This window comes from Pseudoalteromonas sp. LC2018020214 (assembly GCF_016598755.1).
In the GTDB taxonomy this organism is placed as follows: Bacteria; Pseudomonadota; Gammaproteobacteria; order Enterobacterales; family Alteromonadaceae; genus Pseudoalteromonas; species Pseudoalteromonas distincta.
This window is the reverse complement of record NZ_CP066804.1, coordinates 2537548-2652890: the sequence shown is the minus strand read 5'-3', so window position 1 is coordinate 2652890 and position 115343 is coordinate 2537548. Positions and strand designations below refer to the sequence as shown.

Here is a 115343-nt window from a genome sequence, read left to right as displayed (position 1 = left end):
ACCACTGATGCCGTTTACTGAGCAAACGTTGAAAGCTGTAAAAGCGAGTGGCTTAAAAATGGCGCTAGTAACGGGCAGTGCTAAAAGTGAAGCCATGCCAATACTGAAAGGTTTAGGGTTTTATGAGCTGTTTGACACGGTGGTAACAAAAGACGATGTAACTAATCCTAAACCTGCTGGAGACCCATATTTACTGGCACTTAAGCAGATAAATATACAGGCAGGCAATGCAATAGCCGTTGAGGATACATTTACCGGCGTTACGGCGGCCAACAACGCGTTGTTACGTGTTGTTGCCATTGCTAATAGCCACACTAAAGATCACGATTTCAGCCAAGCTACCTATAAAATGAGTAACTTAGATGAGTTTTGGCAATGGGTGCAATCTCAACTATAGTTTAAGCCAACTTTTACGTGCTTGGATGCGCCAATGTTTACTATTAAACACCTGCTTTTAATTGTTATTGTACTTTTTACGCAATGCATAAGTGCAGCACAACCGTCTGTTTTACTGGCTAAAGTATATGACGAAACTAAGCATTATGATGTAAGTAAATATTTAGTCAGTGAAAAATATGATGGCGTAAGAGCTATCTGGACCGGCACGGAGTTTGTAACTCGTAAGGGTAATATTATCAATGCGCCAAGTTGGTTTACAGCGCCATTGCCAAATGTATGGCTTGATGGTGAGCTGTGGACTAAACGTGAGCACTTTTCTGCGCTTAGTGGCATAGTCAGAACTAAAAAACCTAATAATCATGATTGGCAAACTATTACTTATAAAGTATTTGATATGCCAAATGAAAATCTGCCTTTTAGCACTCGCTATAAAAACTATAATGAGCTTATTACTAGCCTAAACTCGCCGCACATTAGTGCTGTAGTTCAATATAGCTTTACAAATAATGAGCAACTTACAGAGTATTTTGACAACATAACTAAGCAGGGCGGCGAGGGCGTAATGCTTCATTTGGCCAGCGCTAAGCACAGCAATGGAAGAAGTAATGCATTACTAAAATTAAAACCTTATTTAGATGCAGAAGCGGTTGTAATTGCGCATTTACCAGGCAAAGGTAAATATCAAGGTATGTTAGGGGCATTAAGGGTAAAAACAGCGCAGGGGCAGGTATTCTCTATTGGTACTGGGTTTAATGATGCACAGCGCTCCATCCCACCGGAGATTGGTAGTACTGTAACGTACCGATTTCATGGCTTAACAAAAAATGGGTTACCGCGTTTTGCTAGTTTTTTACGGGTCAGAGATAGTTTATAACATTTATAAATTTTACAAAGTGTGCTAAATTGCGCGGCCTTTTTGGTAATGTGTGGTGAAGTATGTTTGTAGGTTTTGATTACGGTAGTTCTAATTGTGCTATGGGTGTAATGAGCGAGGGTAATGTTCAATTAGTACCGCTAGAGCAAGGAAAACATTACTTACCGTCTACACTTTACACTCATCACAGTGCGTTGGTTGTGGATTTTGTTGCTAAGCATTTACATGGCACAGCCCATGAGCATGACTTTTTAACGCAGCGCCAAGCATTATTAAATACCTTACCTCGTATTAAGTCAGACCTTGATTTACAACCTTCAGATGAAACCCTATTTATTGGTCGTGAAGCGATTAGCGAGTACGTGCAGTTCCCTGAAGAAGGCTATTTTGTTAAGTCCCCTAAATCATTTTTTGGTGCAACAGGTTTAAAGCAAGGTCAAATTAACTTTTTTGAAGATATCGCAACCGCGATGATCTTAAAAATTAAGCAACGCGCTGAGCTCTCTTTAGGTAAAACACTTACACAAACAGTGATTGGTCGCCCAGTAAACTTTCAAGCTGTGGGTGGTGAGCAATCAAATCAACAAGCGGTCGGTATTTTAGAGCGTGCTGCTAAACGCGCTGGTTTTAAAGACGTAGAGTTTTTATATGAGCCACTTGCTGCGGGTATCGATTACGAGAGTGATTTAACTCAGGATCAAAAAGTACTCGTTATTGATATTGGTGGTGGTACAAGTGACTGCTCATTTGTACAAATGGGCCCAAGCTTTAGAGGAAATAGTCAGCGCGATAGCGATTTTTTATCTCACAGTGGTAAACGTGTTGGCGGAAATGATTTAGATATTGCTTTGAGCTTTCATGGTTTAATGCCGTTATTGGGTTTAGGTAGTACGTTTAAATCGGGTTTGCCTTTGCCTAATCAAGCGTTTTGGCAAGCGTGTAAAATTAACGATGTAAACTTACAAAGCCAATTTTATAGTGAAAGCCATACCCGAGAGCTAAACGCACAATTACGTGATGTAAGTGCACCTGAGCTTTATAAGCGTTTAATACATTTACAGCAAAACAAGCAAGGCCATCAGTTAGTGCAACAAGGTGAAGCGGCTAAAATAGCACTTTCGTCTGCTAGTGTGTTTGATTGTGATTTAAGCTTTTTAGATAGTGGGCTGAATAAAAATGTATCTGTAAGAGATTTAGCTGTTGCCGTTGAGAGTAGTATTAGCCAAATAGTTACTTTAGCAAAACAAGCAATCAGCGACGCTGCGACCACGCCAGACATTATCTATTTAACAGGCGGTAGTGCACAATCACCATTGATTAAAGCGGCTTTAAGTGAGCACTTAGGCGATATAAAAATGGTTAACGGGGATCACTTTGGTAGTGTAACTGCTGGCCTGACTAAATGGGCCAGCATGCTTTATAAATAACCTAGATTACAATTGAGGTTTAAAGATCTATTTGTCGGGTTGCGAGATATTTTTCGTAATCTGGCAATGTACGTTCAAGCTCTATGTCCATAAGCGGTGAGCTTAATAACATATCTGCACTCACTTCATTACACGCCACCGGAATATTCCAAACAGCTGCTAAACGTAGTAGTGCTTTAACATCAGGGTCATGAGGCTGTGATGCTAATGGGTCCCAAAAAAATATTAAAACATGTATCTCATGTTCTGCTATTTTAGCGCCAAGTTGTTGATCGCCGCCCATAGGACCACTTAAAAGCTGAACTACATCAAGCCCCGTGGTTTTTTGGATTAAATGCCCCGTAGTACCTGTGCCATATAAAGTGTGCTTACTTAGTATTTCTTTGTGTTTTTCACACCATAATTTTAGTGCTGCTTTTTTACCATCGTGTGCCACTAAAGCAATATTTTTTTGTGCGGGAAGAGATTGTGTTTTTTGTTCCATGCTAATTCTTTTTATTGGTGAACCTAAACTCGGAAGAATAAACCTCTTAACCAAAGTGCAGGTTAGTTAAAATAATAGATTGATAGCAAGGGCAATAAATACAATGCCAGTGATCCTATCAATCCAAAGTTGGCTATTTGGGTTACGTCTAAAAAACTGTGCAATTTTGTCGCCAAAATAAATATACGTGCAGTCAATCGGAAAAGCAAAAAGAGGGTAAAGTAAGCCAAAAAAAGCGAGCTGAAAAGTAGCCGATGAAAGCGTTGGATCTACAAATTGCGGAATAAATGCAATAAAGAATAATGCTACTTTAGGGTTTAGTACTTCAGTCATCATGGCCTGAAACATGACATTACTTTTTTTACTGGTACTTATATGCGGTTTATCGGTTTGCTTGTCATCAGATGTCGGCTCTGGCTGATTTAGCGTGCCTTTAATCATCATAAACCCTAAATAGCATAAGTATGCTGCGCCTGCGTATTGCACTGCTGCATAGGCACTAGGGGAAGCTTTTAGGACTGCGCTTAGGCCTACAACAGCAAATAGCGTATGAACAACCCCACCTAATGCAAAACCAAAAGCACTTTGCATACCAGCGCTTCGACCATTAGCAAATGTTTGCGCCATCAAAAATGCATTTGATGGCCCAGGCGCTACTGCCATTAAAAAGCTGGCTAATAAAAATGAGACTAGAAAGTCAGGATTGATCATTGAGTACTTTTAGCAGGGTGTAAAGTATGTGCTTTTTTACTCATTAAAATAAGCCAAAGCGGAACTAGTAATAACAAGTGAAAAGCAATCAACCACGGTGTGCTTAGCCCTAAATATTGGGTTAAAACGACAAGTATACTTGCGCCACTCATTTGCATAGCACCAAGTAATGCAGAGGCTGTGCCTGCTTGTTTAGGAAAGCTAGACAGAGACATTCCTGCAGCAGAGCCTAAACTTAAAGCAAACCCTAATGCAGCAATTAAGATAGGTAGCATAAGTGCAAATGCTGTTTCTATACCGCTAAGGGCTAACATTAAAATGCCTGAGGAAACCAGTACACTCACACCGACACGCAAAGCACGTTGGCTATTTCGTTTAATGTAGGTTGGTAAAATAAAACTAGCGACAATACTTATTACGGCATTTAACGTAAACCAAAAAGTAAAGTCGGCTACGGTGCCCCCTAAATGTGTAATAAGCCAGCCTGGTGCGAGCGTTACATACACTAATATGGCTGACATTGAGACCATACAAATTAGGCTATTAAACAAAAATACCGGTGTTTTAATAATCGGAGTAAAGCGACGTAAATCTAAAATATGCCCCTGATAATGACTATCAGCAGGACGAGTTTCTCTAAAAAAGAATAGGGTAACAATAAGGCCCAAAATGGCAAACGCGGTTAAAAACATAAAGTTCATACGCCAGCCAAACTGTACGGTAAGCCAAGCCCCTAAAATAGGTGCCATTGCCGGAATAAAGCACACAATCCCGTTAAGGTAGGTGATCATTTGTCCGCTTCGTTCACTGCCATATTTATCACGCACTATCGCAAATGCGACAACAAATGTGGCACACGCTCCAAATCCCTGAAAAGCACGTGCTATTAGTAATATCTCAAAAGAAGGCGAGTAGTATGCGAGTAATGCAGAGCTTGCATACAAACTAATGCCCACTACTGCCACTGGTTTTCGGCCAAATCGATCAGCTAAAGGGCCCGCAATTAATTGGCCTAAACCCACTGTTAGCATAAAAATAGCAACGGTTTGCTGTACTTGTTGTTCAGTAACTGCAAATTGTTCTGCAATAGTTGGAAAAGCAGGTAGGTAAATATCGATTGCCATAGGGCAAAATATAACGAGTAACGCTAAGATAAGTAACAAAGTCATATTAGGTTTAGCGGGCTGTGTTTGCATTGAGTCTCCTTTTGTCGAGTATTTTAGGTGGGCACTCATAAAAAAGAAAGGGCTTATGACCCCTGCATAGGTCGGTCATTCTTACTTTTTGATTGGATTAAACTAAAAAGCCAGCATAGATGCACTTTTTAAAACTGGTCTGATGTGTTAATTTTAAAAAAGTAACTGTTGATGGAAAATAATAATGAGTAATAAATCTGCACTTGTACAAACATGGCATAAATTTAAGCGCCTACCTTTTGGGAATTGGCTTTTTACTAAAGCTGTTTGCTTTAAAGCGCCATATTTTGGTTCGATGAAACCTTACGTACTCGATTTGAGAGAGGGCCATTGTAGTGCGGTGGTTAAAAATCGTCGCAGCGTTCATAATCATATTGGTACCATTCATGCTATTGCGCAGTGTAACTTAGCTGAATTGTGTGCAGGTGTAATGGTTGATGCAACAGTGCCAGTTAAAACGCATCGTTGGATCCCAAAAGGGATGACAGTTAGGTATTTGGCTAAAGTAGATACAGATGTACGAGCAGTCGCTGAAATTGATTTACCACACAAGTGGATTGATAAAGAAGACTTAGTAGTACCCGTTAAACTGTATAATACCCGCAATGAGCTTGTTTTCACTGCAGATATTACTATGTACATTACTGAGAAAAAGTAACTTACGTAAAGCTGATTTGACTTAGCTTTTATCCGCGGCTTGTTTATTTACAAATGATAAGTCGCTGCCATCTTCTTTCAATAATGCTTTAACTTCTTTTGCGGGTTTTAGTTCTTTCGAAATTAGTTCCGGTTCTTCTTTTTCAAAGCGTTGCTTTAAACTGCCTTCAATTACAGCGCCTGCATCAATACTTAATGTATCGTGAAATACATCGCCATGAACATGAGCGCCACTTTGTACTTTTACTTCACTGGCATTAATTGACCCAATAACTTTACCTTTAACAATAACGCTTTTAGCTTCAACAATACCTTCAACAACTCCCGCTGAGCCAATAACTAAATGCTCCACTTTTATGTCACCATCAATACGGCCATCAAGCTGTACTTCACCTTGGCTAACTAAAGTGCCTGTAAGGCGTACGTCTTCAGAAATAATAGACGGTGTGTGATTCACTCTTTTTAAATTAGAGCTAACTGTTTTTTGTTTTTTTCTACCAAACACGAGAAAGCGCCTTTGTTATTTTTAGAGGATTGACTTGTTTACCATTAAGTAATACTTCGTAGTGTAAATGCGTGCCTGTGCTTCGGCCGGTGCTGCCCATTAGGCCGATCACATCATGTTTAGTGATTGATTGACCTTTCTTTACTTTAATTTTATTTAAGTGTCCAAATCGAGTCACTAAGCCATTTTTATGTTCAAGCTCGATAAAGTTACCATAACCACCATTACGACCGGCACGAAGAACTACAGCGTCTGCTGGAGCGAATATTTCGGTTTTATGCCAACCGGCTAAATCAATTCCTTTATGAAAGGCATGATTACTATTCATGGGATCTTTTCTAAGGCCGAAATTACTCGAAATATAGTATTTAGCTTTAGCTAAAGGCAGGGTGTTTGGTAGCTCAGTTAAAAAGTTTTCTAAATTATTTAATATTAATAACTTATCAACGATGGCTAAAAAGTGGCTCGGAATTTTTGTTTCGTTAAATATATCAAGGGGCCCACCTTGTGCAGTTGTCTGGGCGCTTAATATTAGGTGTTGCTCAAGCGCAGACTCAATTCCTGCGCCTTTAACCATAGCTAAAATGGCTTGGTGACGTTCACTAATTTGGTTATCTAAATAGGTAAAGCTTTGCTCATAATGACTATTTAAGTTGGCCACTCTTGTTGCGAATGTAATTGGAGCGATTAACTGTGCTTGTTTACCTTTTTGATTTTCATCGACTAATGGCTCATGAAATTCATTGCCATTTTCATTAATAGGTACATCAAGTTCTGTATCAAGCTTAATAACATCTTTACTAATTGAAGCAGGAAGGGATTCTATCATGCTTTGCAGTAGCGCCTGCTTTTGCTCAAGTATTGCAAGTTGCTCTAACTGCGTTGCTTGAAGGGCTTGTTGCTCACTGACTTTTTGTTGCCACAGCGTTTGCTCGGTTATTTGATTTTGTTTTATGTCAGAGATTTTATTTGTTTGTGTATAAACACGAAAGCTCGAAATACTCAGCCAAGTAAAAGTGACTAAAATAAGCAACGCTACAAGAAGTTGAAACCAAGAGGCTAAAACAACATGCTTAACTTCGCCATTTTGACGAATAAGTAGCTGACGAGCAGGGAAAAATTTATGATAAAAAGACTTTATAAATACTGACATGGCATATAAACACTGGCTATTAACCGAATTAAGATAGCAATTTGAGTTAAAAAAGCTAGAAAAAAATTGTAACTGTTCAAAAATTAATAAAAAAGGGCTGCTTTTAGTAAGCAGCCCTTTTAATAAATTTTTTAATATGCGTATTATTTTGCCGGCAGTACAGTACTCTCTACAGAGCCAAAACCTATACGTGCATAGCCTTCTTTTTCACACCAGCCACGCATAATAACGTTATCGCCATCTTCTAAAAAGCTGCGTTGTTCGCCATTACTTAGCGTAATTTTTTCTTTACCGCCACGAGAAAGCTCAAGTAATGAACCTGCTTCTTCGTGCGTTGGACCTGACTGAGTGCCCGAACCTAGCATGTCACCTGGCATAAAGTTACAGCCATTTACTGTGTGATGAGTAACCATTTGTGCCACAGTCCAGTAAGAGTGCTTAAAGCTCGATGTTGATACGCGCGTTGGGTTATGGCCTTCGCTACGCATTTTTTGCGTTTGAATTCTAACATCCATTTGAATATCAAAAGCACCTTGGTCGCGATTCGCTTTTGATTCTAAATAGTCCATAGGCTGTGGATCGTTTTCATCACGTGTCCAGCTTGTTCTATAAGGTGCTAATGCTTCGGTTGTTACAATCCAAGGCGATACAGTTGAGGCAAAGTTTTTAGCTAAAAATGGACCAAGCGGTTGATATTCCCACGCTTGCAAGTCACGTGCTGACCAATCGTTAAATACACAAAAGCCAAATACATGGTTTTCAGCATTTTCGATAGCGATTGCATCGCCCAGTGCATTGCCTTTACCTAAGTAAATACCCAGCTCTAGTTCGTAATCAAGGCGTTTACAAGGACCGAATGATGGCACTTCTGCATCAGGCGCTTTAGTTTGGCCTTTAGGGCGATGAAATGTTTGACCCGATACGTCAATAGATGAAGAGCGACCATGATAACCAATAGGTACCCATTTATAGTTAGGTAGTAATGGGTTGTCAGGGCGAAATAAACTACCCACAGCTGTAGCGTGATAAATAGAAGTGTAAAAGTCGGTGTAATCACCGATGCGACAAGGCAAAGAAAACTCTATATCAGACTGTGCAACCAATGTATCGCTAAGCGCTTGTTGGTGCTCAGAGCCTGCTCTTAGTGCTTTTGAAAGGGCTAAACGAAGGGCTGACCAATACTGCTTCCCTAAACCCATAAATGTATTTAAGGTTGCTTCACTTGCTGCATCAGCGGCTGTTTTAGCGTCACCTGTTAAAACATTTAATTTACTCAGTTTTGCTAAATCAATTACTTGGTCACCAATTGCAACACCACCACGAAAGGCCTCATCAGACCCTTTACAACGAAATTCTGCAAACGGTAAGTTTTGAATCGGGAAGTCGCAATTATCAACATTAGCTGATTCTACCCAGCTGGTTAAATTAATATTGTGGGTTTCGTTAATTAGGCTCATTACATTTCCTTTGGATTTTACTGTATGGCGACAAGGTATAGTTTATTTAATCATACTTGTACTTGGCGCCATACTTTTTAAATATTAAAACGACAAAAAGCAGCGAAGTTCGCTGCTTTTAATTTACTCAAATATTTTATAAAACGCCGCGACGCTCTTGGTCACGTTCGATTGATTCAAATAATGCTTGGAAGTTACCTTCACCAAAGCCACCATCATCAACGCGTTGGATCATTTCTATAAAGATTGGACCAAATAAGTTTTTAGAGAAAATTTGTAATAAATAACAATTTTCACTTTGGCTATCTACGAGTATCTGATGCTCACGAATTTTTTCTTTATCTTCAGCAACCCAAGGTACACGGTCAAAAATAGTATCGTAGTACTCTGGGATAATATCTAAAGTGGCAATTGTTGATTTATCAAGCTTATCAAGAGAGCTTACTAAGTCATCTGTTAAAAACGCTAAATGTTGAACGCCTGGGCCGTTGTACTCACCAAGGTATTCATCAATTTGGTTGTTATCGTTACCTTTACCTTCGTTTATTGGAATAGAGAAGGTGCCGCATGGCGATTTAAGTGCATACGAAATAAGCGCTGTTTTTTGACCTTTAATGTCAAAGTAGCGTACTTCAGTAAAACCAAATACGTCTTTATAAAAGTTAGCCCATTTTTCCATGGTGCCTTTATAAACGTTATTGGTTAAATGATCGATTCGGATAAAGCCTTTATCTTCTACAACATTTTGCGTTTCTAAGTCTTCAAAATCACTTTCGTAGATAGTGCCTTTGTCGCCAAATTGTTCAATAAAGTAAATTAGGCTGTCGCCAATACCATAGATTGCAGGGTAAGGCATATTTTTATGCGTTGAGTCTGTCGCTGGTTTTGCACCACGTTCTACAGCTGTTTCAAATGCTTTTTGCGCATTCTCAACACGCCAACCCATTGAACAAATAGCAGGACCATGGCTTTTAGCAAATTCTGCAGAAAAACCTTCACGCTCGTTATTCAGTAAAAAGTGAATATCGTTTTGGTTGTAATAAACAATGTCTTTACCTTTGAATTTTTTAAGCTTAGAGAAGCCAAAATCAGTAAATACTTTATCCATATAATCAGCATCAGGTGTTGCGTACTCGGTAAATTCAATACCGACTAAACCTAAATAGTTATTTACTTCACTCATTATTATTACTCCCGCAATTAAGCACTGCGATTATGTGTTGTTGTCATATTGCAGTAGATAATCAACCAGATTTTTAATTTGGGGAAGAGGAGGGCGCTAATTAGTATGTAGTGCATGTGTAAATTTTATAGGACGGTTATTATAAAGTTACGTGTTTGTAATACAGTTAAGTAAAATGAAGTTATATGGTATAAATTCAAGTGGGGGTACTTGTTTTTAAGTTGTTGTATTTAAATACTAAAAAGGAGGTTTAACCTGCGCTAAACCTCCTTTTATAATTAATAAGTAAAAGCCTTTTTGTATGTAATTGTTTACACTTTAAGAGCCGTTACCAAAGAACTTGTTCCGTTGTTCTATCCACACGTTAGTTTTAATTGCTGGAGCTGCTTGGTAATGGCGTTCAATGGTTTGATTTAGCACTCGCGTCGGTTGCTCAAAAGACAGCTTTTGTTGTGCGCCGCCCATACTTTTAATTTCATCTCTGGTCATAGCACGTCCTGCATAAAGCAGCGAGTTTAAGTACCCTGGTACTGTTTCGTAATTGTTATCTGTAAAAAGCAATACAGATTGATTGAGTGCCCAGCGACTATCGATTTCGCCATCCTCTTTTACGCCAGCAAGTTCTCCATCTATATAGACTTCAAACACCCCATTGGTTGGTGCTGTATAAAATACAAAAGCTATACGATGCCAAGAGTCAGGTTGTGTATTGCCAAAATAGCCGCTATCGCTAGTTGCTTGTCCATAGCCGCCGCTTGGGTCAATAAACATATCGGCATCATCATTAAGATAATCAGTTGTATTGGCTTGCATAATTGCACGGTAAATATCTTTACCTTCTGCGGGCCAGTATAAATCCATTACCAAGGTGTAGTCAGACACCATTTCTTCATTTGCAAAGTCACCATTTGCAGGTGTGTTTAAATCAATAAGTAAGCCTTCTGTTGGAGCGTGGCGAGAAAACGCCATAACACCTGAAGGACCATCACTTAAATCATCAATATTTAATTGAGTAGTGGTGCTATATTGTGTCTCTGCAGTGCCCCAATTTGTTTCATCTGGATCAAAGTAGCTAAGTACCGAAGGTCCAAAATCAGCTGCTAACGGGTTGTTAGTATCGTCAAAATTCCATATGGTTACATTTGCTAAGTTGTTGCATGAATAAAGTTCGGTGTCAGTGTCAAGGTGAAGGCACTGACTTGTTCTAGCACGTGCATATTTATCAAGTAGCCACCAAGCTTCAGCTATTGGTTCTACGTTTGAGAATGTAACACTATTAAAAAATAAATCAGGATTCAAAGCTGCTCCTTTAAATAGTGCAACTTCGTAATTATTAGTGGGTTGTATATCTTCAGGTTTAAGTAAAAACCAATCTGGTTGACTTGCAAACATCGTTGTTAAGTCGCTTCCCGATACTGTTACTTTATATATAGAGTTAAACCCTGGCGTATTTGATGGCTGCCTTTCTACGTAAAAAGCTTTATGGAAGTCTTCTTGAGTCAGTGTGCCGGGTGTCCAGCGCTTTTGTACTAGTTCAGGGTTAAGTAATGCTGCGTTAATTGTGCTTGAATGTTTTGCGGCTAAGGCGGTGATTTCGGCTAGCTGCGCATCAGTTGGATAGTTTTCAGAAATAGCGATTTCCGTTTCTGCATCGGGAGCATAACGCCCCATTATCTCATCTATAGCTAGTTTAGTTGTCTCATCGCGCTCATCAATTGTATCGGTTTCAATCGTTTTGTAATCAACAACTGGGGATGATTTATCAGCTAAATTAAAATTAAGCGTTAAGTCAGTAATACCCTTAGCGTAAAAGTCCGGTTGTAAAACAATAGCGCCGTTATCAAGGGTTGTGTAGCTTTCCCCACCGTGTGTATGGCCGCCAAGTACTAAGTCTATACCGGGTACGTTTGTTGCCATATCAGTATCTTGGCCTACACCTAAATGGCTCAACATAATCATGTAATCTACATCATCACTGTATTGGTTTACGATGCTTTGTGCGATTTGTTGCCATTGCCAGCTCATTTTAAATTGTTTAATAAAATCAGGGATCGGATCATCTTGAATAGGTTCATCTAGCTCATTCCATGGCACTGAGGTCATGCCAAACACACCAAGTGTAATACATCCTACTTGTACTTTTGCAAATCCTACGCCTGCAAAGTCTTGTAGTTGCTCTGCTTCATAACGAGTATTACTAGCAAGTACGATTGCATTCTCGTCTTGGGAATAACTTAGTAATTTTTCAGGGCCCCAAGCATAATCATGATTTCCAACGACTCGCAGGTCAAACTGCATTGCTTTTATAGCTTCTTCTGTCGCGGTACCTTGTGATAATTGCTCAGCAACGGTGCCTTTTTCATAGTCGTCACCACCGTTTGTAAATAAGGTGTGCGGAGTTTGGCTTGCTACTTGGTTGTAGTAGGCTTTTATCCGGCTGAAATATTGCTCTTCATAGCCAAAGCGAGCATGTAAATCGGCAACGTGAACAAACCTTACCGACTGCTCTGTTGCATTAGCGTCACAAGTTGGGCCGATATTTGCAAAAGCTTCATTGCGCTGCATTTGTATTGCATATGTGCCCAGTGTTGTTACTTGAGCGCTAACAAATCCATCTAAAACTATTGAATTTGTAACAGTATCCCAATTAGCGCCCGATAGTTTTGCGATAAACAGTTGTCCGCCTAATGCATAGTCATCAGGGATTTTTATTGTGATGGTAATAGGTTTTTCAAGAGTAAGCGTGGAGGGCGTAAGCGCATGTAAATCAGAAATTATATTTTGTTGTATATTCGTCTCATCTAATAATGTTTTCTCGTAGGTAAGCTCTACATCACTAGAAATAGCACTGGAAGGTGCATTAAATATAAAATTGCCTTCGTCTAAAGTAGCGTCTAAACCATTAGCGCTTGATAGCGTTAATTTGCTAGGTTCAGGCTCAACAGGATCGTTTGGATTAACCGTCACTTCATCACCGCTACCACAGGCAGTTAGAATAAAGCTAAGAAATATAAATATAATAACACGTGATATCGTTAACGATTGCATCTACGGATGTCCCTGAGTCTATTCAATAACCAATCAGGATATAATATCAGTTAACGGGGGCAGGGCAAAGTTGAATAAAAAATTCCCCCATAGAAGCTATGGAGGAATTGTCTTAGGTTATATTGCTACATTTGAAATAAACAATAATTAAGAGACTTTCTCTTCTAAACCTTGTTTTTCCCATACTTTAGCTTTAAAAGTCATTAGTACTAAAACAACACCAACACCAATGCTAAATAATGCAATTTGTAAGTATAAGTTAGGAATTTCATCAACATTATTCGGATCGAAATTACCAGCAAGTAAACCTGCGATGATGTTACCGATTGAGTAAGTTAATACAAACACACCCATCATTTGGCCAGTGTAACGTTTAGGCGATAACTTACTTACAGCACTTAATGCTACAGGGCTTAAACAAAGCTCACCCACTGTATGTAAAAAGTACGTAGTAACAAGCCAGTAAGGCGCAACTTTTAAGCCTTCAGCTGCGTAATGAGCCGCCATAAACATAACTAAAAAGCCTGATGCCATGATAATTAAGCCAATTGCACATTTAACGCTGTAGCTAGGTGATACTAAGCTTTTAGATAAGTTAATCCAAAGCGCTGCAAAAAATGGCGATAAAGCAATAATAAACAGTGAGTTTAATGATTGAAACCACGTTGTAGGGATTTCAAAAGTACCAATAAGACGGTCAGTATAGTCGCGAGCAAATAAGTTTAATGATGAACCAGCTTGTTCAAAGCCAGACCAAAAACATGCAGATGCAATACATACTAAAAATAGTGCCCACATTCTTTGTTTTTCGGCATCTGTTAAATTACCTGTAAAGTAAATAACTCCAAAATAAACAAAAAAGATAATAGTAAATACAATGGCTGTGTAACCTGCAACTACAGTTGGATTAATAACAATAGCGCCGGTCATTGCAGCCGTAGTAACTGCAGCAGCTGCAATTACAAATGCAGCAATACCGCCCCATGCACGTGAAGTACCTTTAGAGCCTAATGGATTAGCCGGTAAAGCACTGTGCTTTGGTAAGTTATTAAGTGTGAGTTTGTACTGCACTAAACCAATGGCCATACCGACAGCTGCCGCACCAAATGCCCAGTGCCAGCCTACGTTCTCCATAAAGTAACCACATACGTAGTAACCTATTAAAGAACCCATGTTAATACCCATGTAATAAATAGCGTAACCGCCATCACGACGCTCATCAGCATCGCTATATAATTGGCCTACCATTGCACTGATATTTGGTTTTAGTAAACCAGTACCTGTTGCTACAAATATTAAGCCAACGAAGAAAGAATAATCATGTGGAATAGCCAAAATAATATGGCCAATCATAATAATTATGCCGCCATACCAAACTGCTTTTTGACCACCAAACAATCTATCAGCTAGCCACCCACCTGGTAAGCCTAAAAAGTATACTGCGCCTGTGTACAAACCATAGATTGCAGCAGCTGATGCAACAGTAAAGGCAAGGCCTTCTTCTTGTAAGCTTGCTGTCATGAATAATACGAGCATAGCTCGCATACCGTAATAACTCATTCGTTCCCACATTTCAGTGAAGAACAATGTCGAAAGTCCTTTAGGGTGGCCAAACCAACCACTATCTGGAGCTGAACTCATATTTACTTCCTAACTTTAAGAATTGTTGTAATGGCCTTATAATTTTTTGCTTTAGCTATCTTAGTATTTAGTCATACTAAAATGCTCGACCATCAGTTTATTATTTGTAGCTAAGATAATGATTTGCTATATGGTAGTAACACCAGAAGGTAAGAGACACACCCTTATCCTAGTTACAATTGGGCACAAGTATACATATACCTTAGTGCTAGGGGAAGTATTGCGCGGTGTATCACCTTATGCCAAGTTAGAACTCAGCATAAGGAACAATAGGGGTACCTGGGAACTCAAGCGTTCCATAAACAGGGTTAAAATAGTAACGTATGTAAAGTTGACCAAAGTTTGGTTCGTAAAAGTCAGAACGATCGATGGCTAAGTAGCCACCAAAAAACCAATTCGGCGTTATTCTATACTCAAAACTACCTTCAAGATTATATGAAACCCCAGAACTTGTTTCACCTTCAAATACAGGGTCAACACCTGTTATTGATTCTCTATCATACGCAGCTATTTGCAAATCGCTATCGTTAGGGAAGAAATCAATAGATTGAGTTTTTGTTTGCGAGTACGAAACACCGGTCTTTAATCTATAAACAAAATCATCACCCCAACGTGCGTCATAAGTGAGTGGCACGGATAGACCTACATAGTTTTGCGGGCTGTAATAACCACCATGGCCCCATGTTTCTTCACTTAAATTATACTTGTATACCCAATGTAATAAGCTAGCGCCTACGATAAATTCACGCTTTTGATTGCTTATTACACGGTAATAAGTACCACCCATCATACGATAGCGTTGGTTGTCTTTTACATTTTGGCCTTTATAGAGGGTAAAGTCGGCGCTTGACCAAAAACCCCATTTTCCGCCTAAGTCGTGTGATACATTAGCTGTTAGGCCTGTAGAGCGTACGCCCCCCCAAACTTCACCTGTATTTACATCTTTTAAGCCTGCATAAGAAAGCACTGAATTTGTAACTGGGCGCTTTTCAAGTTCTAGGCTGTATCCAAAGTCGCCAAAACTGTCTGCGTAATTTACACCCCACACAAAGTCTTCAATTAAAAAACCAAGTGGGGTAGTGCCTACATCTACACGCCAGTTTTCGTTTTGCCAACCAATACCTATATCTACACCACTTTCCTCTGGTGTCACTTCATCGACAGAACAAGTGAAAATACATAAAGCACCTTGTCCGTAGCGACTACCAGCGAACTGCTCATCAAAGCGAGTTGTTTGTGCGCTAATAGTAGTCGGGTCTACTTTAATAAAACCTTGGCCTTGCCAAAGTGGAAAGTAAGCTTCAATCGGTACTAAGCCCGCACCAAGTGTTGCTTCACTTTCGGTGCTTGTTTGTCCACTAAAGTTAACACCTATGGCAATGTATGCTTGGTTTTTGTTTTGCTCGTTTATTAGCTCACGTTTAGCACCGTTTACATACCATTGATCGTTTTCATCTATTTTTAAAAGCGCTCCGTAAAGCTCTTTTTCGTTTAAAGTACGATTAGGTGACAGGGTTTGTGCGTACCAAGATTGTGCTTGTTCGGTTTCATTAAACTTACTGGCTACTTGAGCACCTAAATAGCGTAACTCTTGATCGTTTGGTGACTTTTCAATAAGTTGCTTAGCTAAATAAAGTGCATCCCCTGAGTAATTAAACTCATTAAGAGATGACATGATTTGGCGTTGTAAATAACCCTCTTGCGATGTGGTTTGCGCTATCGCTTTTTGCGTAACTTCTTTTGCTTGAAAGTCGTCTCCAAGTTCTATGTATGCATTAGCAATAGCGAGAAGCGCTTGAGGTTCAATAGTTTGACTACTTTGTACTTTTCGCTGATATAAGATAACGGCTGCTTCATATTGTTCTAGCGCTAAGTTTGCATTAATAAGGGCAGTTGTTGTTGCTGGAATATCTTTATATTTTTGATCAAGCTGATTGAGCTTAGCAATTAAGTCACTGCCTGTATAAAACTGGTTTAGGTAGTTATTTTGTAACTGCACATATTGAGCCGTTTCGTTTTCAGAAGCGCTCTCTGGTAACACGTAATCCTCAAACCAGCGTTTTATTTCAACTTGGTTATCTTGCTCTAGTATCCACTGGCCTTGTAAAAGGTGCCAATAAGGCGACAAAGATGAGTCAGATGAAAGGGCACTTGAAAGCAATTTAAGAGCATGTCGTTTTTCATCAATTTTGTACCAACTATTAGAAAGCTCAGCTTGCATTTCAGGTGTTAGCTCTCTCGCTTCTAAGTTACTTAAATGGTAGATGGCGACAGATTTGTTTTTTAAATCAAGATATTGCTGGCTTTGTGTAAGAGACTCGTTAAGCAACAATTGCTGCTCTAAAGCAATAATATCGGTATCTCGATTTTTAAAAGGAATATATTTAAGTGTATCCAAAGCTCCTTCATAATCATTTATAGAGCGCAAAAATAAAGCATGGCTATATCTAATTTGGGGGTTTAGCGGGAACTGCCACAATACATTATTAAACAAATCACGTGCTTGTTGAGTCAGGCCTTTTTGTTGGTATATAAAAGCTAAATCGTAATATAACCAAGGTTGTTCAGGTGAAAGCTCAATAGCTTGCTTAAGTAATTCTTCTGCTTTTTCTAGCTCTCCACCATTAGTATACTGGCTTGCTTTATCCCTTAGAGTATTACTGGTAGCTAGTGCATATGAGGGGTAGATTAAATCTCGTTGCTTTGCGTTTAATGAATTATAAAAGTTGCGAATTGATTTTTGGTTTTGATCTAGTTGCGCGATATTTAATAAGCCAAGTAAGGCATTTTCATACAAAGGATTGGTTTTTAGGGCTGCTTGATAGGCGGTAGCTGCTTGTGTGTAATTTCCTTGAGCTACTAATAATAGGCCTTTGTTATAAAGAAAAGCTTCTTGGTCATGATTTAATTGCTCAGCTAGATTTAGTTTTAATTGTGCTGTTTTAAAATCAGATTGCTCTATAGCATCTTCCATTTCAGACATATACAGCCAAAACTTCGCAACTGTCGCGAGTTCTTTAAGTCCTTCACGCTCATCAAAGTTAGGTGTATATTTTTGCGCGGTAAAAAAATAGTAATATGATTTTTTGTAGTCGCTTTTCGCTAAATACAAATACCCTAAGCTGCGCATAATTTCTTTATCGGTTGGCCGCCCTTTTAAAGCATTTAATAGTAGGGGCTCAGCTTCTTTTAATTTTTTATTATTAAGTAAACGATCGCCTTTGAGCCAAAGCTGATACGCGGGATCGGCAAGTAATGCTTGTCTTACTTTAAAATCTCGTTGGAAATCTTCGTATTGTAACTTACCTTTACTACTAAATGGATACACAGAGAAGTAACGTTGGTATTGCTCAACTGTATTTTGAGTAAGATCCATACTCTTAAGAGCTGCAAGCCAAATAAACTCAACTTCATTAATAAAAGAAGGGCTAGTACCGTAATTACTTAAAATATCTATAGCTTTATTATTTGCTGGGTTTTTCCTCAGTAAATGGCGAGCATAAGGTATTTCTACTTGAGCGATATTAGAATAGCTTTTTAATAACTTTTCATAACCTTTTTTAACACTTTCCCATTGGTCGCTGTCTTGTCCATACCAGCTTAAATGCTCAAGCTCGTAATTAAGTGTAGGGTAGGTGTTTTTAAATATTTTATTGTATATTTCACGGGCTTGTTCATAACGTCCAGCTCGAGAAAGTAGCCTAGCTTCATGAATTAAAGACTTATCTTTGCCCTCAATACGAGAAAGGACTTTTAGCTTTTCAACGCACGGAGCCTGTTTGGTAAGCCCGTTATCTATTTTGCTTAATAACTGGTTGGCTTTCACTGATTCGCCATTGGCAAAATCATAACGCGCTACTGCGCACTGCGTTTCTATTCGGGCAGGGGCAATGGCGACTAGCTTTCGTAAGCTATCTTCAACTAGTTTTTTATTTTGCTGTGCTTCACCAATACCTATTTGGCTTAGTAACCAATCAACAGATTGCGTATCAATATCGTTGACTGTGTTAGCGCTTAATCCAGAGCTAAGTGCTAATGTGCAAGCGAGGGCAAACCTTAACGGCATTCAGTGCTCCATACCGGTTGTAGCGTCCCATCTGCTGTAATTGAAAAACGCTTATTTAAAGCACTTGTACCAAACAAGTTAAGCACGCTGTCGTAATAACGAGTCTGGGTAAATGATTTATCAATCATTAGTTTTTGCTGAATCGCCATTACCGTAGAATTATCGCTATTAGTCGACAGTAAAGGTAATAAAGCTGAATTAAAGCCCAAAGGGCCTCTTTTTTCAGATTTTCCAGATTTAGCAAAGGTATTTAAAGGCACGTAACCACGTTTATTAATTGTTTCTATAAAAGGGTTGAATTGCGCTAACAGCTCTTGTTTATAAGGCGCGTCGTCTGCCATCATGCTTGCCCATAAATATACTCTGATGGCGTTATAACTGCCCAAGTCGCTCGTTTTTTTATCGTAGTAAAAGCCGTTATTCGCATCAAACATTACCCAGTCAGGGCTAACACCTTGCTTTGCTGTATCTAAAATTAGCTTTGCTGAGCCTTCGTGTAATTGATGCCAAGGCGAGTGTGGGTAGAGCTTTTTAAACTGCTGGTAAATAAATAATGGTGAGTAGCTCGGGTTTAACTTAAAACGTTCATTATCAAATTCAAAACCTGTAGGAGCGGGTAGTAATGATAAACCTAGGCCCGAGATATAAGCGGTTTCTTCACGCATTATTCGCTGTGCAAGTACAGCTGCTAATATGCTGTAGCGGCGCTCATCCCAAAGAATAGCAGCTTGCGATAAGCTGTATGCTATCCATAAGTCTGAATCAGACGCAGGGTTTGAATCTAAAATTCCGCCAACATTTTGATTATTAACACCCCATTGCCATGCCGGTAAACGAGTGCTTAAATCACCTTCTGATAAATGTTCTTGCGTCCAATCAAGCACTAAGTCAAACATTGCTTTGTCATTTGCTACAACAGCAAAAAATAAGGCATAAGATTGGCCTTCAGAGGTTGTGACTTTTTGCTCACTCCCCAAATCAATAACGCGACCATCTTGGCTTATAAAGTTACTTTTAAACGTTTGCCATGCATCCCATGGTTGGCATTGTTCTATTTGTGCACTGGCATTAAAGGTAAATAATGCAATCACGGTAAAAAATACATTAATGAGTGACTTCATTACTTATCTCCTTCAGCTAAGCGCTTGTATGTTAATGCTTGCAGTAATCGCCATATAATAAATGAGATCAGCAGTAGTGTTAAAATAGACAACAGTGCCAGTACAAATGGGTGATCCGATAAATGGAACCAAATTAGGGTATGTACAGGAATGTGACCAACAAAATATTGCTCATCAGTTTTAATTGTTTTAATGCCTTGAGAGTTTATGACCGCAGCACTGCCTTTAATTTGCGCAAGCGCTTGTGAACTCATTAACGCATCATCTAGTAGAGTAAAGGCTTTTTGTGATGTTGCACTGAGCGATACTATTGATCGCTCTGAATCAAACGGTGATTGAAAGCCTGTAATAACGGCCATATCACCACTACTTTTTATACTTACTTGAACTTTATCTGTTGTTTGCTCATCGTAAGCACCATTGTATATAGCTTGTTTAATAGCGCGCTGATTGTTATCAAGCAAGATATTAGTTTGCGCATCTTCATCTAAGTTGTTAGCAATGCTATTAGGTTTGGCGATTACTAAGATGTCTTTATCATCTAAGTTGGCATCTTCATTTAAGTGAGCAACGCTTATTCTATGAGCGGGGTAACCTGTGATAGCACCAAAGTGGCCTGTTAAATTAAACAATACAGATAGCGCTTTAGGTGATGGAACTTCATCTATCAATACTAAAGTTTGTTGTAAGTCTGCGTATTTTGTAAATGGGAATCCGCTGTTTGCAAATACATTTAAATCAGGCAAAGCTATGTAATGGTCAAACCCACTTACATCAATGTTGGAGTTCCCATCAATTACGCCGTATTCGCCACCAGGTGGAGCAATGGCACACTCGCCTTTTTTAAGTACTGCAAATCTAAAGTCAAAATTTAACTCATTTCGGCTGGCAAGATTAATACCATCTAATGAAAAGTCTTCAGCGCTTTGCGTTGTGTCTGTATTAGCGATTAAAGGCAGCAAGGTTTTTGCGGTAGTTAACGATGTGTCTTTTTTATCAAGTAAAAAACCACTTATAAACTCTTGGTTTATTAACATGTTTAAACGTGAATTTAAGGTTTCGCTCTCTGGCGTATTACGGTATTGCAAAGTAATAGGAATGCCTTTTTCACGCCAAGTAAATAAATCAGGTGCAAAACGAACATTTAGTTTTATAGGACCATTGTTAAGACCCTCAGCCTGTAACTGAGTTGGATAGTCAATAAGCTCGTCAAAGTGCACGGGACGATCGTTTCTAAGCCATCTTGGCGCATCATAAGCTTTACGCAGTGGGAGTTTGTTAATTGCTTCGATACTTGCACTTCGGCCAGTCATAATCTTATGACCAAACACAAGACCAGTAACCGCTGTTTTTAAGTCTTTTTCGTCACGCCCCAAAATTAGCAGCATTTTATTGTATCTGTGAATAGGGCTTGAAATTAGCTCGACGGTTGGCTTTTCAACATCTGGATAATCTTTTAAAAAATCAGGTTTTGAGTCATTAGTAATAAACACCACACTGTGCTGCTCTGGTGCTTTATTTAAAACTACTGGAAAGTTAGCGCCACGCCAGTCTGCTTGTGCGCCAAACCAACTAGATAAAGTGGCTGCCGCTTCTATAGCTTGTGTATTAGGTGTGCTTGCAAATACAAAAGGTAAGTTTAATTTGTTGTAATCTTTAGCATCAAAAAATGGTTCTGGTAAATATTCAAGGCGGCTATCAATTGCTAACTGTTTTTGATCAAGCGTTATGTGGCTTGATTTGTTTATTTCAGTCCAAATTGAGCGGCTAAAGTAATCTTGGCATCGTAAATCATAGTAACCAACTAGTTCAAAGCGAATTTGGTTGTAGTCTTGAATGTATTTAGCATTTAGGTCAAGGCTATGACTTACCGTATTTTTTACAACACTTAGCTGTTCATTAATAGGTAATACTGTTACTAAGTTATCGTTAAAATAAACTTTTAAGTGCGATACATTAGCCAGCAATGAAGGTGAGTTAGTGTACGAAAAGTTAAGCTTTAAATTAGTGCTTAATTTATCAATTCTATTTGTGAAATCGACACGAGAATTATTATTCACGCCGTCGAGTTTATAGTCATTGAATCCTAATTTTTCAAAGCTAAGGCGTAAACTAGAAACCTGGGCACTCTCAGGGTAGCCATTTACAAACAGGGTTTTGTCGTGCATAGGCTCGATAGCGAGCACTTTATATGCGCTACTAATAAGTAACAATGTTAGAAATGTATTAAGTAACTTTTTAATCATAATTATTATGCACTATCGGTTTTTTTGGAGTAAATGAATTTATGTAAATGACAATATTAGTCATTAACTTAATAACTGGTTGTAACGCTCTTGGAGCATGAAATAATAAATTACTAAAGCCCCGTAAACTGGTTTTTTGTACTTCTTTGAAGCTATACGATGGACGGTCATGTCTAAAGTTATTTTGCCAATCTAGCCAAGCATCTGCTCTTGAGAAGGTACATTGTATAAAAGCTCTCTGTTTTTCGAGAGATAAGTCTTTAAGTGTAAGGCCAATTTGTTTTTTGCGGGTATTACATACATACGTTGTAAACGAAAATTGCTTATTACCACGACTCATTAACAATTCAATTTTATCGTTAACACGACATAAATGCGCGTGATCTGTCTCTATGCCCACGCCGTTATCTGAATAATCCGTTATTTTTACTTTCAAAGTATGACCATTCGCTAAACGAACGCCGGCAGGAAAGTTTGCCTTTATACGATGCGAGTGCCTCACTTGACGAGCTTCAGCTGCAACAGCAACGGCAGCACCTAAAATTATAATATTATAAAAAGCCCAACCCATACTTATTATAAGTACGCCAATCTGGCTTGGGTCACCTAAAAATAGACGTAATAGACCCACTAATATACCGAGTAAATTAATAAGTAACAGAATTAGATACGGTTTAGAAATACCCCAGTCGTAATGCTCTTCATCATTTAAACCGCCTTTTTCGGTTACGTTAAACTTACCCTTATTAGGATTAAATAAAGCAACGGTGGTTGGTTTTAATATGTACCAAGCAAGTACTGACTCATACACTTCACCCCAAAAGGAGTAACGGTATTTACCTTGAATACGTGAGTTAGTCGCTTTGATTTGAATTAATGTCGGCACTACATAAATAAAAATAGCTAAAAATGGGGCATAAATTATGTACGCATTAAAATATATTAGCGCTAAAGGGGCTGTTAAAAATACAATACGAGGAATACCCGATAAAAAGTGCAGCATTGCGTTTATGTAGCATAATCGTTGAGGAATGCTTAAACCCTTACCCATTAATGGGTTATCAAGCCTAAATATCTGCGCCATACCACGCGCCCAGCGAATGCGTTGACCTATATGTGCTGACAGGCTATCGGTTGCAAGACCTGCTGCCTGTGGAATATTTATATAAGCAGTTTTATAACCAGCGCGCTGCATACGAAGTGCTGTGTGAGCATCCTCCGTTACTGTTTCAAACGCAAAACCGCCAATATCATCAAGCGCAGCTCGTTTTAATACGGCGCAAGAGCCACAAAAGAAGGTCGCATCCCACATGTCGTTACCGTCTTGAATAAGCCCATAAAACAACATGTTTTCGTTAGGAATTTGACTATGGTTGTTAAGGTTTCGCTCAAACGGATCTGCAGAGAAAAAGTGATGCGGTGTTTGCACCAAGCATACTTTACTGTCTTTTAAAAACTGCCCCATCGTCATTTGTAAGAACGAGCGAGCAGGAACGTGGTCACAATCAAAAATTGCGATATATTCGCCATCGGTATAACGCATAGCGCTATTCATATTGCCGGCTTTAGCATGATTGTTATCCGAACGAGCTAAATAGCCCACTCCAATTTCCTCTGCAAATTCCTTAAACTCTGGGCGCTTACCATCATCTAATATATAAACATTTAATTTATCCACAGGCCAATCGATGCTTAGAGCAGCCAGAGTAGTGGGCCTTACAACGCTTAACGGCTCATTATAAGTTGGAATATATACATCTACTGTTGGCCATAAGTCAGTGTTTTTCGGTAAAGGCACTGGTTTTCGCTCAAGCGGGTTAATTGTTTGGAAAAAACCTAAAATCAGTACAAGCCAGGCATACGTTTCAGCAAGTAATAAGCCACCACCTAGTGCAAGTGCAAGTGGATCATCCCAATTTAAAGTTTCAGTGTAACGCCACCACAAGTAACGAGAAGACGTAGTTACTGACAGAGTAATCATGACAATGGTTGCCATTTGGCCTTTTACTCGTTTAAGCGCATACGCAACTAGTAAAATAAAGCTTATAAAAACGGCTTGAGCTTCCAAGCTAAAAGGAATTGTAATAAATATTGCTAATAAAAATAGAATAAACGCGAGAATGACGTATTTGACTAGTTTATTTTGCCATACACGCGCATCCGCCATGGTTTTAAACGCACTTTTTTTAGGGCCTTTTTTGTTTTTTGATAGTAGGCGCTTTAACAATCTACCTAGCTTTAAATCAAACCAACGTAATTGCCTTAAAAGGTAGCTAACGCCGTCATAAAAATAATTAACAGCATCTTCTTTTACAGAACTAGATTTAAGCTGGTTTTTAAAAAACACTAAAAAAACACTTTGTATAATAAAGCGTAATATATTTGAGTAAATGTAGGTTCGGTAAGGCAACCTTAAATGAGGGTAGTAGTCATAAAGGGTATATTCAAAGCTGATTTTGTGCTTTTTAATATTTATAAACAGTGAGCTTAAAAGCGTAATAAAAGGCATTATAAAAGCTTCAATAACATTTACTTTATGTTGATTAAAGTAGCTATGAAACTTGAATAAAATGTACCGGACTAACTTATCAGTAAATAAAATGCTCAGCAGCAAGTATAAAGTGCTGTGAATAGGGCGCTGATAAAATAATGTAATGCTCATTTTATAAGGTCGCTTTACTAACTAGCCAACCAGCTAGTGTTTCAAAGTCATCGTTTGCGACACTATATGGCGCGCAATTAAGCGCTACATTTCTGTATGCGGTTGACTCTTTAATAACTTCGTCACTGTTGATAAAAAACGGAGCCATAAGGGGGAGCGTAGATTGCCAAAGAGAAAACAAGTCAAATTCTAGCGTAGATGCAGAGTTATAGCGGTTAACTAAAAAATAATGCTTCCAATCAGTATCTGAATTTTTGAGTGTTTGTAGGCGTCTATAAATTAAGCTGTGACAAATAGCGTCGCAATTAACCAGTTCAATTACAATATCGTTTTTCTCTAACGGGTAGTGGAGAAGGTTAATATGTGCAGGGCAGTCAAAAATTACCCACGCTTCTTGGCTATAATTTAGGTTTTTGCATCTATTTACCATTTTAGTGATGTTATCGATGCTAGTATCAGTGCTGTCACCATATGGTAAAAATATAATGCCATCGTCATCTTGATGAAAATGCACAAGTGCATCTTCAAAGCTCGCTTCATTACTCCAGCCTTTGGTATATTTCCATGGCAAGCCAAAATGTAAACCTAGGTCACTTTTTGCATCTAGATCGATTGCAATAACGTCAACGTCAGACTTTTTTAGCACGCACGCTAAATTTGCAACCACAGAGGTAGTGCCTAAACCGCCTTTGATACCTTTAACGAAAACTCTTTGCAACGGATGTTTTACCTATCTTTAATTGAACTAACTTATGTGTTTAGTTCGTTGTTTATTTCTTTAAGTAATGCGTACTTATTAATTGTATTATTATTTTGCTGCTTGTTTACAATTTCTATGTAGTCATCACTCTTTCCACCAAAACGTAGAGCAAGGTTTTCTATGTCACTTGATGTTAACGTTTGTGAGTTTTTAGGCGTCAAGTTATTCATTCTTACCTTTACAGTTACTTTAATTATTTTGATTAAAAGTGGACAATATTTGGCTATTATATATAGAATAACGGTTAAAACTAGTAAAAAAGTATTTTTTATAGGGCGTTTTAAGTGCATAACTTTAACATAACGGGATTAGAGCCTGCTGCAAAAGAGTTAAAATCGGCTTCAAGTTATGCTGTTTTAGCCCCTTTAGACAATTTTGTAATCGAATTGGCGTTACATTCAATTAACCAAAGCTTGGTTAATGATATATATATAGTTTCCCAAGAGGTTGAATCATTTTTTGATTCTTCTTTTTCTGCATCGTTAAATTATGCTTATAAGCATAATAGAGTACACCCTTTTTCGTTGGCCTCAGAAACACAGAATCATTCTATAGAGAAAATTAATTCAGGTATTATAAAAGAAATAAGTGCTTATAAACGCCTAAACAAAGCGCTTATTTTTGTTCATTTTAATACAGCACAGTTAAGCAGTACTGACGAGAAAAGCTTAGAGCTGATGATGAGGCAGTACAACGATTTTGTTCGTAGTACGGGAGCTACATTATTATTTTTAATTTCGGGACCTGATATTGCAAATTATCGCTTTTTATTTAGACGATTAAACAATGTATTTGATGGGCTGGTATTTGTTGATAACGACTCTGCGGTTCGAGTACTTGAATATGATTATTGGCGTCACAGCATGGGGGTTATTGCTGGTGAACATTACCAATTATTATTAAGTGGTAATCAGTTTGTTGTTCAAACTGAAGCAGTAAGCGAAAGTAAAGCACTTAAACACTCAGACTTTGCCGATGAAGACGATGTTTGGCTTGTGCAAAGTGCTGTGCCCGAAGGTACTAAGTTACCGATGCATTATAAAAGCGTAAAAGATAATAATGATTTATTTAATAAAGGCCCAAAAGTAGAAGCAGCCACCTTAATTTTTGCAGTTACGCGTTACACCGATTTGGCGCTATTGGGTAAGCAGTGTTTTGAACTTAGAAAAAACTGCGGACGATGGTTAAAGCTTGTTATTCAAAATGTTGATGGTGTTATTCGCCATCAAGACGAGTGCTTATTTTTAACCTTGGGTGTAAATCTAATTTTGTATAGCTTTTCAGAGCCTTCGCGTTTGCTTTCACAAGTGCAATCTATTCAAGGTTTTAAGTTTTCAAGGCCTTTACCTTCCTCAGTTGAGGATGTTTTAAAATACACTGAAAATACCTTTTCGAAAGGATATTTACCTTTCATCGAGTTTACGAAACAAGTAGAAATTCATAGTGACTCAGCCGTTAATTTAGGTGTTAGTGGTGTGCTAGTGAAACTTGAGCTACTACCAAGAATTGACCCTATTCATCCTTTGCATTTATTTCATATTAAGCGCGAAGGTGATGTATTTAGCATTGCAGATAATACAGTTTATTTATATTTGCATGCTTGTAGAGAAAATGACGTTGATAATGCAATTAAGCACTTGTTTAAATTAAAAACGAGTGATTTTTTTGTACAGCAAAATATAATTTCTGACCACTTTTACATTCAACAAGAATGTAAACAGTTAAGGCGATTTTATAAAGGTAAGAGTGTTGTAGATTTCTCGCAAAAACTTGCTGAGAATGATAGCTATAAATTTGCACCTGATATAGCAAACAGCGTTACTGAAAATATTAACACCCCAGAATTTTCTAGTAAAAGCCGCCCAGATGCTAAGCCTTTTATAATGAAACTAAGAGATAACTTATGAGTATGAATCAGCTTTTAATTACCATGTTTCTTGCAATGGTGCTTGGCGCGGTGCTTTGTATGCTAGGCAAATATATTTTATCTCAAATAACAAAATATTATTATAAGCTTACTTTTAAACATGAAGTACTAGAGCCTTATACACCAAATACAGTAAAAAAGGATAAGCAGTGAAATTATCAGGTTTAGGGGTTTGGAACCTTTATTTTTTAGTTAAGTTTGCTCTGTTTTATTACGGTGCAATTGATTTTAACGTACTAACTAATGCCGCTTTTGCTGCATTGCTTGCGATTAAATTTAAACAGCCATTAATAGAGAAGGCAAAACATATAGTAGGTGCTGTGTTTGCTGTGGTATTACTTTACCAAGACTCATGGTTGCCACCAATAAACAGGTTGACTAAACAAGCAGGTAACGTTCAAGATTTTAGTTTTGGTTACTTTATCGAGCTATTAACCCGAGTTATTAGCGTTGATATGTTGTTGGCTTTGTTCGTAATTAGTGTGTGTTTTTGGTATACATCGCAATGGATACGCTTTACCACTGTGACTATTGTTGGGCTGTTAGTTGTAGGATGGCAAGGAGATAACTCTCAATCACAATTCGTTAATAATGTGGCTAACCCTGAACCGGTTACTCAAAATCAGAGTAATCCTCAAACGCAAGTGATCACTCAGGCAGCGCAATCTCCTGATCAAAAATTAGCTGATTTTTACCAACAACAAAGCTTACTAATGAGCCACTTTCCAAACCAAGTGAATGGTGAGCTGTTTGATGTAATTATTTTGAACATATGCTCAATGGCTGTTGCTGATTTAAATGCTATTGGTGTAAGTGTTACTGATATGTATAAAGACTTTGATGTGGTGTTTTCAGACTTTAACTCGGCTACGTCATACAGTGGACCCGCTGCGGTAAGACTGCTGCGCGCTAGTTGTGGGCAAACGAGTCAAACAGCATTATTTAAAGAGGCACCTGAACAATGTCACTTGTTTAAAAACCTAGAGAAACTAGGTTATCAAAACAATGTTGTGATGAATCACGACGGACATTTTGATGAGTTTAAAGGCTTAATAAATAAGTACGGTGGCCTAGATAGTACACCATTTAATATCGATTCAATGCCAGTGGCGCTACGAGGTTTTGATAATAGTCCTATTTACTCAGATGAAGCTGTGCTGGATGGTTGGTTAGAGCAAGCTGATGATTGTAAGCCGTGTGCGATGTACTACAACACCACAAGTTTACATGATGGTAATCAGCTAGAGAATCAACCAAGGGTTAATAGTAAAGAGACATACCCAATCAGACATAAAAACTTGTTTGCTGATATTAACCAATTTGTAAAAAAATTAGAAAAACGCGGTCGCAACGTTATGTTAATGATAGTGCCTGAACACGGCGCTAATTTAAAAGGTGACAAAGTACAGTTTGCAGGTTTACGTGAAATCCCAAGCCCAGCAATTGTGTCGGTACCTGTAGCAATTAAATTTATAGGCCCAGACGTACAAAACTACTCGCAAATTGTGGTTGATGATTCAACAAGTTACTTTGCGCTTTCAGAGCTGGTAAGTAAGGCGCTGCAAACTGATGTATTTGGTGGGAATAATAGTGTTGCTAATTTGCTTGAAAACCTACCTACAGCACCTAAGGTTGCTGAAAACGAAGGCACAATAATGATGTATGTTAACCAAAGACCATTTATACAATTAGATGGTGGTGATTGGTCTGCTTACCCACAAGGTAAGTAGTCACATAATAAGATTTAACAAATAGCACTGGTATAGTTAAATATCAGTGCTACTTTTCTTCATTTAATTACATTTCAACTTATCGCTTTCGCAGTCTGTTTCGTCCAAAAATGTTTACAATAAGCTACCTTCTCAAAGCGACTTAGCGTATTATTCAGCTAATATAGTTTTTCCTTCTTTGAGGATGTATGCGTCTAGATATTCACTGTGCTGATCGAATTGGTATTGCTCAAGAAATCCTTAATATATTAGTTAACTACAGCGTTGATCTAAAAGGAATTGAAGTTGATTCTGTAAATTGTCGTATGTACGTTAGTTTTCCCGAAATAGAATTTGAACAATTTCAAAAGATTATGCCATCGATACGTTTAATCGACGGCGTACATGACGTGCGTACCACTGCGTTTTTACCATCTGAGCGTGAACACAACGAATTAAATACTTTGCTACGTGCATTGCCTGATGGCGTTATCTCTATTGATGCTAAAGGTTGGGTACGCTTATGCAACGATGCAGCATGTAAGGACCTACAGTTAATTGAAAAAGAAGTTATTGGTGCAAATATTAATAACTTACTTAAAGGGTTTAACTTTACACGTTGGCTAGAAGGTAAAGAAGTGCTCGGGCAAACCACACGCGTTGAAGTGGCGGGTGAGGATTTTATTGCAGACATTTTACCAATTGCAGTCCCTCAAGGTAGTGAAGGTGATGTGCTTGCGGGGGCGGTTATTAACATTAAATCGCAAAGCCGCTTAGGGCAGCAGGTCAGTGCATTTAGACGCTACGGGCAAGAAAGCTTTGCTACTATTCATAACTTTAGTACAGCAATGCGCCGAGTTGTGCGCGAAGCACGCAAAATGGCGCAACTAGAAGCCCCTATTTTGATTACTGGTGAAACTGGCACAGGTAAAGAGTTATTAGCTAGAGCGTGCCATTACGCATCTAATCGCTCTGTTAAGCCTTTTATTGCGCTGTCGTGTGCTTCACTTCCTGACGATGTTGCTGAGTCTGAATTATTTGGCTATGCCGGGTACGAAGAAAACGCAGCGCCAAAGCGTGGTGTATTAGAGCAAGCTGATGGTGGAACTGTATTTTTAGATGAAGTTGGCGAAATGTCGACTCAACTACAAACTAAGTTACTGCGTTTTTTACAAGATGGTACGTTTAGAAAAGTAGGCGATGAGAACGAAGTTAAAGTAAATGTACGTATTGTTGCCGCTACTCAAAAAGACTTACCTGCAATGGTACAAGAAGGGGTTTTTAGAGAAGACTTATATTACCGTATAAACGTGCTTACTTTAGAAATAGCGCCACTAAGAGATAGAAAAGCAGATGTAGGGCCACTTGCAGAGCATTTTATTCAAAAATACGCACAACAAAATGGTCATGCAATTCCTGTTTTATCACAAGAATGTTTAAGCTTTTTACAAGAGTATCCCTGGCCTGGAAATGTACGTCAGCTGGAAAATGCAATTTACCGTGCAGTGTCGTTACTAGATGATAGCGAGCTTCGCGTAGAGCATTTACAGTTACCAACTTTTACCCATGATTTAGGGTATTTAGAGTCTGATTTTGAAGGCTCACTAGATCAAGCTGTTAAACGTTTTGAAGCGACTTTACTTCGCAAACTCTACCCCGCTTACCCAAGCTCACGTCAGTTAGCTAAGCGATTGGGCCTAAGTCACACCGCTGTAGCTAATAAATTACGTGATTACGGGATTAATCGAAAAACAGTAAAAGTGTAATTGACATAAAGAAATTAAAATATGGGGACTAATCTTTAGTGCCCATATTTTTTGTTACCCCATCAATTGCAATCGTCTCAATACCTTCTTCGTTAAAGTTCATTACGATACTGGCGTTATTACGAGTGAAAAAATAGCTACGGCCATTTAGCTCAATAACATAGTCACCTTTTACCGGATCGCTAAACTGCTGCTTTTTTAGAGTGACAGTATGTTCGCCAATTTGCCATTCAAACTCCTCAATAAACCCATTATTAAATTCTTGAACCCATACTTGGCTGTCATCTTTTGAAAGCGTGATGGCGACAGAATAAGAGCTAGGAATTTGCTCCATATTGTAACTTTTAGATCCAATAGTGAATTTCTCAGCTTTTTGCTGCCATTCAAAACCAAATTTAAATTCTTTAACTACACCGGTAGGGTAAGTTACTGAGCCTTTACCTGGTAACGAAAAATCGGCAAAAGCATTGTAGCTAGGGACTAATAGGGCCAGTGCAGCGATGATTTTTAGTTTTGATTTCATTAGTTATCTTTTTTATTATAATAATGATTTAAGATTAAAGTAGAATATTCGTCTTCGCAAGGGGCTATGCTACACTCGATTAAATTTAACTGGTAAGACCTTTTTTGTGAACTTATATATTCGACTTTTATTATTATTTTTCAAAATCAAAATCAAACGCAATAAGCAATATCAAAATCTACTTGATACAGTAGATATTGATTACAAAGCTTTGCCGACTGATTGTGATATTAATCTACATTTAACGAACTCACGCTATCTTGCGATGATGGATTTATCTCGCACGTGGATGACGGAGCGTGTTGGCTTACTAAAACAAATAATGAAGCGTCGTTGGTTTCCGATTGTTAACGCAACTGCTATTACTTATATCCGCGATATAAAACCTATGCAGCGATATACAATAAGTACTAAGTTAGTTGGCTGGGATCATAAATACTTTTATATTGAGCAAAAGTTTCACTCAGAGCGAGGCTTACATGCTATTGCTTATGTACGCGGTGTATTTAAAAGTAAAAAGGGTATTATAAGCATTGAAGAAATGCTTGAAGTTGCTGGTTTTGATGGGCAAACACCTATATTGCCAAGTGAAGTAATGCACTGGAAAGAAATGTTAGAGCAGAAAAAGTTAAGTAACCAGCCCTAATCTCTACAAATGAAAAAAAAGGCCTTTCGGCCTTTTAACACACATTGTAATTGGGTAACTATGTACTACTTTATATATGCTTTAAAAGCTGTACCTAACACCAAACATAGCCACAACAGGGTCAAGCTCAACAGTTGATGTAAGCGCTTTTGCACCATTAGCATAAACAGTGGCATCGGTATCAATATCCATAATTGATACCATAGCGTGTAACCCCCAGTTTTTATCAATTTTATAGTTAGCGCCTACCTGAGCCATAAAGCCAAACGAATCATCTAATTTTACTTCTACATCATCTGTTCCTAGTGTTGCTTTAAGTGCTTGAGAGGGTTGCTCATCAAAAAATGCAGTGTAGTTTATGCCTACGCCTATAAAAGGTCTTAGCGCATAGCTTGTATCTAAAAAGTGGTATTGTGCAACCAATGATGGTGGAAGTTGTTTTATATCTGCAATTTTGTTGCCTGCTAAGCCGCCTGCGCCATTTACATCGTGTGAAAACGGTGTTGCTGCTATCAGCTCTAACACCCATTGATCGTTAAATGCATAATCTACGGTGATACCCAGTTGAGTATCTGAATCACCTTTGAGGCCTAGCGTAGGTGCTTCATTAATCGCTGAGCTACTGTTATCAGGGTTTACGTTAATAGCGCCAACATTTACGCTAAAGTTAGCGTGTGCAGCTGGAGAGAGTGCTAATAAAGAGGTTAATAATGCGATGCTAATTTGAGTTTTCATGTTGTTCTCCAAGAACTACTGTTTGATTGGCGCTATTATTACCGAGCAATAAATATGAAAACCTGTTCTAGATCAAAGTTTAAAAAGCATTTGAAGCTTATAAAATATTTTATTGATTTAGATTAATTTTAGTGTCGTTATACTTTTGTAAAGATTGACATATTTATTTAATTAACAGTCACATGAATATATTAAGGCAGGCACTGCCTTGCCATAATCACGTGTTTAAACAAGGGTCTTAATAAACAAGAAAATATGTTTTTAGCAGGGTTCAAAAAATAATTTAAACAACCGACACTTAAAAAGTATTGGAAGACTTAAACGCGATTGAGTCGGTTTGTATAATGAAATATAAACCGAGTACTTTATAAGGCATAAAATACTCGGTGCACTGACTTTACTTATCAATAGTTATTCCAAATAACGTTTAGCTTTGTTTTCTTTAACACTTTTAAGATCGACTAATACCAATCCATCAATACAATTATTAAAATCGGGATCAATGCTAAAGCTTAAAAATTGTACACCGCCAGGGTTGCAAAGCTCAGTATATTGTTTAAATAAAGTAGGGACTTGAGCGCCCATATTAGCCAACACATGCTTTAACTCTACAAAATCTTCTCTAACATCGTTTCCATTAAAAAGAATATTGCATTGAGTTAGCTGTTGCTCAGTTAATTTAAGCTCATTATTAGGTGTAGCTAGTTCTATGCTGCTTTTATAGTAATGTTGATAGTAATAAACGAGCATGGCTTTGGCTTGCTCAGGTAGAGCGTTGGACACGCTTACGGCCCCAAATAAATACCTATACTGTGGGTAGTTTTTTATAAAAGCACCAATACCGTACCATAAATAGTCAAGACTCTTACGTCCCCAATACTTAGGTTGTACAAAACTTCGACCAAGCTCAATTCCTTGGTGTAGATAGGGCGTCATAGCGTCGGTGTAAGAAAATAAACTATCGGTATATAAACCTTCACGTCCATGTTTTTGTATTATCTGTTGTGCGCAGGCTAATCGATAAGCACCTACTAGCTCTAGTTGCATAGGGTCCCACAGTACAAGGTGTTGGTAATCCATATCATATTTATCTATATCACGACGCTTACCGCTTCCTTCACCTACTGCTCTAAATGCTATTTCTCTGAGGCGTCCCAGCTCTCTAAAAATAGGTGAACTACCTACATATTGATATAGATGAATGTGCATGCCATCGTGTGTTTTACCCAGAAGCTGACATTGCTCAATTGCTTTTTTTAGGTCTTTTCTACACTCGGGCACAGCAATAGGTGTTTGTGTTTTTAGCGGCAGTGTTTTTTTAGTTGTAAGCCTATAAAGCTGTTTACGTATGAGGTTTACAATTTCTTTATCTTTAAGGTTTTCTATTAAGTAGGACTCAGGAGGGATAGAAGCACCAATCTCAAACTCTAAAGATTTTTTGCGCTGCTTAAACATTTCTGTCACTAATAATAAACTTGCCAGAGGCTTGTAAATCATTGATGTGCCGTAAAAAAGTGGACTATTTTTGGCTTTAATAAAAATAGGTAAAATGGGGCAGTTGGCTTTTTTTGCCATACGTAAAAAACCGCTATTCCATTTGCAATCCTTAATACCGGTTGGTCCTAGGCGCGACACTTCCCCTGCAGGAAATATAAGTAAGGCACCTCCACCTTTTAAATGGTTTTGTATATTACTAAGCTCTTGCTTTTTACTCATACCAGATAAGTTATCAACAGGGAGTAAAAGAGAATGCATTGCGCTGACCGACATTAACATGCGGTTTGCGACTACTTTTAAATCTTGCCTTACTGTAGAGAGTACTTTGATAAGTGCTAAAGCATCTAGTGAACCAATAGGGTGGTTAGCAACAATAACAAGTTTACCCTCGTTAGGAATATGTTCTATCTGCTTAGGTTTATAGCGCGTATCAAAATTGAGTTCATCAAGTACTTGCTCAACAAATTCTAATCCTTGTAGGTGAGGGTAGGTATTACCAAAGGTGATAAACTCTTGTTCATGCAATAAGTAACCTAAGCCCTTTTTTACTAAACCTTTTACTTTTGGAGAGTTCTCTAGTTGTGGTAAGTTTGCTGCAATTACTTTATCAACACTTATCATATTAACCTCATATTCCGTTTGGTCTATTCGCTATACATGTAAGATTAAAAAAAGGGTATGACAGTTACTTTGCAGTAGTGTGACTTTTTAAAGTACTAAATTATAAACTGTGAATTGCTAGGAGAATTTATGTCGGTATTGGTGGCTATAACGGGGCGCAATAACGAAAAGCTAATAACGAAGTTACAAGAGCGATTACCAAATACATTGATAGAGCAATGGCCTGATTGCAAAAACGCAAATAATGTGGATTTTGTACTTGCGTGGAATGCTCCTGAGTCTCTGTGGCCGCAGCTGCCTAACTTAAAAGCTGTGTCGTCATTTGGTGCAGGCGTAGACAGTATCGATTTAACATTATTACCTGAACATGTCGAAGTAGTACGTATTGTTGACATGCAACTAGCTGAAGATATGGCGGAATATGTACTTACACATGTCTTAGCTCAAAAATTACGCTTAAAAGAGTATTACACTAAACAAACACAGCAAACATGGAAGCCAAAACGAGCTTTTAGTAATAAACATGTTGGTATACTTGGATTTGGCGAATTAGGTAAAGCATGTGCGCAAAAACTTGTAACTAATGGTTTTAAAGTAAGTGCCTGGGCGCAAAGTAATAAAAGCACGACTAGTGTCGAGGTTTATTATGGCGATGAAGGACTTAGCGATATGCTTTGTAAGATTGATTATCTCGTGTGCTTATTACCTCTTACGCAGGCAACGAAGGGTATTATTAATCACTCAATGCTCGCTAAGCTACCTTCACATGCTGTTGTTATTAATGTGGCACGTGGTGCTCATGTGGTTGAGCAAGATTTATTAAATGCATTAAATAACGATAGCTTACGCGCTGCTACCTTGGATGTTTTTGACCAAGAACCTTTAACGCAGAACCACCCTTACTGGGGAAACCCCAAAATAACACTTACACCACATTGTGCAGCGCTATCTGATTTAAATAGCGTTATAGACCAAATAGCCGATAATATTGAACGTTTGAATAAGGGCTTAGGACTCAATAATTCAGTGGATAGAACAAAAGGTTATTAGCTGATAGCTAATTAGTTTAAAAAACAGCTTGTTAACATTTGTAATTTTCATTAGTGTAAAAGATATTCTCACTAATAAAAATATAAAGAGGGTGTTATGAAATCCAGTCAAAGTGGGGCTAAATTAAGCCTCGTTGTTATTTCAATTATCGTGCTAGGTGTTTCAGCTTGGTTTAATCAGGCTAACGCTGAAGATAGTCCATCTAAAACACAAACCCAAAGTGAATTAACAATAGCAGATTAACCTAGCTTATTAGGTATTTTCGGTTTTCGTCTTTCTTCTCGTTTTTCTCAACAGTACATGCTCAGCACCATTATTGTGGTGGTGCTTTAGTGGCGTTTAATATTGTCCTGATGCAACGTGTTTCTAATATTTTAAAAATTCGCAATAAAAAAGCCCAGCAATGCTGGGCTATTAAATATTCTAAGGAAAAGTTGTTAACTTTGGGTTACATTAAATTGCCCGAATGTATAAACTTTAAACAAGTAAAACGTGTTGATCAACACTAAACTCATATTTGAAATAACGCTCGACGACATAAGATCTAGGCTAAATGATAAGAACAATAAACCACATGCACTAATGGCGGCAACGCGCAGCAGTGTTATCTGGTTAATAAAGAATGCACCTAAACCTAGTGCAAGTAGTGTAGTATTTAAAAGCCAATCTAGCTCGTTTAGCATGGTCGTTTCAATAGTTCAGTTGTTGAAAAAAGGAGCGCCATTATGTTGATCTTTTGCACACCTTTCAACCAAGTAATTTTAAATTTTCAGATTAGTTTTTTTAATGCTAAAAGTAACTGCCAATTGCCGAAAACAAACCATTGTCAGCAATTACTTGATACTTTTGACAGCTCTGTGGTTTTTGTAAATCACTGCATAAATAAAGGGATTCACGGCTAGAATCATAGTTGGGGTGCAAGTTGGAATCAATTAAAGTAGCTCCGTAACCTAAAAGTCCAGGCCAGTATACACTCTCACTTACCATCCCTAATTTTTTATAGGTGAGCAAGGTTGGTTTTGGAAAAGCTAAAATTATTACAATAACAATGGCCAGAGATATAAATAGCCCCTTTTTTGACTTTGTTTTTTGGCTAGTGCCATTGTTTATATTTGTTTTTTCCTCTGCGGGTATAGAGCGCTGAGTAGGGCGTTGCGGCTTTCTTTTTTGCGCTGTTTTTTTTCTTGTTGGTGCTTTACCTAGCAACGACTGTTTATTTGGGGTTTTAGACATAAAGCAAATCTGGCCTTTTTTCCGTAGGTCTCTATAATTAAATGAGCAAATTTATATACTAAGCTAATTATTATGATAACTTAAAGTTAGCTTATAGCCTACGAGGAATAAAGATGAATACGCAGCTATCAATTTTAATTGTAGATGACGTTAGCACAGTGCGTAGTTTTTTGAGCCAAACGCTCATGCACTTAGGGATAGATAACGTAAAGGAAGCATCTACTGCCTCACAATGTATTAGTGAGTGCCAGGCTGCAAATTATAATATCATTTTTTTAGACATTGAATTGCCGGACGGCGATGGCAAAGATTTGATTGCACAAATCAATGAATTAAGCCCTGAGACAAATGTAGTAATGGTATCTGCACATTCAGGTATTGAAAATGTTAAGGATGCAATTGATAAAGGCGCTAAAGGATTTGTAGTGAAGCCGTTTACACCTAAAAAAATAGCGGCAATGCTTAAGAAGTTTTATCCAGACTTGGAAAATGTATGACACCAATCTGTTTAAATATTTATGTCGACTGTTATTAAAGTATGAGATTAAATCTTAGATAAAAAAAAACCGGCAAAAGCCGGTTTTTTATATTCTATCAAAAACAAATTATAGAGCTTTAATCTTAGCTGCTATACGGCTCTTATGACGAGCTGCTTTGTTTTTGTGAATTAGACCCTTAGTTGCGTAACGGTCTAGGATAGGTGTAGCAACAGAAAAAGCTTGCTGTGCAGCTTCTTTATCGCCCGCTTCAATAGCAACAATTACTTTTTTGAAGTAAGTGCGCATCATTGAACGACGGCTTGCGTTGTGCTGACGGTTTTTTTCGCTTGTGATAGCGCGTTTTTTTGCAGACTTGATGTTAGCCAAGGTTTGCTCCTAACAATCTTAAAATAAAGCTTAAATTAAAGGCCGTGGAATATGCCTGTTTCTATCATGGATGTCAATTTAAATTTAACAATCCAAGAAAAACTGCACCATATAACGAGCATCAATTTGCCGCTTTAGCAGTTAATATAGACATTGTAACAAAGCACAGACCCCCAGCCTAGTGCTTTAAAGCGATTTATAAAAAAGACTGTGGCATAATCGCCTATCTTGAGGATTTTTGAGTAGGTTTAAGGTGTCAAAAGGTTTATTTCGCTCTGGTATGATTGTTAGTTGTATGACTATGATATCGCGTATTTTAGGGCTCGTTCGAGATGCTGTCGTTGCCAATTTATTAGGCGCAAGTGCAGCGGCTGATGTTTTTTTATTTGCTAACCGTATTCCTAATTTTTTACGCCGTTTATTTGCAGAAGGTGCCTTCGCACAAGCATTCGTACCTGTGCTAAGTGAAATTAAAGAACAGCAAGGAGACGACAAGGTCAGACTTTTTGTTGCACAAGCAGCAGGCACGTTAGGAACCATTTTACTAATTGTCACTATTATAGGTGTTGTTGCTTCTCCTGTTATTGCAGCATTATTTGGTACCGGTTGGTTTATAGATTGGTGGCAAGGCGGACCTAATGCCGAAAAATTTGAACTTGCAAGTTCACTACTTAAACTTACATTCCCTTATTTATTTTTTGTAAGCTTAGTTGCACTTAGTGGTGCGGTAATGAATGTGTATAACCGTTTCGCTGTTGCTGCATTTACACCAGTTTTGCTTAATGTTTCTATTATTACGTGTGCAATTTTTTTACATGATAAATTTTCGGTAGGTGCTTATTCACTTGCCATAGGTGTATTTGTCGGTGGTGTAGTGCAGTTACTATTTCAACTACCGTTCTTGTATCGCGCTAAAATGTTGGCGTGTCCGCGCTGGGCATGGCAAGACGAAAACGTAAAAAAAGTACGAAAACTTATGCTACCGGCTTTGTTTGGTGTCTCTATTAGTCAAATTAATCTGTTGCTCGATACCATGATTGCGTCATTACTGATGACGGGTTCAATTGCGTGGCTTTATTACTCAGACCGCTTAATTGAATTTCCGCTGGGATTATTTGGTATTGGTATTGCGACAGTTATTCTACCGGCGCTTTCTAAACTACATAGCAGTAAAAAAAGTAGCGACTTTCAGCATACTCTCGATTGGGGAGTTCGTTTTGTTATATTTTTAGGCCTACCAGCAATGGTAGGTTTAATGATCATCAGTCCACTTATTATTACCGTGTTGTTCGACCACGGTGCATTTAAAGAAGACAGTATTGATCATGTCAAAGCTGTAAGCTTAGGCGTAGTCGCATATTCGGTCGGTCTTGTAAGCTTTATGCTAATAAAAGTACTCGCTCCTGGCTTTTATGCTCGTCAAGATACAAAAACACCGGTGCGTATTGGTATTATTACCTTAGTACTTAATATGGTGTTTAACATTATGCTGGCTCCTTTCATTGGTTATTTAGGGTTGGCACTTGCTACTTCGTTATCGGCTAGCTGCAATGCATTTTTATTATACAGACAGCTTAAAAAAGAAAATGTATACCAGTTCTCATCAATGAGTATGCGTTTTACACTTAAATGTGTTGTTGCAAGTATTGTTATGGGAGCTGTCACATGGTTTGTGAGCAGTTACTATTATTGGGCTACATGGGCCTTTACACAGCAAGTAATATTATTAGTAGCGCTAGTGGCTTTGGCAGGTATTAGCTACTTTGCAATGCTATTTGTGATGGGCGTTAGACTAAATACGATAAAAAGTGTAGCAATTACTGAATCAAACTAAAAAAAAGATTATAATCGGCAACTCTGCGGCTTTAATCATTTTTTAGCCGTAATTAATAGCTCGCTAAACAAGGCATTAGGTGGCATGGAGTTAATTAGAGGTATACACAATATTCGCCCACACCATTTTGGTTGTGTGTTAACTATTGGTAATTTTGACGGCGTTCATTTAGGCCACGCAGAAGTATTAAAAGGTTTACTTAGCGATGCTAAAGCGCATCGTTTGCCTAGCACTGTAATGCTGTTTGAACCCCAGCCACAAGAGTTTTTTGCTAAAAACAATGCCCCTGCACGGTTAACGCGCTTACGAGATAAGTTACGTTTATTGAGTGATTTAGGTATTGAGCGAGTTATTTGCATTAGCTTTAATCAGCAATTTGCAAACATGCATGCTGAGCAATTCGTTAATGAGATTTTGATTAAAAAGTTAGGTGTTAAAGCACTTACTGTTGGTGATGATTTTAAGTTTGGAAAGCAACGCCAAGGTAACTTTCACTTACTTGCTAGCATGGGTAAGCAAGCGGGCATGGATGTAAAAAGCACCGCGAGCTTTCGTCAATTAAATGCTAGAGTAAGCAGCACTTTAATACGAGATGCTTTAGCATCCGGTGACTTAGCGAGTGCTAAAATAATGCTTGGTCACGATTATGCTATTTCTGGGCGTGTTATACATGGCTGGAAAAGAGGACGTGAACTCGGTTTTAGAACGGCAAATATTGCCCTAAAACGCCAAGTGTGTCCTGTCAACGGAGTGTTTGCAGTGCAAGCAACGATTGCAGGAAAACAGATTTTTGGAGTTGCAAATGTAGGTAATAAGCCGACATTTAATGGAACTCGTGCATTATTAGAAGTTCACCTTTTTGATTTTGCACAGGATATTTACGGACAATTTATGCATGTGGAGTTAATAGAAAAACTTCGCGATGAGAAAAAATTCGAGACATTAACACAATTAACGGCGCAAATAGCAACTGATGTTGCTGCCGCTAAGCAGTGTTTTGGTTTAAATCAGGTAGCCGATAGAGACGGAATGTAGGATAAATGAGCGACTATAAACATACTTTGAACTTACCGGAAACACCGTTTCCAATGCGTGGCAATTTGGCACAACGTGAACCAAAAATGCTTAAAGCATGGTATGAGGACGACCTTTATGGTCAAATTCGCAGCGCTAAGAAAGGTAAAAAAACCTTTATTTTGCATGACGGCCCTCCGTATGCAAATGGCGATATCCATTTAGGCCACTCAGTTAATAAAATATTAAAAGATATTATTGTTAAGTCTAAAACATTATCTGACTTTGATTCACCATTAGTTCCAGGTTGGGATTGTCATGGTTTACCAATCGAGTTAATGGTTGAGAAAAAAGTAGGCAAGCCGGGTGTAAAAGTTACTGCGAGTGAGTTTCGTGAAAAATGCCGTGCATACGCTAAAAAACAAGTTGAAGGTCAAAAAGTTGATTTTAAACGTTTAGGCGTATTTGCAGATTGGGATAAGCCATATTTAACAATGAACTTTGACTTTGAAGCGAATGCAATTCGTGTGCTTGGTCGAATTATTGAAAAAGGTCACTTGCATAAAGGCGCCAAGCCTGTGCATTGGTGTACAGACTGTGGCTCTGCATTAGCAGAAGCAGAAGTTGAATACCAAGATAAGCAGTCTCCAGCAATCGATGTGCGTTTTACATTTGTTGATCAAGATGCTGTTGTTAGTGCATTTGATTTGGCTGATGGTCATAAAGGTGAAGGCAGTGTTGGTACTGTTATTTGGACAACAACACCGTGGACGCTTCCTGCAAACCGCGCTGTGGCTGTGCATGCCGATTTAGAGTATGCGTTAGTACAGGTTGAAGATGAAGGCGTACAACAACGTCTAATTTTAGGTTCTGAGCTTGTTAAAGATGCTATGGACCGTTTTGGTTTTAATCACTTTCACGTACTAGGGTATGTAAAAGGTGCAGCGCTTGAAAACTTGCAAGTAGCCCATCCTTTTTATGATTTTAATGTACCAGTGATTGTTGCAGAACACGTAACTACTGATTCAGGTACTGGTGTTGTACATACCGCCCCAGGCCATGGTCAAGAAGATTTCGTGGCTGGTTTAAATTACAACCTTGAAGTGGCTAACCCTGTTGGTGCAAATGGTGTTTATTTACCAGATACCGAACTTTTTGCAGGTCAGCACGTATTTAAGGCAAATGCGAGCGTAATTGAAGTATTAAAAGAGCGTGGCGCGCTTATGCATCACCATGCGCTTACGCATAGTTACCCGCATTGTTGGCGCCATAAAACACCAATCATTTTCCGCGCTACACCACAGTGGTTTGTAAGTATGGATCAGGCTAACTTACGTCAAGATTCTCTTGCTGAGATTAAAAACACGCAGTGGTTACCAGAGTGGGGCGAAAGTCGTATTTCTAACATGGTTGAAAGCCGCCCAGATTGGTGTATTTCTCGCCAGCGTACTTGGGGCGTTCCTATTGCATTGTTCGTTGATAAAGACACCGGTGCACTTCACCCAAATACACAAGAGCTAATTTCACAAGCAGCAGAACTTGTTGAAAAGTCTGGTATTCAAGCATGGTACGATTTAGAACCAGCTACTTTACTTGGTGAAGAAGACGCCAAGCAATATATGAAAGTACAAGATACGCTAGATGTATGGTTTGACTCAGGTGTGTCACACGCTTGTGTAGTAGATGCACGTGAAGACTTGGTTGGTCCAGCTGATTTATACCTTGAAGGTTCTGATCAGCACCGTGGTTGGTTTATGTCATCAATGATGACATCTGTGGCTATTAATGGTCATGCGCCATACCGCCAAGTATTGACTCATGGTTTTACTGTTGATGAAAACGGCCGCAAAATGTCTAAGTCGTTAGGTAATGTTATTTCACCACAAAATGTGATGAATAAACTAGGTGCTGACATTCTACGTTTGTGGGTGGCTTCTACCGATTACACGGCAGAAATGACTGTGTCGGATGAAATATTTAAACGCTCAGCCGATCGTTACCGCCGTATTCGTAACACCAGCCGTTACTTGCTTGCTAACCTAAATGGTTTTAACCCAGAAACAGATCAAGTAGCTGTTGATGATATGGTTGAGCTTGATAAGTGGATTGTTGGCCGCGCAGCTCAGTTGCAAGACGAGATTTTAGCCGCATACGACAGCTACCAAATGCTATTAGTAACTCAAAAGCTAATGAACTTCTGTACGGGTGAGCTTGGCTCGTTCTATTTAGATGTTATTAAAGATCGTCAATATACAGCTAAGAGTGATAGCCATGCACGTCGTTCTTGTCAAACTGCGCTTTATCATATCGCAGAAGCAATGACGCGTTGGATGGCACCTATTATGAGCTTTACCGCACAAGAAATTTGGGAAGCGTTACCGGGTGAGCGTAGTGACTACGTATTTACATCAGTTTGGTACGATGGCTTACAAGCGCCAACAAATAGCCAATTTAGTAACGATGATTGGTTAGAGATTTTAACTGTACGTGACGAAGTAAACCGCTTATTAGAAGCTGCACGTAAAGAAGAAGTAATTGGTGCAACACTTCAAGCAACGGTGAATTTATTTGCGGGTAAAGAGCTTGCCGCTAAATTAAACGCGCTTGGTGATGAACTGCGTTTTGTATTGTTAACATCAGCGGTGAATGTTACTGAAGTTGATAGCCAGCCTGCAGATACACAAGCTACCGAAATTGAAGGTTTGTTCATTAGCGTTGCTGCAACAGATGCTGCTAAATGTGAGCGTTGTTGGCATTACAGCGAAGATGTAGGTGTTGAGCCTGCTCATCCTGAAATTTGCGGTCGTTGTGTAAGTAATGTTGACGGCGAAGGTGAAAAGCGTCAATTCGCTTAGGAGTTATTCTTAGTGAGCAAACTAGCCCAAAAAAGTGGTTTAGTGTGGCTTTGGTTGAGTCTATTACTTTTAGTAATAGACTTTGCCAGTAAAACACTTGTTGTAGGGACTATGGCTTATCAAGAGTCTATAAACTTACTCCCTGTTTTTAGTATTACTTATGTGCATAACTATGGTGCTGCTTATAGCTTTTTAAGTGAAGCGGGTGGTTGGCAGCGTTGGTTTTTAAGTGCAATTGCCATTGCTATTAGTGCTTTGCTTGTATGGTGGCTAAAACGCTTACCTGCTACAAATAAAGTACTATGCGGCGCTTATGCATTGGTACTTGCTGGCGCTATTGGTAATTTATACGATCGTATTGCGTATGGTTATGTAATCGACTTTATTCACGTTTTTTATAAAGACTCACATTTTCCTGTATTCAATATTGCCGATTGCGCTATTTGTATTGGCGCAGCATTATTGTTATTTGACGCCTTCACCGGCGAGAGTCCAAAGGAGCATAAAGCATGAGCCAAGCTGTAATTGGTGAAAACTCGCAAGTTATTTTCCATTTTTCTATTAAATTAGAAGATGGCTCTGCCGCTGATTCTACCAAGGTGCACAACAAACCTGCTAAATTAACAATGGGTGATGGCAGCTTAACGGCAAACTTCGAAAAGTGTTTATTAGGTTTAACTGCAGGCGAAAGTAAAACGTTTGAATTAGAACCTGAAGATGCTTTTGGTCAACCAAACCCAGATAATATTTACTACGTTGACCGTAGTAAGTTTGGTCCAGAAACACCAGCTAAGGTAGGTGCAATTATTGCGTTTACTCAACCTGATGGCACTGAGCTTCCTGGTTTAGTTCGCGAAGTGCAAGGTGAGTCGGTAACGATTGATTTTAATCACCCTTTATCTGGCCAGCGTTTAACCTTTGAAGTTGATATTATTGAGGTGAAAGGTTAATGGAAATATTACTAGCTAATCCTCGCGGCTTTTGCGCTGGTGTTGACCGTGCTATTAGTATTGTTGAGCGCGCTTTAGATATTTTTGAAAAGCCAATTTATGTTCGCCACGAAGTAGTACATAACCGCTATGTGGTTGATGGACTAAAAAGCCGTGGTGCGGTATTTGTTGAAGAGCTTGATCAAGTACCTGACGACAGTATTGTTATTTTTAGCGCACATGGCGTATCGCAAGCGGTTCGCAGCGAGGCTAAACGTCGTGATTTAAAAGTATTTGATGCAACGTGTCCGCTTGTAACTAAAGTGCATATGGAAGTTACACGTGCGAGTCGCAAAGGTATTGAGTGTATTTTAATTGGACATCATGGTCACCCTGAAGTAGAGGGAACAATGGGACAATATGATAACTCAGACGGTGGTATTTATCTTGTTGAAACCGTTGATGATGTTGTTGCGCTTAATGTAAAAAATGCTGAAAATCTTTTTTATTGCAGCCAAACAACACTCTCAGTTGATGACACAGCAGATGTTATTGACGCACTACGCAATAAGTTTCCATCAATTGACGGACCTCGTAAAGATGACATTTGTTATGCAACGCAAAATCGTCAGGATGCTGTTCGTGACCTAGCTGACAAAGTTGATGTGCTATTAGTTGTTGGCGCTAAAAACAGCTCTAACTCTAATCGCTTACGTGAACTTGCAGATAAAATGGGCACTGTTGCTTATTTAATTGATGACGCAACTGATGTGCAAGAGCAGTGGGTTTCAGGTTCTAAATCAGTGGGTGTAACTGCGGGTGCATCTGCGCCAGAAGTGCTTGTACAACAAGTTATAAGCCGATTAAAAGATCTTGGTGGTACGCAGGTTGTTGAAAACCCAGGCGAAGAAGAGAATATTGTATTTGCTGTTCCTGTAGAGCTACGTTAATTTAAAATTTAGATTATAGGAGAGTCGTTATGAGCAAGTCACTAAAAAATGATGGTTTGCTTTTTTCGGCTCTTTTTAATGAGCGAGGCGTACTAGCTTCGCTTATTGTTTCTCAAGTTATTGCTATTGTTTTAGCCTTTGCACCCAATGTAGAAGGCGATATTTGGCTTCGACTTGGGATCATCAGTTTGTTTATGCATTTAATTGTTTTAGTCGGTACCTCTGCTTTATATTTTTGTAGATTTTTCTTACAAACGCGCACCCAAACTTTTCAATTAAGTTTGTTTTTTATCTTTTTTTTATTATCTACCTGTATTTTTAGTATTTTATTTTCCCATTTTGCTTTTGATATAGATGATACAAATAACCTAATTTATTTCACACTTCGTAATTGTATTATAGTGGCTTTATTAGCGGCTTTATTCGTCCAATTTTTATTAATTCATTTTGAAAAAGAGCAACAAACTAAAGCACTTTCTCGAGCTGAGCTTGATGCCTTGCAAGCTAGAATACGTCCTCATTTTTTATATAATAGTTTAAACACAGCTGCAGAGCTTACTCATCATGACGCCGATGCGGCAGAGCAAGCTATTTTAGCACTAGCCGCCTTATCGCAGGCTGCAATGCACTCAGGGAAAAATGTATCTCTTGACGATGAAGTAACGCTGAGTAAGCAATATATAGCACTTGAAACATGGCGTTTCGGTAATCGCTTAAGCGTTGATTGGCAAATACCCAATGAACTACCTGCATTGAGTATTCCTTGTTTAACCCTGCAGCCATTAATTGAAAATGCAGTATGCCACGGTGTTGAAACAAGTGAACATGGTGCAGAAATAAAAGTAGAGCTACATATCACTACCGGCTATATAACCATGATTGTTTCTAACCCTATAACAATTTCTAATGCTCAAACTAGGCCTAATAACGGAATGGCGCTTGAAAATATTCGCCAGCGATTAAATATTTATTATAAAAATAAAGCGCAGCTAACAATTACTAATAAAAATGATGTGTTTAGGGTCAAGGTCGTTATCCCTAAGCTAATTAAGGGCTGTGTATGAATGTGCTCATTGTTGATGATGAACCTCTTGCGAGATCTCGCTTAATCCGTTTGTTAACACACGATAAAAGTATAGTTGTGCAAGGTGAGGCAAGTAATGGTAAGGAAGCGCTAGTACTGGCTAAAAAGCAAACGCCTGATTTGATTTTTTTAGATGTTGATATGCCTGGTATGAATGGTTTGCAAGTTGCTAATGAGCTCAATAGTCTAACTCTACCGCCTGCTATTGTTTTTATAACTGCCCACCCTGAGCATGCCTTCGATGCTTTACAATTAAGCGCTGCAGGTTATTTAGTTAAACCTATTTCAGAGCAATCACTGCAGAAGGTACTTAAGCAAGTAGGCCGTTTAAATAAAGTACATATTCAAAAACAACAAAATGTAAAAGTATCTTATCAGTTAGCGGGTACTCTACGTAGTGTTGATATAAATGATGTTTTGTATTTTAGTGCCGAAGAAAAGTATACCAAAATGATATTCTGTGGTGGAGAAGCTTTACTGGAGCAAAGCCTAAAGCAATTAGAGCTGCAATATCCCGCATATGTTTTACGAATTCACCGCAATACTTTAGTGAATAAACAAAAAGTAATAGCCTTGCATTCAAAAGGGAATGGCAATCATATGATTGAGCTACAAGGGTGCAGTGAGTTATTGCCAGTGAGCCGCCGCGAGCTTAAATTAGTTAAAAATACGCTTTAGGCTTACCTTGCAATTAACTTCCCCCTGATTTAAATACACTTGAGCTTTAATTATCAACGGTGTTATTGAATAAACAGATTTAATTAACCGTTTATCAACAAATATAACCGCTTGTCTTAGTCCTCATTGATTCCTCAAATAAATAGCATAAACTTATAATCAGATAATTTTTATTTGGTTCTACTATGCAGTCATCTCAAACAAAAGTGCAAAGAGGCTTCACTCTAATTGAAGTGTTAATTGCATTTATTATTCTTAGTTTTGGCCTTTTAGGCGCAGTTGCCCTGCAAGCAAAAGCAAAGCAAGCAAGCTTTGATTCTATGCAGCGTGCTGCTGCAGTAGCACTTGGTAATGATATTGTGCAGCGTATCCGTGCTAACGATACCCCGCAAATAGCTAGCCTATATACACAAACATTTAATAGCGAAGCCTCAACTAAAACCTCACAGACGTGTTTTACAAGCACTTGTAGCGCAGCGCAAGTTGCAGCCCTAGACCTTGAGCAATGGAAAAGAGCTATAAAAGCAAGGGAAAACACAGGCTCTTTAGATGACGCAACTGTATGTATTGCGGCTACTGCAGTTGCAGGTACAGGTGGTAAAGCATTTAATTTAGAGGTCGTTGTATCTTGGCAAGGGCGTCAAGAGTTTAATGCAAATAGTACGACTGGAGACATCAAGTGTGGAACGGCTGATAAAAAGCGCCGTTTAGTTGTTTTAACTAGTTATATTTACCTTAGGAGCTAACATGAAGCAAAAAGGTTTTACACTTGTAGAAATGATGATTTCATTATTTATTGGTGGGTTAATTTTAGGCGGCGTTATGTTTACCTATATAGGTATGAAAGTAACCACTAAAGATACGATGACTATTGGTGAACTTCAAGAATCAGGACGTCTTGCAATTAACATAATGCAACGTGATATTGAACAAATTGGCTTTTGGGGCACTTATTATGATGATTCTTTTACTTCGGTAAACACAGAAGCATTATCAAACCCGCTAAATGACTGTTTTGAAGGACTAAATAACGGTAGTTTTCCTGATTTGGCAACTGCGAGTAACTTTAGAACTATTTATGCGAAGGTTGCAGATGCTTCAAAAGAACTAAACTGCGTAACGAGTCCAGTAAAAGGTACCGATATTATTCAGTTAAAGTTTTTACAAGGTAATCAATTAACTGAAAGTGAGACTCAAACGAGTGAAAACTATTTCATAGCGGAGCAAGAGAGAGCCCAGTTCAAGCGAGGTGAAATTACAGGAAGTTCTGTTAATGCCTCTATTTGGCCGTATAGCCATCATGTTTATTATATTTCAGAGCAAACATATAAAGTAAATAACAAGAACCTAACTGTACCTGCATTAATGAGAAAGCGCTTAGTTGGTGGAAATATCACCACAGAAACTATTATGGAAGGTGTCGAAAACATGCGGTTTGTTTTTGGTCTCGATACAAACAGCGACAATCGTGTAGATACATACCGAAGTATTAAAAGTATGGAGCACACTGATTGGGAAAATCGAAAGGGTATTTTAACAGTACAGGTATTTTTATTAATACGCGCATTGGAGCAAGACCCTGGGGTTAAAATTAAAAACCAAACTTACATATTAGGTGAAGATGAAGACAAGCGTGAATTGAAATTTACCGATAGTTTCAGACGCACAGTGTTTACCACGACTATTCGATTAAATAATGTTGGATCAAATTTATGGCGTATTTAAAACAATCACAGAAAAAGCAGCAGGGTGTAGTACTGATCACTGCTCTAATAATGGTAATTGCAGTGACGGGTATAGCGGTGACCCTTATGAGCAGTAGTAGTATTGATATTAAAATTACCAATGCAGCGCAAGAGCGTGAGGTGGCTGAAAATGAACTTATTGGCGAAGTACAGCGCATGATTTCTGATGAAGCAAATAAAGGTGCGAATAATCAGTTTTTTTTGAGTCCAGATGAAGTCACTTCGATTGCAGCCTCTGATAAAGAAGGCATGGTGATCGCAACACATGATGGTATGCAAAGCAAAATGGTTAATCTAAACAAAGGTGCGCTTGACCTAGAGTGTCCTCGACGCTTTAATTTTACTGCAGGTATATCATGCAATATGTTACAGGTCGCCACGACAATAGAATATGGCTCTAAAAGTAAGCATGAACTAACCATTGTTACAGGTGTAGCGCAAGAAATGGCTAGCATAAGTAAGGGGATTTAATATGAAATTAAAATTAAACAAAGTGTTAGCCTCTTTACTTGGCTTAACAATAAGTGCGTCAGTTTATGCTGAAGATATAGAGCTTTATGTTAATCATGATGTGGATGTTGAAGAAAAGCCCCGAGTATTACTGATTTTTGATACATCAGGAAGCATGGCTTTTTCATCTTCAAGTGGTGGTAACTGTGGTTTTAATAATTTTTTAAACTTATATAATTTATGTATTGATAGCCGCCTTGCTGCTGCGCAGTTTGCGATGAATAAAGTCATTTCTGATAACGAAGATACTATCGACTTTGGTTTAATGCGCTTTAAAAGTACGACCGGTGGTTACATTGTTAACGGTGTTGGTAGTGATTCATCAGTTGTACGTTCGTCGGTTGCATCTTTACCTGCAGATGGTGGAACCCCGCTTACTGAGACTCTATGGGAAGCTTATTTATATATTACAGGGCAAAACGTTCAATATGGCTTAGAGGCCACAATTCTTGAACGTGATACGAGTGTCGAGTTAAGAACTGGAAGTGAGTTTACACAGCTTGAATGTGGTTGGGTTAGAAATAGAGGCCGCTGGAGTTATGAGTGTGAAAATGTAACTACAAATAATTATGAGTATACTTACATATCGCCTTTTGCAGATAGCACCGCTGAGGCTAAGCGCTGCGACAACTCGATAAATATCATTTATATGACCGATGGCGACCCATCTGGTGATAATGATAGTGACAGCCAAATTAGTGCAGAGCATGAGAAGTACTTTGGGGAAGGATTAAACTGGAATACGGATAGTTACTACAGTAGTTACCTACACCAAATGGCTAAAATTATTCATGGTACAAGCGACACTACTGTTGATTTATACCCATCGACTCCCGATATTCATGAAACAGGCCGTTTATATACTATCGGTTTTGGCTCTGGTATGAGTGCGAGCGGACAAGAGCTTTTACGCAGAGCTGCTTCTTTAGGTGGTGGTGAAAACTTGCCCGCAAGTACGCCAGATGAGCTTTCTGAATCATTAAACAGTGCAATTTCTCGTATTCGTGAAGTAAATGATAGCTTTTCATCTCCCTCTGTTGCTAGTAACAACGTAGATCAAACCCGTAGTCGAGATGCTATTTATTTTGCAATGTTTTACCCAGAGACAAATACCCGCTGGGGCGGTAACTTAAAAAAGTTAAAGGTATCGGGTAGTAACATAGTTGATTCAGCAGGCAATGTAGCGCTTGATTCTAATGGTTTGATAGACACTGATGCAAAAACATTTTGGCTTCCTGATGGTAAGTCAGCAGATGGGAACTTAGTAGCACAAGGTGGCGTTAATTATCAACTAAGTACCTTAACAGGAACCAACGCAGAAGAACGAAGAACACTATATACAGATAAACAAGGCGATATAGTACGATTTACTACATCGATTGTTAGTGACATTCTTGATTTAATAACTAATAACCCAATTAGCTTATCTAGTTCAGATATTAAATGGGCTATGGGTATTGATGTTGATGATGAAGATAACGATAACGATACCACGGATCAAAGAGATGATATTTTTGGTGATCCTCTGCATTCAAAGCCTGTTGCGCTTGATTACGGTAATGATGATATTCGTATTCTTATTGGTACCAATGCTGGCTTTTTGCATATGTTTAAAGACGATGATACAAATAATGAAGTATCTGAAAGCTGGGCATTTATACCCTCAGATCTGTACAGCATTATTCAACCGCTGCGCAACAAAGAAACGGGTAAAAAATATGGTATGGATGGTCCAATCAGCGTTTATTTTAATAATAAAAACTTAAATAGCGATGGTTTAAACGACGGGATTATTGATGCGAGTGGTGATGATGAAGTATGGGCTTTTGCAGGGATGCGTCGAGGTGGTAAAAACTACTACGCACTGGATATAACAAATCCCGATCAGCCTAAAAAACTATGGAGCGCACCAATAGAAGGCGGAAAAGGTGATTTTAAAGAGCTTGCGCAAACATGGTCAAAACCGCAAATAGCCTACCTTAAAGCATTTGGTGACAAGCCTTTATTAATTTTTGGTGCTGGGTACGATACAAACAAAGATGCGGTGATTAAAAGTGAAGATAGTACAGGGCGAGGTATTTACATTGTTGAAGCAGAAACAGGTAAAAGAGTATGGGCATTAACACCCGATATTAATGGCTTTAAAGGTAAGCATAGTATTGCTGCAGATATTACCACGCTTGACTCAGATTATGATGGATATATAGACCGAATTTATGCGGCAGATACTGGTGGAGATATTTGGCGTATAGATATGCCAGGCACTAGTACTAGTGAATTTAGTCACTTTAAATTAGCTGAGCTTGGCAGTAATAAAGCAACTGAGGACAGACGCTTTTTTTACAAACCACTCGTTGCACGAACCATTTATAGTAAAGTAAGCGAGACAACAGTTGATGGTAGTACCGTTATAACACGCTTAGATACGCCGTATGATGCAATAGTTATTGGTAGTGGTAACCGCTCAAAACCAACCGGTACCAATGAAAAAGATCAACTGTTTATGATAAGAGATGAAAATACAGTTACTAAATCATATAAAACGAATGCACCGGATACTATTGAACCTGCTGATTTGATGCAAATGAATTCAGACCCATTTGGTAATGCTCTAGATGACGTTGATGATTTTGTTGACTTAGAAGTCGACTTGGCTAAATTTAATGGTTGGAGATATGAGTTAGGAACGGGTGAAAAATCACTAGCTGCTGCTACAGTTGTTGGAGGTGTTGCTTATTTTACAAGTTTCACACCTGCATCAGATACATCGACTGAAAACCAATGTTCACTAAGTGGTGGTGGTGGTTCTTTATACGCATTTCACCTACATTATGGTACGAAAGTGTATGACGACCTTAAATTTACAACCAGCTATGATGTACCAGATACACCTCAGTTATACTTTGGCGAAGGCCCTTCATGCGTAGATGGTAATGGAGATGGTAAGTGTGATGACAACCCAACAGTTGACGTAACACAAGAAAGTCAGTTTTATCTAATTGGGCCGGGTATCAAAGGTGAAAATGCTGAAAACCCAATGAAGCCTGTTGAGATAAAGGGCCCTGGCTTAACAATTGTTGATGGTAAAGTTGTATTGGTTAATGATAATGCTGTAGGGTTTGGCTTTAAAACTCAACAAACATATATCTATAAACGTGAAGAAAATGACGAAGTTAATAATTAAGGAAATTAAATGAAGAAACAACATGGGTTTACCTTAATTGAGCTGATGATAGCGGTTGCAATTGTAGGCATACTTGCTTCAATTGCATTGCCCAATTATACAGAATATGTAAAGCGTGCTTCGCGCGCTGAAGCTGCTGCAGCATTGTTAGATGCTGCAAATAAAGAGGAGCAATATTTTGTAGATAATCGTGAGTATACGCAATCCTTTACTGACTTAGGGCTACAAAGTAAAACCGAAAATGGTCACTTTGAACTATCTATCAGCGTAGTTGATAGTAATACCTTCACTATTACAGCTAAGCCTATAGACGGTGCTGTAAAAGGAGATACTGATTGTAAAGAGCTTTCAATCACTGATATTGGTCTCAAAGGTGCAAAAGGGTCTAAAGGAGACACCGATATTGGTTATTGCTGGGGTCGATAGCCTAGATTACTTCTTCTGGCACTTATCAGTTGATTTAATACGTATTCTGCCAGTTTGACTTACTGATAAGGCCAACCCCTCGAGGTTGGCCTTATTGCTGTTGGGGCAATATATAAAAGTACCATTTTGAAAACCATTCAAAGAACCATCAGGACGAAACGTAATTGCGCTGCGAGGGTATTTAAGACTGTCAGCTTCATGGATCTCCTCAAAAGTACTCAAGAGTAGTTCATCATCATCTAACGAGGTTGATTTATCTTTGTCGATAAAGAGTGACATTTGGCCATTCCACTCATCTTTTGTACATTGACTGTCTTTTAGTGCACAAAGCGTGACGTAAGTAGTATTTTCAATGGCATATAAACGGCCATAATTTATATTTCGGTGTAGGAGGTTTACGTGGTTATCTAAGCGGTTTTTAGCTAAAAAATCTGGGTAAAACCACATAGATAATTGGCTGATAATACTGACAACAGCCATAGATACCATTAATTCGAGAAGTGTTACTCCCTTACTTTTTGATATTGATAATCTCATCCTTGAAGACCTGAGTTAATAAATGATTAACTCAGTCTAGTAAATGATACAAATATGACAAGATACAATTGTGCATTTTTTAATCACATTTTTCAGTGGTGTCACCAAGGTAAAAAGCAGTACCAGATACTGATACATTCAGCGCTTTATTGTTTTCATTGTCATTATTGGGGCAGTATACAAAGCCAGCAAAGTTAGCGCTGGTGTTTAGGTTTGTTGTAATGCGCCCACTAGTATTAAAGCGAAGGCTACTATCACCAGTAAATTTAACCTTGTCTATACTATTTATCTGCTCCATGGTGCGTAAAATAGTATCTTTTTTCCAGTTATATATTCCGTTATTATTAGTATCTACAAAGAGAGTTATGATTGAATCCTCCCCCCATGAACTTTGACATTTAAAGTATCGATTAATCTCAACTTTACTTATAGGAGCAGGGCATATGATAACAATTTCATCCGTACTTGCAGCTTGAGCACGGGCGTAGCTAATATTTCTTTTTAATTCCAACAAAAAGTTCTCAGCTCTATTTTCTTCTAGCATATCGCTACTATTCCAAATTGCAATTGATGCAATGATCCCAACGATAGCAACGGTTACCATGAGTTCTAAAAGGGTGAACCCGTTTTGTTTGTTTTTCATATTAATCTCATTTACTGCTAGTCATTTAAGTATAGCTATTTTTATATAATAAATTATACCACGATCGGTTGTTTTATCACCGTAATTCAATCGCTTTGTTTGCTATGAACATCATGATTGTCTAAAATCGAGGCAACTGAAGCTTTCAAAAGTAATTAATATGAAAAAAATAGAAGCAATTATCAAACCTTTTAAGTTAGACGATGTGCGTGAAGCGTTGTCTGATGTAGGTATTACGGGGATGACGGTAAGCGAAGTTAAAGGCTTTGGACGTCAAAAAGGTCACACAGAGCTATATCGTGGCGCAGAGTATATGGTCGATTTTTTACCTAAAGTAAAACTTGATATTGTATTGACTGATGAAGATGTAGACCGTGCAATTGAAGTTATTGTAAAAACGGCGCAAACAGGAAAAATCGGTGATGGTAAAATATTTGTCACAGATGTTGAGCGTGTAATACGTATTCGTACTGCAGAGGAAGATGAAGAAGCGATTTAAGCTTGTTTTTCTATGTAGTTAAAAGGCGCTTTAGTAAGCGCCTTTTTTATTTATTTAGTTCTTTTATTTAGTTTTCGTGTTTGCTTTGCGTGTTCACTAAGCTCAGTTAAACCTAATTGGTCGTAACTTTTCTCCATCATTTCAAGCGCGGGATCTAAGTAACTGCTTTGTGAATAATGCTCAACAACAAACTTACCTCTATTAGCAGCAGCTAAATAAGCTTCACGTTCGTAATAGTAAGTTGCTACTTTTAATTCATAACGTGCCATACGGTTTAAAAGCCACACTAAACGACGCTTAGCTTCAGGCGCGTAATCACTTTTAGGAAAACGTTTTACTAATGTCGATAAATCTGTAAATGCAACACGAGTACGGTTAGCATCACGGTCGGCTCTATCTACACCAAAGTACTCTTGGAACGCATTTTTATCTGCTTTAATATTTACTAAACCACGCATGTAATACATGTAGTCTAAATCTTTATGATTTGGGTTTAAGCGAATAAAGCGGTCAATGGTTGCAAGTGCTTGTTCAGTATTACCTGATTGATAATGTGCATAGACTAAGTCCATTTGTACTTGCTTAGAGAATGGGCCAAATGGGTAGCGAGAGTCTATAGCACTCAAAAGTTCAATTGCACGAGCATATAAACCAGAATCTAGCGTTTCTTTTGCATCTTCATATAAAGCGTGTGCAGACTTATTCGGTACACGTTGAATGTCTTCTTGGTCTGGAGCAGACGAACAAGCGCCTAAACTAAGTACAGAAACTGAAAAAACAATGGCAAATGCACGTTTCCCTATTTTATTTATCATTTTATTTGTTACCTTCGATGTCTTCGGCTAGGCCAAGTCGGTAAAACCGAGTAAACTATGCGTATTATATTATGCTTTTATTAAAAGCGATTCTAACCCAGTCGAGCAAAGCTTGCACTGGTAAATTGGGTAAAGTTACTAATGTCAGAGCAAATTTCTCTTCAAGCCGACGTTCCAACCGAATTAGGTGGTAAACGTCTAGACCAAGTATTAGCACAATTGTTCCCTGATTATTCACGTTCTCGTATAAAAACGTGGATTTTGGATGATAAAATCACTGTAGACGGTGAAATTTTCAACACTCCACGCGAAAAGCTACTAGGTGGTGAAGTTGTAAGTGTTGAAACAACAATTGAAGCACCACGCGAATATGAAGCACAAGATATCAAATTAAACATTGTTTATGAAGACGATGATATTTTGGTAATTAATAAACCAATGGGCCTAGTGGTTCACCCAGGTGCGGGTAACCCTAATGGAACAGTGTTAAACGCATTGCTACATTACTACCCTGAAATAATTAACGTGCCACGCGCAGGTATTGTGCATCGTTTAGATAAAGACACGACCGGTTTAATGGTTGTAGCTAAAACGATTCCAGCACAAACGCATTTAGTAACAGCGCTGCAAAAGCGTGAAAACTTTACGCGTGAATATGAAGCACTGTGTAATGGTACTATGACTGCAGGTGGTATGGTTGAAAAAGCGATTGGCCGTCATCCTACTCAGCGTACGCATATGGCCGTACATGAACTGGGCAAACCGGCAATTACACATTATCGTGTTGCTGAAAAATTTCGTGCTCATACTCGTTTACGTCTGCGCCTAGAAACAGGCCGTACTCACCAGATTCGTGTGCACATGGCGCATTTAAATCATCCGCTAATTGGCGATCAATCTTATGGCGGCCGTCCGCGTCCACCTAAAGGTGCAACACCTGAGTTATTTGAGTTACTTCGTAGCTTTAGACGCCAAGCACTACATGCTGTAAAATTGAGCATTGCGCATCCAATCACGGGTGAAATGATGACATGGCAAGCACCTATCCCTGATGATATGGTTGCTATGACACATGCACTACGTGAAGATACTAAAGCTAATCCTGATATCGATAGATAATGCACTTATTGTCAGCGACATGGCAAAACCTTCATAAAGTAGGAACGTTAAGTACTACTTGTGGAGGTGGTGTTTCAAAAACCCCATTTAAAAGTTTCAATTTGGGATACCATGTTGGAGATAATCAAGATCATGTATCAAAAAACCGCTCACTATTAACCAAACACTTACCTAAACCTGCCGTGTGGCTAAATCAAGTTCATAGCTCTGATGTTGTTATTGTTGATGAACATTTTGACTCTAATAAGTTACACAATGCTGATGCGCTTTATACTCAGTTATTAAATCAGCCTTTGGCTATAATGACTGCCGATTGCTTACCTATTTTATTAGTGAGTGACGATGAGAAGGAAGTTGCAGCTATACATGGCGGCTGGCGAGGGCTTGAGCAGGGAATTATTAAAAATACTTTAGAATGTTTTAGCTCAAAGTATGAAAATATAAATGCTTGGCTAGGGCCTGCAATTGGGCCAACTCAATTTGAGGTTGGGGCTGAAGTGCTTGAGTTATTTCAAAAAAGGTCTTCTTCATTTATTCAAGCATTTACACCACAAGCTAATGGCAAATATCTTGCTGATATTTATGGCATTGCGCGTACTTTACTTACCCAGCAAGGCGTTAAAAATATTACAGGCGGCGACTATTGTACAGTCTCTCAAAGTGACTTATTTTTTTCTTATCGACGGGATGGACAAACCGGACGTATGGCAAGTTTGATCTGGCGCAAGTAATTAGCACCTTTAGCTATTATATTTCTCTCTACACCTTGAACAAACACCTAAACATACCCATTAATTAAGCAATTAGATTATTTAATAGGTAACACCATGCGTTTAGATAGATTTACAAGTAAATTTCAATCTGCGCTTTCTGATGCGCAATCGCTAGCCCTTGGCCGCGACCATCAATTTATTGAACCCGTACATTTAATGTATTCACTACTGCAGCAAAGCGGCTCTAGTGTGCGCGCGTTATTTGCACAAACGGGGGTCAGCGCGGATGAGCTTAACACCAAGCTTTCTCAAGAAATAGAAAAACTATTTAAAGTAGAAGGCGTAGGTGGCGACGTGCAGCTATCAAATAATATGGCTTCACTTATTAACCTATGTGACAAGTATGCGCAAAAACGCAAAGACAAATACATATCAAGTGAATTGTTTGTACTGGCAGCATGCGACGATAAAGGTCCACTTGGCGATATATTCAGATCGTTAAATATTACCTCCACTAAAATTGAAACCGCAATTAAAGCGATTCGTGGTGGTCAAAAAGTTGATGACCCAAATGCCGAAGAAACACGCCAAGCGCTTGAAAAGTACACGATTGATCTAACTGAGCGAGCAGAGCAAGGTAAGCTTGACCCTGTTATTGGTCGTGATGACGAAATTCGCCGCACGATTCAAGTACTACAACGCCGTACTAAAAATAACCCTGTATTAATCGGTGAGCCAGGTGTTGGTAAAACAGCAATAGCAGAAGGTTTAGCACAGCGTATTATTAATGGTGAAGTACCTGAAGGATTAAAAAACAAACGTGTTTTATCGCTTGATTTAGGAGCACTAGTTGCGGGCGCTAAATATCGCGGTGAATTTGAAGAGCGTTTAAAATCAGTGTTAAACGAATTGGCTAAAGAAGAAGGCCAAGTCATTTTATTTATTGATGAAATACACACTATTGTGGGTGCAGGCAAAAGTGATGGCGCAATGGATGCGGGTAATATGCTAAAACCTGCTTTAGCACGCGGTGAGTTACACTGTGTTGGCGCAACCACGCTTGATGAATACCGTAAATATATAGAGAAAGACGCAGCACTTGAGCGTCGATTCCAAAAGGTACTCATTGAAGAGCCGTCGGTTGAAGATACCATTGCAATATTGCGTGGCTTAAAAGAGCGATATGAGCTACATCATTCAGTAGAAATTACTGATCCCGCGATTGTTGCTGCGGCGCAGTTATCTCACCGCTACATTAGCGATCGTCAGTTACCAGATAAAGCAATTGATTTAATAGACGAAGCGGGTTCTTCGATTCGATTACAAATTGATTCAAAACCAGAGTCGTTAGATAAGCTTGAGCGTCGTATTATCCAATTAAAATTAGAAGATAATGCACTTGCTAAAGAAAAAGATGAGGCGAGTCAAAAGCGTCGCACCGAAATGCAAGAGTTGATCACCGACCTTGATGGGCAATATCGTGAGCTAGACGAAATTTGGAATGCTGAAAAAGCATCGCTTCAAGGTACACAAGTAATTAAAGCCGAGCTTGAACAAGCAAGATTAGATTTAGATGTAGCGCGAAGAGCAAGTGATTTACAGCGTATGTCAGAGCTGCAATATGGGCGAATTCCAGAGCTTGAACGAAAACTTGATTTAGCCTCACAAGCCGAAATGCAAGAAATGACTCTGCTTAAAAACCAAGTAGGTGAGGATGAAATTGCTGAAATTTTATCTCGCTGGACAGGTATTCCTGTTGCAAGAATGCTACAAGGTGAGCGTGAAAAGCTGCTGCAAATGGAAGATAAGTTACACAGTAAAGTAATAGGGCAAGATGAAGCGGTCGTTGCTGTTGCTAACGCAATAAGACGCTCACGTGCAGGACTTGCAGATCCTAATCGCCCAATTGGTTCTTTCTTGTTTTTAGGTCCAACTGGTGTGGGTAAAACCGAGCTTACAAAAGCACTGGCTGGTTTTATGTTTGATACCGAAGATGCCATGGTGCGTATCGACATGTCTGAGTTTATGGAAAAGCACTCAGTTGCACGCCTAGTGGGCGCACCTCCAGGTTATGTGGGTTATGAAGAGGGCGGTTATTTAACAGAAGCTGTTCGTCGTAAACCTTACTCAGTTATATTGCTTGATGAAATAGAAAAAGCACACCCAGATGTGTTTAACATTTTACTGCAAGTGTTAGATGATGGCCGATTAACTGACGGACAAGGTAGAACCGTTGATTTTAAAAATACGGTTATTATCATGACATCAAATTTAGGCTCAGATATTATCCAAGAACAAGCGGGTAATAATGACTATACGACCCTTAAAGCTAAAGTAATGGAAGTATTGATTAATGAGTTTAGACCTGAGTTTATTAACCGTATTGATGAGACTGTTGTATTCCACCCGATAGCAAACGAGCATATAAAAGAAATAGCTGATATTCAGTTAATGAAATTACGTGAGCGTTTAACAGAGATGGGGTATCTGCTTGAAATAAGCGATGCTGCACTTGAGCGAATTGCAGCAAGTGGGTTTGATCCTGTGTACGGTGCACGCCCGCTTAAGCGGGCTATTCAGCAAACGATTGAAAATCCGCTAGCACAAAAGCTACTTAATGGGGACTACATACCAGGTAGCGTGATTGTTATTGATGCAAATGACGACGCTTTGGTATTTACCAAACGCTGATTGTAAATAATTAAACTCTAAAGCCGCTAAAATAGCGGCTTTTTTATGTCGACTATATTGCTAGGTATTAAACTTTAAAGGTTAGTAATAAATCGTTCACTCTACGTGAGCCTTCAACAAGCTCAGCTGCACCTTTTGCCACATTAAAGCTTAAACTTAAGTTGTTATCGCCAAAGTCTTTAATTTGCGAAACATTATTACTAATGTCGTTACTAACCATTTGTTGCTCTTCTGCAGCGGATGATATTTGTATTGCCAAGTGAGATATTTCACTGATTTGGATAAAAATACCCTCTAATTCAACTTGGGTTTTATCGGTTGTCAAAACACAGTTATCGGCTTGTGCTTTAGTGCTTTGCATTACTTTGGACCAGCTAAATAAAGTGTCTTGTATTTCTTTAATAGAACTATGGATTTGTGTCGTAGCATTTTGAGTGCGTGACGAAAGAGTCCTTACCTCATCTGCGACTACTGCAAAGCCTCGACCATGTTCTCCCGCTCTAGCTGCTTCGATCGCTGCATTAAGAGCAAGTAAGTTAGTTTGATCGGCAATTCCCTCTATTTCACTCATTACCTTACCAATTTTATCTGCTTCAGTGGCTAAGCTGGTGGCTGTATTTGCTGCTTGTTCTACTTGAGAAGCTAAGTCAGATACCATTTTACTATTATCTGCAATGTGGTCTTTTATCTCTGAGCAACTTTGATGGGTGTTATTCACTTTATCAGCTGTTTGAGCGGTATTTACTGATATTTCACCAATGGTAGAACTCATTTGAGTCATCGCTGATGCAATTTGTTCTAAACGCTCACCTTGCGAAGAAATGCCTTCTTCGGTGAGTGTTGATTGTTTGTCTAAATCAGTCGCGATGCCATTAAAGCTTAATGTTGAGTCTTTCATACGGCCAAGAACTGTGCGCAATTTTGCACTTAGCATTTGCTCTCTATAATCACTTACACTGTGCGGTGTATGGCCGCTGTAAATATAACGAGAGATTGAATCGGCTTTTGCTTTTTGTTCGCGTAATATTTTAGGGGTAACAATGAGTTCGTCATAATTTAGCACAATAACTAAAGCACAAATAAATAGGCTAATTGCAGCAATGGTGATTGATGCCGCGACAGCAATAAAAATCAGCCAAAATAATAGACTTATAAAAGTAAGGCTTTGTCGTATTGTGGTGTGTTCTCGTAGTTTAAATAATGACTTGTTGGTATTTATTTTGTTGTAAAGTGTTTGTGCACGTTGCTTAAGTTGAGAGCTTGCTTTGGTTCTTACAGATTGATAACCAACAAGTCGGCCATGCTCAAAAATGGGGGTTACAAAGGCATCTACCCAGTAATAGCGGCCATCTTTGCAGCGGTTTTTAACCATACCGCGCCACGAGTGTTCTTGTTTTAATGTTGCCCACATTTCTTTAAAGGCTGCTTTTGGCATATTAGGGTGGCGAACAATATTATGATGCTGACCGATAAGCTCTTGTGCGCTATATCCTGCTACAGCACAAAACGCTTGATTGACGTATGTTATTACACCTTTAAGATCAGTAGTGGAAACCAGCTCTTGTGATTCATCAAAGTATACTTCTTCATTTTTTAAGCTTTTATCATTGTGCATTGTATTTATTATCATCCTTTATTGTTGCAGTCATTATATTGCTTACACTCTACAAAGCAAAAAATAGCGTCCTTCCTTCTATGCTCATAAGACAAATAATTGTATTTATTGATCTAGATCAAGTTTAAATACGGGACAGCTAAATTGAACTGATTTTGCATAAGTTCCGGTCTATTACTTTAAGCTGATATTTTACTTATTTGATTTATAATTAAATACGTATTTAAAGCATTTGTATAATGCACATAGCAATGGCAATATTACGACTTAATATAATGATGTTGGTCATATTAAGCGCATGTATAGAGTGGGGAAATAATTATTAAATTTGAAAAGTTATATAGTTCTTAGCAATTTATACCAGTTGCATTAAATAAGTGATCTATTATAGCGCTAAGAAAATAGCACAATAGCAAGGCGAAAATTATGACATATAGTTGTTCTATATGAGTAATTTTTAACGCAGTGAGTGCGCTATTTAATGCGATAGAATGATCATATTTTCAATAAAAATTGGTATTAATCTTGAGTCTAAGTAATTAGTCCCCATAACCTTATGATTAAGCCACGTGGCCCGAGGAAAGATTTTTTGACAACACATGATTTAGCTAACGCACTTGAAGCGTTATCAGTAAATGAGCACCAACATGCAGTTAAAGGCATTAAACGTGGCATAGAGCGAGAGTCGCTAAGAATACAAGAGAATGGTGCTATATCACCTAAAGGTCATCCAAAAGGGGTGGGCAGTGCGTTAACTAATGGCCATATCACAACTGATTTTTCTGAATCTTTACTTGAATTTATTACTCCAGTTAGTGAGTCGTCAACGCAAACTCTTAAGCAATTAAAAGATCTTCAAAAGTTCACTCTAGAAAAGATGGACGATGAACTGCTTTGGCCTATTAGTATGCCATGCTTTATTGAACACCAAGATGATATTGTTTTAGCTCAATTTGGTAGTTCAAATACTGGTCAAATGAAAACACTATACCGTGAAGGGTTAAAAAATCGTTACGGAAGTATGATGCAAGCAATTGCAGGTGTTCACTTTAATATTTCATTCCCAGATACGCTTTGGCAATCGCTTCATTCGTTACAAAAAAGCAATGCAAGCCTTCAAGATTTTATTTCAGAAGGTTATTTAGCGCTTATTCGTAACTTTAAACGCGAACTATGGCTAATAAGTTACATGTTTGGTGCATCGCCAGCATTGTGTAACTCATTTTTACAAGGTCGAAAAACCGATTTACCATTTAAAAAACTAGGTAAAGGTACGCTTTACTTAGAAGTTGGTACGGCACTGCGTTTAGGCAATTTAGGTTATACAAATAGTGCTCAGTCGTCACTACGCGTAATGTATAACTCGTTAGATGAATATGTAGCAGGCCTTAAAAAAGCAATCAACACACCATCAGAAATTTATGGTGATCTTGATGACTATAAGAGTGAAAACCCTAAGCAGTTAAATAAAAATATTCTGCAGATTGAAAACGAATTTTACTCGCCAATTCGTCCTAAGCGTAATGCTAAAAGTGGCGAAACGCCAACGGATGCACTGCTTCGAGCAGGCATTGAATATGTAGAAATTCGCGCATTAGACGTTAATCCGTTTAGCGAAGTTGGTATTGATATTGAGCAAATTCACTTTTTAGATGTGTTTTTAACGTATTGTTTATTAAAAGATTCAGCTCCAATGGATTGGAAAGAACAAGCACGCAGTACTGAAAACCTCGACACAGTAGTCAATCAAGGTCGAGAAGAAGGGCTAATGCTTAACTTTAATAACACACAGCGTAGTCTTCAGTCGTGGGGCGATGAAATATTTGCACAGCTCACTGATGTCGCTAAATGGATGGATAATGCTTATGGTGTTAATTATTACTCCGATACTATAAAGCGCATGGCTACGTGGGTGTATAATCCAGAGCTTACTTATTCTGGACGTTACGTGTCGCAATTAAAAGAGTCTGGTTTAGACAACGGTCACTTTGCACTAGCACTGGCTAATAAATACAAACAAAGTCACGCAGACACTGATTACAGTGAGTTTTTAAAGCCTTGGCTGGAACAACAAGTTGTAGAGTCTAACGAAGCACAAACTGCAATTGAGCAAGCAGATACTCAGTCATTTACCGCCTTTTTAGATGCGTATTTTAGCGGTAAATAATCCTAATACTTAGTAAAATTTAAGCAAAAAAAACGCAGCCTAAGTAGGCTGCGTAAATATATATTCAGGGATGAACTAATGCTGTACTGCTGCATTCATTGAGTCAGACCCACACTTTTTAGAAAAGTTCTGTGAGATCTTAGAAAAATGAAAAAAAATGCAATTATTTTATCTCTTGCCATTACTTTAGCTGGTTGTGCAACAGCGCCTCCAAAGCAACCTAACGATCTATGTAAAATCTTTGAAGAAAAACCTGATTGGTATTTTGACGCAAAAGATGCGCAAGAAAAATGGGGTTCTCCTAAGCATGTACTCATGAGTATGATGTACCAGGAAAGCTCTTTTAAGCATGATGCTGCTCCGCCTATGGAGTACTTCTTATGGATAATTCCAACCGGTCGCGCAAGTGATGCTTATGGTTACTCACAGGCTAAAACACCAACATGGTCAGATTATATTCGTGAAACAGGCAACAATGGTGCTGATAGAGACGACTTTGACGATGCAATCGACTTTATGGCGTGGTTTGTTTATAAAACGCATAAAGTAAATAAAATCTCTAAATGGGATGCTTACGCACAATACCTTAATTATCATGAAGGTTGGGGTGGCTATAAGCGTGGCACATATAAAAAGAAAAAGTGGTTAATGGGTGTAGCAAACAAAGTTAAACACAGAGCGAGCCGTTATGGCGCGCAATTAAAGCGCTGTGAAGACGAGCTTGATAAAGGTTGGTTTGAACGTCTTATATTTGGCTAGAGAGTTATTAATGGATATAAAAAAGGAGCCAATCGGCTCCTTTTTTACTTAGCGAGAACGCTTATTAGGCTGAATCTTCACCTGTTTTATCATATTCTCTTTTACTTCGAGTACTTCAATAGGGTAGCCCGCAATACGTAGACTAATATTTGCATCGGGAATATCTTCCAAGTATTCAACAATTAAACCACTCAAAGTTTTTGGGCCGTCTAGTGGGAAATCCCAACCCATCTCTTTATTTAAATCGCGTACGTTAGCGCCGCCATCTACAATACAAGAGCCATCAGTTTGAGTTTCTACTTCTTCGCTTGGCGTACGAGTTTGTGTAGTTGTAAAATCGCCAACAACTTCTTCTAAAATATCTTCAAGCGTTACTAAACCTTGAATATCGCCATACTCGTCTACTACTAAGCCAATACGCTCTTTAGACTGCTGAAACTTTAACAGCTGAGTGTTAAGTGATGTTCCCTCTGGGATAAAGTAAATTTCGCGTACAGCACGCAGCAACGATGGTTTATCAAATTGCTCTTTTGTAAGTAGACGAAGTGCATCTCGAGAGTGAATAAAGCCTACTGCGTCATCTATATTGTCGCGATACAACAACACGCGAGTATGTTGTGCATGGGTAAGCTGGCGACTAATTAGTTTCCAATCATCATTAATATCAATAGCCACAATTTCGTTACGTGGGATCATGATATCTTCAACGGTTACTTGCTCTAAATCTAAAATTGAGGTCAGCATACTTTGATGGCGAGCAGGGATAAGTGCGCCTGATTCATTGAGCACTGTTTTTAATTCTTCTTTGCTCATGCTGTGCTCGTCGATTTGAGCGGCACTAATACCAAATAACCGCAATATCCCGTTGGTCATCCAGTTAACGATAACAACAAAAGGAAAAAGAATTTTTAGTAACCCTTTAAGTATTATTGAGCTTGGAAAAGCAACTTTTTCAGGATAGAGGGCAGCAAGAGTTTTAGGTGTTACTTCGGCAAATATAAGCACGACTAAAGTTAACACACCCGTAGCGATAGCAATACCAAGGTCACCGTAAAGGCGAATACCTATAATGGTAGCAACTTGAGCTGCAGCTATATTGACAAGATTATTGCCAATTAAGATTAAACCGATGAGCCTATCTGGACGGCTAAGTAATTTACTGACTCGTTTAGCTGCACGATGATCCTCTTTAGCGAGGTGTCGCAGGCGTATACGATTGATTGACATAATTCCGGTTTCTGAACCAGAAAAATAAGCAGAAAAAAGCACCAAAAAACCTAAAATGATAAATAGGGTACTTGTCGATATGTCGTCCAACGATGGATCCTTTTCTTATAAATCAATGCGTATTAAGCTAGAGTGAGGAAGCAGAGTCAAGTTAAAACTTATTTAGTATCACTTCTTGTATGAAACGGCTGCCAAAATATGCGAGTGTGAGGACAAATGCAGCGACCATGATCGTAATAACCACAGGTTTACCGCGCCAACCCTTTTTCATATGCCCGATGGCTACAATGGCAAAAATAGCCCACGCAACTAACGACAATATCGTTTTATGAATGAACTCTTTAGCAAACATCCCATCAAGAAATACAAACCCCGAGAGTAATGCGAACGTGAGTAATATGGTGCCTAAATTAAGGAGTTGGTAAAGCTGGCGCTCAACAACCATCAAAGGCGGAAGGTGACTATGCACAATTGCTAAATCTTTACGTTTTAAACGTTTATCAATAAAGTAGAACTGTACACCATATAAAGTAGCAATAATTAAAATACAGTAGGCCAATAGGGATAAGGAAATGTGTGTTACTAAGCCAACCTCAATATTAATGCTTTGCAGTAAAATATGATGAGGAATAAACAAACTGGCAATTGTAAGTAAAGCACCAAAACCATAAACAACGGGCAATAATAAAGTGGCAGGGAACTTTAGCGACACAGCTGTTACTGAAACTACAATAACCCAGCATGTTAAAAGGGAGACGTTTACAATACTTAAGTCTTGACCGTCGGATCTAAAAACAGAGTTAACTAACAGCAGCATATGCGCCACTATAGCAACTGTGCTCAATATGACGGTTACCTTTTGGCTAGGGCCTTGTTGATGAAACAGGCGTGAGAGCACGTGAGACGTTGCTAACACATAAAATAAACTGGCAATAATAGTTAAACTAATAATCAGCATTGTGCTTGGGCCACTTAATTTGAGACAAAATAATCCTTGTTGTTATATAGCCATTGTATTTTATAGCAAAGCAAATGCATAGACCTTAAAAAAAGAAACTCAACAAGGTGCACTTGAACACTGTATTGTAAGACGCCATATACGGTATACTACTTTTAATTGAAACTTAATAAGTCAATCCTGGTTAATTGAAAATCAAACTAACCGCAAAATTTTAATGGATTGATATAAACGTCTTATCGGAACCGTTACATGTTTGAGAACCTCCAAGAACGATTAGGTAAAACCTTAAAAAATATCAGTGGCCGTGGCCGTCTGACTGAAGACAACATAAAAGACACACTTCGCGAAGTGCGTATGGCATTTTTAGAAGCCGATGTGGCACTGCCTGTTGTTCGCGAGTTTGTAAAACAAGTTAAAGAACGTGCAGTTGGGGTTGAAGTTACAAAAAGCTTAAGCCCAGGCCAAGTATTTATAAAAATAGTGCGTGAAGAACTAGAAAAAGCAATGGGTGAGGCCAATGAAGAGCTAAGCCTAAATGCACAACCGCCAGCCGTTGTTATGGTAGCTGGTCTGCAAGGTGCGGGTAAAACCACCAGTGTAGCTAAGCTTGCTAAGTTTTTAAAAGAACGCAAAAAGAAATCAGTGCTTGTAGTAAGTGCCGATGTTTATCGCCCTGCTGCGATTAAACAGCTAGAAACGCTTGCTACAGAAGTTGACGTTGATTTCTTTCCAAGTGATATTTCGCAAAAGCCAGTGGATATTGCAAACGCTGCAATTTCTCATGCTAAAAAGAAATTTATAGATGTAGTACTTGTTGATACCGCAGGTCGTTTACATGTTGACAGCAACATGATGGACGAGATTAAAGATCTTCACAAAGCAATCAACCCAATTGAAACTTTATTCGTTGTTGATGCAATGACGGGTCAAGATGCGGCAAATACAGCTAAAGCATTTGATGAAGCCCTGCCACTAACCGGTGTAATATTAACAAAAACCGATGGTGATGCACGTGGTGGTGCTGCTTTATCTATTCGTCATATCACAGGCAAACCAATTAAATTTATGGGTGTGGGTGAGCGTACTGACGCACTTGAGCCTTTTCATCCAGACCGTATAGCGTCGCGTATTTTAGGTATGGGTGATGTACTTTCATTAATCGAAGAAGTCGAAATGAAAGTAGATAAAGAGCAAGCTGCCAAAGTTGCTGAAAAAGTATTTAAAGGTGCCGGTTTTACCCTTGACGACTTTGCTGATCAATTAAAGCAAATGAAAAATATGGGTGGCATGATGTCGATGCTTGATAAGCTCCCTGGTATGTCTAACTTACCAGATGCTGTTAAAGGCCAAATGGGTGACAAAACATTTATCCAAATGGAAGCTATTATTAGCTCAATGACTAAAAAAGAGCGCGCACGTCCAGAAATCATCAAAGGTTCACGTAAAAAACGCATAGCTGCTGGCTCCGGTACACAAGTACAAGAGATTAATAAGTTGCTTAAGCAGTTTACGCAAATGCAAAAAATGATGAAAAAGATGAAAGGTAAAGGCGGCATGACTAAAATGATGCGCGGCATGAAAGGCATGTTACCACCTGGAATGATGGGTGGCGGTGGTCCTAAGTTTTAAAAAATACTTTTGAGTTATTTTTTAAAATAATAGCGAATCATATTTAAAGGAGCAAATAGCTCCTTTTTTGTTGAATAAATTATGCATGTAATACACCTTTAACCCTAATTTGTCGTTGAGATCACGGTTTAACCTACTAAACTGTCTTTTTGCTTCACTTCTTACTTGCGTTATTGCCAAAAACTCGTACAATTCCCCAGCTCCCCATTCTGGGGAGTAAATCTTATTAATGAAAACAGTCAATCTTTATAGAGGACGGTATGGTAACTATTCGTTTGCAACGTGGTGGCGCTAAAAAACGCCCTTTCTATCAAATTGTGGTTGCGGATAGCCGTTTCTCGCGTGACGGTCGCTTCATCGAGAAAGTAGGCTTTTTTAACCCAATTGCTTCAGGTCAAGAAGAAAAAATTCGTTTAGATTTACCACGTGTTGAACACTGGGTAGGTCAGGGCGCATCTCTTTCAGATCGCGTAGCTAAGTTAGTAAAAGACGCTCGTAAAGCGGCTTAATAGGCGTAAGTGTAACCATGAGTCAAGAGAACACCTCATCAATAATTGTCGTAGGAAAGCTCGGTGCCCCATATGGTATAAAGGGCTGGCTTAAGGTACATTCATTTACTGATGATCCCGTAGGGATCTTCGATTTCAGCCCGTGGTTGATAGGGCAGCAAGGTAAATGGCAGTCCTTAGAAGTGGTCGACTGGCGTCGCCACAACAAAGGCTTTATCGCTAAATTTGCGCAGATAAACGACCGAGACGAAGCAATGGCTTATACCCATGCTGAAATCTCAATGGATGCAGCGCATTTACCAGAACTTCCGCAAGGTGAGTTCTATTGGCGAGATCTCATTGGCATGTCTGTTGTAACCGATAAAGGTTATAGCTTAGGCATTGTTGATGACCTTATGGAGACAGGGTCAAATGACGTACTAGTTGTGAAAGCAAATAGTAAAGACGCATTTGGTCAAGCTGAACGTTTGATTCCTTTTTTAACTGATTCAGTTATTAAAGAAGTTAAATACGACGCAAGAGAAATTACCGTAGATTGGGATCCAGGGTTTTAATGACGCAAACTAGTTCATTATGGGTAGGGGTGATAAGCCTTTTTCCAGACATGTTTGACGCTATTACAGACCAAGGTGTTACCGGTCGCGCAGTAAAAAATGGTTTAATTGATTTTAACTGTTGGAATCCGCGAGACTACGCTTTAGATAAGCATAGAACCGTAGATGACCGTCCTTACGGGGGCGGACCAGGTATGTTAATGATGGTTGAGCCATTAAAAAAAGCGATTGCCGAAGCTAAAAAAGCAGCTGGTGATGGCGCTAAAGTAATTTATATGTCCCCGCAAGGGCGCAAACTTGATCAGCAGGGCGCTAGCGAACTCGCTAACTCTAATAAACTGATTTTGATTGCCGGTCGCTATGAAGGTATAGATGAGAGAATAATAGAATCATATGTTGACGAAGAATGGTCAATTGGTGATTTTATTTTGAGTGGTGGTGAACTACCTGCCATGACATTAATTGACGCAGTAGCGCGATTAGTGCCAGGTGTGTTAGGTCATAACCAGTCAGCAGAACAAGATTCGTTTTCGGATGGCTTGTTAGATTGTCCACACTATACACGACCAGAAACATTGGACGACAAACAGGTTCCTGCTGTATTACTCAGTGGAAACCACCAAGAGATAGCAAAGTGGCGGCTTAAGCAGTCATTAGGTAGAACTTGGTTACGACGTCCTGACTTGTTGCATAACCTAGCTCTGACTGAGGAGCAAGCGGTATTACTCGCAGAATTTCAGCAAGAGTACCAAAAAGCTTGTGGCTAGAAGACAGTTACACCTAGGAAAGTGAGAAACATAATGGCAAAAGTAAACCAAAATATTATTAAAGCGCTTGAAGATGAGCAGCTTAAAACAGACGTACCTGCATTTGGCCCTGGTGATACAGTGGTTGTACAGGTAAAAGTAAAAGAAGGTGCTAAAGAGCGTCTACAGGCCTTTGAAGGTGTTGTAATCGCTAAGCGTAATCGTGGTCTTCACTCAGCATTCACAGTTCGTAAAATTTCGAACGGTGAAGGTGTTGAGCGTGTATTCCAAACGCACAGCCCTCTTATTGATAGCGTAGCAGTTAAGCGTCGCGGTGCAGTTCGCCGTGCTAAGCTTTACTACCTACGTGAGCGTTCTGGTAAATCTGCACGTATTAGAGAAAAACTTAACTAATACGCGCTGTTTATCAACGCAAAAAAACGGGTTGCATCCTTCGGGTTGCAACCCGTTTTGGTTTTAAAATATTATTTTCTCAATTCTCAATTCTCAATTCTCAATTCTCAATTCTCAATTCTCAATTCTTATTTCCTCATTAGTAAAATTTAAGCTTTAGCCTTTTATCAGTTAGCTGATCCTGTTAGTATTTATCGTATTGATTAGTTTACTTTTATGTAAATTTATATTTACGTTATTTGTTTTTTAAGGTGGTATGAACGTGGCTGACATAAGTGATTTAGCACAGCTGAGAGAAGGTATAGATGAATGCGACGCACAACTTGTTGCCTTACTCGCTAAACGTAATGGTATTACGCAAAAAATTGGTGAGATAAAACAACAAACAGGCGCGCCTTTACATGCACCTAATCGTGAAGCAGAGCTATTAGCGGCAAGAAGACAAGAAGCAATAAATCAAAATGTAAGCCCTGATCTCGTTGAAGATATACTAAGACGTATGATGCGAGAAGCCTATCAAAACCAACAAGCAAAACTTGCATGTGCAGCGCCAGAACTTTCGCCAATTGTTATTGTAGGTGGCCAAGGTGCTATGGGGCAGCTATTTGCTCAGCAGTTTATTCGCTCAGGTTACGAAGTTAAAGTTTTAGATAAAGATCAGCAAAACGATGCGCAAAATATTTTAAAAGGTGCCAAGCTAGTAATGATTAGCGTACCAATTAATGCATTGGACGCAGTAGTTGCTAAGTTACCTAAACTAGATGATGACTGTTTACTAGTTGATATTACATCGGTAAAGCAATCGCCTATTAAAGCACTAAAAGCTGCGCACAGTGGCCCTGTGGTTGGTTTGCATCCTATGTTTGGCCCTGACATATCACACTGGGTAAAACAAACAGTCGTTGTATGTGAAGGGCGAGAGCACCAAGCGGCAAAAGGCTTGTTACAGCAGTTACAAGTATGGGGTTGTCAGCTTGTTGAGCTTGATGCTAAAAAACACGACGAAGCAATGCAAATTATTCAGGTAATGCGCCATTTAACAACATTTGTGTACGGACAGTTTTTAGCAAAACAAAGTCATACACTAGAAGAGTTACGTAGTTGCTCGTCACCTATTTATCAATTAGAGCTGATGATGGTAGGGCGTTTATTTGCGCAGTCGCCTGAGCTTTACTCAGATATTATGCTAGCACAATTCGATGATGTAGAAACCTTACTTGCACAGTACCAAGATACTTTTGCAAGTACATTAGCAAAATTAAAAGCGGGAGATAAAGCCGCGCTTATTGATTCTTTTGCTGAGGCGAAAGTTTACTTTTCTGACTCGACAGAACACTTTTTAACGCAAAGCAGAAGCTTATTAAATAAAGCGAATGATTCAAAAGTTTTAGATTAATATTTGTTATACCGTTTGCTTAAGTATGGGGATTTAATTCGTTAAATTGCTAAAATATTTATGCAGACTGGTACTAGTTAACGAAAAAGGGCCGATATCGGCCCTTTTTGATTTGTAAAATTGCTTATTAAGTATTAACGCTTACTGCCTGTAGTGACTCGCTTTGGTAGCATCCTAAAATACGTACATATTGGGTGTGCTCTTTAAGTTCTTCTAGCGCTTCTTTTACTTGGCTTTCAGCTAAGTTTGCTTCTAGGTCAACATAAAAAACTTCTTCCCACGGATTGCCCGGAGTAGGGCGAGATTCAAGTTTTACTAAATTAATCTTATGCTGCTTAAAAATCATTAACGCATCGGCTAGTGAGCCCGCTTGTTGTTTTGTCGACATGATCAAACTAGTTTTAGTTGGAATTTGGTTAGACACTTGTAGAGGCTTACGTGCAACAACAATAAAGCGACTATGGTTTTCGCTTTGATTAGCTAGGTTTGATTTAATAACCTCAAGCCCGACATTTTTCCCCGCTTGTGCAGAGCCAATTGCAGCACTGTATGGAGTGTTCAGAGCTGATTGTAGCGCGCTTGATGTTGAGTCACATGTTTCGTGTTGTAAATCACCTAAGCCCTGTAAAAAACGGCTGCACTGCGCAAATGGTTGTGGGTGTGCAAATATTTTTGTTAGTTGACTAAGTTCAGTATCAGGGTTGGCGAGTAAGCAATGCTCTACACTGTGAGTTACTTCTCCAACAATAGACACTTGCGCGTGCTGTAATAAGTCAAACACCTCGTTAATACTGCCAGAGCTTGTATTTTCAATGGGTAATAAACCAAAATCAGCTTGTCCGTTTTCTACTTTACCTGTTATTTCGTCAAACGATGTACAGCCAATTTCAACTAATTTCCCCGGGCGGCGGCTAAAATATTTATGGCATGCTAGTTGGCTATAAGAACCCTGACCACCTAAGTAAGTTACACGGTGTGTTTCACTAAGGGCATCTGGATTCAGGTTTTTTTGTAGCATTGCTTGTTGGTGTAAAACTGAGTCTTCCAAAATAGTTTGAAAAACATTATTCACGTAGTAAGCATCCAAACCTAGTGATTTACCATAACCAATCAGTTTCTCTAAAAGTGCGAGTTCACGTGCTTCATCGCGAATTGGCTTGTTGTTAGCAATTTTATACTCAACCACACCGTGGCTAATACGACGACGTTTAGCTAATAACACGAGTAAATCGGAGTCTATTTCATTTATATCGTGTCTTAGTGCATTTAATACATCATTTGTCATTTTGGTATCCTCATTCCAAAAGTAGGCTGTTATTACACAGCAAAAACAAAAAAGCCTCCCGGTTGGGAGGCTTTACTATTCGATTGATTTTATCTCACAAACAGGGAAGCCTCTTCTATATAAAGAAGCTAAAAAACGAAAAAAAAGTGCTAGAGATAAATATGTTCATTCAGTTAATGTATGGAGAGTTGCTACCAATGTCAATAAAGATCTAAATAAGCTTAGAGTACTATTTATTTCCCTATATTAGTTTTTATAGAAAGTTTACAAATAATTTATAAATATGAATGCGGATCTGGTATATTTCGTTAACTGGTTCAAATAATAACAATTATTAATAATTAAGGTTGACCCGTGGTTTACAGACGCCCTCCATCGCGTTTTGGATTGAATTCTTTAAGTGTAAAACTATCGCTACTCATATCTGCTATTTGCTTAATAGCTGGGGTATGTGCGGCTGCCTTAATGCTTAAATCTGAAGAGAAACAACTCGTTTTTGAAGAACACGAAGTTTTAAAAAGCTCGACAGATTTATTAGTGAAGCAATTTAATGAGCGCATTAAAACAAAAGTAAATATTGCTCAGCAAGCTAATAACGTAGTAACACAACAACTTTTTCAACCCAATTCACCAATTAATTTAAGCAATAAATCACAGTTACAATTTAATAGTGACGGTACGATTCGAAGTGCCTCTGCTGATGGTTTATCAGCAGCATTTTTACCACAGCAAAATTACTCTCCTTTTTATAAACGCCTATTTAATGATTCTGAGATGCTGTGGCGCATAATTTCTCCTACACTGGTACACGACTTTTTTAACTTTTATTTAATAACAGATGATGATTTTATTCGTGTTTCTCCCCCTAATTGGGCATTAAACGCACCTGCCGACTTTAGAGCAACGAATGGCTCAACTTATAAATCGATTAAAAGCACGCTTGAAACAGTAAGAGAGCCTGCATGGTCAAAAGTCTATTACGATACAGTATGGCGCAAATGGGTTATTAGCTTACTAGTGCCAGTTTATGTCGATAATGAGTTTTTAGGTGTGACGGGGAGCGATATTTCCCTCAACAAACTTATTTCGTTTTTACCTGTTGGTGATAAAGAAAAACACCTACTTGTGTTTGATAGTAAAGGGCAATTGTTAGCACACCCAGATTTAAATCCGACCTTACTAGCCGACTATGGTAGCGATAATAAAGCACTCGCTACTAACGAATTTGTAAACCCAGCGCTGCAGTCGATTATTGATGATGTAATTGCGGTGAAATTACCTGAATACGCAAATTCGTTTGAAAAAAATGACGAAGCTCATATTATCAATATTCGTAAGATTGATGACTTAGATTGGTACATAGGGGTATATAAAAAGCGTTCATCGACGTTATCTGCATTACAAGATTTAAAACTGAAGTTTTTTGGTCTCTTTATTTTATACGCAATATTAGTTGCCTTATTGCTGCATCAAGCGCTTTATCAACTAGTCCTTCGCCGTTTACATACTTTGGTTTATGCAGTTACAAGTTTTGGCAAAGGTCAATTAACTACAGAATTTCCACCAGAAAACAAAGACGAAATTGGCACGCTTAATGGCTCATTTAGAGACATGACGGTAGAAATTCGCAAACTTATCGATGGCTTAAACCAGAGAATTACAGAAAAAGAAATTGCTGAAAAAGCAGCTAACCGTTTATCTAAAGCGGTAGCATTCTCGGGCACTGGCGTTGTGATCACCGATGAGAATTTTGTCATTGAGTACGTAAACCCCAAAATGCTCGAAATGACAGGCTATCCAGAAAGCCATTTTAATAGAGCACCATTACTTAATATTATTGCCTCAGAAATGTCTATTTTAATTGAAGATATAGACATAGATTTACGCAGCCGTAATTACTGGCGCGGGGACACATTAATAGCTGGTTTAAACAAAGAGCCAATTTGGGTGTCTTTAAGTGTTTCGCCAATTCGTGAAGAGGGCGGTGAAATAACCAGTTATGTAGCATCAGCACAAGATATTTCGTTTGTAAAAGAAAGCCAGCGTAAAATGGAACAATTGGCTTACTTTGACACCCTTACGGGACTTGCCAACAGAACATTTTTTAGAATGCAATTGCGTAAATCAATGGCATTAGCAGAGCGCGGGCATTATGCATTTGCTTTGTTTTACTTTGATTTAGACGAATTTAAGCGTATTAACGACACATTAGGCCACGATGCTGGCGATCAATTATTAATTGAAGTGGCAAACAGACTTAAAAAACGTTTACGAGCCGAGGACACCATAGCGCGCTTAGGTGGTGATGAATTTGCAGTGTTGCTCAGTGGTATAGAAAGCCAATCTCACGCGGCTGATGTTGCCAATACAATTCAAAAAACACTGAACGTGCCTATAAAACTAGGTAGCAATGAAGTTATTGTCAGTGCAAGTATTGGTATAACTATGGCTCCTTACGATAGCTTAGAGGAAGATCAGTTACTCAAACATGCTGATTTGGCAATGTATGAGGCAAAAGCAAAAGGACGTAATACCTTCCACTTTTATAGCCAAGAATTAAACGCGGCCGCAAATGAGCGTTTATTTATCGAAAATGAGTTACGTATAGGGCTCAAAGAAAAGCAATTTGTAGTTTACTACCAACCTCAAGTTGATAGCCGTACTCATCAGGTCGTTGGTTATGAAGCGTTATTAAGATGGTTCCACCCAACTGAAGGCGCAATCCCTCCAGATAAATTTATTCCTATTGCAGAAGCGACAGGCCTTATAGTTGAATTAGGTGAATGGGTGCTTCAAGAGTCTTGTGATTTTGCCGTAAGATTGGCAAAACAAGGTCTAGAAAATAATATATCGATAAACTTATCGGCCCGCCAGTTTAAAGACTCTAGCTTAGTTACAACACTGAGCAAAATGATAATTAAGTCGGGTGTTTCAGCAAAGCGCCTTCATTTAGAGCTGACCGAAAGCATGTTAATGGGTAATGTAGAGGCAGCCATTACACAATTGCACGAGCTTAAAGCATTAGGTATATCTATTTCTATTGATGACTTTGGTACAGGTTATTCGTCGCTCAGTTACTTAAAACGATTCCCGGTTGATATATTGAAAATTGACCGTTCATTTGTAAAAGATATCCCAGAGGATACAAATGATATGGAAATCACTGCAGCTATTATTGCCATGGCGCAAAAGTTAAAGCTAGACGTGGTCGCAGAAGGGGTTGAGACAATAGAGCAGATGCAGTTTTTACAAAATAATAATTGCTTCATTGTGCAAGGCTATTATTTTAGTAAGCCAATTGCTGAGCACGAACTACCGAATTTGTATGAAAGGTTAAATGAACTCGCAAATAGCGAAGTAACTAGTTAATAAAATTGCGGGTTAACCACCCGCAATTTTAACTTTAAATTTTAACGCTTCTAAAATGCCTTTTAGTTTATCTCGGTCATCACCTTGTACTTCAATAATGCCTTCTTTTACTGCGCCGCCTTGGCCCATTTTGCTTTTTATAGTTTTAGCTAACTTTTTTAAATCGTGATCTTTTGGATCAATGCCAACAACTAGCATTACGCCTTTGCCTTTACGCCCTTTTGTTTGACGCTCAATGCGAATAAAACCATCTTTAAAAAGTTTAGCGTGCAACTCTTTTTCTGGTTTCGGCTGGTCAATGCGACCCGTACTGGTTGAATATACTAAGTGACTATCACTCATACCTTACCTTTGTGGATAAAAATGAATTAAATGCTGGTGTAAATGATAGCAAATTTGAAGTTGTGTGTTTTTCTTTTTGCTAAATACTTTTAACAGGTTATATTTAGTTCAAAGGAAATATTATTGGAGTTTACTATGAGTTTAACTAAGAATGAATCAGTCGATGGCACTACATTAACAATACAAATTAAAGGTAAGTTTGATTTTAATTTAGTGCAATCTTTTCGCCAAGCTTATGCTCAAATGAGCGAAAAAACAGTAAAGGTTATTATCGATTTAAGAGAGACTGATTATATGGATAGTTCAGCACTTGGCATGTTACTTAACATGAAAAAAACCATTGATAGCCAAGTAAAAACCATCGAAATAAGTAATTGCCAGCCTCAGCTTAGAAAAATCCTACAAATTTCACGTTTTGATAAAAAGTTTGATATTAGCTAATGATACATGTGTTGATTGTTGACGATCAGGCGCTCAATCGCATTTTACTAAGTAAAATGCTTGAGCAGGAAGGCTACAAAATTTCAGTGGCTTACAATGGGCTAGATGCACTTAATGTACTTAAAAGAGAGCAAATAGACATTGTATTACTCGATGTTTTAATGCCCGTAATGGATGGTTTTGAAGCCGCTGAAAAAATAAAGCAGCAGTATAGTGAAGTTTACTTACCGATTATTTTTATAACCTCCTTAGACGATCAAGCAAGTTTTGAGCGGTGCCTCGAAGTCGGTGGTGATGACTTTATTCATAAACCATTTGAAAAAGTTATTTTGCACGCAAAAATTAAAGCACATAGCCGCACCAGAGAGCTGAGTAAAAAATCAAATCAACAAAAAAAACTGCTTGAATATCATCACAATCAAATTGAACGTGAACACGAAATAATTGAGCATATTTTTAATAACTCATTAGAGAATCAGGGTAAGTTTAAAGAATACCTCGATTTTAATTTATCGCCGGCGTCTATGTTTAACGGCGATATGTTTTTAGTGGCGCAAAGTCCAATAGGCAATCTGTATTGCATGTTGGGAGACTTTACAGGGCACGGCTTAGCGGCAGCTATTGGTGCATTACCTATCTCTCGTGTTTTTTATACTATGGTACAAAAAGGCATGGCGATTAATGATATTGCCTGTGAGCTAAATACATTGCTTTACAACCTTCTACCTGGACACATGTTTTGTGCTGCAACCATTATAGAGCTTAGTGCATCCGGTAAAAGTATTTCTGCATGGATGGGCGGCCTGCCAGATGCGTACCTAATAGATAAAGACGGTAATGTAAAACAAACATTAGAATCGCAACATATGGCGCTGGGGATTTTAGACGATCAAGAATTTGAATATGAAGTTATTCACTTTGAAACAAATAGTAATACACGCCTAGTATTAGCAACCGACGGTATTATAGAAACAGCAAACAAAGAAGATATATTTTTTGGGGAAGAGCGTTTTTTACAAACCTTAAAAAGTAAATCGATGATTAGTAGCGAAGATATAGTGGCTGACGTTACTAAGTTTGCTGATGGCACTAAACAGCAAGATGATTTAAGCATTGTTTTACTAAATTGCCTGCCTTTAGTTCCTGAGGAGCAAGAGCGAGAAGCATTCTCTACTTTAGCGTTTAATTTATCTTTGAGTTTAAACTCAGAACAAATAAAAAAAACAGACCCCGTTTACGACGTTGTTAATATTTTAAGCAGTGTTGGGGGGCTAAACGCCCATCGTTCTAATATATTTTTACTGTTGTCTGAGGCTTATAACAATGCGCTTGATCATGGTGTACTAGGGCTTAACTCAGAGATTAAAAAACAAGAAGACGGCTTTTTTCGATATTATGAATTAAGAGAGGCAGCTCTTGCTAAACTTACAGATGCGATGATTATTATTGATATGCGCTATTGCCCCGACACGCTCAGTTTATATTTCATTATTTGTGATTCAGGCCGAGGGTTTAGTAGTAAGCACGATGAGTTGGCAAAGGTTAATAATGAATTTGGTAGAGGGGTGTCTTTACTAGAAGAAATAGCCGAAAAGGTAACTTATAACGCCAGCGGTAACCAAGTTGAAATGTGCTACAAGTTGAGCTAGCTCTGCAAAAATATCCATGCTATTATTCTCGAAACTTTAGATGTATGGATGGCCAAATGATTTCTTCTTACCTAAAACAAGCACAACTAAGTGCTAATCCAGCTTTGATTTCAACAGAGCTTGAAAAGCTTGAGCTACATTTAGCAAACACAGCTTTGCCTGATGTCTGTTGGGAGTATCAAATACCTGAGCTTGGCGAGGGCGGTGCGTGTAGTTTATTTGGTTACCTACAAGATGAGCCATTCAAATTAACTGACTATCTTAAAAGTGATGAGCAAACACAATTCAAGCTAGCTAATTTACAAAGTATTGTGAGCTACATTGAGCAACAAACAAGTGTTGATTGGTATGGTATTTATCAATCAACTAATACTAGTGAAGGTAAACAATTATTAAAATTGGCTTATCATGGTGCGCCTAGTCGTCCGTTGTTCCCTTTAACGCAAGCATTTGCGGCAGGTAGTAATAACGTACAGGTTGCGCTATCTCACAAGGGCCGTATTATTAATAACGTTGAAGAGTACTTATCACAAGGTGGTGAATACTACACATGCGATCCTAAAGTTAAATCAGAAACCTGCTTACCTTTATTTAATACACAAAATGAATGTGTTGGTATTGTAGATGCTGAAGCCTTTAAAAATGATTTTTTTGATGAAAAGACGCTTGCCGTTTTAATTGCATGTTGTATTAAAATTCCTCACTTTCTAGTGTAAATAACGCTAGTCAACATGATGTGCTTTTATGTTAAGCTTAGCTTAACAGCTAACCCCTAAATAACGATAAGAGATAGCCAATGTTCTCAGTATTAAAACCATTACCAACAGATCCTATTCTTGGCCTTATGGCGGCCTATAAACAAGATACAAACCCTAATAAAATTGATTTAGGTGTAGGTGTCTACAAAGATGAGCAAGGCAATACACCGGTTCTTAAAGCGGTTAAAAAAGCTGAAGCGTTTCGTCTTGAAAACGAAATGAGCAAATCTTACATTGGTTTAGCGGGTAACTTAGATTACTGCCAAAAGATGGAGCAGTTACTACTAGGCGAACATCAAGCATTGCTAGCAAATCGCGTACGTACTGCGCAAGCGCCAGGTGGTACGGGCGCACTTCGCGTTGCAGCTGAATTTATTAAGCGTTGCAATGCAGATGCAACAGTATGGGTAACTAACCCAACATGGGCAAACCATATTAGCTTGTTTGAAGCTGCAGGCTTAACAGTAAAAGAATACCCGTATTACGATTACGAAAATAAAGACTTACTGTTTGATGAAATGATCAATACACTTAAACAAGTGCCTAAAGGTGATGTGGTTTTAGTGCATGCATGTTGTCATAACCCAAGCGGTATGGACTTAAACGAAACACAGTGGAACACAGTTGCCGAACTTGCAAAAGAAGTTGGCTTTACACCACTTGTTGATATTGCATACCAAGGCTTTGGTGCTTCACTTGAAGAAGATGCACGTGGCTTACGTATTTTAGCTGATGCAGTAGAAGAGCTAATTATTTGTTCTTCATGTTCTAAAAACTTTGGCTTATACCGCGAGCGTATTGGTGCATGTTCACTAATTGCAAAAGATAGCGCAACAGCAGATATTTCAAACTCTGTAATGCTAAGCGTTGTACGTAGTATTTACTCAATGCCGCCAGCGCATGGTGCTGATATTGTTAATACTATTTTAAGCAGTACAGAGCTTACACAATTATGGCACTCAGAGCTTGATGAAATGCGTAGCCGCATAAATGGCTTACGTAGCTTAATTAAGGAAAGCTTAGCAACTAAAGATATTGCGCAAGACTTCTCATTTATTGAACGCCAAAACGGTATGTTTTCTTTCTTAGGTATTAATAAAGAGCAAATTGCTCGCCTACAAAAAGAATATGGTATTTACATTGTTGGTTCTAGCCGCGTAAATGTTGCAGGTGTTAGCCAGTCAAATATTGAATACTTTTCAAATGCTGTAGCTGACGTTTGTAAATAAACGCAGTTAATATAAAAAAACCGCACATCTAATGATGTGCGGTTTTTTATTATCTAAATTAAAACAAAAAGCTTTAACCGATAGCAGGAATAAGCCCCGCCATTTGCATAAACTGCGCAGCAATAATAGTTATGCCACATATAGCTGCTATACCAAGCCCAACATTCCCACTTTTAACTTTGTAGCCTGTTTTATTTGATGTTGTACGCTGTTTATAAACCATTGCTACGGGCAAAAATATTGCAAGTACGACAAGTGCTATTGCAGCGTAACCTAAAGCCATAATAAAGCCTTGAGGATAAAATAATGCAAAGCCAAGCGGCGGAATAAACGTAATTAAGGCCGTTTTAATTCGGTCCGTTTTATTGTCACCTTTTTTAAATGTATCAGCAAAAAAATCGAATAACCCTAAACTCACCCCTAAAAATGATGTCGCAAGTGCTAAATCAGCAAATAACTTAACGGCCGTTGCTACACTTGGGTTATGCGCAATACTTGCCACGCTTGATACAAAGCCACTAAGGCCTTGGCTGTTGAGTAAGTCAGCTTGGCTCATAATACCTTGGCTAAGTAGTTGCCAAAAAATATAAATGACTAAAGGCAGGGCGGCTCCAGCAATCATTACTTTGCGCAGTACTTTTATTTCTACACCAACATATTTAACAATTGAAGGAATAGAGCCATGAAAGCCAAACGAAGTAAATATAACCGGTATAGCTGAAAGGATTAACCCTTGCTCTACAGGCATCTCTAATAAATGCTTACCTTGTACATAAGGGGTTAGCATGTAAAACAAACTAGCTAATACAATAATTTTTATTGTAAATAACACTCTGTTTAGTTTATCTACCTTGCTAGTGCCCAGCGTTACCACACTTGCAATAATAACAGCGAGGATCACAGAGCCAAACTGTGGAGCTATATTTACATCAAAGCCTATATTTATACGCGCTTGAAGTTGTGCACCACCACCTGCAATATAAGCAGCGCATAAAGCGTAAAATAAAAAAACCATCGAAAAATTCGCGATGTATTGTCCTCGCTTCCCAAGCCATAATTTAGCCAACGTATTTAACGTTGCATCGCGTGGTGCATATTGGTGTAGCTCTAGCATGAGTAGTGCGGTGTAGGTCATTAGTAACCAGCTAGCAATTATTAATGCAAGCGCAGTACTAAACCCAAGCCCGGCAGATGCAATTGGCAGTGCCAACATACCTGCACCAATAGTTGTGCCTGCAACAATTAACATGCTTCCAGTTGTTTTATTTTTAAGCACTTAATTACCTTAATTATTATTAATATAAATGCACGATATAACTAGTTACTCAAATCTCAAATAGTTTTGTAATAAAAGAGCAGTATTAAAATGTAACTTACAATTTACAACTGTATTTATTAAGGACTTGTATGCATTTAAAAGTATTAAAATAGGGTGGTGAGGGTATAATTTTATGTACGTTGGATTGCGTTATAAAACGCTAAGGATTGGCATGTGCCGGTAAAAGTATCGTATTTTTTTATGGTTCTCATTTGGTCTACTACACCTCTGGGGATTGTGTGGAGCAGTGAAACACTATCGCCAACGCTTGCTGTATTAATGCGTATGCTGGTGGGGTTGTTTTTAGGTGGTTTAATTGTTGCCATAACAAACATTAGAGTACCTTGGAGCAAAAATGCGTGCTTACTTTATTTTTATTCAAGTATAGGTATTTTTGGCGGTATGTTGTTGAGCTATATGGCAGCTAAAACAGTCCCTTCGGGTATTATTTCGCTTATGTTTGGCCTTGCACCTATTTTGTCGGGTTTGCTTGCTCAGCAGTTATTAAATGAACCTAAATTTAGCCCGATTAAATTAGTGGCGTTAGCGTGCGCCTTAATCGGCTTATATTTTGTTAGTTATAACCAAGTACAAAACTCGCAAACTCAAGGGCTCGGGTTACTTTATGTGTTTATGGCTGTTTGCTTTTTTAGTTTAAGTGGTGTGATGATTAAGCGCGTACAAATTGCGATTCACCCTATGGCAACAACATTTGGTGCCTTAGTTTTTGTAACCCCACTCTTTTTTATTGCTTGGTGGTTATTAGATGGTCAGTTGCATATACAGAACTGGAGTGCAAAATCATTGTGGGCAATTGGTTATTTAGGTGTGTTTGGATCTTTAGTTGGGGCTTTGGCGTATTTTCATGTACTGCAAAATCTAAATGCGAGTACGGTATCACTTACTACGCTCATAACTCCTAGCTTTGCGTTAGGCTTAGGAGCTTGGCTAAACAATGAGCCATTAAGCCAGGAGCTAATAATTGGTGCGGTTATTATTTTAATTAGCCTAGGCTTTTTCCAATTTGGTGATAAATTTTTAAAGCGAAAGAGAGTAAGCGCAAATTAGTTTTACTGCATTTTTTCAATTTGGTGATAAGTTTTTAAAGCTAAAGAAAGTAAACACAATTAGTTTTACTACATTTTCTCTATTTGAATAATTAAACGACGGTTTTTGTCTCGGCCTAAAATGTTATCGTTATTATCAACAAAGCGTTTTTCGCCTAAGCCGGTGGTTTGCACTTTTGCTTCATCGACACCCAAGCTCACCATATAATCTTTTATAGTTTTGGCGCGCTTGCGCGATAAATCTAAGTTATTCCAGCGGCCGCCATAGCTATCAGTGTATGAGTCAATACTAATGGACTCTATGCTTGCATCATTTTTTAAATACTCAGCAATTTTATCAAGGCGTTGTTGCGACGATTTAGTTAATTTACTGCTGTTAGATTGATAGTTCATTACAGTAAACGAAATATCTTCAAAGCTGTAAGGGAGTAGCTCATCACGGCATTGTAAAAAAGCCCAGTAAGCTTGTTTAAAGTTTACACTCGATATACCAACGGCAATTTTATCGGCACTGTTTTGCCAGTCTTGATAATAAAAAGTAGGGTAGTAGCCTTTTTCAAGCTCGCTAAGCATCTCCCATGCGGTTTTATTACCCAGCTCACCATCAAACTTTTTAAGTAATTTCATATTTGCAATATCACGGGCCGGTAAGCCTGCTCGCCAAGACGGTGGCACGGCTTTTAAACCAGCAATTGCGTAATTATCTGGGCGTACAACCATATCTAAATTAAACGTTAAGTTTTTATTTTTACTTGCTGAAGCTTTAAAAATAGCTTCCCCATAATAAGGAACTTCATGATTTAATTGGCATTGTAAGCGCGTTGTTTTAACGACTTCCCAGTTGGAGTTGTCTTGGGTTGCTGTGTATTGGCGCATAGCAGCTTGCGAGTGAGTACTGTAAAGCACTGCACTTATACTAAGGCTAATAAATAACAACTTATACTTCATGGTGCTCTCCAGCTATCCGGGAATGCCAATAATTTGGCAAATTAACGACTGCGATGATTAGTTTGTTCTCTACGTAACTAACTTATAAGTTAAAGCAAGTTATGTGCCTACAATTTTAAAGCAATAAATACTTAAATCCCCTAGCCTAGGGGGCATCAATTTTGACATAATAGTCAGCTTACACGTATAAACAAAGAAGACTATGGCAAATACTGAGCAAACACCTTTCGCAAAACGCTTTCGTGGATTTTTTCCTGTTGTTATTGATGTTGAAACTGCAGGTTTTAACAAAGAGACAGATGCCTTGTTAGAAATAGCAGCTTCTGTTTTAAAAATGGATGACGAAGGACTGCTCAGCATAGATCATACTGTTCATTTTCATGTTCAGCCATTCGAAGGCGCTAATATTGAACAAGCAGCCATTGACTTTAACGGTATAGACCCATTTTCACCATTACGTGGCGCAGTACCTGAAGACGAAGTAATTAAAGAAATATGTAAAGTAGTACGCAAAGCGCAAAAGGCCGCTGGGTGCCAACGCTCAGTTATAGTGGCGCATAATGCCGCATTCGATCATGGCTTTTTAAATGCAGCAATAGAGCGTAATAACATTAAGCGTACGCCATTTCATCCGTTCGTAAGCTTTGATACAACATCTTTAGCGGGTTTAGCGTTAGGGCAAACTGTATTAGCAAAAGCATGTAGAGCGGCAGGTATCGAGTTTGATAACAGCCAAGCACACTCAGCGCTTTACGACACAGAACGTACAGCTGAGCTTTATTGCTTAATAGTAAATCGCTGGCAGCAATTAGGTGGTTGGCCATTAGCGCCAACTGATGATTGCGACGCAAATGGCGAAGTTGAAACTGAGACACAAAATAACGAAGAAACTAAAACGTCTGAGTAATTTTACCCTCAGTTAGCTTAACTAGGTGGGGCGGGTAAATACGCGAAAATTGTTTAGAATCTTTGGCTATTTTAAGCTCCACACCAGGGTGCATTAATTCATTTACTTTTAAACGACTACTGGCAAGTAATTGCACTATTTTTTGTTTAATAAGTAGTTTTTGACGATGAATATGCGCAGAGCGTATTTTTATATGCTTTTCATTTTCAGTTATTTTATTCATGAATTGCTGGCGCTGAGCAGCCCCCGCAATTTTACTCGCTTTTTCACGAGCCTGTTGTAAAGCGGTTACTTTAGTCGCAAGTACTTTTTCAAAATCGGTTATTTGTGTTTGCTTTTGGCGAAGCTCAAACCAGAGTTGCGCTAAAAATACGCGCGTTTTAGTACCAGCTGGCGCGCCCAGCTCACCTGTTTCAATGCGCATAGCATCTAAAATATTACCGCCAATAATTTTACCTCGCGGATCATTTGCTTTGCCTACACGTATTAATCGCCTAGCGCTTAAATCACAATGTAGAGCTTGGCGTTCAATAAATAAATCTTGTTCTGATTTAATATTGCAGTACTGAGCATAACCAATAGAAATAGTTCGTTGAGCGGTTATAGAGCATGTAAATGCTTCCTCGCCTTCACGTTTTCTACCAATTGCGCCAAGCATAATGGTTACCGCACTTTTACTTTCAACAGCTCCTGATTCTACAAAACCCAGTACCGTAATATCACCATTGGCTTTTACACGCATGCCGTCTTTAATATCGCCAGTAATAATTACGCTACCATCAAAATCAACGTGGCCTGTACTTACATCTACATTATCAAAGCACAAAACGTCATCTACACGCATACCACGGGGTAGGGCAACGGGCACACCTTTGCAGTCGGCAATAAGCATATTAGGGTTATTAGGATCTACTTTTGTACCTTCGAAAGGCTGGAGTTGGTGATCTGTACCTGGTTTTGCACTAATTGAATCGCCAAATACCGTATAGCCATCTTCTCCAGGGGTAGCGGCAATACGCTGCATTAAGGGAGTACCAGGTTTTACGGTGATAATAGCGCCAAGGTTTTTCATATCAACCTTACCACCTTCCTTAGCTTGTGGGCTAAGCACACGGTCTTGGGCTGTTGAGCATAAGCGCACAAATTTAGCATCGCTGCCTTTTTTAGGATTACGCCCATGTGCAATTATGGCGCTATAAGAGCTTCCTGCTGGTTTTTCAAATTGTTGGCCTAAAAAGGTATCAAGCGCGCGTGGGCTTATTCCTTTTTTAACACCTGCATCAGCAAGCGCTTTTTGCGCACCTTCCATAGACAAAAGCGCACCACCTTTAGCGGTAGTTAATGTTGCTTCTGCGACCATGTTTTTTTCATCAATATTAATGACAAGCGACGCATCTACCGCTTTAGCAACGACAAGTGATACTTCCTGATAGTTTTTAGTTGGTGCAAAAAGCTTTCCAATATTGGCAATGACAGCTTCGTACTCACTAAACTCAGATTGTTCGAGCATTTGCGTTAACTGAGTACTTGTAACAGGAAAGCCACTATCAATAGGGTGACTAACTAAAGAGACAAACCCTGTATTTTGATCAAATGAAAAAACCGACATTTATTAATTCCCTACTCTATGCCTGTTATTATTTTTGTTTTTTACAACTAAAGGTTTAGAAATGACAAAAACCTTAACTCCTTATTTGAACACAGGTTAAACACATTGTTAAGCAAATGTTTATATGGGCTTGCATAAACTAAATTTTGGTTACTTAATGCTCGGTTAGTGCACGCAATTAAAATAAAGCGTTACTAGGCCTTGAGTATCAGTACTTTACTCAGTTATACTGTTTGTACGCTCTGAATTGAGTTACTAATTCAGGGGCTGATTAGGATTCGACGGAATTCAAGAAGCCCAAGGTGCATGTCGAGGTGCGGTTTGCCTCGTTAAACAGCCGCAACCTAAAGTAATCGCAAACGACGATAACTACTCTCTAGCAGCTTAGGCTGGCTAGCGCTCCTTCCATGTATTCTTGTGGACTGGATTTTGGAGTGTCACCCTAACACCTGATCGCGACGGAAACCCTGGCCGGGGTTGAAGCGTTAAAACTAAGCGGCCTCGCCTTTATTTACCGTGTTTGTCCGGGACTTAAAGGTTAATTAAATGACAATACTAAACATGTAGTACCGACGGTCGAGGCTTTTCGGACGGGGGTTCAAATCCCCCCAGCTCCACCAATAAAGGTTTTTGAACTCGTTATTCGAAAACCATAAGAAACCCGCAAATTTGTTAATTCAAATTTGCGGGTTTTTTTATGGAATTTATAAAATAGAGTTTAAGAATGTCTTATTGCGCGTAGCTTCATTTTTATTGCAATCACAAGCAGGCTAAATAACGACAGCATACTTATTAACAACGTTAGGTTAAGTATAAGGTTACTTGGCTCGTAGGTAGTGACAGGAGAGTTGTTTGTAGTTTGCGAGTTTTGATGTTGCCTAATATAGCTTTGGCTGATCCAATCTACCGCGTTTATCCATTGTACTTTGGCGGGATCAGTATTGTTTAGCATCCCTATTGCATGCTTATCGTTATCTAAGCCTTTTGAAAGTTGTACCAGTTGCTGCCAAAATTCATTTTTAGGGCCTAGGTCGTCTATTTCTTGTAGGTGCTGTTGTAATTTATCGCCCCCCATTGTTTTTATATCAGCTTGTCCTGTACTTTGCGCGTAGCTATTTATTAGCGATGAAAAGCGACTAAAGTACTCATTACTTTTTTGTAGGGTAGGGTTAGCTGTTCGCTCGTTTGTTACTTTTTGTGTTGGTTGATTTAGGCTATTTTGATCAATCAAATATTGTTTATAGTTTTGGTAACTTAAGCTGTTTGTAGTTGTGTTATTTGTAGTTCCAATATTTAGAGTGCCAAAGTTGTTTTTAAGTGCATTAACACTGATCCCTACGCCTATTATGGTAATAATACAAAGTGCGCAATAGCAAAAGTACAATGCGCTTTTTAAAGTGTTACGCAGTAATTTATATTTATTATAACTTTGCTTAATAGCTGCAGCTGTATTTGAGGCTTCGCTTGTATCTAGGCGTTCGGTTTGTATTGAAATACTTTTGCCATCAGAGCTTTCACTAATGTGTTTATCTGTATTTTTACTGTGCTCAGTGAGTGCTATTTGATTATTTTTAGATTGAGAGATTACAGTAGAGAGTTGCGGTTCTACTTTAGTAATTAATCCTAGCTTTTTTAGTGAGGATTCTGTTTTAACAGCATCAATACTCGATAAGTCTTTTTTTAAAGCGTAAGCTTTTCCATCAAATAACTGAACAACAATATTATGAGGAATATTAAGAAGTTGGCTGAGTTGTTCTTGGGCAGAGGTAAGGTCAGTATTTTGATATAACTGACCATTAAAAACAATTTTAAATGTAGCGCTCACGTTAGTACCTTGCTTGTGTAATTCCATTTTTGGAATTTTATTTTTATTATTTGATACACAAAGCTAATTTAACAGATAAAGGGTATGCTTTCTAATGATTTGTGATTAAAAAAGTCTTAACAAACAGCGTTAAGACTTTGGCGTGTAGCTGTTACTTTACTTTATCGTTTTGCGAGTGATTTTACAGATTGCTTTTGCTCACTGGCAGGTTGGGTTGCTTTGTCTATTAATGTTTCAAGTGGTTTATTTCGAACGCACATAAGTACTTTGTTCATTGCTTGGCATGTGCCTGTCGCTTTTTTATCATGGCTTATGTAGCTGCAATCTTCATTAATGGCTTTTTCTTCACATGCTTCCCAAGGCACGTTTGAGCCGTGGCCTGCATGGCTTAGCGCTGAGCATGAGGTTGCAAGTAAAAAGCCAGTGGTTAGGGCTTTTATTACGTTAAATATTTTCATTAGTATCTCAGTTAATTATTTGGCCAGAATGCGAGTTATCTTGCGGTAGCACCTTTAAAACAACCAATAAACATGTTTTCAGATACATCGGCTGCATGGTAGTGGTATCCGCGTGTATCGTCGGTGTGGCCTCTACATTCGTCTAAATCAGTGGGTTCTAATCCATCTTCGTTAAGCATGCCAAATATACCAAATCCATCGAGTGCATAACCCATCATGGCGGCATGACCGTCTGATTGGATTTGTGTTTGGCTACAGCCTGCTTCACCGTGGTAGTGATAACCTGCTACTAAGTTAATATGCCCGGCGCAATCATCAAAGGCTGCAATAGTGTATGCGCCTAAAATAGCCTCAACAGGGGCGGGTGCAGCAAGTACAACACCATTGAGAGCAACACCTACATTAGTGTTACCAATACTGCTATTTTGAGTGGTTGCAACAGGCGTTATTGGTATTAAAAATGATTCTGATATACCGCCATCAACATAATCAATAGAGCATTCTACGCAGTGGTTTTGGTATTGCTCCTCTACGTTTGGACGTGCAGCACCATCACACGATTCTTGTGTGTCTGTTACATTTACAAGGCCTGTACCTTCGTCGTATAGCTGCCAATGGTTATCGTTATATAATGTTGGTAGATTTAAAATAAAGTCGCCAGTTATATCGTAAACCTCACCGGTGCCATCAAACCAAATACCGGCTTCGTCTGCTGTTGATGTGATATTTCTAGGACAAAATACACCAATCTCGTAATTTGAAGGCGCACCGGCAATATCAATTTTGTAGCATGAAGCTTCATCGCCATTACTTAGCGTACATGTTTGAGTGGTAATTGATGAAATGAGCGCATCGCTTTCAAAGTTAAAAGGGTCAACTTCTACAACGAAATCGGTTGAAGTATCTGTTGTAGTGCCCTCATCGGTCGTTGTTTCAGTTACGACGGTACTTTCAGCATCGCTACCGTTACAGGCGGCTAAACTCAGTGCAAATATACACACTGCAAGCGGTGTCAAAATTGGTGTGTTAAATCTTCTCATCAAAAATATCCGGTAATGAAGTTGAATGTATAATATTTGTTAAATGTGCAAACAAAGTGCAAAAACAACGCAACATAGTACATAGCACGAGATAGAAGCTGATAAAGTTGCTATAAATGTGTTTAGTACCTTTTTTACTATTTAAATACTGCGACTTAAAAGTACTTAAATAGACAGTGGAGTTTTATGGATTTTTTATTTCCCGACAGCATGTCTTTATTTTTGTTTTTATTGTTAATGATCACCGCTGGCTTTACTTCTTTTATATCTGCTGCATTTGGTGCGGGTGGCGGGCTAATGTTGCTTGTTGTTATGGCGTCGTTTATGCCTATGGCAGTTGTTGTGCCTGTGCATGGTTTAGTACAGCTTGGCTCTAATGCAAATAGGTTATTACTCAGCTTTAAGCATATTGATAAAAGCATGTTTGTATATTTTGCGTTAGGCGGCTTAGTAGGGGCGGGGTTATCAAGTTTTGTTATTGATGATATATCGCTTGATGCTATGAAGTTAGTGGTCGCTATTTTTGTTATTTATTTACTGTGGGGTAAAACGCCGCCAGTAAAACTAACCTCTAAGCTATGGCGCATGGTCGCCGGTGGCATAACAACTTTTGTTTCTATGTTTGTGGGGGCGAGCGGGCCATTAGTTGGTAGCTGTTTATATATAAATAATTACGAAAAGTTAAAATTTACGGCAACGTTTTCGAGCATTATGAGTGTGCAGCATTTATTAAAAGCGGTAATTTATGGTGCTGTTGGCTTTAGCTTTTGGCAATGGATGCCGCTTGTAATTGCTATGGTAATAAGTGGTGCTGTAGGTACTTGGTTTGGAATTAAATTACTTAAAAGTATGTCTGGGGATAAATTTAAGCGTATTTTTAGAGTCGTTTTAACGTTATTAACGCTACAGCTCGGTTGGCAAGGTATTAAAATATTACTCCACTAATTTACTTAGTGGAGTAAATTTAATTTTATTAAACATAAATCACTTAAGCGGATTAAATAATTCTTTGCGCCAAAAAGTGACTGATATAGAGCGACTACACTGTAATTTTTTGGCTTATCGATGAACTATACTAATTTGCAATAATTGTTCATACGTTTAATTAAATTGGTATTAAAGCTTATTTAACAGCAGCTTTAATTGGTTTGTCGCCATCAAATAACTCAAAAATGCGGTTACTAATAAATGAGTTAGTCGCAATATGTAATAATGCATTGGCTACGTTTTCGCGGCTAATTTTAGCCTCAGAACGATCACTTGGTCGCTGCGTCGTTACTTGCATTGAAGCGCTATCATCAGTCAGTGTACCAGGGCGAACAATGGTGTAATTTAAACCACTATTGATTAAGTGCTCGTCAGCCATGTGCTTAGCAACTAAGTAAGGTTTTAAATCACCTTGAATCGAATCTGGGTCGTCTGCACCGATTGAGCTGACCATAATAAAGTGTTTAACGCCATGCTCTTTTGCAAAGGTAGCTGCTTTAGTTGCAGCCCATAAATCAATAAGTACAGTTTTATCATCGCCCGTATTTCCGCCAGAACCTGCAGCAAAAATCACTTGGTCACAGCCTTTTATTGCTTCGCCAAAATCGCCTTCAAGATCTTGCTCAACAATAGTTAAAAAAGAGCTGTTTAAATCACTTAGCTTATTTTTGTCACGCACTAATGCCACAACATTTTGCTCATTTTTTAAAAGTAGCTCAGTTGCCATTTTACCTATTTGTCCGCTTGCGCCAATAATTAAGGTCTTACTCATAATTAACTCCTTCCAATAAATAGTAAAAGTAATGTGCTTACAAACAGACCTTGGGGTAGGGGATGATTTTTAAAGGGTAAAGAAGAGTTTAAATGAGCTAATTTCAAAAAATACTTTAATTAAAATTCAATACTTAACTGAGCATTAAAATTAGCTGCTTTTGGCGTGTTTTTTAGAACTTTTTATTCAACCATTATACTCACTTCGGTCACATAACTACGGCGATATAGACTAATACGAACCTTATGTTCTTGGTAATTATAAAACAAAGTGCGATATGTATTATTGCCGTTTGTTTTTAACGGCTCACCTAATTTTTGCTGATAAAAGCGAGCGATATCAGAAATTGAATCTGTTAAATAACCAGTGCGAACCATTGGATATTCGCCGGCTACATCCATTGTTGTAACAAACTCTTCAGGAAGTGGGATTTCAGTGACGTTTTGGCTAAGTACATTAAACGATAGAGTGCATAGCAGTATTATTAAAAATGCTAAAGTTTTCATTAAAGTCCTTTAAATAATAAATTCCATTTATTGGTACTTATTTTACCTCAATAAGCACCTTTGTCATTTAAATTTTATTACGAATTAAATCTCGTACTATAAACCGAGCAGGGTGAATAGCTTGGCTTACACGTTCGCTTAATGGGCGAGGCTCGTTATTTAAACAGCTTACGAGATGTTCTGCGCTTAGCGGTGCGCTACATAAAGCGCGGGCGCCAAAGCCGGTAAAAATATGTAGGCCTTGTTGTGGCTTATTAAGTTGCTCGTACTGATAGCGTTTACCTAAACGTAGGTTAGCAAAAGCCATAGTGTAATCAGTTTGTTCGCACCATTGCCCTGCCATTGGTAGGTGATCTATAAATGTGCATCGTACAGCTGCTTTTGCCGAGGTAATGTTGCCAAGGGTTGAGGCAAATTCACTTTGCTGATAAAAGCTAAGTAGTTGCTCTTGGTTTAACTGATTGTCGAGCGCTGTAACTTGACGGCTTTTGGTATTTTTTTCAAACGTTGCACCCATACAGTGATGATCTAAATAGGCTGGGGTAAAATACCCTTTATGGCATAGCACTGTTTTAAGTTTGCGTGATTGCTCACTTGCCTCAATATGTGAAACTTGCCCGCGTACGCCTACTATTGGTAGCGCTTTTGTTTGCTCAAATGCATCACTGTGCTCGCCCGCACAAATAATTACATCACTAAAAGGACCTAACTGCTCATCATTCGTTAATAAAAACCAACCGCTATCAGTTTTTTTAAGCTGTTTTATATTGCAGTTAAATACGCTTTTAAATGGGGTTATGCTATTTGCAGCGCTTAACATGGCGTTTACTAATTGCGGAGGGTTAACCCAGCCGCCTTGTTCAAAAAACACGCCCGAATAACCTGTTTCTACGCCGGCTATTTCGTCGCCTTGCTCTGCGGTTACGTTGTGCATTAGCTGGGTTGGCCACAGTTGTTTTTGTGCTAAGTTTTCATGTTTATCGGCCAGAGGCTTTTTTACTGCGTGTTGTAATACGCCGCACCAATCGTAATCAAAATTAAAACCACTGCTAAGTAAGTTGTTATATAGGCGCTTTGCGTATAAAAAGCTATGTGCAAACAATTCGCTGTGCGGTGAATTTTTAGCTTGTAGGTGAGGGTAGATAGCGCCTTGCACATTGTGCGATGCCCCCATAGCTGGTTTTTCATCTTGGCAGAATAATTGGCTTGCTATGCCTCGTTTAGCCAAACTATATAAAATGCAGCTACTGGCTATACCGCCGCCAATGACCGCTACATTTTTTAAAGCGCTGCTATCTTGATGAAAATATGCAGGAGCTGATTGAGCATCATTTACGCACTCTAGTTGGCCAACAAGCATATCTCTTTTTTGGCCAAAGCCTTTGGCTTTTTTAGTATTAAAGCCTGCATCAATTAATCCACGGCGAACAAAACCTGCTGAAGTAAATGTTGATAAGGTTGCATTTGCCCTTGATATATTGACCATAGAATTAAATAAACTTTGCTGCCACATTTCGGGGTTTTTACTTGGCGCAAAACCATCTAAATACCAAGCGTCAACAATTCCTGTTTGCGGATAGCTCATTGCTTGTATTGATTCAAGTGCATCACCAAAGTATAAATCGAGAACAACAAGTCCATTGTCAAATTCGAGTCTGTGGCATCCTTCTAAATTAATTGGGTATTGTTTAGATAATTTGTTACTAAAGGCGCTTAATGAAGGCCATGCCTGTAGTGCTTTGTTTAAATCGTCTATGTGCAGTGGATATTTTTCAAATGAAATAAAGTGTAAGCGTTTAACACCATTATCTAATTGATTTTGAACTTGTTGACGTGCAAGGTGGTCAGTAAAGCGTTGCCATGTATTTAAAAAGTTTAAACCTGTACCAAAGCCGGTTTCGGCAATAACAAAATGTGGCTGGTCATGATTTTGTAATCGTGCATCTATATTATTTTGCTCATAATACACATAATGCGATTCAGCTAAGCCATCGTCATTAGAAAAATAAATATCACCGAAGTCATTAGCGAAAGGTGTACCTAAATTATTAAAGTGTATATGTGCATTTTTGATCATGATTTTTTAATTTTATAGATATATTTTTTAATTATTTTACGGGTTTTCTTTGAAATAGTCTGGCGTTATTTATAAGCTAGCAGTTCAGAGTACAAGTGTACGCTAGAAAGCTGACCACTTAGGTGATTAAATTCGCGTAAAATAGAATGCAATTAAGTATTAAGCTAAGGGAATTACCCATGAGAAGAGCTGTAATTACAGGTATCGGTGTTGTATCAAGTATAGGTAACAACAAAGAAGAAGTATTAGAATCGTTAAAAACAGGCAAAAGCGGCATCGCTTTTAATCAAGAATTTGCCGATTATAAGTTACGTAGTAACGTATCGGGTAAAATTGATATTGACGTTAAAGCACACGTTGACCGCAAAGCAATGCGCTTTATGGGAGATGCTGCTGCTTACTCTTATATTTCAATGACGCAAGCAATTGAAGACTCAGGTTTGTCTGACGACCAAGTATCAAATGAGCGCACGGGTATTATTGTTGGCTCTGGCGGTGGTTCGTCTAAATGGCAAGTAGAAGCTGCTGATATTTTACGTGAAAAAGGCGTAAAACGTGTAGGGCCTTATATGGTGCCACGCACTATGGCGAGCACTACATCTGCTTGTTTAGCAACACCATTTAAAATTAAAGGTGTTAACTATTCAATTAGTTCCGCATGTGCAACATCTGCGCATTGTATTGGTAATGCCGTAGAGCAAATCCAGCTTGGCAAGCAAGACGTTGTGTTTGCTGGTGGTGGTGAAGAGCTACACTGGACATTAGCAATGGAATTTGACGCTATGGGCGCACTTTCTACTAAATACAATGAAACACCTGAAAAAGCATCTCGTACATACGATGCTAATCGCGATGGTTTTGTTATTTCTGGCGGCGGCGGTATTGTTGTAGTTGAAGAACTTGAACATGCACTTGCACGTGGCGCGCACATTTACGCTGAAATTGTTGGCTACGGTGCAACATCAGATGGCTACGACATGGTTGCTCCATCTGGCGAAGGTGCAGCACGTTGTATGCGCCAAGCTATGCAAGATGTAGATAGTATTGATTATCTAAATACGCACGGCACATCAACGCCTGTAGGCGATGTTAAAGAGTTAGGTGCGATACAAGAAGTGTTTGGTGGCAAATCACCAATGATCAGTGCAACTAAAGCAATGACGGGTCATGCCCTAGGTGCTGCAGGTGTTCACGAAGCTATCTTCTCATTATTAATGCTAGAGCACAGCTTTGTAGCACCTTCAATTAATATTGATGAGCTAGATGAGCAAGCGACAGGTTTAGATATTATTACTGAGCGTCGTGATGTTGAGTTAAATACTGTAATGTCTAATAGCTTTGGCTTTGGTGGCACAAACGCGACTTTAGTTATGAGTAAGTACAAAGGTTAATTCGAGCTTATAAGCCCTATATGCAAACGCATATCTGGGCTAAATAGCCCAAAACAAAAAAGGAAAGCCGAGGCTTTCCTTTTTTATTATCGAAAGTTTAATTAACCTTCGTTATGTTCTTGACGCGCTTGCTCAATTTCGTCTGCAATTTCTTGCGCTTTTTGCTTAGTTTTTTCAGTTAACTCGCCAGCAGCTTCTTTGCTTTTAATCCATGCGTCTACCGCAATCTCTTTGCCGTCGTCGTACATGTCTAAGCCCATTGCTTTACTTTGCTCTAATAGCTCGTTTAAAGACTCGTCATTTTTAAGATCGTTAGTTGTCTCTTTAACGTCGTTCCATGCATCACCAAGCTTTTCTTGCATTTGTGCGCTTTTATCTTTTGTATCTTCTTTTACTTCGTTGGCATCTTCACAACCAGTTAATGTAATTAAAGTGCCTAATAAAGCTAAACCTGCTAATTTATTCATGTGCTATCTCCTTTAGAGACTGATAATTAATTCGAGGCAGACTATACAACAATGAAAATGAACGCCCCCGTAACAAAACGATTAAATTTTAAATTAATGAATGAGCATGATTGGCCTCAATTATTTGAACTCGACCAAGACCCAGCTGTAATGCAGTATTTAACACGAGGTGAACCTACCTCTTTAGAGCAAATAAAAAATGAGGGTGTGCCTCGTATGCTCGCATATCGAAATGATCTAAAAGGCTGGGGGCTGTGGAGTATCACTATAAAGCAAACCAATACATTTATAGGTTGGGTATTAATAAGGCCTATGTGCTTTTTTACTGATGCACCAAACTACAGTGATATTGAAATAGGCTGGCGCTTTAAGCAAGCAAGTTGGGGGCATGGTTATGCAACCGAGGCGGCTTTAGCATTATGTGATGAACTTATAAAGCAAGATGACGTTAAGGCGATAAGTGCAACGGCACTAAAAGATAATACGGCCTCTATAAATATAATGAAAAAGCTAGGTCTGCAATTTATAAAAAATTATACACATACAGACGAGCAAGGCGACTTACCCGCGGTACTTTATTCAAAAAACGTTTAAAGATGATTAAATATCAACAGTATAAAGATTGACCTGTCCTTAAGTGACGTGCATTAATAAGAATGCGTAACTAAAAAATAATAAATTAAGGATGTTGTATGGGATTGTTTTTTGCACCAAGTAAATTAATTGTCAAAAGTGTGCTGGTTTTACAGTTCGCTGCTTTTAGTGTTTTAGCGCAGCCTTTATCGCAAAGCGCGGTAGCAATGCCTGACTCGTTCAGTGCCGATGCTGCTAAAAGTATATTAGAGCAAGGCGGTAATGCTGTTGATGCGGCTATTACGGCACAATTTGTACTTGCAGTAACGCTTCCTGAAGCCGGCAATATTGGCGGCGGGGGGTTTATGCTTATTCAAAAAGATGGCAAGGGCGATTTTATAGATTATCGCGAAACAGCGCCAACAGCGGCTCATCGTGATATGTATTTAGATGAGCAAGGTAATGTTATTGCAAACAAATCAATATATGGTATTCACGCAAGCGGTGTACCTGGCAGTGTAGCGGGCATGTGGCTTGCCCATAAAAAACATGGCACTTTAAAGTGGGAAGAATTAGTACAACCAGCGGTAACGTTGGCTGAGCAAGGGTTTGTAGTTCCGCCTAAGTTAGCAAAAGGTGTGAACAATTATATAGCCCATCTAAAAGAGCAAAAAATAAATGTAAACTTCGAAAAATACTTTGCTGATGTAAAAGCTAATAAAGTATTTAAGCAACCCGAGTTAGCGGCAACGCTAAAGCGTATCCGTGATAACGGCCAAGATGGGTTTTATAAAGGCGAAACTGCAAATATTATTGCTAAATTTATGCACCAACATGGCGGTATAATTAATCAAGATGATTTAAAAAGTTACACCGCTAAATCACGTACACCTATTAAAGCGAGTTGGAATGGTTATGAAGTACTTACTTCGCCACCGCCGAGTTCTGGTGGTATTGCTATTTTACAGTGGCTTAAAATGTATGAGTTACAAAAACCAGATGCGGGCTTAGCGCATAACTCTACTCAGTATGTACACTTACTTTCTGAAATAGGTAAACGTGTATTTGCAGATAGGGCGGAGTATTTAGGCGATCCTGATTTTTTTGATGTACCAGTCAACGCATTAACTAATATTAACTACCTCAAAGAGCGCAGTAATGGCATTTCGTTAACCGCTATCTCGACTACCGAAAATATTAAACCGGGCCTTAAAGAAAGTGAGCAAACTACACACTTTTCAATCGTTGATAAAATGGGTAACGCTGTCGCAAATACCACCACAATAAACTTAGGGTTTGGTAGCGGTGTAGTTGTTGAAGGTGCAGGGTTTATTTTAAATGATGAAATGGACGACTTTAGCGCCAAACCAGGCGTTATGAATGTGTTTGGTGCAATAGGTGGCAAAGCTAACGAAATACAGCCGCACAAGCGTATGCTTAGCTCTATGACACCTACAATACTCCTTAAAGACAACACCGTTAAAATGGTGACAGGCTCCCCTGGTGGCACAACCATTATTAGCTCTGTGTACGAATCTATCTTAAATGCGATAGAGTTTGATATGAGTGCAGAGCAGGTTGTAAATAGCCCTCGTTTTCATCATCAACTGTGGCCTAAAAATATAATTAGAACACACATAGGTTTAACCGATAGCGTAAAAGCAGAGCTTACAAAAATGGGTTACACCATAGATGAGAATCACTTTGGTGACTTACACGTTATTATTAATAAAGAGGGCCAATTAGATGCCGCTTCTGAAGCATCAGGACGTGGAAAATCGATTGTTTTTTAAATAAAAAAACACCGCGTTAAAAGCGCGGTGTTTTAAACAATACAAAATTATTGAGTATCAATTAAATCTTCAACACCCACTATTAGCCATGGAGCGTCGTCTGAAATTAGACGCTCTAAGTGCCAAATTTCTAAAATAGGCTCTTCTTTTTTATCGCCTAAATCACGGTACTTACCTTTAAAGCGAACACTAACCTGCCACGATTGCGCGTTTGTATCTGCGCGCACAAGTTCGGCATCAATAAACATCACTTCTGTTTCTACGCTTTGTATAGCTTCACGTTCAGCTTTAAACTCGGCAACAAGTGCAGGGCTTAAGTATTCAGCCATTGTGGTGTAATCGGCATTGTTCCATGCAGTTTGTAGCGTATGGTAATGACTACGGGCACCTTGCAAAAAGCCATTAACGTCAAAGTTAGGTGGTAAATTAAAAGGCACACTTTCACCTTGTGGTGCATTGCTTGCAAAGCCTGTACTTGTTGGTTGCTCGATAGGTGCTTGTTTAAAAGCATTTTGTTGAGCACTTGTACTTGCACTGGCAAGTTGTGGGGCACGATTAGCACGTAAAAAGCCCGTTACTAGCTTAAATAAAATAAAGAGTCCGCCAGCTAATAAAATCAATTCTAATAGCTGAAAACCTTCAAAATCGTCGCCTAACATTGCTGCAATTAAGCCACCCGCTAAAAGCCCTCCAAAAACGCCTGCCATAATGCCTTTTTTATTTGATGTGGCTTTAGGTGTAGCGTTAGGTGTTGTTGTATCTGTTTGTTGTTTTTGCGCTGTTTGTTGTGTTGCAGGTGTCTGTCCGCGTTTACTACTGCCAAACTTTTTACGTGCGTGTGCATCAAAACTGGCAGTACATAATAATGCCAATAATGAAAAAATAACGATGATGTTCTTCATGAAATTCCCTAATTAAAATCGAGCCGCGATTATAATTTACTTTCTTTAGGAATTTAATTAATTACTTTAAAAATCAGAGGTTTTGGGGAGTGAAGAAACGCTTTGTTGGTGAGTATATAATCAAAAAACCGCTCAGTAGAAACTAAGCGGTAAATTTGTCTATTTTAAAGCCAACGAATTGCGCCAGTAACGCGTTCATTGTATGTATCTAGAGGTGCTCCAAGACTTGCCACTAAAATAGTATCAGCTTGTGAGCCACGATTAATGTGACCTTCAAAGCGTTCATCACGGAAGTTGTCATCCCCAAAACCAAATGATTTATTTTCAGAAGGCACTATAAATACCGTCATAGGACCAAAGTCAGACTCAAATATTAAATGCAGACCTTTTTCGCCTTTAAAATCACAAAACATGGCATAAGTTACAGCGCCAGGAAGTTCATCAAGATGACCACCTAATACTGCAAGCTTGTCGTTAACGCTTTGTAGGCTAATGGGGTCTTTTTTATCAAGCGCATTAATTTCGTAGTACACATGGGCAAGCGCATGCTCACCCGCTTCGTGTGCAATATTTTGCTCTGTACTAAAAAAGAAGGCACTGATCGCCACTACAAAAGACGCTGCTAACGCAAGATGTACACGGTCAAACTTAAAACGCGATCGAGCATCAACCACGTTTTTACCAGTTGCTTGTTCTTCTTGGAGTGCTTTTTCTTTTAACGATGTGTTTAAAAGAATGCGGTCTGCAAGATTTTCAGGCACAGGTATATCTAAAGAATCTTGAATGAATTTATCAAAATCTTTCATATCGTTAATAAAACTTTGTCGCTCTGGGTTATTGTCAGCAAATTCCATAAGCTCCTTGTCAATGTCGTTTGGCTGCGCAATAGTGCGGCGACGAAACTCAAGTTCATCCATTATTTTGATGCCCCTTTAAGTTGTTCATCATCACGGCTTAAAGCCTCTTTAAGTTGATTTCTGGCACGGTATAAACGAGTCATTACCGTGTTTTTATTTAAATTAAGTATGCCTGCAATCTCTTCACCAGAGCAGCCCATTACAACTTGCAGTAATAATGGTTCTCGGTATTCATCAGATAGCAGTGCAATCTGGCGTTGAATTACCGTTTGTTCCATTTCATCGTCTAATGAATGGCTGGTTTCATCAACAAGCGTATCGTTTTCTACGTCGCTGTAATCAAACTGTTTACGTTCAAAGCGGCGTGCGTTTTCTCTTCGTAATATAGTAAGCAGCCAGGGTTTAGCTGCCTTTTGATCAAGTAAAGAGTCGAGTGAACGCCATGCGCGTAAAAACGTTTCCTGTACTAAATCATCTGCTATGTGTGGATCACGGCATAACCAATAAGCAAAGCGATAAAGCTCTTTATTGTAAACGTGGACCAAGGCTTCATAACGCTTTTGTTTCTCTGCCATATCGATTAAGACCTGATTGTTTGATTTTTTCTTTCCAAGCATAAGCACTTTTTTAATTAAAAATTATTAGTTATTGCAAAAAAAGACCTGAGGTTCGTAGTTATTAATCATAAAGGTCTTTTAATACAGCTTGTTGCGACTTTGATGCCTGAGTTTGATAGTTCTCAAGAATTTTAATAATAGCATTAAGATCCGTGTTTGCGCCTTTATTACTGTAAAGTTGTGCCTGCAATTGGCTAATGAGACCATTAAGCTCGCTGCTGTTTACGCGGATGCAGAGCTCATCAATCGCGCCAACATTTTTATGGGTCACCTTTACAGAAAAGTTATTTAATGCGGTGTAAAAGGCTTTCACATCGTGTGTTTTGGCTAATGCTTTAAGCTCATTTAAGCTTGGCTGAGAAGTACCACGGGTGTTTAGCTGTAATTTTTCAGTCGTATTTTTAGTAGAACGGCTTATTAAGTAAAAAATTACAGTACCAATCCATAAAATATACCCTAAAGCGGCAACAACTATTAACCAAAGAGGAGTATCACTTTTAGTTTCAATAGGTTGTGTGCCAGTTGCTTGATTCGAAATATTTTCAAGAGTAGGTGAATTATTTGTGCTGGGTTGTGGGTTTGCTATGGCTGTATTAGGCGCGGTAGTACTTGGCGTTACTGTAATAGTACGCTTTGGTAATGTAGCTACACTAATACGGTTCATTTTGGTATTAAACCAAGGCAGCTTTATTTCAGGCAAAGTATAAGTACCTGGTTTTTGCGGCAGTAAGGCATATGATGCCGTTTGCTGCGACACAACGCGTCCGTCTCGCACTGCATTGTTATTTTCTTTTTTATCAGGGTAGCTGCGTATGCCATCAATAGTAGACATAGAGATTTCAGGTAATTGCTCTTTTGTAACTCCAAGCGCGGTAAGCGTAATAGTACGTGTTATAGGCGTACCTACTTCTACTGTGTTGTCGTTAGGTTGCCATTCTTCATCAAGGTTAACCAATTCGCTTGGTAACCATGCGCCTTTATAGTCACTCGGGATTGGTTTTATTTCTACTTGCTGATCCTCGCCAAGAGCAGATACCTCCAGTTGGCGGTAATTTTGCTGTACTCGCCCTTGAAAAGCGGGGCCTGCAATCGTGTAGGCACCACTTTTTTGTGGCTGAATTAAATACTCACGAGTAATAACAAGGTAGCGTTTGCCATCAACCAGCTCATAACTCTCAGTTTGTTTACCTAATTGGGTTAGCTGAGCATCTTCCATACTTGGTGTGCTTAAGCTGCCATCAAGCAGTTCTTTGGCAAGGTAGAGCTTAACAGTGTAAACACCGGCTTCTTGCACAAATAATGAATTACTCGAGAGTGACGTTTTTAAAAATATTTCGTTATTTTTGTCTGCATCAACTGAGCGTTTTGCCACTTTTAACTTAATAGGTTGTGAGGTTAACCCTGCAACGCTAAATGCCGGAATCGTGTAATCACCCTCTGTACGGGTCATTAGTTTAACTGACCACGTAGTTTGTTTATTAATGCTGCCATTAATAATGTTGGTACGAGAGCTTAAGCTCGTCGGGCCTACAACAAAGTCTTTTAACAGCGATGAGGTGTCTGGTTGCTCGCCTTTAACTGTATCGTCTACCGATATATTAAGCATAAAAAATTCACCCGCTAATACAGGGTTTTTATCTACGCTGGCTTCTAATTTGGTGGCAGCCCACGAAGGCATCGCACTTAATAGCAATAAACAGCAAAATAATCGCATTACCATGATTTTTCGACTCCTGTAGGGCGACGTTTGTATTGTCTTTTTTGGGCTTCTAATTGCATTTTATTCCGTAACAAAATAGCCGGATCGTCCGGGACTTTTCTAAGTAGTTGATTAAGCTGTTGTGCTTTTTCTTTTTCTTCATTAGTGAGCTCACTTGCTTGGGCTTGCATCGCTTGTTGCTGAGCATTTTGTTTTTGCTCATCAGTGGCAGGTTGCTCACTTATTGCTTGTGGCTTACTTTGTTGCTGCTCATCCTCTTTAGGCTGGTCAGCGTCTTTATTTTGCCCTTGTTCGCTTTGTGGCTGGGCTTGCATATCAGGTTCATTTTGCTTATCTGATTGCTCGCCAGGCTCACCTTGTTGATCTTTTGATTGTTCAGACTCTTTATCAGATTTTTCATCGCTTGAACTTTGACTTTCGTTTTCGCCTTTTTCAGAATCGCTTTTATCACCATTTTGTTGCTGATCCTGTTTTGACTCATCAGAATTTTGCCCTTGGTTTTGCTCATCTTTTTTCTGACTATCATCTTGGTCTTGAGAGTCGTCGCCGTCGCTTTGCTGATCTTGCTGGTTTTGTTGCTCTTGTTGATTTAGTAATTGCTCAACTAAGGCTTGGTTATCGGCTGCTTGTGTAAAGTCATCTTGTAAGGTTTGGGCCTGTTTGTACGCCTCAATTGCGTCCTCAAGTTTGCCAGCTTTGGCAAGGGCATTACCGTAGTTGTATAAACCGGTAGCCGACTTATCATTACTAAACTCATTAAGTGCAGCATCAAAATTACCTTGCTGGTAAAGCGCCGCGCCTTTTAACTCACTCGATTGCGCCTGTGTTGCTGCATCGTATTCTTTATTATTGTAAGCCTCTAATGCACGTTGATCTGCATTTTGCAAAAGAGTAGGGAGCTCTACGGCATACGCATTTTGCTGCGGTAAAAAACCAAAAGCTAAAAATGCGCCTAACAAGGCAGCGCGTCTAAATAAATACAAACCAAATGGCAGTAATAGCAAGAGTCCATATATACCTGCATCTATTCGCCAAAGCGCATGGCTTTGTTTTTCGTCTTTCAATAATTCACTCTGTGCATTTGGGGCAAACGTATTTATGTCGTTATTGCTAGGTTGGTAACTAGCAAATTTACCACCACTGCTCGATGCTAAATTTTTAAGCTGAGAGGCATTAATTGTAGGTACTACGATTTGGCCGTATCTGTCTTTCAAAAAGCCGCCTTCAGGTAACTTAATTGGTGCGCCTTGAGCGGTACCTACACCGTATATATTTAATCTATATTGGGTGTTACTGGTAAAGCTACTAACGTCGCTTTGTTCTTGTTGGTCAATACCGTCGGTCACTAAAATAATGTCGCCATCAATATAACCCGCTTGCGTTAATAGCTCTTTGGCCATATCAAGACCCGCTAAAACGTTTGAGCCTTTGTCTGGCATTATTTCAGGGCTCAAGCTTGGAATTAAATTACTGAGTGTTGTGGCATCGTTTGTTAGTGGTGAAATTACATAGGCCGTGCCTGCGTAAGCTACAAGCGCGGTATCACCTTCTTTAAATAGCTCAATCATATCAAGCGCTTTAAAGCGTGATTGCATTAAACGATTTGGCAAAATATCGGTGCTGTACATTGAATACGACATATCCATAACAATTACACGGGCACTTTTACTTTGAAATACAGGAACTTGTTTTTTCTCAAAGCTAGGCCCAGCACTAAATAAAATGCCAAGGCTGCAAAACAAAGCAACTAACCAAAGTGGCTGGCTGGCTTTAGTATTTGCTTCGCTCATTATAAATTGTGCTAAATGAGGTGCAATTAGCTGTTCGCTAGTCGTTTTTTTATGTTTAATTAAGGCAACAAAAAATAATGCCACAGCAGGTATGAGTAACCATAAAAGAGCGGGGCGAATAAATTCAAAATCCATTAGTTTGGCTCCTTTAATGCACGCAGTGTACTAAGCATTACTTTTAAGCTAATAAGTAAAATAGCGATAAGTAACGGGTAGTAAAATAATGAGCTTTGTGGGCGAAAAGTTTGTTCATCAGCGCTAATAGGTTCAAGCTTATCAAGCTCTGCGTAAATTTGTTGAAGGCCAGCTACATCTTTGGCTCTAAAGTATAACCCGCCAGTTTGCTCGGCAATCTTTTTAAGTAAGCTTTCATCTAAATTACTGCCACTAGAGCCACCCACATTAAAGAGGCTAAAGCCGCGCGGATTATCTGAGCCAACACCAATGGTGTACACTTTAATCCCTTCTTCGCGAGCTAGCAGTAGGGCATCTTCTGGGTTTAAATTACCAGCGGTATTCTGTCCGTCGGTTAACAGCACCACAATTCGGTTACTTTCATCTTTATTGGCAAAGCGTTTTACCGAAAGACCCAATGCATCACCAATGGCTGTTGCGCGCCCCACTAAACCAATTTGCGCTTCGCTGAGCATTTTACTTACTGTTTTAACGTCGCGCGTAAGCGGGGTTTGTAAAAACGCGGTGTCGCCAAATAATATCAGCCCAAGCCTGTCGCCTTGACGTTGCTCTATAAAATCACTGAGTACGGCTTTTACCATGGTAAGGCGGTCAACATATTGGCCATTATAAGCCATGTCTTGTTCGGTCATCGAGCCTGATAAGTCAACTGCTAACATTATATCGCGTCCTTCATTTGGTAATGAGATTGGCTCATCTAACCATGTTGGATTGGCAGCAGCAGTAACAAGTAATAACCAAATTACCCACTCGAGGGGATTTAAACGTCGTGCGTGTGGCTCAATGCTTTGACTGGTTAAATTGTGCTTTGCAAAACTGGGTATACGTAAACGCGTACTGGCATTACTTGCTGCGGGTTTTAATAGTAAAAGTAATAAAGGCAAGGGTAGTAATAAAAATAACCATGGCCAGCTAAATTCAAACATTTACTGACTCCTTTATTTTAAATTGTTTAATACCTTGGCGAAATTTTTCGCACAGTGTTGTATCTTTTTGGCTGGGGTTATACAAGCTTAGTATTTCTTGTTCTGTAAAGCTTAAACCGGTGAGTATATTAAGTGTTGTGCACCACTTAGAGGTAGATTGCGCAGCAAGTCGCTTGTCGTAATATTCAATCACTAAACGTTTTAAAATAATATGCAGTTGCTGAGGGTTTTGCTCACTTTGGCTCAATTGTATTGCGTAGCGTTTAGGCTTTTTAAATTTATGTTTTTTATAAAATATATAAATAGCTGCGCACAGTGCTAAAAACAGCAGTGCAATAATAACCCACCAAGCAGGGGCGAGTGGCCACCAATTAACTTGGCTTGGCGCTATTATATCGTGCAGGCCATCTAGTGGATTGGTTTGCATGGTTATTTTCTCACTAATTGCAGCTCAAGCGGGGTTGCTGCATTGAATGATATTAAATTAAGACCCGATTTAGTTAGGCGATTAAAGCGCGTACTAAATGCTTGCTCAGCATTTTTAGCAAAGCGTTCTCTAAAGCTGTTATCCATTAATGGTAGGGCAAAGTCCTGACCATTTGCATTAACGGTAACGGCTTGCTTAAACGCAGGCAACTGATGCTCAAAGGGATCGCTTATGTGGCAACCAATCAGCTCGCAGTGGCGGCTTAATATTTCGAGTTGCTTAAAGCTGGCATCATCCAGAGCATTAAAATCAGACACTAAATACACTAAGCTGCCTGGTTTTGCTAAATGGTTAAGGCGCTTTAGGTTATCGCTAAAGTTGTTAGTGGCTGTTTTATCAATATTGTTAAGCGCTTGCTGGTGGTTGTCGCATAAATTATGACAAAGCTTAAGCACGGCTTTTTCACGGGCGCTGGGTTTTAGCTCTAAATGCGAGTGCTGATTAAACACAATACCGCCAATTCTATCGCCGCGCTGACACGCCGACCATGCAACAAGAGCGCTTATATGCGCAGCTTGCACCGACTTTAACAGTAACTTTGAGCCAAACAGCATTGAGTTTGAAAAATCAGTGAACACAAACACAGGGCGCTCTTTTTCTTCTTGAAAGAGCTTTGTGTGAGTCTCGCCGGTACGCGCAGTAACTCGCCAATCAATAGAGCGAATATCGTCACCTTGCTGATAATGTCGCACTTCGGCAAATTCCATTCCTCGGCCTTTGTGCGGTGCAAGGTATTGCCCTGTTAAGGTATTTTTTATTTTTACCTTAGGGGCAAGTTCAAGCAATTGCGCTTTGGCTTTGTAATACATTAGCTCTTTGAGTGCTAAATTAACACCGTGGCTATGGCTCTGTTTGAGCCATGCTTGGGTTTCTAATTGTTTTTGCATAACTTATGGTACGGCTACAAGTTCAACTATACGGCTTATTACTTGATCTTTAGTAATGCCATCGGCTTGGGCTTCGTAACTTAAGATAATGCGATGACGCAGTACGTTATGCACAACAGCTTGAATATCATCAGGTGCTACAAAGTCACGGCCTTGAAGCCATGCATGAGCACGAGCACATTTATCAAGTGCTATTGTTGCACGCGGACTTGCACCAAACTCAATCCAGCTACCTAGTTGCGCGTCTAATTTAGCGCCTTCACGGGTAGCAATAATAAGTTGTACTAAATATTGCTCAAGTGGCTCTGCTAAATAAAGGCCTAATATTTCTTTACGCGCTGCAAATAAGTCGCTTTGACTAATTTTTTGCATTACCGGTTGTTGTTCATTAAGCGCTTCACCGCGCGTTAAACGCAGTATATCAAGCTCATGCTCTGCGCCAGGATAGTCAATACTTAGGTGCAGTAAAAAGCGATCCAGCTGGGCTTCTGGTAACGGGTAAGTCCCTTCTTGCTCTAGCGGGTTTTGTGTTGCCATAACTAAAAACAGTTCGCTAAGCGGATAGGTATTTTTACCCACGGTAACTTGTCGCTCTGCCATGGCTTCTAATAGTGCTGATTGTACTTTGGCTGGTGCACGGTTAATTTCGTCAGCTAAAATTAGGTTGTGAAAAAGAGGGCCTTTTTCAAATACAAACTCGCTAGTTTGTTGGCGGTAAATATCGGTACCTGTTACATCAGCTGGTAATAAATCTGGCGTAAACTGTACGCGCTGAAATGAGCCTTCAATGCCTTTAGCAAGTGCATTAACTGCACGTGTTTTTGCAAGCCCAGGAGGGCCTTCTACTAATAAGTGACCATCAGCTAAAATAGCAATAAGTAGCGCTTGTGTAAGCTCTGGCTGGCCAATGATTTGTGTATCTAAGTACGTTTTTAATTGTGAAAATGCGTTAGCTGCCATAATAAGTGGACTGTCCTCGTCAGCTGGGTTTGTACCTAATAGTGTTAGGTGATAAATACTGACCTATTTATAAGGTTTATAATTGGGTAACTCAAGAGTTAGACTGTATTTTTTAAAATAGTTCGTTATTTTTTAACGATTTTTAGCGTACCACAAAACTTTGTAAATGCGTCTAAAAAAGCCTATTGTGATAGTCGTAATTAAACACTGTTTATATAAATTTGTGTTTATCTATTGGCTTTAGGGCACGGGTTGTTTAGAATCGAGGAAAACAAACAGGTCAGACCTGTCAGCGGGAGAGCATAAATGTCTGAGCAAAACATACTAAAAACACCAAAGGGCGACCGTATTGCCATCGTTAGCGGCTTACGTACACCTTTTGCAAAACAAGCAACAGCGTTTCACCATGTACCAGCACTTGATATGGGTAAATTGGTGGTTAACGAAATGCTTGAACGATTAAATTTCAATAAGTCAGAAATTGATCAACTTGTATTTGGTCAAGTAGTACAAATGCCAGAAGCGCCAAATATTGCACGTGAAATTGTATTGGGCACAGGTATGCCGGTATCGGTTGATGCATATTCTGTATCGCGCGCATGTGCTACCAGCTTTCAGGCTATTGCTAATGTAGCTGAGTCTATTATGGCGGGATCTGTAAGTGTAGGTATTGCAGGCGGCGCAGATTCGTCATCAGTACTGCCAATTGGTGTTAGTAAAAAGCTAGCAGGCAGCCTAGTTGATTTAAATAAAGCGCGTACGCTTGGTCAACGCTTAAAAATATTTTCAAAACTGCGCTTAAAAGACTTATTACCAGTGCCTCCTGCAGTTGCAGAGTACTCAACAGGCCTTTCAATGGGGCAAACTGCTGAGCAAATGGCTAAAACACATAATATTAGCCGTGAAGATCAAGATGCATTAGCGCATCGTTCTCACTCACTTGCAACGCAAGCATGGGCTGATGGTAAGTTAAAAGATGAAGTAATGACGGCGCATTTACCGCCATATAAAAGCTTTATTTCAGAAGATAACAATATTCGTAAAAACTCAACGGTTGAAGGCTACGCCAAGCTTAAACCTGTTTTTGACCGTCAGCACGGTACTGTTACCGCCGCAAATGCAACACCATTAACTGATGGTGCAGCGGCCGTACTTATGATGAGCGAAAGCAAAGCAAAAGCACTTGGCTATGAAATACTAGGTTACGTACGTAGCTTTGCATTTTCGGCAATTGGCGTAGAAAAAGACATGTTAATGGGCCCAGCTCATTCAACGCCTATTGCACTAGATAGAGCGGGTATTACGCTTGCTGATTTAGATTTAATTGAAATGCACGAAGCGTTTGCATCGCAAACACTTGCCAATATGAAAATGTTTGCCTCAGACAAATTTGCACAAGAGCATTTAGGTCGCAGCAAAGCAATTGGCGAAATTAACATGGATAAGTTTAACGTTAACGGCGGCTCTTTAGCATATGGTCACCCATTTGCAGCAACAGGTGCACGCTTAATTACGCAAAGCTTACACGAGCTTAAACGTCGTGGTGGCGGTTTGGCATTAACAACAGCGTGTGCTGCTGGTGGTTTAGGTGCAGCCTTTGTATTGGAGAGCGCGTAATGACTGATTCAGTATTTAATTTAGCGGTAGATGAAAACAAAATTGCCGTAGTAACGATTGATGTGCCAGGGGAGAAAATGAATACCCTGCGCAGTAGTTTTGCCGATGACTTAAAAGCATTATTAGAAGACGCTAAGTCGCAAAATGTAAAAGGCATGGTATTTATAAGCGGAAAAAGCGATAACTTTATCGCGGGCGCCGATGTAAAAATGCTCGATAGCGTTCAAAAGCGTGATGATGCTTTAGCTATTAGCGAACTATGTCATCAAGCATTTTTTGATATGACAAAACTGCCATATACTACAGTAAGTGCGATTCATGGCGCTGCATTAGGTGGTGGTTTAGAGTTTGCTTTAGCGTGTGACTACCGTGTTGGTACCGACAGCGATTTAACAAAAATTGGCTTACCAGAAGTGCAACTTGGTTTACTACCAGGTGGCGGCGGCACGCAGCGTTTAACTAAAATTGTTGGTATTCAAAAAGCACTAGAGTGGATGCTAACAGGTAAACAAATTCGCCCTAAGCAAGCTAAAAAAGCAGGCGTGCTTGATGATTGCGTACCGCACAGTGTGCTGTTAAAAGTTGCAAAAGAATTTGCGACTAAGAAAAAGCCACAAGCAAAAGAGCCAAAGCTCGACAATATTAGTAAATTACTAGAGTCAAACCCATTTGGTCGTAACTTTATCTTTAAAAAAGCCAAAGAAAACGTACTTAAAAAAACGGGCGGGCACTACCCAGCACCACTCGCTATTATTAAAGCTGTGCGTGCTAGTGTAGAGCTTGATGAGCTAAAAGCGTATAAAACAGAAGCTGAAAGCTTTGCAACACTTGTAATGAGTGACGAATCGAAAGCGCTTCGCGGTATTTTCTTTGCAACCACTGAAATGAAAAAAGAGTGGCGCAATGATGACGCACCCGCAATTAGCAAAACTGCTGTTTTAGGTGGTGGACTAATGGGCGCAGGTATTGCGCACGTAAGTGCTGTTAAAGCTAAAGTACCGGTACGTATTAAAGATGTAGCAGAGCAGGGCATTAGTAATGCAATGAGCTACACCTACAAAATTTTAGATAAGCGTCTTAAGCGCCGTATTATGTCTAAAGCTGATATGCAGTTAACAATGAACCGTATTACAGGTACAACAGACTACAGTGGCTTTAAACACATTGATTTAGTAATAGAAGCGGTGTTTGAAGATCTTGCACTTAAGCAAGGTATGGTTGCTGATGTAGAGCAGCAATGCCAAGCAAATACCATTTTTGCTAGTAACACGTCATCATTACCAATATCGCAAATTGCAGCGCAGGCAGCACGTCCTGAAAATGTAATTGGATTACATTACTTTTCACCAGTAGAAAAAATGCCATTAGTGGAAATTATTCCACACGAAGGTACATCTAAAGAGACTATTGCTCGCGTTGTTAACTTTGCACGTAAGCAAGGTAAAACGCCAATTGTTGTAAAAGACATGGCCGGTTTTTACGTAAACCGTATTTTAGCGCCTTACTTAAATGAAGCTGCTAACTTAATGCTTGCGGGTGAGCCAATTGAAAAGATTGATGCAGCCCTAGTTGAGTTTGGCTTTCCGGTAGGACCGCTGGCTCTACTTGATGAAGTAGGGATTGATATTGGCTCTAAAATTGCCCCAATTCTTGAAAAAGAATTAGGTGAGCGTTTTAAAGGCCCTGATGCATTTATGCGTATGATCGATTCAAAACGCCTTGGCCGTAAGTCGGGTCGTGGTTTTTATGAATACGACAAAAAAGGCAAAAAGGTTGATGAGTCAGTTTACGAACTATTGGGTGTTACCCTAGCTCCACGTTTAAACAAAAGCGAAATTGCTAAGCGATGTGTATCAAAAATGCTTAACGAAGCAGTACGCTGTTTAGATGATGGCATTATTGCAAGCCCTCGTGATGGCGACATTGGTGCAATATTTGGTATTGGTTTCCCACCATTTTTAGGTGGCCCGTTTAGCTATATGGATAAATTAGGCGCAAGTAAAATAAGCTCTGATATGTCTACATTGGGTAACAGCGATGCTAATTTTGCTCCATGTGAGTCACTGGTAACAATGGCAAGCTCTGGTACTACTTTTTATAATGCAGCAACTGTTGAGGTTGTAGCTCCTGAAGTACAAAGTACTGAGCCACAAGAGCAAAGTGTCACTGAGCCTGAAGTTACTAAAGAGATTGAAACAAAAGAATAAAGTTTCTACTGTTTATAAAAACCGCATTTAAATGCGGTTTTTTTATGATTTTTAATATTTAAATGAGGAGCTTAATGACATTATTTACACAAAGATTGAGCATGTACCAAATAGAAGAGTCTGATTGGCCTCTTTTTCTAGCGCTTCATCGCGATCCTCAGGTCCTTAAGTATTGTTTTGATATGCCAATGGAGTCACTGATAAGAAACCGCTTTGAGATACGCTTACCTAAGTGGAATACTAAATCACGCCATCCACTGTGCTTACTCATTATTAATAATAAAACAAAACAACCAGTGGGTGTTACAGGTTTTGCCTATGACGGAGAAACCGCAGAGCTTGGTTATTTATTATTGCCAGAGTATTTTAATAAAGGCTACGCGACAGAGTCGTTAAGAGCTGTAATTGATTGGGCTTGGAAAGAATGTGGTATTAGGCAGTTTAAAGCAGTTGTAACGCGTGGCAATATTGGTTCTGAAAAGGTGCTTAGTAAGTGCGGCTTAACCCATACCGATACACTTTTTAAAGTGCATACAATAGGCGAAAAGTTATATGACGATTTAATTTATACGCTTAAGGTTTAAGGTTTTAATGGGCTAGTAGCCTAGCCCAAAAGTGCTACAAGTGAAGTGCAATAGCTTTGCGGTCTTTTTCTGGCATATTTTCTACGACTAAATTAAATGAGTTATCAATCATTCTCTCAATTTCACCTTGTGCAATTGTGCCGTCTAAAATTACTGTGTTCCATAAGCGTTTATTCATATGGTAACCAGGGATCACTGCCGGGAAAGTATCACGCAATGATATTGCTTCATCAGGATCGCACTTTAAGTTAAGCCACCAAATAACCTCACCATCATCATTAGTTTGACCGTCATTGCCAATAGCAAGAGTCGCAAACATTTTATGATTCACTTTATATACATCAACCTCTTGCGCAAATGGTTTTGTAACCTGAACAAGTGGTTTTTTAACTAAATACTCATGTACTTTTTTCTGGTCCATGATCCATTCCTTGAAGTCATACTCGGTAAAGCTACAATAGCAGTTTTTTTCACATTTGATTATATGTATTTTAGTATAAATTAAAATTTTACAAGCTAATACAACATGTAGCGTAAAACCAACGTAATTTTAGTTGAACAAAATCCAGTTCGTGGTATGTTTCTGCCAATCAAAAAAATAATAGGAATTCACACATGCCAAAGGCGAGTGATGTTAAAAAAGGTACTGCTATTGACTTCAATGGCCGCGTTTTAGTTGTAAAAGATATTGTGCGCTCTGTGCCGCAAGGTCGTGCTGGTGGTAGTTTATACCGTATGCGTTTATACGATGTGGTAACCGGTGGTAAAGTTGACGAAACATTCAAAGACAGTGACATGCTAACGCTGGCTGATTTAACACGCCGTGAAGTAATGCTATCGTACATTGATGGCGACGAGTATGTGTTCATGGATAATGAAGATTACACGCCTTACAACTTAAACAAAGATGCTATTAGCGAAGAAATTTTATTTGTTAATGAAGAAACGCAAGGCGTACACGTCATTGTTATTGATGGCGCGCCAGTAGGACTTGATTTACCGTCAAGTGTTGAACTTGTTGTTGAAGAAACAGACCCATCTATCAAAGGTGCATCTGCAAGTGCTCGTTCAAAACCTGCACGTATGTCTACTGGCTTAAATATTTCTGTGCCAGAGCATATTTCAACAGGTGACCGTATCCGTATTAATACTGTTGAACACAAATTTATGGGTCGTGCTGAAAAGTAACTTGTAATACCAACCTGCATAAATCTTTGATCAATTTAACGAATTAAATTGCACTATAACGTCGTTAAAAGTTTTTTATTTACGACTGCATGGATGCAGGAGGTAGAGCAATGCAGGGAGCAATTGCCGAGAACAACTAGATATAAAAACTTTTGCCTAGTTCTAGCGTAATTTTCTTAACGTTAAATAGACCCCATATATAAGCAGATTGGTATAAATTATAATTTTAAAAGCCGAATCTGTGTTTAACAGGTTCGGCTTTTTTGCGCGCGGGGATTTGTTGCTTTAAATTTAATCACGTTAGCGTTAGAATAAGCGCCGTATTTTTGAGCAACTTTAAGGCGTGATTTTGTTTATAGTTTTACTAAGCAGTATATTTATAGCTTTAATGTATTTAGAAACCATTAAAAAAGGCATGCCAATTAAGCGATGGCTGATTTTAGGCGGTTTACTTGGACCAGTAGCCTGGTGCTTGTTTAATCTACATTATCGTCGTGCTTTAGTTAGAAATGTAGGAATAAATGCGTGTATATGGCGCCCTTAATTTATCGACGCCACATTTTTATTTTTTCTAATTAAGCTTGGGGCTGCTTTAGTTTGTTGTTGCTTTAAAAATTCAGTAAATTCACTTTTTGATAGAGGCTTGGAATAATAATAACCTTGTACTGTTTCGCAATTAAGCTTTTTGAGTATATCAATTTGATGGGCTTGTTCTACACCTTCAGCAACTACATGTAAATCAAGGTTATGTGCAATAGTGACTATTGAGTCGACCATATTACGGCCACGTTCGTTGGTCATGTCATCTATAAATGCTTTATCTACTTTAAGTGTATTAAGTGGAAATTGCTTTAAATACGCTAATGATGAATAACCAGTACCAAAATCATCCATTGCTAAATGAATACCTCGGGCACTTAACGAACGCATAATTGCAATGGCTTCTTTAGGGTCATCCATTACAGTACCTTCTGTTATTTCAAGCTCTAAAAAGTAAGAAGGTAATTCATTTTTTTGCAAAATAACGTCAATACGAGAGGTTAAATCGGGGAGGCTAAATTGCTTTGCTGATAAGTTAACGGCTACTCGACCGCTAAATAAACCGCTATCTAGCCATTCTTTTACGTCTCTGCAGGCTTTGTTTAATACCACTTCACCGATTTCAATTATTTGGCCAGTTTCTTCAGCTATAGGTATAAATACACCAGGGCTAATAATGCCTTTTTTAG

The 115343-nt window shown here is 38.9% G+C and carries 102 protein-coding genes, 1 other RNA gene and 1 other annotated feature (2 of these 104 only partly in view); of the genes, 53 read left to right on the top strand and 50 right to left on the bottom strand.

Annotated features, from left to right (window positions below):
* The 3 genes from JG479_RS11775 to yegD form a co-directional block, all read left to right on the top strand.
* Positions 1 to 397 carry the 3' portion of an HAD family hydrolase gene (locus tag JG479_RS11775; protein ID WP_200219378.1) on the top strand. 260 nt of this gene lie to the left of the window's left edge, so 397 of the gene's 657 nt are visible here — the last part of the coding sequence; its start codon lies off the left edge, out of view; the stop codon is at positions 395 to 397.
* Between the two features lie 33 nt (positions 398 to 430).
* A complete protein-coding gene (locus JG479_RS11770; RefSeq protein WP_200219377.1) occupies positions 431 to 1273 on the top strand; it encodes a DNA ligase in 843 nt (280 codons plus the stop codon).
* A 62-nt stretch (positions 1274 to 1335) separates the two neighbouring features.
* On the top strand, positions 1336 to 2700 hold the full coding sequence (yegD, locus tag JG479_RS11765; protein ID WP_024595669.1) for a molecular chaperone: 1365 nt from the start codon (positions 1336 to 1338) through the stop codon (positions 2698 to 2700).
* 19 nt (positions 2701 to 2719) lie between these two features.
* Here yegD and JG479_RS11760 read toward each other — a convergent pair whose 3' ends face one another.
* The 3 genes from JG479_RS11760 to JG479_RS11750 all read right to left on the bottom strand — a co-directional run bounded on the left by JG479_RS11760 (position 2720) and on the right by JG479_RS11750 (position 5091).
* A complete protein-coding gene (locus JG479_RS11760) occupies positions 2720 to 3184 on the bottom strand; it encodes a methylglyoxal synthase (RefSeq protein WP_200219376.1) in 465 nt (154 codons plus the stop codon).
* Positions 3185 to 3250: 66 nt separating this feature from the next.
* Positions 3251 to 3895 (bottom strand): LysE family translocator, encoded by a 645-nt coding sequence (locus tag JG479_RS11755; RefSeq protein ID WP_182695997.1) that lies wholly within the window; start codon positions 3893 to 3895, stop codon positions 3251 to 3253.
* Entirely contained in the window at positions 3892 to 5091 is a 1200-nt protein-coding gene (locus tag JG479_RS11750; RefSeq protein WP_024605847.1) for a multidrug effflux MFS transporter, read from the bottom strand. Before JG479_RS11750 ends, JG479_RS11755 begins: the two co-directional genes overlap by 4 nt.
* Positions 5092 to 5275: 184 nt before the next feature.
* Here JG479_RS11750 and JG479_RS11745 point away from each other — a divergent pair, with 184 nt between their 5' ends.
* Positions 5276 to 5749 (top strand): hotdog fold domain-containing protein, encoded by a 474-nt coding sequence (locus JG479_RS11745; protein WP_193226136.1) that lies wholly within the window; start codon positions 5276 to 5278, stop codon positions 5747 to 5749.
* A gap of 21 nt (positions 5750 to 5770) precedes the next feature.
* Here JG479_RS11745 and JG479_RS11740 read toward each other — a convergent pair whose 3' ends face one another.
* From JG479_RS11740 to bcsR, 12 genes are all read right to left on the bottom strand, one after another.
* Positions 5771 to 6253 (bottom strand): bactofilin family protein, encoded by a 483-nt coding sequence (locus tag JG479_RS11740; protein ID WP_002958196.1) that lies wholly within the window; start codon positions 6251 to 6253, stop codon positions 5771 to 5773.
* Positions 6243 to 7406, bottom strand: coding sequence for a M23 family metallopeptidase (locus tag JG479_RS11735; protein WP_002958199.1), 1164 nt, complete (start codon positions 7404 to 7406; stop codon positions 6243 to 6245). Before JG479_RS11735 ends, JG479_RS11740 begins: the two co-directional genes overlap by 11 nt.
* A 143-nt stretch (positions 7407 to 7549) precedes the next feature.
* Positions 7550 to 8863: a fumarylacetoacetase gene (fahA, locus tag JG479_RS11730; RefSeq protein WP_200219375.1), complete on the bottom strand. Its 1314-nt coding sequence runs from the start codon at positions 8861 to 8863 to the stop codon at positions 7550 to 7552.
* A gap of 136 nt (positions 8864 to 8999) precedes the next feature.
* Complete coding sequence (hppD, locus tag JG479_RS11725) at positions 9000 to 10046, bottom strand: 4-hydroxyphenylpyruvate dioxygenase (RefSeq protein WP_002958202.1); 1047 nt, start codon at positions 10044 to 10046, stop codon at positions 9000 to 9002.
* A gap of 318 nt (positions 10047 to 10364) precedes the next feature.
* Entirely contained in the window at positions 10365 to 13094 is a 2730-nt protein-coding gene (locus JG479_RS11720; RefSeq protein WP_200219374.1) for a metallophosphoesterase, read from the bottom strand.
* Between the two features lie 147 nt (positions 13095 to 13241).
* Positions 13242 to 14735: a peptide MFS transporter gene (locus JG479_RS11715; protein ID WP_024598453.1), complete on the bottom strand. Its 1494-nt coding sequence runs from the start codon at positions 14733 to 14735 to the stop codon at positions 13242 to 13244.
* Positions 14736 to 14982: 247 nt separating this feature from the next.
* Positions 14983 to 18801, bottom strand: coding sequence for a cellulose synthase subunit BcsC-related outer membrane protein (locus JG479_RS11710; protein ID WP_200219373.1), 3819 nt, complete (start codon positions 18799 to 18801; stop codon positions 14983 to 14985).
* Positions 18792 to 19922 (bottom strand): cellulose synthase complex periplasmic endoglucanase BcsZ, encoded by a 1131-nt coding sequence (gene bcsZ, locus JG479_RS11705; protein ID WP_200219372.1) that lies wholly within the window; start codon positions 19920 to 19922, stop codon positions 18792 to 18794. Before bcsZ ends, JG479_RS11710 begins: the two co-directional genes overlap by 10 nt.
* On the bottom strand, positions 19922 to 22168 hold the full coding sequence (gene bcsB, locus JG479_RS11700) for a cellulose biosynthesis cyclic di-GMP-binding regulatory protein BcsB (RefSeq protein WP_200219371.1): 2247 nt from the start codon (positions 22166 to 22168) through the stop codon (positions 19922 to 19924). Before bcsB ends, bcsZ begins: the two co-directional genes overlap by 1 nt.
* Positions 22161 to 24830 carry a UDP-forming cellulose synthase catalytic subunit gene (bcsA, locus tag JG479_RS11695; RefSeq protein WP_200219370.1) on the bottom strand — a complete coding sequence of 890 codons (2670 nt, stop codon included), beginning with the start codon at positions 24828 to 24830 and terminating at the stop codon, positions 22161 to 22163. The genes bcsB and bcsA overlap by 8 nt, the downstream gene beginning before the upstream one ends.
* 1 nt (position 24831) lies before the next feature.
* Positions 24832 to 25548, bottom strand: coding sequence for a cellulose biosynthesis protein BcsQ (bcsQ, locus tag JG479_RS11690; protein ID WP_149603017.1), 717 nt, complete (start codon positions 25546 to 25548; stop codon positions 24832 to 24834).
* Positions 25549 to 25580: 32 nt separating this feature from the next.
* Positions 25581 to 25760 carry a BcsR/BcsP family cellulose biosynthesis protein gene (gene bcsR / locus JG479_RS11685; protein ID WP_002958211.1) on the bottom strand — a complete coding sequence of 60 codons (180 nt, stop codon included), beginning with the start codon at positions 25758 to 25760 and terminating at the stop codon, positions 25581 to 25583.
* A 114-nt stretch (positions 25761 to 25874) separates the two neighbouring features.
* On the opposite strand from bcsR, the gene bcsE reads away from it, so the two are divergent.
* From bcsE to tyrR, 3 genes are all read left to right on the top strand, one after another.
* A complete protein-coding gene (gene bcsE / locus JG479_RS11680; RefSeq protein ID WP_149603016.1) occupies positions 25875 to 27497 on the top strand; it encodes a cellulose biosynthesis protein BcsE in 1623 nt (540 codons plus the stop codon).
* A 169-nt stretch (positions 27498 to 27666) separates the two neighbouring features.
* On the top strand, positions 27667 to 29247 hold the full coding sequence (gene bcsG / locus JG479_RS11675; RefSeq protein WP_200219369.1) for a cellulose biosynthesis protein BcsG: 1581 nt from the start codon (positions 27667 to 27669) through the stop codon (positions 29245 to 29247).
* A 188-nt stretch (positions 29248 to 29435) separates the two neighbouring features.
* Positions 29436 to 30992 carry a transcriptional regulator TyrR gene (gene tyrR / locus JG479_RS11670; protein ID WP_002958215.1) on the top strand — a complete coding sequence of 519 codons (1557 nt, stop codon included), beginning with the start codon at positions 29436 to 29438 and terminating at the stop codon, positions 30990 to 30992.
* 28 nt (positions 30993 to 31020) lie between these two features.
* Here the strand turns inward: tyrR and JG479_RS11665 are convergent, their stop codons facing one another.
* Complete coding sequence (locus JG479_RS11665; protein WP_200219368.1) at positions 31021 to 31515, bottom strand: hypothetical protein; 495 nt, start codon at positions 31513 to 31515, stop codon at positions 31021 to 31023.
* A 106-nt stretch (positions 31516 to 31621) separates the two neighbouring features.
* Here JG479_RS11665 and JG479_RS11660 point away from each other — a divergent pair, with 106 nt between their 5' ends.
* Entirely contained in the window at positions 31622 to 32161 is a 540-nt protein-coding gene (locus JG479_RS11660) for a thioesterase family protein (RefSeq protein ID WP_200219367.1), read from the top strand.
* Positions 32162 to 32242: 81 nt separating this feature from the next.
* On the opposite strand, the gene JG479_RS11655 is transcribed toward JG479_RS11660, so the two are convergent.
* Both JG479_RS11655 and JG479_RS11650 read right to left on the bottom strand, forming a co-directional pair.
* Positions 32243 to 32896 carry an OmpW/AlkL family protein gene (locus JG479_RS11655; RefSeq protein WP_039487096.1) on the bottom strand — a complete coding sequence of 218 codons (654 nt, stop codon included), beginning with the start codon at positions 32894 to 32896 and terminating at the stop codon, positions 32243 to 32245.
* Positions 32897 to 33307: 411 nt separating this feature from the next.
* A complete protein-coding gene (locus JG479_RS11650) occupies positions 33308 to 35014 on the bottom strand; it encodes a GNAT family N-acyltransferase (RefSeq protein ID WP_200219366.1) in 1707 nt (568 codons plus the stop codon).
* A gap of 129 nt (positions 35015 to 35143) precedes the next feature.
* On the opposite strand from JG479_RS11650, the gene JG479_RS11645 reads away from it, so the two are divergent.
* Both JG479_RS11645 and JG479_RS11640 read left to right on the top strand, forming a co-directional pair.
* Positions 35144 to 36064: a 2-hydroxyacid dehydrogenase gene (locus tag JG479_RS11645; RefSeq protein ID WP_200219365.1), complete on the top strand. Its 921-nt coding sequence runs from the start codon at positions 35144 to 35146 to the stop codon at positions 36062 to 36064.
* A 96-nt stretch (positions 36065 to 36160) separates the two neighbouring features.
* Positions 36161 to 36307, top strand: coding sequence for a hypothetical protein (locus JG479_RS11640; protein WP_002958221.1), 147 nt, complete (start codon positions 36161 to 36163; stop codon positions 36305 to 36307).
* A 194-nt stretch (positions 36308 to 36501) separates the two neighbouring features.
* Here the strand turns inward: JG479_RS11640 and JG479_RS11635 are convergent, their stop codons facing one another.
* Positions 36502 to 36747, bottom strand: a complete 246-nt coding sequence (locus JG479_RS11635; protein WP_002958222.1) for a hypothetical protein — start codon at positions 36745 to 36747, stop codon at positions 36502 to 36504.
* 106 nt (positions 36748 to 36853) lie between these two features.
* On the bottom strand, positions 36854 to 37297 hold the full coding sequence (locus tag JG479_RS11630; RefSeq protein WP_024603734.1) for a hypothetical protein: 444 nt from the start codon (positions 37295 to 37297) through the stop codon (positions 36854 to 36856).
* A gap of 113 nt (positions 37298 to 37410) precedes the next feature.
* Here JG479_RS11630 and JG479_RS11625 point away from each other — a divergent pair, with 113 nt between their 5' ends.
* Positions 37411 to 37794 carry a response regulator gene (locus JG479_RS11625; RefSeq protein WP_002958224.1) on the top strand — a complete coding sequence of 128 codons (384 nt, stop codon included), beginning with the start codon at positions 37411 to 37413 and terminating at the stop codon, positions 37792 to 37794.
* A gap of 108 nt (positions 37795 to 37902) precedes the next feature.
* On the opposite strand, the gene rpsT is transcribed toward JG479_RS11625, so the two are convergent.
* Entirely contained in the window at positions 37903 to 38163 is a 261-nt protein-coding gene (rpsT, locus tag JG479_RS11620; RefSeq protein ID WP_002958225.1) for a 30S ribosomal protein S20, read from the bottom strand.
* A 295-nt stretch (positions 38164 to 38458) separates the two neighbouring features.
* On the opposite strand from rpsT, the gene murJ reads away from it, so the two are divergent.
* The 13 genes from murJ (at position 38459) to JG479_RS11555 (ending at position 53372) form a co-directional block, all read left to right on the top strand.
* Positions 38459 to 39997: a murein biosynthesis integral membrane protein MurJ gene (gene murJ / locus JG479_RS11615; protein ID WP_442793175.1), complete on the top strand. Its 1539-nt coding sequence runs from the start codon at positions 38459 to 38461 to the stop codon at positions 39995 to 39997.
* An 84-nt stretch (positions 39998 to 40081) separates the two neighbouring features.
* Positions 40082 to 41032: a bifunctional riboflavin kinase/FAD synthetase gene (gene ribF, locus JG479_RS11610; protein WP_138489456.1), complete on the top strand. Its 951-nt coding sequence runs from the start codon at positions 40082 to 40084 to the stop codon at positions 41030 to 41032.
* 5 nt (positions 41033 to 41037) lie between these two features.
* Positions 41038 to 43866, top strand: a complete 2829-nt coding sequence (gene ileS, locus JG479_RS11605; protein ID WP_200219364.1) for an isoleucine--tRNA ligase — start codon at positions 41038 to 41040, stop codon at positions 43864 to 43866.
* A 12-nt stretch (positions 43867 to 43878) separates the two neighbouring features.
* On the top strand, positions 43879 to 44379 hold the full coding sequence (gene lspA / locus JG479_RS11600) for a signal peptidase II (protein WP_007376920.1): 501 nt from the start codon (positions 43879 to 43881) through the stop codon (positions 44377 to 44379).
* The gene (fkpB, locus tag JG479_RS11595) at positions 44376 to 44816 is read left to right on the top strand and encodes an FKBP-type peptidyl-prolyl cis-trans isomerase (RefSeq protein WP_149603010.1); all 441 of its coding nucleotides are present in this window, start codon (positions 44376 to 44378) and stop codon (positions 44814 to 44816) included. The genes lspA and fkpB overlap by 4 nt, the downstream gene beginning before the upstream one ends.
* A complete protein-coding gene (gene ispH, locus JG479_RS11590) occupies positions 44816 to 45745 on the top strand; it encodes a 4-hydroxy-3-methylbut-2-enyl diphosphate reductase (protein ID WP_002958232.1) in 930 nt (309 codons plus the stop codon). The genes fkpB and ispH overlap by 1 nt, the downstream gene beginning before the upstream one ends.
* 29 nt (positions 45746 to 45774) lie before the next feature.
* On the top strand, positions 45775 to 46809 hold the full coding sequence (locus JG479_RS11585; protein ID WP_200219363.1) for a sensor histidine kinase: 1035 nt from the start codon (positions 45775 to 45777) through the stop codon (positions 46807 to 46809).
* Entirely contained in the window at positions 46806 to 47507 is a 702-nt protein-coding gene (locus tag JG479_RS11580) for a LytR/AlgR family response regulator transcription factor (RefSeq protein ID WP_200219362.1), read from the top strand. The genes JG479_RS11585 and JG479_RS11580 overlap by 4 nt, the downstream gene beginning before the upstream one ends.
* Positions 47508 to 47692: 185 nt before the next feature.
* Entirely contained in the window at positions 47693 to 48253 is a 561-nt protein-coding gene (gene pilV, locus JG479_RS11575) for a type IV pilus modification protein PilV (protein WP_200219361.1), read from the top strand.
* Position 48254: 1 nt separating this feature from the next.
* Positions 48255 to 49232, top strand: coding sequence for a PilW family protein (locus JG479_RS11570; RefSeq protein WP_200219360.1), 978 nt, complete (start codon positions 48255 to 48257; stop codon positions 49230 to 49232).
* Positions 49220 to 49723, top strand: a complete 504-nt coding sequence (locus JG479_RS11565; protein ID WP_024596574.1) for a hypothetical protein — start codon at positions 49220 to 49222, stop codon at positions 49721 to 49723. The genes JG479_RS11570 and JG479_RS11565 overlap by 13 nt, the downstream gene beginning before the upstream one ends.
* A gap of 1 nt (position 49724) precedes the next feature.
* A complete protein-coding gene (locus tag JG479_RS11560) occupies positions 49725 to 52946 on the top strand; it encodes a pilus assembly protein (RefSeq protein WP_200219359.1) in 3222 nt (1073 codons plus the stop codon).
* 9 nt (positions 52947 to 52955) lie between these two features.
* The gene (locus JG479_RS11555) at positions 52956 to 53372 is read left to right on the top strand and encodes a type IV pilin protein (protein WP_024596576.1); all 417 of its coding nucleotides are present in this window, start codon (positions 52956 to 52958) and stop codon (positions 53370 to 53372) included.
* Between the two features lie 6 nt (positions 53373 to 53378).
* On the opposite strand, the gene JG479_RS11550 is transcribed toward JG479_RS11555, so the two are convergent.
* Positions 53379 to 53909 carry a GspH/FimT family pseudopilin gene (locus JG479_RS11550; RefSeq protein ID WP_024596577.1) on the bottom strand — a complete coding sequence of 177 codons (531 nt, stop codon included), beginning with the start codon at positions 53907 to 53909 and terminating at the stop codon, positions 53379 to 53381.
* Positions 53910 to 53988: 79 nt separating this feature from the next.
* On the bottom strand, positions 53989 to 54552 hold the full coding sequence (locus tag JG479_RS11545; RefSeq protein WP_149603004.1) for a GspH/FimT family pseudopilin: 564 nt from the start codon (positions 54550 to 54552) through the stop codon (positions 53989 to 53991).
* A 160-nt stretch (positions 54553 to 54712) separates the two neighbouring features.
* On the opposite strand from JG479_RS11545, the gene glnB reads away from it, so the two are divergent.
* Positions 54713 to 55051 carry a nitrogen regulatory protein P-II gene (gene glnB, locus JG479_RS11540; protein WP_002962211.1) on the top strand — a complete coding sequence of 113 codons (339 nt, stop codon included), beginning with the start codon at positions 54713 to 54715 and terminating at the stop codon, positions 55049 to 55051.
* Between the two features lie 50 nt (positions 55052 to 55101).
* On the opposite strand, the gene JG479_RS11535 is transcribed toward glnB, so the two are convergent.
* Positions 55102 to 55866, bottom strand: a complete 765-nt coding sequence (locus JG479_RS11535) for an outer membrane protein assembly factor BamD (RefSeq protein ID WP_002962210.1) — start codon at positions 55864 to 55866, stop codon at positions 55102 to 55104.
* A 141-nt stretch (positions 55867 to 56007) separates the two neighbouring features.
* Here JG479_RS11535 and rluD point away from each other — a divergent pair, with 141 nt between their 5' ends.
* The 3 genes from rluD (at position 56008) to clpB (ending at position 60389) form a co-directional block, all read left to right on the top strand.
* Positions 56008 to 56985 (top strand): 23S rRNA pseudouridine(1911/1915/1917) synthase RluD, encoded by a 978-nt coding sequence (gene rluD / locus JG479_RS11530; protein ID WP_002962209.1) that lies wholly within the window; start codon positions 56008 to 56010, stop codon positions 56983 to 56985.
* On the top strand, positions 56985 to 57716 hold the full coding sequence (gene pgeF, locus JG479_RS11525; RefSeq protein ID WP_138489448.1) for a peptidoglycan editing factor PgeF: 732 nt from the start codon (positions 56985 to 56987) through the stop codon (positions 57714 to 57716). Before rluD ends, pgeF begins: the two co-directional genes overlap by 1 nt.
* Positions 57717 to 57812: 96 nt before the next feature.
* On the top strand, positions 57813 to 60389 hold the full coding sequence (gene clpB / locus JG479_RS11520; RefSeq protein WP_200219358.1) for an ATP-dependent chaperone ClpB: 2577 nt from the start codon (positions 57813 to 57815) through the stop codon (positions 60387 to 60389).
* A gap of 67 nt (positions 60390 to 60456) precedes the next feature.
* Here the strand turns inward: clpB and JG479_RS11515 are convergent, their stop codons facing one another.
* Entirely contained in the window at positions 60457 to 62004 is a 1548-nt protein-coding gene (locus JG479_RS11515; protein ID WP_200219357.1) for a methyl-accepting chemotaxis protein, read from the bottom strand.
* 589 nt (positions 62005 to 62593) lie between these two features.
* Here JG479_RS11515 and gshA point away from each other — a divergent pair.
* Positions 62594 to 64171, top strand: coding sequence for a glutamate--cysteine ligase (gshA, locus tag JG479_RS11510; RefSeq protein WP_200219356.1), 1578 nt, complete (start codon positions 62594 to 62596; stop codon positions 64169 to 64171).
* A 147-nt stretch (positions 64172 to 64318) separates the two neighbouring features.
* A complete protein-coding gene (locus JG479_RS11505) occupies positions 64319 to 64930 on the top strand; it encodes a transglycosylase SLT domain-containing protein (protein ID WP_002962200.1) in 612 nt (203 codons plus the stop codon).
* Between the two features lie 48 nt (positions 64931 to 64978).
* On the opposite strand, the gene JG479_RS11500 is transcribed toward JG479_RS11505, so the two are convergent.
* The gene (locus JG479_RS11500; protein ID WP_002962198.1) at positions 64979 to 66247 is read right to left on the bottom strand and encodes an HlyC/CorC family transporter; all 1269 of its coding nucleotides are present in this window, start codon (positions 66245 to 66247) and stop codon (positions 64979 to 64981) included.
* Positions 66248 to 66308: 61 nt separating this feature from the next.
* Positions 66309 to 67115, bottom strand: a complete 807-nt coding sequence (locus JG479_RS11495; protein WP_002962197.1) for a cytochrome C assembly family protein — start codon at positions 67113 to 67115, stop codon at positions 66309 to 66311.
* A gap of 252 nt (positions 67116 to 67367) precedes the next feature.
* Here JG479_RS11495 and ffh point away from each other — a divergent pair, with 252 nt between their 5' ends.
* The 6 genes from ffh (at position 67368) to tyrA (ending at position 72366) form a co-directional block, all read left to right on the top strand.
* Complete coding sequence (gene ffh / locus JG479_RS11490) at positions 67368 to 68747, top strand: signal recognition particle protein (protein ID WP_002962194.1); 1380 nt, start codon at positions 67368 to 67370, stop codon at positions 68745 to 68747.
* A gap of 260 nt (positions 68748 to 69007) precedes the next feature.
* Entirely contained in the window at positions 69008 to 69256 is a 249-nt protein-coding gene (rpsP, locus tag JG479_RS11485) for a 30S ribosomal protein S16 (protein ID WP_002962192.1), read from the top strand.
* A gap of 17 nt (positions 69257 to 69273) precedes the next feature.
* Positions 69274 to 69810, top strand: a complete 537-nt coding sequence (gene rimM, locus JG479_RS11480; protein WP_024596584.1) for a ribosome maturation factor RimM — start codon at positions 69274 to 69276, stop codon at positions 69808 to 69810.
* Positions 69810 to 70577: a tRNA (guanosine(37)-N1)-methyltransferase TrmD gene (gene trmD, locus JG479_RS11475; RefSeq protein ID WP_002962190.1), complete on the top strand. Its 768-nt coding sequence runs from the start codon at positions 69810 to 69812 to the stop codon at positions 70575 to 70577. Before rimM ends, trmD begins: the two co-directional genes overlap by 1 nt.
* Positions 70578 to 70610: 33 nt before the next feature.
* Complete coding sequence (rplS, locus tag JG479_RS11470; RefSeq protein ID WP_002962189.1) at positions 70611 to 70970, top strand: 50S ribosomal protein L19; 360 nt, start codon at positions 70611 to 70613, stop codon at positions 70968 to 70970.
* A gap of 262 nt (positions 70971 to 71232) precedes the next feature.
* Positions 71233 to 72366 carry a bifunctional chorismate mutase/prephenate dehydrogenase gene (gene tyrA, locus JG479_RS11465; protein WP_200219355.1) on the top strand — a complete coding sequence of 378 codons (1134 nt, stop codon included), beginning with the start codon at positions 71233 to 71235 and terminating at the stop codon, positions 72364 to 72366.
* Positions 72367 to 72493: 127 nt separating this feature from the next.
* On the opposite strand, the gene JG479_RS11460 is transcribed toward tyrA, so the two are convergent.
* Positions 72494 to 73651 carry a chorismate mutase gene (locus JG479_RS11460; protein ID WP_007581410.1) on the bottom strand — a complete coding sequence of 386 codons (1158 nt, stop codon included), beginning with the start codon at positions 73649 to 73651 and terminating at the stop codon, positions 72494 to 72496.
* Positions 73652 to 73695: 44 nt separating this feature from the next.
* Positions 73696 to 73813 (bottom strand) — a sequence feature (Phe leader region).
* Between the two features lie 192 nt (positions 73814 to 74005).
* Between JG479_RS11460 and JG479_RS11455 the strand changes: the two genes are divergently transcribed.
* Entirely contained in the window at positions 74006 to 77020 is a 3015-nt protein-coding gene (locus JG479_RS11455; RefSeq protein ID WP_200219354.1) for a bifunctional diguanylate cyclase/phosphodiesterase, read from the top strand.
* Between the two features lie 12 nt (positions 77021 to 77032).
* Here JG479_RS11455 and JG479_RS11450 read toward each other — a convergent pair whose 3' ends face one another.
* The gene (locus JG479_RS11450; protein WP_002962947.1) at positions 77033 to 77362 is read right to left on the bottom strand and encodes a translation initiation factor; all 330 of its coding nucleotides are present in this window, start codon (positions 77360 to 77362) and stop codon (positions 77033 to 77035) included.
* Positions 77363 to 77497: 135 nt separating this feature from the next.
* On the opposite strand from JG479_RS11450, the gene JG479_RS11445 reads away from it, so the two are divergent.
* From JG479_RS11445 to JG479_RS11430, 4 genes are all read left to right on the top strand, one after another.
* On the top strand, positions 77498 to 77803 hold the full coding sequence (locus JG479_RS11445) for an STAS domain-containing protein (protein WP_002962948.1): 306 nt from the start codon (positions 77498 to 77500) through the stop codon (positions 77801 to 77803).
* Positions 77803 to 79452: a SpoIIE family protein phosphatase gene (locus tag JG479_RS11440; RefSeq protein ID WP_200219353.1), complete on the top strand. Its 1650-nt coding sequence runs from the start codon at positions 77803 to 77805 to the stop codon at positions 79450 to 79452. The genes JG479_RS11445 and JG479_RS11440 overlap by 1 nt, the downstream gene beginning before the upstream one ends.
* A 56-nt stretch (positions 79453 to 79508) precedes the next feature.
* Positions 79509 to 80168 carry a GAF domain-containing protein gene (locus tag JG479_RS11435; RefSeq protein ID WP_002962950.1) on the top strand — a complete coding sequence of 220 codons (660 nt, stop codon included), beginning with the start codon at positions 79509 to 79511 and terminating at the stop codon, positions 80166 to 80168.
* An 80-nt stretch (positions 80169 to 80248) separates the two neighbouring features.
* Positions 80249 to 81439 (top strand): amino acid aminotransferase, encoded by a 1191-nt coding sequence (locus JG479_RS11430; protein ID WP_002962951.1) that lies wholly within the window; start codon positions 80249 to 80251, stop codon positions 81437 to 81439.
* 73 nt (positions 81440 to 81512) lie between these two features.
* Here the strand turns inward: JG479_RS11430 and JG479_RS11425 are convergent, their stop codons facing one another.
* A complete protein-coding gene (locus tag JG479_RS11425) occupies positions 81513 to 82715 on the bottom strand; it encodes an aromatic amino acid transport family protein (RefSeq protein WP_200219352.1) in 1203 nt (400 codons plus the stop codon).
* A 216-nt stretch (positions 82716 to 82931) separates the two neighbouring features.
* On the opposite strand from JG479_RS11425, the gene JG479_RS11420 reads away from it, so the two are divergent.
* Entirely contained in the window at positions 82932 to 83825 is an 894-nt protein-coding gene (locus JG479_RS11420; RefSeq protein ID WP_200219351.1) for a DMT family transporter, read from the top strand.
* Positions 83826 to 83893: 68 nt separating this feature from the next.
* On the opposite strand, the gene JG479_RS11415 is transcribed toward JG479_RS11420, so the two are convergent.
* On the bottom strand, positions 83894 to 84772 hold the full coding sequence (locus tag JG479_RS11415; protein WP_002961265.1) for a flagellar protein MotY: 879 nt from the start codon (positions 84770 to 84772) through the stop codon (positions 83894 to 83896).
* Between the two features lie 202 nt (positions 84773 to 84974).
* Between JG479_RS11415 and rnt the strand changes: the two genes are divergently transcribed.
* Positions 84975 to 85679 carry a ribonuclease T gene (gene rnt, locus JG479_RS11410; protein ID WP_002961267.1) on the top strand — a complete coding sequence of 235 codons (705 nt, stop codon included), beginning with the start codon at positions 84975 to 84977 and terminating at the stop codon, positions 85677 to 85679.
* Here the strand turns inward: rnt and JG479_RS11405 are convergent.
* Positions 85663 to 87288 carry a DUF342 domain-containing protein gene (locus JG479_RS11405; protein WP_182737335.1) on the bottom strand — a complete coding sequence of 542 codons (1626 nt, stop codon included), beginning with the start codon at positions 87286 to 87288 and terminating at the stop codon, positions 85663 to 85665. The two genes, rnt and JG479_RS11405, sit on opposite strands and share 17 nt — an antisense overlap.
* Before the next feature lie 263 nt (positions 87289 to 87551).
* On the opposite strand from JG479_RS11405, the gene ssrA reads away from it, so the two are divergent.
* Positions 87552 to 87908, top strand: a transfer-messenger RNA (tmRNA) gene (gene ssrA, locus JG479_RS11400).
* A 98-nt stretch (positions 87909 to 88006) separates the two neighbouring features.
* Here the strand turns inward: ssrA and JG479_RS11395 are convergent.
* The 3 genes from JG479_RS11395 to JG479_RS11385 form a co-directional block, all read right to left on the bottom strand.
* Complete coding sequence (locus JG479_RS11395; protein ID WP_234047855.1) at positions 88007 to 89113, bottom strand: hypothetical protein; 1107 nt, start codon at positions 89111 to 89113, stop codon at positions 88007 to 88009.
* Between the two features lie 161 nt (positions 89114 to 89274).
* The gene (locus tag JG479_RS11390) at positions 89275 to 89571 is read right to left on the bottom strand and encodes a hypothetical protein (protein ID WP_039489211.1); all 297 of its coding nucleotides are present in this window, start codon (positions 89569 to 89571) and stop codon (positions 89275 to 89277) included.
* Between the two features lie 35 nt (positions 89572 to 89606).
* A complete protein-coding gene (locus JG479_RS11385; protein ID WP_200219349.1) occupies positions 89607 to 90611 on the bottom strand; it encodes a YHYH protein in 1005 nt (334 codons plus the stop codon).
* 186 nt (positions 90612 to 90797) lie between these two features.
* Here JG479_RS11385 and JG479_RS11380 point away from each other — a divergent pair, with 186 nt between their 5' ends.
* Positions 90798 to 91556, top strand: coding sequence for a sulfite exporter TauE/SafE family protein (locus JG479_RS11380; RefSeq protein WP_200219348.1), 759 nt, complete (start codon positions 90798 to 90800; stop codon positions 91554 to 91556).
* Positions 91557 to 91734: 178 nt separating this feature from the next.
* Here the strand turns inward: JG479_RS11380 and JG479_RS11375 are convergent, their stop codons facing one another.
* The 3 genes from JG479_RS11375 to mnmC form a co-directional block, all read right to left on the bottom strand.
* Entirely contained in the window at positions 91735 to 92370 is a 636-nt protein-coding gene (locus tag JG479_RS11375) for an NAD(P)-binding oxidoreductase (RefSeq protein ID WP_165743642.1), read from the bottom strand.
* A 182-nt stretch (positions 92371 to 92552) separates the two neighbouring features.
* The gene (locus tag JG479_RS11370) at positions 92553 to 92876 is read right to left on the bottom strand and encodes a hypothetical protein (RefSeq protein WP_004335602.1); all 324 of its coding nucleotides are present in this window, start codon (positions 92874 to 92876) and stop codon (positions 92553 to 92555) included.
* A gap of 67 nt (positions 92877 to 92943) precedes the next feature.
* On the bottom strand, positions 92944 to 94953 hold the full coding sequence (gene mnmC / locus JG479_RS11365; RefSeq protein ID WP_200219347.1) for a bifunctional tRNA (5-methylaminomethyl-2-thiouridine)(34)-methyltransferase MnmD/FAD-dependent 5-carboxymethylaminomethyl-2-thiouridine(34) oxidoreductase MnmC: 2010 nt from the start codon (positions 94951 to 94953) through the stop codon (positions 92944 to 92946).
* Positions 94954 to 95132: 179 nt separating this feature from the next.
* On the opposite strand from mnmC, the gene fabB reads away from it, so the two are divergent.
* On the top strand, positions 95133 to 96344 hold the full coding sequence (gene fabB / locus JG479_RS11360; RefSeq protein WP_004335606.1) for a beta-ketoacyl-ACP synthase I: 1212 nt from the start codon (positions 95133 to 95135) through the stop codon (positions 96342 to 96344).
* Positions 96345 to 96445: 101 nt separating this feature from the next.
* Here the strand turns inward: fabB and JG479_RS11355 are convergent, their stop codons facing one another.
* Positions 96446 to 96811 (bottom strand): hypothetical protein, encoded by a 366-nt coding sequence (locus JG479_RS11355; RefSeq protein ID WP_004335608.1) that lies wholly within the window; start codon positions 96809 to 96811, stop codon positions 96446 to 96448.
* Between the two features lie 51 nt (positions 96812 to 96862).
* On the opposite strand from JG479_RS11355, the gene JG479_RS11350 reads away from it, so the two are divergent.
* Positions 96863 to 97405: a GNAT family N-acetyltransferase gene (locus JG479_RS11350; RefSeq protein ID WP_200219346.1), complete on the top strand. Its 543-nt coding sequence runs from the start codon at positions 96863 to 96865 to the stop codon at positions 97403 to 97405.
* 98 nt (positions 97406 to 97503) lie between these two features.
* Positions 97504 to 99177 (top strand): gamma-glutamyltransferase, encoded by a 1674-nt coding sequence (ggt, locus tag JG479_RS11345; RefSeq protein WP_200219345.1) that lies wholly within the window; start codon positions 97504 to 97506, stop codon positions 99175 to 99177.
* 47 nt (positions 99178 to 99224) lie between these two features.
* Here the strand turns inward: ggt and JG479_RS11340 are convergent, their stop codons facing one another.
* The 9 genes from JG479_RS11340 to JG479_RS11300 form a co-directional block, all read right to left on the bottom strand.
* Positions 99225 to 100079: a Tim44 domain-containing protein gene (locus tag JG479_RS11340; RefSeq protein WP_200219344.1), complete on the bottom strand. Its 855-nt coding sequence runs from the start codon at positions 100077 to 100079 to the stop codon at positions 99225 to 99227.
* Positions 100080 to 100243: 164 nt separating this feature from the next.
* Positions 100244 to 100996 carry a DUF3379 family protein gene (locus tag JG479_RS11335; protein ID WP_039489227.1) on the bottom strand — a complete coding sequence of 251 codons (753 nt, stop codon included), beginning with the start codon at positions 100994 to 100996 and terminating at the stop codon, positions 100244 to 100246.
* On the bottom strand, positions 100996 to 101553 hold the full coding sequence (locus JG479_RS11330; RefSeq protein WP_032827217.1) for a sigma-70 family RNA polymerase sigma factor: 558 nt from the start codon (positions 101551 to 101553) through the stop codon (positions 100996 to 100998). The genes JG479_RS11335 and JG479_RS11330 overlap by 1 nt, the downstream gene beginning before the upstream one ends.
* 61 nt (positions 101554 to 101614) lie before the next feature.
* Positions 101615 to 103273, bottom strand: a complete 1659-nt coding sequence (locus JG479_RS11325) for a BatD family protein (protein WP_200219343.1) — start codon at positions 103271 to 103273, stop codon at positions 101615 to 101617.
* Positions 103267 to 105198, bottom strand: a complete 1932-nt coding sequence (locus tag JG479_RS11320; RefSeq protein WP_004335620.1) for a VWA domain-containing protein — start codon at positions 105196 to 105198, stop codon at positions 103267 to 103269. The genes JG479_RS11325 and JG479_RS11320 overlap by 7 nt, the downstream gene beginning before the upstream one ends.
* A complete protein-coding gene (locus tag JG479_RS11315) occupies positions 105198 to 106184 on the bottom strand; it encodes a vWA domain-containing protein (protein ID WP_182712767.1) in 987 nt (328 codons plus the stop codon). Before JG479_RS11315 ends, JG479_RS11320 begins: the two co-directional genes overlap by 1 nt.
* Positions 106177 to 106611 carry a DUF4381 domain-containing protein gene (locus JG479_RS11310; RefSeq protein WP_149613540.1) on the bottom strand — a complete coding sequence of 145 codons (435 nt, stop codon included), beginning with the start codon at positions 106609 to 106611 and terminating at the stop codon, positions 106177 to 106179. The genes JG479_RS11315 and JG479_RS11310 overlap by 8 nt, the downstream gene beginning before the upstream one ends.
* Before the next feature lie 2 nt (positions 106612 to 106613).
* Positions 106614 to 107558, bottom strand: coding sequence for a DUF58 domain-containing protein (locus tag JG479_RS11305; RefSeq protein WP_200219342.1), 945 nt, complete (start codon positions 107556 to 107558; stop codon positions 106614 to 106616).
* 3 nt (positions 107559 to 107561) lie between these two features.
* Positions 107562 to 108518 carry an AAA family ATPase gene (locus JG479_RS11300; RefSeq protein WP_007377762.1) on the bottom strand — a complete coding sequence of 319 codons (957 nt, stop codon included), beginning with the start codon at positions 108516 to 108518 and terminating at the stop codon, positions 107562 to 107564.
* Between the two features lie 306 nt (positions 108519 to 108824).
* On the opposite strand from JG479_RS11300, the gene fadI reads away from it, so the two are divergent.
* The 3 genes from fadI to JG479_RS11285 all read left to right on the top strand — a co-directional run bounded on the left by fadI (position 108825) and on the right by JG479_RS11285 (position 112926).
* The gene (gene fadI, locus JG479_RS11295; protein WP_004335629.1) at positions 108825 to 110135 is read left to right on the top strand and encodes an acetyl-CoA C-acyltransferase FadI; all 1311 of its coding nucleotides are present in this window, start codon (positions 108825 to 108827) and stop codon (positions 110133 to 110135) included.
* Complete coding sequence (gene fadJ, locus JG479_RS11290) at positions 110135 to 112342, top strand: fatty acid oxidation complex subunit alpha FadJ (protein ID WP_200219341.1); 2208 nt, start codon at positions 110135 to 110137, stop codon at positions 112340 to 112342. The genes fadI and fadJ overlap by 1 nt, the downstream gene beginning before the upstream one ends.
* A 74-nt stretch (positions 112343 to 112416) precedes the next feature.
* Positions 112417 to 112926, top strand: a complete 510-nt coding sequence (locus tag JG479_RS11285) for a GNAT family N-acetyltransferase (protein WP_002962149.1) — start codon at positions 112417 to 112419, stop codon at positions 112924 to 112926.
* A gap of 34 nt (positions 112927 to 112960) precedes the next feature.
* On the opposite strand, the gene JG479_RS11280 is transcribed toward JG479_RS11285, so the two are convergent.
* Positions 112961 to 113347 (bottom strand): MmcQ/YjbR family DNA-binding protein, encoded by a 387-nt coding sequence (locus JG479_RS11280; RefSeq protein ID WP_039489238.1) that lies wholly within the window; start codon positions 113345 to 113347, stop codon positions 112961 to 112963.
* A gap of 194 nt (positions 113348 to 113541) precedes the next feature.
* Here JG479_RS11280 and efpL point away from each other — a divergent pair, with 194 nt between their 5' ends.
* Both efpL and JG479_RS20130 read left to right on the top strand, forming a co-directional pair.
* Positions 113542 to 114114: an elongation factor P-like protein EfpL gene (efpL, locus tag JG479_RS11275; RefSeq protein ID WP_002962153.1), complete on the top strand. Its 573-nt coding sequence runs from the start codon at positions 113542 to 113544 to the stop codon at positions 114112 to 114114.
* 349 nt (positions 114115 to 114463) lie between these two features.
* A complete protein-coding gene (locus JG479_RS20130) occupies positions 114464 to 114658 on the top strand; it encodes a hypothetical protein (protein ID WP_234047854.1) in 195 nt (64 codons plus the stop codon).
* On the opposite strand, the gene JG479_RS11270 is transcribed toward JG479_RS20130, so the two are convergent.
* Positions 114655 to 115343 carry the 3' end of a sensor domain-containing protein gene (locus JG479_RS11270; protein WP_200219340.1) on the bottom strand. It continues 1564 nt past the right edge of the window, so 689 of the gene's 2253 nt are visible here — the last part of the coding sequence; its start codon lies off the right edge, out of view; its stop codon occupies positions 114655 to 114657. The two genes, JG479_RS20130 and JG479_RS11270, sit on opposite strands and share 4 nt — an antisense overlap.

Excerpts from the sequence above, each read along its gene's own strand:
- JG479_RS11495 (WP_002962197.1), bottom strand. The coding sequence starts at position 67,115 with ATGCTGATTATTAGTTTAACTATTATTGCCAGTTTATTTTATGTGTTA.
- JG479_RS11355 (WP_004335608.1), bottom strand. The coding sequence starts at position 96,811 with ATGAATAAATTAGCAGGTTTAGCTTTATTAGGCACTTTAATTACATTA.
- clpB (WP_200219358.1), top strand. The coding sequence starts at position 57,813 with ATGCGTTTAGATAGATTTACAAGTAAATTTCAATCTGCGCTTTCTGAT.
- JG479_RS11760 (WP_200219376.1), bottom strand. The coding sequence starts at position 3,184 with ATGGAACAAAAAACACAATCTCTTCCCGCACAAAAAAATATTGCTTTA.
- ggt (WP_200219345.1), top strand. The coding sequence starts at position 97,504 with ATGGGATTGTTTTTTGCACCAAGTAAATTAATTGTCAAAAGTGTGCTG.
- JG479_RS11280 (WP_039489238.1), bottom strand. The coding sequence starts at position 113,347 with ATGGACCAGAAAAAAGTACATGAGTATTTAGTTAAAAAACCACTTGTT.
- JG479_RS11460 (WP_007581410.1), bottom strand. The coding sequence starts at position 73,651 with ATGACAAATGATGTATTAAATGCACTAAGACACGATATAAATGAAATA.
- ileS (WP_200219364.1), top strand. The coding sequence starts at position 41,038 with ATGAGCGACTATAAACATACTTTGAACTTACCGGAAACACCGTTTCCA.
- JG479_RS11375 (WP_165743642.1), bottom strand. The coding sequence starts at position 92,370 with ATGAGTAAGACCTTAATTATTGGCGCAAGCGGACAAATAGGTAAAATG.
- JG479_RS11415 (WP_002961265.1), bottom strand. The coding sequence starts at position 84,772 with ATGAAGTATAAGTTGTTATTTATTAGCCTTAGTATAAGTGCAGTGCTT.
- pgeF (WP_138489448.1), top strand. The coding sequence starts at position 56,985 with ATGCACTTATTGTCAGCGACATGGCAAAACCTTCATAAAGTAGGAACG.
- JG479_RS11370 (WP_004335602.1), bottom strand. The coding sequence starts at position 92,876 with ATGAAAACTTTAGCATTTTTAATAATACTGCTATGCACTCTATCGTTT.
- JG479_RS11545 (WP_149603004.1), bottom strand. The coding sequence starts at position 54,552 with ATGAAAAACAAACAAAACGGGTTCACCCTTTTAGAACTCATGGTAACC.
- JG479_RS11625 (WP_002958224.1), top strand. The coding sequence starts at position 37,411 with ATGAATACGCAGCTATCAATTTTAATTGTAGATGACGTTAGCACAGTG.
- fabB (WP_004335606.1), top strand. The coding sequence starts at position 95,133 with ATGAGAAGAGCTGTAATTACAGGTATCGGTGTTGTATCAAGTATAGGT.
- mnmC (WP_200219347.1), bottom strand. The coding sequence starts at position 94,953 with ATGATCAAAAATGCACATATACACTTTAATAATTTAGGTACACCTTTC.
- JG479_RS11630 (WP_024603734.1), bottom strand. The coding sequence starts at position 37,297 with ATGTCTAAAACCCCAAATAAACAGTCGTTGCTAGGTAAAGCACCAACA.
- JG479_RS11320 (WP_004335620.1), bottom strand. The coding sequence starts at position 105,198 with ATGGATTTTGAATTTATTCGCCCCGCTCTTTTATGGTTACTCATACCT.
- JG479_RS11430 (WP_002962951.1), top strand. The coding sequence starts at position 80,249 with ATGTTCTCAGTATTAAAACCATTACCAACAGATCCTATTCTTGGCCTT.
- JG479_RS11285 (WP_002962149.1), top strand. The coding sequence starts at position 112,417 with ATGACATTATTTACACAAAGATTGAGCATGTACCAAATAGAAGAGTCT.
- rplS (WP_002962189.1), top strand. The coding sequence starts at position 70,611 with ATGGCAAAAGTAAACCAAAATATTATTAAAGCGCTTGAAGATGAGCAG.
- yegD (WP_024595669.1), top strand. The coding sequence starts at position 1,336 with ATGTTTGTAGGTTTTGATTACGGTAGTTCTAATTGTGCTATGGGTGTA.
- ribF (WP_138489456.1), top strand. The coding sequence starts at position 40,082 with ATGGAGTTAATTAGAGGTATACACAATATTCGCCCACACCATTTTGGT.
- JG479_RS11560 (WP_200219359.1), top strand. The coding sequence starts at position 49,725 with ATGAAATTAAAATTAAACAAAGTGTTAGCCTCTTTACTTGGCTTAACA.
- JG479_RS11665 (WP_200219368.1), bottom strand. The coding sequence starts at position 31,515 with ATGAAATCAAAACTAAAAATCATCGCTGCACTGGCCCTATTAGTCCCT.
- JG479_RS11580 (WP_200219362.1), top strand. The coding sequence starts at position 46,806 with ATGAATGTGCTCATTGTTGATGATGAACCTCTTGCGAGATCTCGCTTA.
- JG479_RS11450 (WP_002962947.1), bottom strand. The coding sequence starts at position 77,362 with ATGAGTGATAGTCACTTAGTATATTCAACCAGTACGGGTCGCATTGAC.
- JG479_RS11585 (WP_200219363.1), top strand. The coding sequence starts at position 45,775 with ATGAGCAAGTCACTAAAAAATGATGGTTTGCTTTTTTCGGCTCTTTTT.
- JG479_RS11755 (WP_182695997.1), bottom strand. The coding sequence starts at position 3,895 with ATGATCAATCCTGACTTTCTAGTCTCATTTTTATTAGCCAGCTTTTTA.
- JG479_RS11435 (WP_002962950.1), top strand. The coding sequence starts at position 79,509 with ATGATTTCTTCTTACCTAAAACAAGCACAACTAAGTGCTAATCCAGCT.
- rimM (WP_024596584.1), top strand. The coding sequence starts at position 69,274 with ATGAGTCAAGAGAACACCTCATCAATAATTGTCGTAGGAAAGCTCGGT.
- JG479_RS11300 (WP_007377762.1), bottom strand. The coding sequence starts at position 108,518 with ATGGCAGCTAACGCATTTTCACAATTAAAAACGTACTTAGATACACAA.
- JG479_RS11440 (WP_200219353.1), top strand. The coding sequence starts at position 77,803 with ATGATACATGTGTTGATTGTTGACGATCAGGCGCTCAATCGCATTTTA.
- JG479_RS11350 (WP_200219346.1), top strand. The coding sequence starts at position 96,863 with ATGAAAATGAACGCCCCCGTAACAAAACGATTAAATTTTAAATTAATG.
- JG479_RS11645 (WP_200219365.1), top strand. The coding sequence starts at position 35,144 with ATGTCGGTATTGGTGGCTATAACGGGGCGCAATAACGAAAAGCTAATA.
- bcsB (WP_200219371.1), bottom strand. The coding sequence starts at position 22,168 with ATGATTAAAAAGTTACTTAATACATTTCTAACATTGTTACTTATTAGT.
- fadJ (WP_200219341.1), top strand. The coding sequence starts at position 110,135 with ATGACTGATTCAGTATTTAATTTAGCGGTAGATGAAAACAAAATTGCC.
- JG479_RS11505 (WP_002962200.1), top strand. The coding sequence starts at position 64,319 with ATGAAAAAAAATGCAATTATTTTATCTCTTGCCATTACTTTAGCTGGT.
- fadI (WP_004335629.1), top strand. The coding sequence starts at position 108,825 with ATGTCTGAGCAAAACATACTAAAAACACCAAAGGGCGACCGTATTGCC.
- rluD (WP_002962209.1), top strand. The coding sequence starts at position 56,008 with ATGTCAGAGCAAATTTCTCTTCAAGCCGACGTTCCAACCGAATTAGGT.
- JG479_RS11335 (WP_039489227.1), bottom strand. The coding sequence starts at position 100,996 with ATGGATGAACTTGAGTTTCGTCGCCGCACTATTGCGCAGCCAAACGAC.
- JG479_RS11325 (WP_200219343.1), bottom strand. The coding sequence starts at position 103,273 with ATGGTAATGCGATTATTTTGCTGTTTATTGCTATTAAGTGCGATGCCT.
- tyrR (WP_002958215.1), top strand. The coding sequence starts at position 29,436 with ATGCGTCTAGATATTCACTGTGCTGATCGAATTGGTATTGCTCAAGAA.
- JG479_RS11555 (WP_024596576.1), top strand. The coding sequence starts at position 52,956 with ATGAAGAAACAACATGGGTTTACCTTAATTGAGCTGATGATAGCGGTT.
- trmD (WP_002962190.1), top strand. The coding sequence starts at position 69,810 with ATGACGCAAACTAGTTCATTATGGGTAGGGGTGATAAGCCTTTTTCCA.
- JG479_RS11535 (WP_002962210.1), bottom strand. The coding sequence starts at position 55,866 with ATGATAAATAAAATAGGGAAACGTGCATTTGCCATTGTTTTTTCAGTT.
- glnB (WP_002962211.1), top strand. The coding sequence starts at position 54,713 with ATGAAAAAAATAGAAGCAATTATCAAACCTTTTAAGTTAGACGATGTG.
- bcsR (WP_002958211.1), bottom strand. The coding sequence starts at position 25,760 with ATGAATAACTTGACGCCTAAAAACTCACAAACGTTAACATCAAGTGAC.
- JG479_RS11745 (WP_193226136.1), top strand. The coding sequence starts at position 5,276 with ATGAGTAATAAATCTGCACTTGTACAAACATGGCATAAATTTAAGCGC.
- rpsP (WP_002962192.1), top strand. The coding sequence starts at position 69,008 with ATGGTAACTATTCGTTTGCAACGTGGTGGCGCTAAAAAACGCCCTTTC.
- JG479_RS11305 (WP_200219342.1), bottom strand. The coding sequence starts at position 107,558 with ATGCAAAAACAATTAGAAACCCAAGCATGGCTCAAACAGAGCCATAGC.
- JG479_RS11650 (WP_200219366.1), bottom strand. The coding sequence starts at position 35,014 with ATGATAAGTGTTGATAAAGTAATTGCAGCAAACTTACCACAACTAGAG.
- bcsA (WP_200219370.1), bottom strand. The coding sequence starts at position 24,830 with ATGAGCATTACATTATTTTATCAGCGCCCTATTCACAGCACTTTATAC.
- JG479_RS11330 (WP_032827217.1), bottom strand. The coding sequence starts at position 101,553 with ATGCTTGGAAAGAAAAAATCAAACAATCAGGTCTTAATCGATATGGCA.
- hppD (WP_002958202.1), bottom strand. The coding sequence starts at position 10,046 with ATGAGTGAAGTAAATAACTATTTAGGTTTAGTCGGTATTGAATTTACC.
- ffh (WP_002962194.1), top strand. The coding sequence starts at position 67,368 with ATGTTTGAGAACCTCCAAGAACGATTAGGTAAAACCTTAAAAAATATC.
- JG479_RS11735 (WP_002958199.1), bottom strand. The coding sequence starts at position 7,406 with ATGTCAGTATTTATAAAGTCTTTTTATCATAAATTTTTCCCTGCTCGT.
- pilV (WP_200219361.1), top strand. The coding sequence starts at position 47,693 with ATGCAGTCATCTCAAACAAAAGTGCAAAGAGGCTTCACTCTAATTGAA.
- JG479_RS11340 (WP_200219344.1), bottom strand. The coding sequence starts at position 100,079 with ATGAAGAACATCATCGTTATTTTTTCATTATTGGCATTATTATGTACT.
- JG479_RS11640 (WP_002958221.1), top strand. The coding sequence starts at position 36,161 with ATGAAATCCAGTCAAAGTGGGGCTAAATTAAGCCTCGTTGTTATTTCA.
- JG479_RS11710 (WP_200219373.1), bottom strand. The coding sequence starts at position 18,801 with ATGCCGTTAAGGTTTGCCCTCGCTTGCACATTAGCACTTAGCTCTGGA.
- JG479_RS11720 (WP_200219374.1), bottom strand. The coding sequence starts at position 13,094 with ATGCAATCGTTAACGATATCACGTGTTATTATATTTATATTTCTTAGC.
- JG479_RS11390 (WP_039489211.1), bottom strand. The coding sequence starts at position 89,571 with ATGAAAATATTTAACGTAATAAAAGCCCTAACCACTGGCTTTTTACTT.
- bcsZ (WP_200219372.1), bottom strand. The coding sequence starts at position 19,922 with ATGAAGTCACTCATTAATGTATTTTTTACCGTGATTGCATTATTTACC.
- JG479_RS11715 (WP_024598453.1), bottom strand. The coding sequence starts at position 14,735 with ATGAGTTCAGCTCCAGATAGTGGTTGGTTTGGCCACCCTAAAGGACTT.
- fkpB (WP_149603010.1), top strand. The coding sequence starts at position 44,376 with ATGAGCCAAGCTGTAATTGGTGAAAACTCGCAAGTTATTTTCCATTTT.
- rnt (WP_002961267.1), top strand. The coding sequence starts at position 84,975 with ATGGCAAATACTGAGCAAACACCTTTCGCAAAACGCTTTCGTGGATTT.
- JG479_RS11315 (WP_182712767.1), bottom strand. The coding sequence starts at position 106,184 with ATGTTTGAATTTAGCTGGCCATGGTTATTTTTATTACTACCCTTGCCT.
- JG479_RS11565 (WP_024596574.1), top strand. The coding sequence starts at position 49,220 with ATGGCGTATTTAAAACAATCACAGAAAAAGCAGCAGGGTGTAGTACTG.
- fahA (WP_200219375.1), bottom strand. The coding sequence starts at position 8,863 with ATGAGCCTAATTAACGAAACCCACAATATTAATTTAACCAGCTGGGTA.
- JG479_RS11750 (WP_024605847.1), bottom strand. The coding sequence starts at position 5,091 with ATGCAAACACAGCCCGCTAAACCTAATATGACTTTGTTACTTATCTTA.
- JG479_RS11310 (WP_149613540.1), bottom strand. The coding sequence starts at position 106,611 with ATGCAAACCAATCCACTAGATGGCCTGCACGATATAATAGCGCCAAGC.
- JG479_RS11445 (WP_002962948.1), top strand. The coding sequence starts at position 77,498 with ATGAGTTTAACTAAGAATGAATCAGTCGATGGCACTACATTAACAATA.
- JG479_RS11770 (WP_200219377.1), top strand. The coding sequence starts at position 431 with ATGTTTACTATTAAACACCTGCTTTTAATTGTTATTGTACTTTTTACG.
- JG479_RS11380 (WP_200219348.1), top strand. The coding sequence starts at position 90,798 with ATGGATTTTTTATTTCCCGACAGCATGTCTTTATTTTTGTTTTTATTG.
- ispH (WP_002958232.1), top strand. The coding sequence starts at position 44,816 with ATGGAAATATTACTAGCTAATCCTCGCGGCTTTTGCGCTGGTGTTGAC.
- JG479_RS11550 (WP_024596577.1), bottom strand. The coding sequence starts at position 53,909 with ATGAGATTATCAATATCAAAAAGTAAGGGAGTAACACTTCTCGAATTA.
- murJ (WP_442793175.1), top strand. The coding sequence starts at position 38,459 with ATGACTATGATATCGCGTATTTTAGGGCTCGTTCGAGATGCTGTCGTT.
- JG479_RS11515 (WP_200219357.1), bottom strand. The coding sequence starts at position 62,004 with ATGCACAATGATAAAAGCTTAAAAAATGAAGAAGTATACTTTGATGAA.
- JG479_RS11635 (WP_002958222.1), bottom strand. The coding sequence starts at position 36,747 with ATGCTAAACGAGCTAGATTGGCTTTTAAATACTACACTACTTGCACTA.
- efpL (WP_002962153.1), top strand. The coding sequence starts at position 113,542 with ATGCCAAAGGCGAGTGATGTTAAAAAAGGTACTGCTATTGACTTCAAT.
- JG479_RS11570 (WP_200219360.1), top strand. The coding sequence starts at position 48,255 with ATGAAGCAAAAAGGTTTTACACTTGTAGAAATGATGATTTCATTATTT.
- JG479_RS11385 (WP_200219349.1), bottom strand. The coding sequence starts at position 90,611 with ATGAGAAGATTTAACACACCAATTTTGACACCGCTTGCAGTGTGTATA.
- JG479_RS11405 (WP_182737335.1), bottom strand. The coding sequence starts at position 87,288 with ATGTCGGTTTTTTCATTTGATCAAAATACAGGGTTTGTCTCTTTAGTT.
- JG479_RS11655 (WP_039487096.1), bottom strand. The coding sequence starts at position 32,896 with ATGAAAACTCAAATTAGCATCGCATTATTAACCTCTTTATTAGCACTC.